Below are 115,343 nucleotides of genomic sequence, written 5' to 3'. Positions count from 1 at the left end.
GCCGCGCCCGGCTCACTTGTACCGAACTGCGAATATATCTGCGGCTTCGAGCCCGAGAAGCTGCTGAGCTGGGAAATGGTGCATAGCGAGGCCTGGCCCTACCCTGCGAGGCGCGATCAGGTGATCGAGGCGACGGGCGAAAATTCCTGCCGCTACCATTCCACCGACGCCTTTCTCGGCGCCAATGGCATTCACGTCCATCGCTTCGCCGGCCCCTGGATCAAGCGCGCCTTCGATGACAGCGCACGCGCGCTGAAGGCCCGTGCAGAGGCCATGTTCGCCGCCGAAGAGGAAAGCTGAAACAATGGCATATACCCTGCAACAACTGAGTGACCTGGAAGCGATCAAGATCCTCAAGCATCGCTATTTCCGCGCCATCGATACGGCGGACATGGACCTTCTGGCAGGCATGTTCACCGAGGACATCACGGTCGAATATCGCGGCGGCACCTATAAGGTGGCGCTGGCCGGACGGGCGAACATGCTCGAATTCCTGGCGAACTCCTTCCACTCGGGGGCTCTCGCGATGCATCACGGGCACATGCCCGAGATTACCCTGACCGGCGACAACACCGCGAAGGGCATCTGGTACCTCGAGGACATCTTCATCGACATCGAGGCCGGTACCCACACTTACGGCAGTGCCATCTACCGCGACGAATACCTCTGCGAGGGCGGCGTGTGGAAACTCAGCCGGACCGAGTACGACCGTGTCATCGAAGTGGTTCAGCCCATCGACCCGGCCGCGAAGATCACCACCCATTATCTTGCCCGGACCGGTCGCAAGCCCGAAGCGCGCACCGACATCTCGCACCTGATTGAGTGGGATGAGACCGTCTGAACCCTGACGCGGAGACAATCTGACATGCTTTCAAGAACGCCCCTCGGCAGCACCGATCTCTCCGTCAGCGTACTTTGCTATGGCACCAACATGCTGGGATCGGCCATCGATCAGGAGAGCGCCAATGCCATTCTCGACCGGTTCGTCGAGCTTGGCGGCAATTTCCTCGATAGCGCACGCATTTACGGCGACTGGATTCCCGGCATTCCCGCCGGCGCCAGCGAAAGGGCCATCGGCGCATGGATGAAGAGCCGGGGCAACCGCTCCGATCTCGTCATCGCTACGAAGGGCGGCATGTTCGATGCACGCGCTGGCGATTACCGGATGCGCGTGAACCCACAGGACATTGCTAAGGATCTCGGCGAGAGCCTCGACCACCTCGGCACCGGGACGATCGACCTCTACTTCCTGCACATGGACGATCCCGATGTCCCGGTGCAGGAACTGATCGACGCGCTGGCCGAACATCAAGCGGCAGGCCGTATCCGTCACTATGCCGCGTCGAACTGGGCCGCCGATCGCATTGTCGAAGCCAATGCCTACGCCAAATCCGCAGGCAAGCCCGGCTTCGTCGCCTCCGAGACGTTCTGGGGCCTGGCCAAGCCCGACGTCGAGGCGGCGACCCGGCAGGGCTACCAGCACTACTACGAGGGCGAATACGAGGCGCTCCACGAAACCATGCCGATAATCGCCTATGCCGCGACCAGCGGCGGCTACTTCGCCATGCGGGAAAAGGGCGCAGTCGCGGACATGCTGGCCGCGCGCTATGGCAATCAGGACAATGACCGGCGTTTCGCGGCGGCGCAGGAACTCGCGGCCGAACACAGCGTGTCGATCAACGAGATCGTGCTCGGCTACCTCGTCAATCAGCCTTTGCAGACGATCCCGGTCTTCGGCGCCTCCAGCCCCGAGCGCGTCGAGGAAGGCGTCAAGGCGGCGAAAGTCAAGCTCTCGGCCGGGGAACTCGCGCAGCTTCGCGGCTGATCGGTCACCGCGCGTCCGGGCTCAGGTCTTGGCCAAAGCCCCGCGAACGCTATCCACCGCGCGGCGCACGCGCTGCTCACGCGTTTCCCCTGCAAGGAGTGCATGATTGCGCGGAATTTCGACACTGATCGGACAGTCGGGCGGCAGGGCCCGAACGAAACCTGCAAGGTCGAACACGCCTTCGCCCGGGAGAAGCCTCGCGGAAGAGGCCTCCGCATCGAGGTCGCCGCAGTCACACTGCGCTGGCCCATCGCACAACTGGCCATAGAGAATGAACTGCTGCGGCGCTGCGGCAAGCTCCGCCACCGTCCCGCCAGAACGCATCAGGTGCAGGAGATCGACATTGACGCCCACCTGTCCCGGCCTGTCTATCGCCATTGCGAGGGCAAGCGCATCGGCGAGCAAGTGCACTTGCGACGGGGGATAGAATTCAATGCCTACCCGCAGGTCGTAGCGCGCCGCAAGGTCGCAAAAGGCGCCGAACTTGTCCGTGCGGCGCGCAGGTACTCGGTCGTAGCACAGCACATTGACCAGCCCCGCCCGGAGTTCCGCCGCACATTCGAGCGCAGGTGCGAAGGCCCCGACATCGCTGCGTCCTGCAAGCGTGAAGGGATAGGCAAGGTCGAGCGAAAGACCGAGGTCAGCCAGTCTGCGGGACAGATCCTTGCGCGCCGATCGGTCGCTGCAGAGATCGAACCGCGGCATCAGCGGCAGAACGTCCATCGACTGCATGAAGAGGCATATGCCCGCGCAGCCTGCAGCACTTGCCGTTTCGGCAAGCTGGACCGGGTCGGCGTCTACCGCCGTGATGTGATCGAGAGACAGGCGCATCATTGCCATCTAGCGCAATTGAAGGATTGGTGCATTTAATAATTACGCATATACTCCACAATATGGTTTAATAATCATCTATTGCGTCGATATGTGCGGAAAGGAATTCGCACAAATCGGCCCGAAGGGAGCATCATCTCATGCCGTGTTACGCTTTTCAGGGAATCGTTCCGGTCGTGGATACCGCAAGCTTCGTCCACCCGCTCGCCTCGCTCATCGGTGACGTGATCGTCGGACCCGGATGCTTCATTGGCCCCGGCGCGTCGCTGCGAGGCGATTTCGGACGCATCGTCATCGAGGGCGATACGAGCGTTCAAGATTCGACCACGATCCATGTCTCGTCGCTGCGCGATACCGTCATCGGTCGCGGCGCGACCCTGGCGCACGGCGCGATCATCCACGGCTGTATCATCGGGAGCAACGCGCTGATCGGCATGAACGCCGTCGTGCTCGACGGGGCGGAGATCGGCGAGGAAAGCCTTGTCGCCGCGCTTTCACTGGTCAAGTCGGATACGGTGATCCCGCCGCGCAGCCTTGTCGCGGGTAACCCGGCCAGAGTGGTCAGGACCTTCGAGGCGCATCAGGTCACCTGGAAGAACGACGGGAAGGGCGAATACCAGCGCCTTGCGCGCGAGGCGCTGACCGACATGTTGGAAGTCGAACCGCTCGCTGCGCCGGAACCTGATCGCAAGCGCGTGCAATCGAACGCCATTGCCGTGCGCCTGCTCGGCGAAGAAGCGGCCGAACGCGAACGGCGTGCCGCCCGGGACCGGAACTGAAGCGCAAAGCACAGACCAGCCCATAAGTGAGAGGAGCGCCAAAAATGCAGACGAGCACCGAAACCGACCGGAACAAGGCCGCGCCGGGCCGCACCATGGGACACATCGCCCTGCACTACGGCACGGAAGCAGACGGTCCTGTCGCAGCCAAATTGCTTGGCCTGCTGGGCCTTGAGGAAACGCAGGTCCTGCACCTGCCCGGCGGCAATTTCTACCGCTTCGTGATTGGTGCCGATCACTTCGCGCGGGCCGACGGCATCGTCTATCTCTCCTGCCTGCCGGAGCCCCAGCGCAAGCTGATCGAGGCCATTCACGAGACACTGGGCGTGGGCACGGCAGACGAACACCAGGCCGTCAAGGACATGCGCGCCATGATGGAGAGCGACTTCGAGGCGAGCTTTCACTTCGGCTTCCTGCTGGAATCTTTGGAAGACCTCGAACGCATCGTGCTTGACCTCAAGCAGCGCAGCGAAAGCGATCCCGACATCAAGGGCCGCCTGAAGTTCGGGCTCAACCGTGCCCGCCCCGGCAATCCGGAAGTCGATGCACGCCTCGATACCTCACCGCTCTACGGTGACTGCACGCGTTTCGCCTATGGCGCGAACGGCGTACAGGCCTTCATCGAAACCGACATCCTGCGCGCGGGCCAGCTCGGCGATTCCATGGTAATCGAACTCGATTACGTCTTCCCCGGATACGAGAACCACGTCCTGTCCGTCGTGGAGATGTGAGCATGAGCGGGCACCCCGATCGAGCCCAGCGCGACGCCCAGCCTTTTCAGAGCTTCACCACTTCCACCTGCGGGACCGGGAACTCACTGGCACCAATCCAGCGCCACAAGGCGGTTCCCGAACGATGCCCGGCAAGGTCGATCCAGTTGCCGAAGCCCGGATCCGCATCGGCGCAGACGACGACTACGCTGTCGTCGTCCTCGTATTTCGCCATGGTGTTGTTGAGCCATACACGCGGGTTGTTGACGTGATCGAGCGATTCCATCCACCAGTTGTCGAGCTGGAAGTTCCACATGCGGCATTCGGGCGGCATGGCCCGGATCACCAAAGCCTCGCCGGGAGCGAGGTTGAAGTAGAGGTGGCCGTACCAGATATTGGGATCGCCGCCAGCGCGGTAGAAGATCGACTGGTCGCCGTCGAAGATCCGGTTCGGCTGCGCCTTGAACCACTCGGACCAGTCGGCAAACGTGCTGGCCGTACCGCGTACCCACTGCGCCGCGCCCAGCAACTGCTTTTCGATGATCTCGGGAGACAGGATGCCCGGCACCGCCGGCCCTTGCCCGATCCGCTCGACCTGCACCTCGGCGGGAACCTGGGTCTTCTTGTCGTCGAAAGTCTGCCGCACGATCAACAGCGAGGTGTCGTCCGACATCGGCAGCCAGTTTCCAGGCTTCCGGTCCTTGCTGGCGACGATCTCGAATGTGCCGCCGGGGCCGAATTCCATGTCGGCGAACTCGATTTCGCCTGTGGAAACCATCGTCCCTTCAGTGGCATAGCGGTTGGCCTTGCTGCCGATCGAGAAATAGGGAACCGAGTTGCGCTTGCCGGTGATCCGGTACTCGCGGTCAGGGCTGACGACGCATTGCTGATAGAGGTTGTCGGGGTTGTCGGCACCGATCTTGATCTTGTCATCGCAGAGCAGGAACAGGCGCGGAAAATCGGGATCGGCACTGTCGACCAGCATGTTGAGCGCGGTTCGCGTCAGGCGCGAGAGGTAACGCAGCCCTTCGGCCTGGTCGATCGCCGTGGACGGCGCCGCGTCGCGCATCAGCACTTCGCCGGCATCTGCCAGGCGGTCGCAGAATTCGCGCCACACATGGCCCAGCTTGCCGTGCCCGGTCGGTATTTCATTCATCGTCGCTCTCCCGGTTTTTCAACTTTCTCATGCCGGCCCGAACCGGCACGAAGGGATTCATGACCCATTCGCTCGAATCCATCGCCGCACGCCTGCAACGCCTCGAAGACCTTGAGGCAATCCGCGCCCTGATCGCGAACTACGGCCCCCTCGCCGACAGCGGCAAGGCGCAGGCGCTTGCGCAATTGTGGAGCGAAGGCGGCGAATATGAAGTGGTCGGCTTCGCCTCGGCCAAGGGACATGAGGCGATTGCCGGAATGATCGACGGGCCGGTGCATCGCGGCCTCATGGCCGATGGCTGCGCGCATCTGCTTGGCCCGGTGGCGATCGATCTCGACGGCGACCGCGCGATCGCGCGCGGCCACAGCGTCGTCATGCGACATGTGGCTGGAAAAAGCGCAGGGCGATTCGAAGTCCATCGCGTCTCCGCCAACCGCTGGATGCTGGAGCGCAGGAGCGATGGCTGGCGCGTGGTTCACCGCGCCAACGCCCTGCTCGACGGACAGGAAGCTGCCCGCGTCCTGCTCACCCCGCCAGTTGCCCCCCGTCCACGGTAAACAGCGAGCCGGTGACCTTGCGCGCCTTGTCGCTGGCAAGAAAGGCGAACATCTCGGCGATGTCCTCAGGGGCGCACGAGCCGTTCTCCAGCTTGGGCGAATTGCGCATGACGAGCGTCCAGTCCACGTCGCCCGCCGGCGGCGGGGTCTGCGTCATCGGCGTCTCGACGTGGCCGGGACAGATCGCGTTGACGCGAACGCCGCGCGATCCGTATTCGATCGCCAGCCCCTTGGTGATGGCGGCCACGGCATGCTTCGAAGCCGAGTAGGCAATCGTATAGGCGATCCCCTGAAGCGCAGCGGTCGAAGCCGTGTTGACGATATTGCCCTTCGACTTGACCAGATACGGCAGCGCCGCCTGGCACAGGACGAATACGCTCGTCGCATTGATCGTCATGAGCTGCTCGAAATCCTCAAGTGCAAACGTATCCGACGGTCCCCACTTGAGCAGGCCGGAGATATTGCAAAGGATGTCGAGCCCATCCTTCGTGGCGACTTCAACAAGCCGCCGCGAAGAAGCGTGGTCCATGGCATCGTAATGCTGGACGACAGGCCTGGTCGCCATCATCGCCGCCGTCTCCTCCAGCCCCGCAAGATTGCGATCACCGATGGTGACTTGCGCGCCTTCTTCGGCAAAGCGGATCGCGGTTGCCCGGCCGATCCCCGATGCCGCGCCGGTTATGAGCGCCTTCTTGCCTGCGAACAGCATTACGATCCTCTCCTCTTTCTTGTCTTACCTCAGAACTTTACGCCTGCGGTCACCCCGTAAGTACGCGGTTCGGGGAAGTAGCCCAAAGTCATACCGCCGAAGCCGGCACCGAAGTCGATGAAATTGCTGGGGCTGTCTTCCTTGGTTAGGTTGCGCACGAAGCCCGAAAGCGATGCCTCGACGCCGCCCAGCCTGATCTCCGAAACCGTGGCGCGCAGGTTCACGATAGTGCGGCCCGGCGAGCGCGTGTTGTGCGCGTTCAGGTCGGAATCCGTCGCGCTGTCGAGCGGATAGGGGAAGGTGTAGTATTTCGAGACGTAGCTGACGTCCCCGTAGAGGTTCAGCTTGCCCCAATCGCCTTCCACCACGCGCCAGTCGATCCCGGCTGCCGCCGTCGTCTTCGGGGCATGCGGGAAAGCGCGGTTGTCGGCCACATTTACGCCGCCGTCGATGAAGGTCTTGTACTTGGGGTCGAGGAAAGCGAGCGATCCGTTGATCGTCACGCCAGCGACCGGACGGGCCACGAGTTCGAACTCAAGGCCCTGGATGCGCGCGGCACCGGCATTACGCACGACAGAAGCCGCGCCAAGACCGGCGGTGAAGACCGCAAGCTGCATGTCCTTGTGCTCGTCCCGGAAGGCCGCGACGTTGAAGACCAGATCGTTGCCGATCAGCTTGGTCTTGACGCCAAGTTCGTAGCTGTCGACCTTTTCGGGGCGATAGGGCTGGCACAGTTCGGTCGCGCCGGCCGGGCACCCGGCTGGAGCCGCCGGATCGAAGAACACGTTGGTCTCGCCATTGAAGCCGCCCGACTTGAAGCCGCGCGCGAAGCGGGCGTAGACGTTCACGTCCGGGTTCACTTCATAACTGAGCGTCGCTGCGGGCGAGAAGTTGTTGTACTTCGCATCCGGGAACGTGCCGTAAGGCAGGTCGGCGATGACGGTCGGTGCCGTGATGCCCTGCGACGCATCGTAATTGATGCGGAAGAAGCGCGCGATGTCCTTCTTCTCGTGCGTGTAGCGGGCACCCAGCGTCAGCTTGAGGGCATGGGTCAGCTTGTAGTCGAGCTGCGCATAGAGCGCGAACGCCTTGGTGTGCGAGCCATAGTCCGAGGTCAGGTCGGTCGCGCCGCCAAAATAGGACTGCGGATTCTGCGTCTCGGCCTTCTCCGAGAAGTAGAACGCGCCGACGACGTACTTCAGCTTGTCCGACATAGCCTCGCCGGTCACCTGAAGCTCCTGGCTGAAGGCGTGGTAGTCGGTCAGGCGCTGGGTGAAGGCCACCGGCAACGGCGAGCCGTCGAGGTCAAGCCCGTCCTTCCACGCAAGATCGCGGTAGGCGGTGATCGACTTCAGTTCGGCCGCTCCAAGGTTCGCCGTCACCGTCAGCGCGTGGCCGTAGCTGCGCGAATCCTCATAGACGTCGCCGTCGATCGAGGCCGTGCTGACGCGATCCGGGTTGGTATAGAGGTTGAGCGGGAAAAACGCGCCGCCGAAAGCGTAGCCTGCCGAATTCGGGTCGAAGATGTCGCGCGGATCGCCATTACGGTTGACGCGCAGGAGCTGCGAGAACGGCGGGGTCTGCTTGTTCTTCGAATAGTCGAATGTGTAATCGGCGGTAATGTCGTCCGAAATCTCGGCGCGGACCTGCACCATGAAGCTGCCCGACTTGATCGAGTCGGTCTTGCTGCGTTTGGGCAACGAGGAGCCGGGGGTATCGAAGGGATCGGCGACGAGGTCGATCACGCCGTTGCGCTTGCGGTACTGACCCGAAATCTTCGCCGAGAAGATGCCCGTGCGCGGCAGGTCGAGCACTCCGCGGAACTTCCACTCGTCGAAGCTGCCGTAGGTCACATCGGCAGAGCCACCGGCTATGCCGCTGGGCTTCTTGGTGACGAGGTTGACCGCGCCGGCCAGCGCGTTGCGACCGTAGAGCGTTCCCTGCGGGCCACGCAGGACTTCGACGCGCTCGAGGTCGGCGATGTCGAAGATCGAGCCTTGCGCCTTGGCGATGTAGACGCCGTCAAGATAGAGGCCGACCGCAGGTTCCCAGGTGATCGCCGGGTTGATCGTGACCGAGCCGCGGATCGAAATCTGCGAGATGGTCTTCGACGACGGCGCGCGCTCGATCTTCACGTTGGGGGCGATGGTGCCCAGCTTGTCGATCGAATCGACGCCGCGGCTTTCAAGATACTGCTCGCTAACCGCCGAAATCGCGATAGGCACATCCTGGATATTCTCGGACCGCTTCTGGGCGGTAACGACGATGGCGCCGATTCCATAATCTTCATCGGCGCCTCCCTGCTGGGCGGCGACATCCTGCGCAAAGGCTGGAACGGCGGCGGCAAGCACGCCCGTCAACAGCGCAGTGGTGCCAAGAAACTTCCTCATTACATCCTCCTCCAGGCAACGGCCACTTCGGCCATCGCGTAACATTCATGCCAGCCTAATTATGTTTTCTTGACAGAATGGGCAAGCTGATTGTCTAACACGGAGAATATGTCAGCATTATGCTACGCAAAATGCGATTTTGAACGAGAGGATAATCGCGTGACCGCACGCACCATCGAAGCACGACTCGACCGGCTCGAATCTCTGGACGCGATTCGCCAGCTTCCCGCCAAGTATGCCCTCGCACTCGACATGCGCGACATGGACGCGATGGTCTCGCTGTTCCCCACCGATGTACGGGTCGGGCGCGAGACGAGCGGCCGTCTTGCCCTGCGCGAATACATGGACGGAACGCTACGCTCGCCCTTCACCGGAACGTCGCATCACATCGGCGGGCACATCATCGAGTTCGATGACGCCGACCACGCCCACGGCATCGTCTATTCCAAGAACGAGCACGAGACCGGCGACGAATGGGTCATCATGCAGATGATGTACGTCGACGACTACGTGCGTCAGGATGACCGCTGGTACTTCGCGCGACGCCTGCCGCTCTACTGGTACGCCACCGACCTCAACAGGCCGCCCATCGGCGACAGCAAGATGCGCTGGCCCGATACCGAATGGGCCGAGGGCAACTTTCACAAGCTGTTCCCCAGCTATGAGGAGTTCTGGGCGCGCTCGGGCGATCATGGCGGCCCGGTGGCCGAGCCAGCCCCGCTCGACAAGTTCATCGAGACGATGCGGCGCGGCAAGGGCGCGCCCAAGGTCAAGGTCCGCGCGCAATGAACGTGCCGGCGGATTTCATGCCCCCCAGCCCGTGGGGTCTGCGGCCGGAAGCGTCCGTCCCTGAGGCCGGGCGCGATATCCGCGACTGGGGGCTGTCGATCGACGCGCCGCTGACGCTCGAAGATCCCGAAACGCACGACTGGGATGAAGCGGCGGACATGATCGTCGTCGGCCTTGGCGGCGCAGGCGTGGCAGCGGCGCTGGAAGGGTTGGAGCGCGGGCTCTCGGTCATTGCACTCGACCAATATGACGGCGGCGGATCGTCGGCGGCGAACGGCGGCGTCTTCTATGCGGGAGGCGGCACGCCGATCCAGCGCGAGGCAGGCATTTCCGACGATGCGCAGCGCATGGAAGACTACCTGCGCTACGAAGTGGGCGATGTCGTCTCGCCCGAGACCCTGCGCGACTTCTGCGAGCAGAGCGCCGGCACCGTCGAATGGTTGCAGCGCCACGGCGCACCGTTCGAGGCAAGCTATTGGCCGAAAAAGACCTCGTACCCGCCGCTCGACAAGTTCCTTTACCACCCCGACAGCAGCCTTGCCGGACCGTTCCGCGACCTGACCCCGCCCGCCGCGCGCGGTCACCGGACCGTGCGGCGCAATGGCGGCAAACCCTGGGGACTCGGCGCGGGCATCTGGGAACCGCTCAGGCAGGCAGCGCTGAACCGCGGTCTCGTACTCCACACCCAGACCGAAGCCCGCCAGCTTGCCCTCGACAGCAGCGGACGGGTGATCGGCGTGCGGGTCGAGCGTTTCATCGACCCCGCCATTCGCAAACGCTATTCGCGGCACATCGCCGCGGCGAACAAGTGGATAGCGATGCTTTCGCCCACGTTTCCCGGCGCACGGCTGACTTTCGCCATCGGCTACCGCCACCTCGCCAAGGCCAAGGCGCTTGCAGTCGCAGGCCGCACCAGTGCGTGGGTCCGCGCCCGCCGCGGCGTCGTGCTGAGCGCGGGCGGCTTCATCTGCAACCCGGACATGGTCCGCCATTTCGCGCCCGACTATTCGGCCGGTCTGCCCAACGGCACCCTGGGAGACAATGGCAGCGGTATCATGCTGGGCGTCTCGGCCGGCGGGAAGACCGCGCTGATGGAGCGCGTCTCCGCGTGGCGCTTCCTGTCCCCGCCGCGCGCATGGGGACAGGCCCTGCTCGTCAACGGGAGGGGCGAGCGATATTGCAACGAGACATGGTACGGCGCGCGCATCGGCGATGAGATGGTCGAACGCAACGGCGGGCGCGGCTACATCATCATGGACCGCAAGCTGTTCCGCCAGTCGCTGCGCGATGCCTTCGGCGAAGGCGTGCTGGGCTTCCAGCGCGACATCACGCTCGTCAATGCCTTCTTCGCCGCGGAAAAGGGCCCCACGCCAGCGGCGCTTGCCGCGAAGCTGGGCTGCGATCCAGCCTTACTGGCGGCCAACATAGCGGCCTACAACCGCGCCGCACGCGGCGAGGAGCCCGACCGTTTCCACAAGTCACCTGACGAAATGGCCGTACTCGATAGGGGGCCCTACTATGCCATCGACGCCTCCGTCGACGCGCGCATGTTCCCCATTGCCTGCATGACCGTGGGCGGCCTCTCCGTCGACGAGAAGAGCGGCGCGGTCCGGAGGCGTGAGGGTGAGGACGTCGTGCCCGGCCTCTACGCGGCGGGGCGCAACGCAGTGGGCATCTGCTCCAACCTCTACGTCAGCGGCCTCTCCTACGCCGACTGCATCTATTCGGGCCGCCGCGCCGCCCGGGCAATTTCAGAGTCGGGACAATGAGCGCGAATGCAACACAGTTCGATTACGTCATCGTCGGTGGAGGCGTTGCGGGCTGCGTGCTGGCGGCGCGCCTGTCGGAAGACCCGCGGGTAACAGTCCTTCTCGTCGAAGCGGGCGGACGCGATGGCAGCCCCCTGATCGCTGCGCCGGGCGGGCTGCTGCCGATCATGATGTCGGGCAGCCATGCTTGGAAATACATGTCCGCGCCGCAAGCGCATCTCGACGGGCGATTGCTCTACCTGCCGCGCGGCAAAGTGCTGGGCGGCGGCTCGTCGATCAACGGCATGGCCTACGACCGGGGAATGCATTCGGACTACGATCGCTGGGCGCAGGCAGGCAATTCCGGCTGGGCCTTCGCCGAAGTGCTGCCCTATTTCCGCAGGTTGGAGACGTTCCATCCTGCCAACGACGCGTGGCACGGGCAGGATGGTCCCATCCACGTCACGCGCGGCGATCAGGACCACCCGTTCGCCAGGGCCTTCCTCGCAGCGGGCGCAGAGGCCGGCTACCATCGCAATCCCGACCTCAACGGCGCGAGGCGCGACGGCTTCGGCGCGGTCGACCTGACGGTCCACAAGGGCCGGCGATGCAGCGCCTCCAGCGCCTACCTGCGCCCCGCGATGAAGCGTGCGAACCTCACCGTCCTGACCAAGACGCAGACCCGCAAGGTCCTGATCGAGAATGGCTGCGCGACCGGCATCATGGTGCGCAGGAACGGACAGGACAGCACGATTGCCGCCCGCGCCGAAGTGATCCTTTCGGCAGGCGCGATCAATTCACCGCATCTCCTGATGCTGTCGGGCATCGGTCCTGCAGGGCATCTGGCTACGCATGGCCTCCCCGTCGTGCGTGACATGCCCGGCGTTGGACAGGACCTTCAGGACCACCTCGCCGCCCATGTGAAGCACCGCTCGACGAAGCCGTGGTCGATGCTGCGCTACCTCAATCCGGTCTACGGCTCGCTGGCGATGGGACGCTACCTCCTGCTGCGCAGCGGCCCCCTTGCCTCGACCGGCATGTCCGTCGCCGCTTTCGTGAGATCCGACCCGGCGCTCGACGAACCCGACATCAAGATGCTGCTGGTCACGGCGCTGACGAGCAATAACGGTCGCACGCTCATGCCCAGTCACGGCTTCTACGCCCATATCAACGTCGCCCGGCCCGAGGCGCGCGGCTCCGTCACGCTGGCCAGCGCCGATGCGAACGCCGCCCCGGTTATCGACCAGAACTACCTCGGCAGCGAAAACGACCGGCGCGTCATGCGCGAAGGCGTGAAGATCGCGCGCCGGATATTCGCCCAGAGTGCCTTCGATCCCATGCGGGGCGAGGAACTCGCCCCCGGCCGGCAGGTCCAGAGCGACGAGGAGATCGACGCCTATATCCGCGCCAGCGCCGAGGCGGACTACCATTCCGTCGGCACCGCCCGCATGGGCAGCGATCCGCGTGCGGTCGTCGGCCCTGACCTCAAAGTCCACGGCATCGATCGCCTGCGCGTCGTCGATGGCTCGGTGATGCCGCACCTGCCCGGCGGCAATACCGCAATCCCGGTCGCCATGATCGCCGAGAAGGCAGCCGACATGATCCGCGGCATCGCGGCGCCCTCACCAGCCAAGCTTCCCGAGGAGCAAGCCCGATGAAGGTCGCAGCCATGGTCTGCCACTCTCCGAACCAGCCGCTCGTGCGCGAGGAACTGGATCTCGCCCCGCCCGGCGAGGACGAAGTGCTGATCGAGATCATGGCGAACGGTCTGTGTCACAGCGACCTGAGCCAACTCGAGGGCAAGGCCGCGCCTTATCCCTTCCCCGTGGTCGTCGGCCACGAAGGGGCAGGCATCGTGCGCGTGGTCGGCTCGGCCGTTACCAGCGTCGCGGTGGGCGATCACGCCATTGCCGTTGCCCTGGGGGAATGCGGAAGGTGTCGCAACTGTCTCTCCGGGAAGACCAACTTATGCGAGTTGTTCCTTGCCGAGATCGCCACGCAGGAGACCCGCTTCTCGCTGAACGGCAAGCCGGTCTGGGCCTATTCGGGCGTCGGCTCGCTGGCGCAGTTCGTGGTGATGAAGGAGCGCAACGTCGCGAAAATCCGCAAGGATGTGCCTTTTCACCTCGCCTGCACGATCGGCTGTTCGGTCGCGACCGGCGTCGGCGCGGCGATCCACACGGCGCACGTTGCCAAGGGCGACAGCGTCGCCGTCTTCGGTCTTGGCGGCATTGGCCTGAATGTCGTGCAGGGCGCGCGGCTGGCAGGGGCCTCGCGCATCATCGGCGTCGACATCAATCCCGAGCGCGAGGCGCAGGGGCAGCGTTTCGGCATGACCGACTTCATCAATTCCAGGGAAACCGAACCCGTCACCGCGATCCGCGCCCTTACCGATGGCGGGGTCGACCATGCCTTCGAATGCGTCGGCCATGCCGGCCTCATGGAACAGGCGTTCGACTGCACCCGCGTCGGCTGGGGCTGCTGTACCGTGCTGGGCGTGCCGCCCGACGGCGAAGTGATGAGAGTCACGCCCTTTACCCTGCAACTGGGCCGCACCGTCAAGGGCTCCTTCATGGGCAACGTAAAGGGCCGCAGCGAGCTGCCGCACTTGCTCGATCACTATGCGGATGGGCAGCTCAACCTCGATGACCTCGTAACTCATCGCCTGCCAATGGAAAAAGTGAACGAAGGCTTCGCGCTGATGAAGTCAGGCGAGGCGATCAGGGTCGTGTGCAGCTTTCAGGACAATTGATCCGCCCGGCAAAAGAGGGAGAAGGACATTGACGATCAAGTACGTCGCGTTGCTCAAGCGCCGCGAAGGAATGTCGCATGAGGCTTTCGTCGCATACTACGAAACCCGCCATGCCCCGCTGATCCTCTCCCTGCTGCCCGGCATACAGGACTACCGCCGAAACTACCTGCGAGGCGAAAGCGCCTTCGCTTCTCCCGGCGCCGCGCCGCCGGATTTCGACGTCATGACCGAAATCGTCCTCGCCGACCGCACCGCCTGCGACCGGTTCCTGGCCCGCTCGGCTGAACCCGACATCGCCCGAAAGATCGCCGAGGATGAGGAAAACCTGTTCGACCGGGACTGCACCCGCATGTACCTCGTCGACGAACGCGCCTCGCCGCTGCCTTCAGCGGCTGCCGATCCGGCGCTGCGCGCCCTCATCGACGAGCGGGCGATCATGCGCGGCCTGGCCCGCTTTGCCCGCGTACTCGACAGCAAGGACTGGAACGCGCTCGGCGATGTCTTCGCGCAGGACGTCGCGTTCGATTACGGCACCGGCGAAGAGCGCAAGGGGCTCGCCGCACTTCGCGACAACATGACCCGCTTTCTCGACAATTGCGGCCCCACCCAGCACCTGATCGGCAGCGTGACGGTAGACCTTGCCGGTGATCGCGCCGTCAGCCGCTCCTACGTGCAGGCCCGCCACCAGCGTGCTGGCGATGCGGCTGGTGCGGTATTCGATTCGAACGGCGAATATGTCGACTGCTGGGAGCGACGTCCGGAAGGCTGGCGCATCGTAAGACGCGACGCGAACTGGCAGACGCACGCCGGCGATCCCGCGATCCTGTCGGCAGGATCGGGCGACCTGGGCTGATGCTGCCTTAGTCCTCCGGGCCGAGGTCCGGCACCCAGGGCACGCCGTTGATGTGGCCTCCGCCATCCACAAACAGCGTATTGCCGGTCAGGTAGCGCGCATCCTCGCTGGCAAGGAATACCATGACACCCCCGACGTCGGCCTCCGGATCGCCCATGCGACCCATCGGATTGGCGGCGGCAGTCGCGGCGGCGACTTGCGGCTGCATTTCCTCGAAGCGTCGATAGGATGCCGACTTTGCTGCCGGGCAGACGATGTTCACGCAGATCCCGTGGGCAGCCCACTCCCGCGCTGCCGTGCGCGAATAGGCGCGCAGGGCCTCCTTGCCCGCGTTGTATTCCGCCGTACCCATGTGGGCGTTGACGCCATTGAGCGAGGCGACATTGATGATCCGCCCCCAGCCCTGCTTGCGCATGATTGGGAAGGCTGCCTCCATCGACCATTTCGCGGCATAGAGGCACATGTCCATGGCACTGGCGAAAATGGCATCGGTCTTGGCCTCGATCCGCGCCTGCCCTTGCCCGCGATAGGCATTGTTGACGAGAATATCGATCTTGCCGAAACGCTCCACGCATCGCTCGACGGCGGCGAAGACTTGCGCCCTGTCGGTCACGTCGCAAGCGATGAATTCCGCACCGGCACCCATCTCGCGCAGTTCCGCAGCGACATGCCTGCCCCGCTCGGCATCGAAATCCACGACCAACACCGAGGCACCTTCGGTCGCCATGCGCCGCGCCGTGCCGTGACCGATACCGTCAGCCGCGCCCGTGACGAGAGCGACGCGCCCATTCAGCCTGCCTTCCATCAATCAAACCTTCCCTTGAAACCTGTCCTCAATCGGCCGATGCGAAAGGCATGCAGACGCTGTCGAAGCCCAGCACATGGGCAATCCTGCCAAGCCCGACCCAGGCGGCAACGCAGTGCGAGAGGTCGACGATTTCGGCATCGCTGAACAGCGCATGTGCGCGCGGCCAAAACTCCTCGTCTTGGGCGAGGACCTTCGGCTCTTGGGCGAAACGTTCGGCGAACTCGATCGCAAGGCGCTCGCGGTCGGAGAACACCTTCGCCTCGCGCCAGCTCTCGACCTCTGCGTAGAATGCCTCATCCGGCGCCGGTCCATTGTCGATCACGAGATGGTCCGCGCGCTGCCCGGTCGCGGCGAACATCGCGCTCGCATCGCGCGCAGCGCCAAATTGCTGGCAGATGATGCACCCGTTGATCTGGGCGATACGTGAACGCGCGCCCTCGAACTCACGCAAAGTCAGGATGGAATCGCGATAGACCGCCTTGGAGAAGGCGTCCGCGGCCGCCATGATGGTACGGGCATGGTTCCTTGCGGCGAAACCATAAGGATCGTGTCCCTGATCTACTGGAATTGCGATGCGGATCATGAATATCCTCCTCGGTGAGCCATCAGGCCGGCTCGGCCACGGCCAAAGGACGGCCGCTGGCGAGCGAAAAGGCGAAGAACAGCATCGAGACCGCGAATGACGCGGCAATCAGCATTCCCGCAACCGGCGCATAACCGCCCGCCACGTCATGCAAGACGCCCGAAAGCGGCGGCAGGGCGAAAGTAAATGGCAGATTCGCGATGGCATAGAGGCCGATCACCCGGTGCAAGGCCGCAAGACCGAAGACCTGCCCCGCAAGGACATTGACGGCCGGGAACACCCCCGCGCCCCCCGCTCCGATCAGAAGGACGACGGAGACCATGACCGGAAGGTCGGACGTCGCCAGCAGCGCGCTCCATCCCAGGGCGGTGAGCACGCCGATCAGTGCCAGCGTGCGCGCCGCGCCCAGCCATCCGCAGAGCATGCCGACCACCAGCGAACCAGCCACGCTGGCCCCGCCAGTGAATGTAACAAGAAGCGCCGCATGCTGATCGGAAAGCCCGCGCTCCACACCGAAAGCGACGAGGTGCGTCATGCCGGTGATGCCAACGGACGTCAGCGTTCCCGCACCGCAGACAAGCACCCAGAAGGCCGGGCGCCTGAAGATCGTGCGCATCGCCAGCGCAGGTGTATCGTCATGCCCGAGCCCACTGACACCGGCCAGTGGCTCGCCAATCCCGAGGGCCAGAGGCAGCAGGAGGAGATGAAGTCCCGCCAGCAGGAAATAGAAGGAACTCAATCCCAGCGCAGCGATAACCGGCGTTCCGGCGACCGGCAGAAGCGCCACGAGCACCGGCATGCTCACGAATCCGAGCGCAGGCCCCGGGTTCGGCTGAAACCAGCGGCTTGCCAGCATTGCCGAGGAGAACGGAACGAAAGCGAGACCCAGACCGATCGGCAGAGCATAGGCGAACAGGACCAGACCCATGCCCGCCTCGCCCAGCAGCGGTGCGAGGCCCAGAAGCAGATAGCCGAGCCCGGATAGGATCACGCCCGCAAGGATTGCCACGCGCAGCCCGAAACGGCCGATGACACCTGCGGCCAGAGGCGCGCCCACGCCCATGACGAGGACGGCGAGCGCCAGCCCGAACGTCGCCATGCCGCGCCCGACTCCGAAATGCGCCTGCACCGGCAGCACGGTGATGCCGAAAGCTCCGAAAGCAGCGCCAACGACGACATTCTGGCAAAGGAAGCCGCGCAGCGCCATTGCCCTGCGCGTGCCCGTGTTTATTCCGTCCATGCGTTTTCCTGCTCCATCAGATTCTATCCGGAACGTCATCGATTGTCGGGATTGCAGGCATCTGCGGCACGTTGTGCGCGTAGCCCATTTCCTCGTATCGCTCGGCGATCCTCCAGCCCTTTTCAGTGCGTACGAGCTTGTCGCGGTACCAGAGGCCAATGAAGAACACCTGCTCGGCGCCGTCGTCCTTGCGATAGACCATCGGGTTGAACAGGATCGTCCGGCTCGTTGCACGGTCGCCGTCGAGGTCCAGCCTGGTGGTGGCAACCATGTGCTGGAACAGCGGAAAGCGTTCCATCGCCAGCGGCAGCCACGCCTTGATTTGCGCCAGCGTGCCGCGCGCACCGCCGGTCTCGCGATAGTCTATCACGGCGTCGGGCGTGAAGACCTCGTCCAGTGCGTCCCAGTCGCGCTCGTCGATCGCGAAACTGTAGCGGGCTAGCAGGTCCTGAATCTCGAGGCGGTCCGAAATTTCCTGAAGCGGCAGCATGTCCTAGCTCCTTCTCGTGCCGAGCAGTTCGGTCACCGCGGTTCCACAGCGCCGAACCAGCAGAGCCGTGACCGCAAGGCCCGACAGATCGGGAAGCGCGCTCGGCTCACCCGGAAGCCAGATCACCGCGGACGCGGGGAACTGGGTGCCGGTGTCGACCAGATCCACCGAGACACCCTCGGAGTGTTCTGCCATTTCCCGCGCTCGTTCAATTACTTGCGCATGAATATCCGCGCTGGCCCGCGTTCCCGAGACCAGCAGGGCCGAGCGCAGGCCGAGGGCATCTGCCCTGGCACCCGGCGACAGCACGATTTCCTCGACGCGCGCTGGAACGACCTTCGTGCGGTCCATGAATTGTTCCTCATCGGCGCGCATGGTCTCACCGACCGTTCCTGCCAGCAGGGCGGCCGTGCCCGCCATGTCGTCATTCCAGAATTCGCTTATCGTGTCCCATCCGAAGTCCGGCGCATCGATCAGGTGATTGCGCACGTAGCCTGAAAACGGGAACAGCCCGGCTGCGAGCGGAGCGTGTTTCTCTTCGTAGTAGCTCTGGAATTGTCCGCGTGTGGTCCCCGGCTTTCGGGCAAGGGCGCAGAGGCTTTTGATCATGTACAAATTGGCCACTTCGGCAAAGGAAACTGGCCCCGGCTCCTTGTACAGAGCCGGGGCATCAAATGGGGGATCAGCCGCCGCCGAAGGTGTACTTCAGGCGCAGGCCGTACATGCGCGGCTCGCCATAGAGCGTCGACCAATAAAGCAGCGCGCCCTGCTGATAGACGTCGGTATTGGAGATCCGGTAGCTCTTGTCGACAAGGTTGGTGCCGAAGACGCCCACGTCGAGACCGCTGCCATAGACATTCTTCCAGTCGAGCGACATGTTAAGCAGGCCGAACGGCTCAAGGTAGGCGCCGGGTTGCTGCGAGGGCAAGTTGATCGCCTCGGTGAACTGACGCGAAGTGTGCGAATAGTTCGCGAAGAAGGAAAGGGTGCCGGCGTTTCCACCCAGCGGCTGTTCGGCCGCGACATGGAAGCTCCAGATATAGGGCGAGACATACTGGAAATCGAGGCATGAGGAATCCGCGATGCCTCCTGGAGCGATGACGCCGTTGCAGGCGACGGCGCCGGTAGCGGTCTGATACTCGTACTTCTTGTACTTCGCGTCGGTATAGCTGAAGTTACCGCCGATCTCGATGCCGGGAAACGGACGCATCATCGCTTCGACTTCCACGCCGTTGATCCGGGCATCCGCGTTAAGCGTGCGCGCACCGCTGACATTGGTCCTCGGGTTATAGTCTCCCGTCGCACGCTGGATGCCCTTGTATTGGGTATGATAGCCAGTGACGTTCAGACGGAAAGGCACGGTGCCCAGATGGAAGTCCGACTTGAAGCCGGCCTCATAGGTGGTGACCTTTTCCGGATCGAATGTCCGGGTATCCGGATCGCCGTTTTCTCCAAAATAGACGGCATAGGTATTGAAGCCACCCGCCTTGTAACCATGGCTGACCTTGCCGTAGATCATCACGCCGGACGTCACCTTGTAGTCCAGACCCACCAGCCATGAGGGCGAACTGGTCTTTTTCGAACCATCGAAGCGGCAGTCCTGCAAAGCCGTTTCGAGCGGCACGACAAGCGAGGTATCCCTGCCGCAGATAACCATGCCGGCAGGAAGCGAGGCATCGAAGTTATACTGCGTGGCGAAGCCCGAGACGTGATCCCAGGTCTGACGATAACCGCCGGTCAGGCGAAGGCCATCGAGCGATGGAGACACAGCGCCGAAGTCAAGGGTGGCCTGCCCATAGAGCGCCTTGGAAACCGTGCTGTTGCCGTACTCGGAGTGATTTGCCGTGCAGAACCCGGTGTATAGCGCGGGGCAGTACACCACCGAATTGGTAGACTGCCTGCCATCCGGCTTCTGGTTGAAATAAAATCCGCCGATGGTCCAGTTCAACTTGCCGTCGAGCATGTTGCCCTGAAGCTGCAGTTCCTCGGTCCAGGTCCGGAAATTGTCGCGCGGCGTTTCACGGTCCAGAGTCGCATTGATGTAGGTCAGCGGGAATGTCGTTCCCGGCAGAGTGACGACGCCAGGCGCGGGCAGCACGCCCGGATCGTTGTCGTGCTGCTGCAGCACAGTCGCGTCGCCATCGTAGCGATAGCCGACCTTCATTTTCTGGTAGCTGACGATATTGCGCAGGGTAATTTCGTCGCTCAGATCGATGTCGGTTGTGTTCGATGCCCCCCAGGTCTTGGTCTTGGAGAAGGTGTCGATAGAGAAAGCCGTCTGACGCGTGCCTAGGGCATCAGCCTGCGCCGTTGCGGCGCGATACACGTCACAGGGCACGCCGATCGGGCTCAGGGGATTCGGCGGATCAGAGCAGAAGCCCACCGCCTGCAGGCCAGCGATATTGAAACCACGATGAATCAGGCCAGCGCCATTGTTGTCCGAATTCGAACCGAAGATCATCGTGTAGTTGCGGATCGCGTCGGTCGGCTTCGCAAGAATGCCGATACGGCCCGAATACCAATGCTCGTTGTCGCGATCCTTGTTCCAGACCACATCGCGCGTGTAGCCGTCGCGGTCGTGATAGGCGCCGACCACGCGGACGGACAGCTTGTCCTCGACGACCGGCAGGTTGACCGCGCCTTCGACATTGCGGCGCTTGTAGTTGCCCAGTTCGCCCTTGATCCAGCCGCCCAGTTCATCGGTGGGCTTCTTGGGGACGAGCAGCACGGCGCCGCCCGTGGTGTTACGTCCGAACAGGGTGCCTTGCGGACCGGCGAGGACCTGCATGTTCTCAAGGTCGACGAAGTTGCCCGGACCGCCCTGCTGGCTGAGCGTGATGCCCGAAGCCAGCGGCACTTCATTCAGGTATACGACCACGCCCGGCGATGCCTGGAACGTCGCGCCCTGCCCGCGAATGGTGAAGGAGTTGGAATCGCGCGAACCCTGACCATTCGGGCCGACGACGAGCGAGGGAACGGTGGCCTGAAGGTCCTGCTCCTTGGTGATGCTCTGCTGCTCGAGCCGCTGCGGAGAAAGGGCCGTGATCGAGATCGGAACGTCCTGCCCGCGCTCCTCGCGGCGGTTTGCGGTAACGATGATCTCGCCAATGCCGCGATCCGCTTCATTTGCACCCTGCGGCGCATCCTGTGCCCAGGCCTGTCCCGGTACGAGAATGGCTCCCCATGCCACCCCGGCAAGCATTGCGCTGCTCATCCGGCGACTAAGGACACCAACGCAGCTGAGATCATGCATTCCGACTCTCCCTCTCTGAATACTTCAGCAGACCGCCTGCTTCGTCGGCATGCCGGTCGTTGGAAAAGAGATGGAAAGCGCTCCGTTTTTCGCGGCGGCAGAGCCCTTATTCAGGCAACCGCTTCGGCCCCTGTCACGCAAGGACAGGCTCCCCGAAATTCAGGCTTCCGCAGTACATTCTCTCCCGCCGCCGGTTATCCGGACTGCATGATGATTCGTTTATCACCTACGCAAAATTGTATCAATAGCAACTTTATGTACGTATTTGCGTAGACTCTGAACAGTGCTTGGACGAACTCTTGCAGGCATGGTCGCGTGAAGGGATTGCCGGGGCGTGCGGCAGCGACAGTTCACCAGACAGGACCGGACGGCAAACTGCGCTTCTCGAAACCGATTTTCTGATTACATTTCAATGGAATGACGCGCGGCGTCCGACGGCGGAGTCGCGCCTTTTTCACCCCGGCGATATCCGCCTGTCAAATCGGCCGCACGCCCGATCGTGCGGTCAGACGCCGAAACCGCCCGAGACCGAGATGGACTGGCCGGTCGTATATGCGCCCTCGTTCGATGCAAAATAGACACAGGCGTGACCGATCTCTTCAGCCGTGCCCCAACGTTTCAGGCACAACAGCTTGTGTGTCTCGTTCACCCAAGCTTCGTCGAACTGGCCTTGCCGCGTCAATTCATGAAGCTGACCGGCATCGATCACGCCCACCAACACGGAGTTGGCGCGAATGTTGTGGCGCCCTTCTTCCTTGGCGATGCCCTTCACCAGTTGCTCGTTAGATGCCTTGACCGCAACGGACATGCCGTCGCGTGCAGGCCACCAGTCATGGCCTGCCGATCCCAGCGTGACGAAGCTGCCGCCACCCTGCTCGCGCATGTGCGGAATTGCCGCTTGGGCGGCAGTGAAGAAGCCATGGACCTCAACTTCGAAAGCATGGCGCCATTCCGCAAGCGGCGTTTCAGCAAGGTAGCGCTGGTTCACGAGCGGTCCGGCCCCCCACACGACGGTGTGGACCCGGCCATGCTCGGCAACCGCCGCCTCGAGTGCGGCGCACACTTGCCCAGGGTCTGTCACGTCGGCAGCGTGGACGCTCGCCGCGCGGCCCTGCGCGCGGGCATGATCGGCCACTTCATCGGCCACATCGCGCTTCGAACGGTAGACGACTGCGATGTCGCTGCCGCTCTCGGCAAAAGTGCGTGCAACGCCTCGTCCGATACCACCACTGCCGCCAAACAGCAGAGCGCACCCCTTCGGAAATGTGGCCATGTCTCTTCTCCCGTAGAATTCAGTCTTGTTATCAGGTCATCCTGAACGCGATGCGGCCCACCCCGAAAGGGGCGGGCCGCATCGCGTCATTCGCGCCGGTCAGGCGGCCTTGTTGCCAGGCCGCTTGTCGAGCGTGACGACGACGCCGTTCACCCGCTTCTGCATTTCCCTCGCCTTCTCGCGCGAATTGAAGAACTGCTTGTACCAGGCGCGAACCTTGCCATAGGGGCCGTCATTCGGGATCGCTAGCGGGTTGAGGCACGCACGCTTGTTAGCCCAGATTTCCACATCCTGCGCGAAAGCGAGGCGGCTTCCTTCCTGATATTCAAAGGCAATGGTCCGGTCTGCGTCGGTGGTTTCGCGCGAACCATCATGCACTTTGACCATCAGTGCGTGCCACGAGCGGGTCTTGCCGTCCTCGATCGGCGTATTCGCGATCATGATGAAGCTGTCGAACGCACCGGCCATTTCCGACTGGAGGAAACCGGGGCCTTCATACCAGGTGTCGAGAACGAGTTGATCCTCGTCCGCCGCCGTCAGCGTGCGGTGACCGGCGCTGTAGTATTGGTGGACGATGTGGCCCTTGAACTCGTTGGCGAAATACTGCCAGTCCTTGGCGCCGTGGATCGGAATGAAATGGCCGAAATCGGCCATGTTGTCGACGATCTCGATACCGTGGACTTCAAGGTCGCCCATGTAGTCGACCTTCCACTCGACCCAGCCTGGCTCGCCGTAGTGGCCACCGAAGTCAGGCAGATCGACGTCGGGCTCAAGCGCTTCGGGATCGTGCCACATCCACAGGATGCCAGCCCGCTCGACGACCGGATAAGTGCGCAGCTTCGCGGCCTTGGGGATGAAGTCCGAATAAGGAATGTGCTTGCACTGACCGTCGGCGCCGAAGGCCCAGCCGTGGAACGGGCAGCGGATCGCTTCCCCCTGCACGTGCTCGCCGTCGCGCACGATGTAGCTGGTGGTGTTCTTGGCAAGGTGCGCACCCATGTGCGGACAATAGGCGTCGACCACGTAAGGTTGTCCGGATTCGCCGCGATAAAGGACAAGATCCTTGCCGAAATAACGGATTGCGGCAGGAATCTTCGTCGCCTCCTTCGCCTCGCCGATCATGAACCAGCCGCGCGGGAAGTCGAACTCGCCAAGGCCGTATTCCTGGGTAGTTGCCATGTGCATCAACTCCTGAATCAGTGCTACTCGTTTGCAGCGCAATTGATGCCTGTTTACCGCGCATACCCCCTGCATGCGAAGGCTCTTTCCTATGCACATTGCTTGTGCAAATATGCACGGGCCATGCAATGGGATGATCTGCGCTACTATCTGGCCGCCGTCAGGGCCGGTTCCTATACCGCCGCCGGACGTCGGCTCGGGGTCAATCGCACGACCGTGGGCCGCCGGATCGAGGCGTTGGAGGAAGCCGTCGGCATACCGCTGTTCCACGAGACGCCGCTGGGCCACGAACCGACGCGCCAAGGCGCCCACCTGCTGGAGACGGCGGCAAGAATCGAGGCGGAAGTCGAGGCCTTACAAGCCCGCATTGCTCCTTCCGTCCAACACGAAGGGCATGTCCGCATCGCCGGAAGCGGCGGCATCGTTGCCGAGTTCGCGGCCGAGCTGCTGGCCTTCCAGGAAGTGATGCCCCGCGTCTCGGTCGAACTGCTCGGCGAACTCGATCCGCTGGATGCGATCACTTACCGCCGTGCCGACCTCGGCCTGGCGATCATCCGCAAGCCGCCGCGCCGGATGGCTGGCATCGAGATCGCCACGATGTCGCAGGCGCGTTACGGACTGCGGGGCGGCAAACGCGCAAGGCAGCTTGGCTGGGGGCATGAACTCGACGCCGCGCAGCCCGGCCAGTGGATCACCGCGAACCCTTCCGGCGATGCCGCCGAGGCGCTTGGGCTAACGACGTTCAATTCCTGGCCGCAGATGAAGCAGGCCGTGCTCTCCGGATTCGGCACCGCGAAGCTGTGGTGTTTCGCGGCAGACGCCGAACCCATGCTCGAACGGCTGGACGAGCCCGATCCCCGCGACGATTATCCGCTATGGCTGATCCACCGCGCCAAGGCCCCGCCCAGTCCGGCGCTCAGCGGACTGATTGACTATCTGGGCAAGGCGCTTGCTGCGCGGCTTTGCGATCAGACGGCCAGCCGCGCCAGCAGCTCGTAGGTCCACGAGGGATCGTCTCTACCGGATGTTCCGGCCGGCGCTTCACCGCCAAGCGCCCGCATCGCCGCTTCATCGACCGCGCGCATCTCGCCATGATCGAACACCAGCGAGCGATGCGTGAACTTCCAGGTACCGTCCCTGCGCTCGTAGCGGTCGAGGTAGCGGCCATGAACGATCAACTCACGCCGATCGGGCAGAAGGGTGCGATGATAGGCGCGAACATGGTGCGCGCCTTCGGCACGGTCACCCTCAACCGCAAACAGGCTGTTCGCAATGGTGTGGACGGTCAGTTCCCACTGCGCCATCGCTTCGGGCAGCCAGGCGACGAATTCATCCGGCCCGCCACGAAACATCGTCCCATGTTCATCAATCGCATCGTCGTGGTAAAGCGATCGCACGAGTGCGAAATCGCGCCGGTCGCACCCCCGGCAATAGCGCATCACGAGATCGCGGAGCGCGACCTGCGCGAGAATGTCTTCCTGATCCACAGCCTCTCTCCCATAGCACCATGCGATGCATATTTATATAATTTCTACGCATATTACTATTTAAGAAGACACATAAGTCCTTTATGCGAAGTTATGTAAGGTGAAATTGATTGACCTTGGGTGTTCGCGTCTGCCATTCTCTGGCCTGCGAGCGCTCGAGTCCGCAAGACCGTCGGGCGAACGCCGCCCTCCGATGAAATGGAGGGCCTGGGAGAGAGATTGCAAGCATGACCAATACTATCAGCCCGACCAGGGCGCTGGACCGCGAAACCCTGCTACAGGCCGCCCGCGAGCGCACCGCCTTGGTCGATTTCGGTGACGGCTGGTTCCTCGAACCGATGGATCGGTACATTGCCGCCGCCAATGCGGAAGCCCGGCTGACCGAATCAGGGCTCGCCGCGCAGACCGAAGTCATCGTCAAGGGCCTCGCCAGCCGTCTCCGCATGGTCGAGGACATCAGGCAGCATCCGGAAATCCTCGAGGAAAAGGTCGAAGTCGCCGCCGTCATCCTTGGACTTCCGCGCACCGGCAGCACGATCTTCCACCGCCTGCTGTCGAGCGCACCGGGCATGACCGCGATCCGCTGGTACGAGGCGCAGAACTTTGCGCCCTTCCCTGGTGAGGAACGCGGCCACCCGGTCGAGCGACGCGCCTATGCGCAGGCCATGATCGACGGATGGCTGCAGGCTGCGCCGGAACTCGCCTCGATCCACCCGCTCGATCCCGATGCCCCGGACGAGGAAATCCTTATCCTTGGCCAGATGTTCGTCTCGACAATGGTTGAAGGGATGACCCACGTGCCGTCCTTCTCGCGGTGGCTGGACGACTATGACCAGTCGCACGGGCACGATGATCTCAAGACCATCCTCAAGTACCTGCAATGGCAGGCACCGGAGCGGCGCGGCACGAAGTGGATCCTGAAGAGCCCCTCCAACCTGCCTTACGCGGAGCTGGCGGCAAAGGCCTTCCCGGACGCCTTGCTGGTGATGACCCACCGCGACCCGATCGACATCGTGCCGAGCTACGTCAGCATGGAGGCGGCGCTCTACAAGCTCTCGGCTACGCTGACAGACGAGGAAGTGGGCCGCTTCTGGTTCCCTCGCCTCGTCCAGTGGATGCGCCGCTTCGAGGAAGCGCGCATCAGAATCGGTGAGGACCGCTTCATCGACATCGACTACCGCCTGGTCCTGCGCAGCCCGCTAGAGCAGGCCCACCGCGTGCTGGAGCGCATCGGCGTTGCGGTGGACGAGAAAATGGAAGCCGCGCTTGCGGAGTTCATGGCCGGCAACAAGCGCGAACAGCGCCCGTCGCACGACTATTCGCTCGAGCGCTTCGGGATCGACGAAGCCGACGTGCGCCGTGAATTCGCAGCGTATCGCGCCCGTTATGTCGAAGGTGCAAAGGCCTGACCATGAACAGGAGAAAGGGCAGCGCCATAGATCGTGACGCTGCCCTGGCCCGAAACCGCCCCTGACCGGCACCTGCTCCGGTTCAGGGGCGTTCCCTTAAGCCCACATGCGGATAGATCAGTCGTTGGCGCCCGTCATGTCGCGCGCCGCGAGGTAACCGAAGGTCAGCCCCGGCCCAAGCGTGACGCCCGCGCCCGGATAGCTTTCGCCCATGGACGAGGCGGCATTGTTGCCGACGGCGTAGAGCCCCGCGATCGGCGCTCCGGCTTCATCGACCACTTGCGCCTTTGCATTGGTCGTGAGGCCGCCATTGGTGCCGATGTCTCCGGGATAAATCGGCATGGCATAGAACGGCGCCACGGTAAGGGCACGCAGGCACGGGTTGGGCTGGTTGCGCGGATCGCCGTACATCTTGTCGTAGGCCGGTTCGCCGCGATGGAAATCGGGGTCCTCGCCCTTGGGCGCATATTCGTTGAACCGCGCGACGGTAGCCGAGAGCCGGTCCGGATCAACGCCCATCTTCGCGGCAAGAGCCTCTATCGTGCGCGCCTTCTTCAGGATCTTCCTGACTCCCGCGCTCTGCATCCAGTCAGGCATGAGCGGCAGCAGCGGACCCATCGGGAACTGGTGGCGGTAGCGGAAATCGAAGACCATCCAGCTTGGCGAAGCATCGCCATGATCACGCTCGCGCGCGGCCATCTGCTGACCGACGACGTGGTACGAAGCCGCTTCGTTGAGGTACCTCTCGCCCTTCCGGTTGACCATGATGCAGCCCGGCAAGGCGCGCTCTATGGTGCAAAGCCGTCCGCGATCCTCGCCCGGCACATAGAAAACCGGAGCCGCCCAGGCGGACTGCAGGTTCATCGTGCCAGCGCCCACTTCAACGCCCGCGCGGATGGAATCGCCGGTATTGCTGGTCACCCCGCCCGAGTACTGCGCAGTCGGATAGAGCGGCGCATTCTGGTCGCGCATGTCCTGGTTCTTGTCGAACCCGCCTGCTGCCAGGACCACCCCCTTGCGCGCCCGAATACGCAGGAGCTTGCCGCCGCGCTCGGCGACCACGCCGACGACGCGGCCATCCTCGCACACGAGCTGCTTCATCGGCGTTTCCAGCCAGAGCGGCACGCCCTTCTCATTGAGCGCGACACGCAGCGCTCCGGTGAGCGCATTGCCGAGCGTGAGACGACGATCCTTGCGACTGGTGAAGCGGAACGGCCAGTCGAACCAGTATTTCCCCATGTTCACGGCAAGGCCCGCAATCCACCCCTTGGTGCGGTAAAGCAACTGGTGCGTCTCAGCGAAGGTCCACTGCAGATAACCGAAGAGGCTGGCCGCGGGGGACGGGAAACGCTGCGTCTTCACGTCCTTGCCCAGCTTCTTGCCGTCGAACGCCAGCGGCAGGTGAGTGCGGAAGCCCTGCGCCGAACCACCGGGATTTTCTGCGTGATAGTCTGGGTATGGCAGCGCCAGATATTGCACCCCGGTATGGGCGGTCAGCCAGCGCAGCATCGAGGCTGCGTTATCCACGTAGGCGCGGATATTCTCGTCCGGCACGTTGTCGGCGGAAAGCGCGCGCACGTACTTGAACGCATCGTCGAGGTTGTCCTCGAACCCGGCCGCCTTCGCCTGATCGCTGCCGGGAATCCATATCCCGCCGCCTGAGGTGGACGAAGTGCCGCCCCATTCCGCCGCTTTCTCGATGATGAGCACTTCGGCGCGGTTGCTGGCTGCGACGAGGCCGCTCATCAAACCGCCCGCTCCCGAACCTACGACAAGGACATCGACTTCCTTGTCCCAGCCGGCAGCAGCCCTGGTCTTTTCGCTGGCTAATGAATGCATCACTGGTCCCTGACGAGGTGGAAATGCGGGGTCTGCCGGGACGTGATCTGGGCATTGCGCGCGGCAAACCCATCATCGAAGGCGAGCGGCTGCGGGATGATCCAGTATTCGCCGCGTTCGATCGCATCCAAGACCAGGGGTGCGAATTCGTCGCCGGTCAAACCGTGCTCGTTGAGCATGGCGGTCAGCGTGTCGTGGAAGCCCTTGGCCTCTTCCGGCGGAGTTTCGCGGAAGATGCCCGACTTCACCGGGCCCGGCGCCAGCAGCGAGACCGCAATGGGCGCGCCGATCGCGGTCAGCTCGTGCAGCAGGCTCTCCGTCAGCGCAACGACAGCGAACTTCGTCGAGGTATAGGGCGACATCAGCGGCGAGGGAAGGAAGCCGCCGATCGATGACGTATTCACGATCCGCGAGGGCGTTCCCGCCGCCAGCATGCGCGGCACGAACGTGCGAAGGCCGTTAAGGACGCCATCGACATTGACGGCCCATGCCTTGTCCCAATCGCGCTTGGGAATGTCCCAGACCTGCCCGGTCACCAGGACGCCTGCGTTGTTGAACAGCAGATCGACTCCGCCGAACCTGTCCCATGCGGCATCGGCCAGCGCGTCGACAGAGGCAGGATCGGTCACGTCGGCCGCCACGGCAATCGCCTTGTCGCCAAGCGGTCCGGCAACGTCTGCCAGCACGTCCGCGTCCCGGTCGGCAAGAACCACATTCATGCCGCGCCGAACCGCCTCGCGCGCCAGCCCCGCGCCGATTCCCCCGGCCGCACCGGTAATGACGGCCACGCTCATGCCGCGGCTCCGACAGCGCGGCTACTGATTTTTGCCATAATTCCTAACCTCTCCCAGTCATAATCAACGCATGTTAAGGCAGGTATTGCCATATAAGCGCTTCGATGCGTAACATACATTGAATTATTCTACGAACAAGACGGTCAGGAACCGTCCTCGGGGAGAGGTTATGAACGACATGAAAGGCAAGGTCGCGCTGATCACCGGTGCCGGCCAGGGCGTAGGCCAGGGCATCGCCCTCGCCATGGCGGCGGCTGGTGCGGACGTGGTTCTCACCGGGCGTACACTATCCAAGGTGGAAGCCAGCGCAAGGCTCGTCGAAGAACGCGGTGTTCGTGCACTGGCGCTTTCCTGCGACGTCAAGAATGCCGAAGACCTGAGGGCCGTGGTCGATGCCGCGGTCGGGAAATTCGGCGGCATCGACGTGCTTGTCAACAATGCGCAGGAAGTCCCGTTGGGGATGCTCGACGACGTCACCGACGAGGCCTTCCTCAACGGTTTCACTTCCGGCCCGCTTGCCTCGCTGCGGCTTATGAAGCTCGTCAAGCCGAGCATGGTCGCGCGCGGCGGCGGCACGATCTTCAATTTTGCATCCTCTGCCGGAATCCGCTGGGACATGGCTTTCTACGGCGCCTATGGCGCGGTCAAGCAAGCCACCCGCGCCCTTACCCGCGCTGCCGCTTCCGAATGGGGCCGTGCCGGAATCCGCGTGCTCACCATCGCCCCGCACGCCGAATCGCCTGGCCTCAAGGGCTGGATCGAAAACAACCCGGACGAGGCCGAAGCCTTCTTCAAAACGATCCCGCTCGGCCGCATCGGCAAGCTGGAGGAAGACATCGGCCGCGCCGTCGTCGCCCTGTGCGGCCCGGACATGGGCTACCTGACCGGCGCCACTGTCCCGCTCGACGGCGGGCAGGCAAACTTCGACTGAAGGAGCAGCAGGGATGGAAAAGATCGTCTGCGCCCTCTGGGCTGCCGAAGGCGAACCCCGCACGGACTTCGCACAGCGCCTGCTTGAAACCCTCCCGGTCACGCTCAAGAAAGCGGGCGCCAGCGGCATCCGCCTGAACCTGCGCGACGAAGCCGTCGCACCGGCTGCCGGGCTGATCCAGCAATCGCAGGAACCGCAGCAGGATGCCCTGGTTCAGTTCTGGCTACCCTCTGCCAATGCACGGTTTCGAGGCGCCGTCGACAAGGTGCTGGCCGCGCATTCGGCGCGCTTCGCGCTGTGGCTGGTCTGCGAATCGACGATCATCCCCAATACCGCGCACCCACTGGCCGAAGGCCGCAGAACATGGGGCTGGAGCCAGGCGAGTTTCATCACCTTCCGACCCGACCTCACGCGCGAGGAGGCCATTGCCCATTGGCACGGCCATCACACGCGCGTGGCGATCGATGTCCAGGCTAACTTCGAATATGTCCAGAACATCGTCGTGCGCCCTTTGACCGAGGGCGCCCCGGCCTACGATGCCTTCGTCGAGGAATGCTTCTCGCCCGAGGCCATGACCGACAGTCCGGCGTTCTTCGACGCGGCAGGCGACGAGGAGAAGTTCAACCGGAACCTGAAGGACATGATGGATAGCTGCACGGCCTTCATCGACTTCGCGCGGGTCGACATCATCCCCACCAGCCAGTTCGATTTTCGCAGTCTCGATTGAGAACCCCGCCGCCGCGGCAAGCGATCATGCAGTCCGCGTCGGCGACACAGCACGAAAGGAATACCCCGATGTCTGATCGCAAGATTGCCCTGGTGACCGGCGCCAGCCGCGGCGCTGGCGCGGGCATTGCCCGCGGTTTCGGCGAGATGGGCTACAAGGTCTATGTCACCGGCCGCACCGTCACGCCGGGCAATGCCAAGGGCTGGGACGGCAGCGTCCTGCCCGGCACCGTCTCGGAGACGGCCGCGAAGATCAACGAATTGGGCGGCGAAGGCGTGCCGATCGTCTGCGACCATGCCGACGACGCGCAAGTCGCCCGCCTGTTCGAGCAGATCGCCGACGAGAACGGCGGCGAGCTCGACGTCCTCGTAAACAATGCCGCATATATGCATCACCAGCTTATCGAGAAAATGCCCTTCTGGGAAAAGGATCTCGATGCCCAGAAGATTCTCGATGTCGGCCTGCGCAGCGCCTACGTCGCGAGTTGGCACGCCGCCCACCTGATGGTGCCGCGCGGATCGGGTTGCATCGCCATGACCAGTTCCTTCGGCGCGACCTGCTACATGCATGGCCCTGCCTACGGCGCACAGAAGGCCGGCCTCGACAAGCTGGCGCACGACATGGAGCACGACTTTCGCGGTACCGGCGTGATCGCGGTTTCGCTCTGGCTCGGAATGCAACTGACCGAGCGCGCGCAAATCTCGGCCAAGACCCATCCCGAACAATACGAGCAGATGCTGGCCATGGCCGAGAACCCGGAATTCTCCGCCCATGTCATCGACGCCATCGACCGCGCGCCCAACCGTGACGACCTTTCCGGCCAGACCCTGATCGTCGCCGAAATCGCCAAGGAACTCGGCATCTCCGACCGCGGCAATGAGCGCATTTCGCACCGAGAAATGCTGGGCAGCCCGCGCACGAAGAATCCTGCGGCGATCTATTGATGACAAAACGCGTGCCGCGCGCGATCGATCAGGTCGCCTGGATCGTCGACGATCTCGACGCCGCGATCGCGCGCCGCCTGCACGCGGACGGCACGGGGCCGTGGACGGTTTTTCGCAATGTCGAGATGGCGGGCACTTATCTCGGCCGCGAGACGAAGGTCACCATGGATGTGGGGCTCGCCTATGCCGGGGACTTGCAACTTGAACTGATCGCGCCGACGAACAGCGCCCCTTCGCCCTATCGCGGACAGGACGGCAAGGCGCGCATTGGCTTGCACCATGTCGCGTACGTGGTGGAACAACTTGAAGAGGCCGTTGCCGAAGCGCGCGCGGCGGGCCTCGATCCCGTGTTCGAGGCCGCCAATGCTGCAGTGCGGGTTGCCTATCTGCAGCACCCCGCCGAGCCGGGCGCGCTGACCGAGTTCATCGAGGGCGAAGGCATGCGCGCGCTGATGAAGCAGGGCATTGCCGCGGCTGCGAACTGGGGCGGGACCGATCCGAATCGGGAGATCTCAGCATCATAAGCGCCTTCCCACGGATCGGATTGCGGTATCTTTCGGATCGCTAAACGATCCGATTCAACAATTGCCGCATGACCGGCAAGGCGCTTCAGACTATTCTTCAATCGCGAGGCAGGCCGCCCGGTAACGGCCGGCTGCGAAACGACCCCTCGCCGAAACGGGAGAAGCAATGATGGCAAGCACTGCCCATACTTCGAGGCCCCTTCCGCTGGTCGGCGGCGCGAGCCCTGTAATCGGCCACCTTGCCCAGTTCTTCCGCGATCCCGTTTCCGTCCTCAAGCGCGGCTACGCGACAAAGGGGCGTCTCTTCGCCCTGAACCTGATGGGCCGACGCATGAACGTCATGCTCGGGCCGGAACACAACCGCTTCTTCTTCGAGGAGACCGACAAGCTGCTCTCGATACGGGAGTCGATGCCGTTCTTCCTCAAGATGTTCTCGCCCGAGTTCTATTCCTTCGCGGAAATGGACGAATACCTGCGCCAGCGCGCCATCATCATGCCGCGCTTCAAGGCCGCCTCGATGAAGCAATACGTGCCGATCATGGCGGAGGAAGCCCTGGCCCTGGTCAAGCGGCTCGGCGATGAAGGCACTTTCGACCTGATCCCCACGCTCGGTCCGGTGGTCATGGACATCGCCGCACACAGCTTCATGGGCCGCGAGTTCCACAAGAAGCTGGGACACGAGTTCTTCGACCTGTTCCGCGACTTTTCGGCGGGAATGGAATTCGTCCTTCCGCTCTGGCTTCCCACGCGAAAGCAGATCCGCAGCCAGCGCGCGAAGAAGAAGCTCCATACGATCCTGCAGGACTGGATCGACAACCGCCGCGCCAATCCGGTCGATCCGCCGGACTTCTTCCAGACGATGATCGCCAGCACTTATCCGGACGGCACCCCGGTCCCCGACGAAACGATCCGCCACCTCATCCTGCTGCTCGTCTGGGCCGGACACGAGACGACTGCGGGGCAGGTAAGCTGGGCCCTGGCCGACCTCTTGCAGAATCCGGATTACCTCCAGACCATTCGCACGGAGATCGCCACCGTCATGGGCAGCGACGATGGCAGCGCCTTCTCCTGGGAACAGGCGCTGGCGATGGGCAAGATGGACTTCTCCCTGCGCGAGACCGAGCGCTTGCATCCTGTCGCCTACATCCTGTCCCGCAAGGCCAGCGCCGATATCGAGCGCGAGGGCTATCGCATCCGCAAGGGCGAGTTCGTGCTGCTCGCGCCCTCGGTCACGCACCGCATGGAAGAGACCTTCCACAATCCCGACTCCTACGATCCGGAGAGGTTCAATCCGGACAACCCCGCGGCGCAGCTTGAGAGCAACTCGCTGATCGGCTTCGGCGGCGGTGTCCATCGCTGCGCAGGCGTGAACTTCGCGCGCATGGAAATGAAAGTATTGATCGCGATACTGCTTCAGCATTACGACATGGAACTGATCGACGAGGTGCGCCCCATATCAGGCGCGAGCACCTATTGGCCCGCCCAGCCCTGCAGGGTACGCTATCGCAAGCGCAATCGAGGCGATGCCCGGCCTGCGGACACCGCCACGCTCGCCCGCGCCGCCGGCTGCCCGGCCCACGCCTGAAGAGATCGCGTAATGGCGAAGGTCACTTTCATCCAGCCCGATGGCACCCAGCGTGAATGCGTGAACTTCGAGGGCATGACGCTGATGCAACTTGGCGTCGCCAACCTCGTCGACGGCATCGACGCCTTGTGCGGCGGAATGATGCAATGCGCGACCTGTCATTGCTGGATCGATCCGGCCTGGATCGAAATCACCGGCCGCGCCGGTGAGGACGAGCGTGCCATGCTCGAAAGCATCGAGGGCGTCGAAATCCGACCCGAAAGCCGCCTCACCTGCCAAATTCAACTGGGAGAAGAACTCGACGGACTGGTCCTCCGGGTTCCTCCAGAGCAACCCGGGATCTGAGCGTACTACCTCTCGCGCCAGACCCCGGGTTGCAAATCGCTCACCCCTGCGGCGGTGTCGGCGAACCGGGCATGCCCATGTAGTAGTGCCCGGCGTTGAGGCCGCCATCGACCGAGAGTTCGGTGCCCATGCAGTAACGCGCGTCCTCGGAAGCGAGATAGGCCGCTGCGGCACCGATATCCTTGGGCTCGCCCGCAAACTGCGCCGGATAGATCAAGTAGCCCTTGTCGTATTCCTCCTTGGGCACGTTCATCGGGTTCGCCAGCGGCGTGTAGATGCCGCCCGGGTGGATCGAGTTCACGCGGATCTTGCGCGGGCCAAGCTCCATCGCCAGCGCCTTGGTGAGGCCGCGCACACCGAACTTGGTGGCGCAATAGACCGTGACGCCATTGGCGCCCGAAATACCGTCGGCGCTGCTCATGTTCACGATCGCGCCGCCACCGGCACGCTCGAGCGCGGGAACCACGGCATGGCAGCCATTGATGACGCCCTTGAGATTGACGTCGATCAGCTTGTCTATTTCACTTTCGGTGAGGTCATCGAAGGCCTTGAAGACGATCACGCCCGCATTGTTGACGAGAACGTCGAGGCGGCCGAACTCTTCCTCGGTCCTGGCCACGGCGTTCGCCCATTCAGCGCGCGATGTCACGTCGTGGCGCGTGAACGCCGCGCCTTCGCCCAGTTCGGCGGCCAGCGCCTCGCCCGCGTCCGCAAGGACATCGGTTATCATCACTTTCGCGCCTTCTTCGACGAAGCGGCGAACGATGCCCTCGCCAATCCCGCGCGAGCCACCTGTGACCAGCGCGACCTTACCTTCAAGCCTTTTCATAGCAATCTCCCTTAGTGACGCCCTTATGCCCATAATCGCCGCTTAGACAATTTCATTTTGCGCATTTTGTTGACAGGATGTCAAACGACTATCAGAACTCGTAAGAAAATAAGAGATGGAGAGGAGATTCCATGAACCAGGAAACCCCCGGACCCCCGGGCATCTCGTTCGATTTCGACGGGAAGAACATCCTTGTCACCGGCGCAGGCGCGGGAATCGGCCGGGCAATCGCCGATGCGTTCCATGCCGCGGGCGGCAGCGTATTTGCGGCCGAGATCGACGAGGGCCTTTGCAGCGACCTTGAGGCATCAGGGATGATCCCTATTGAGGGCGATGTCTGCGCGCCGGACTTTCCGGCCATGGCCGCAGCGCGGATCGAGCAGGCGGGGGGCAAGCTCGACGTGCTGGTCAACAACGTCGGCCATTTCGTCCATCCGCGCCCGTTCTCGATGCTTACGAACGCACAGGCGAACGAAGTGCTCGACGTCAATCTCGGCCAGCTCCTGCGCATGACTTCGATGATGCTGCCGCTGCTGCGCAAGGCCGCTCCGGGCAGTTCCATCGTCAACGTCACCTCGATCGAGGCCTATCGCGGGATTCCGGGGTGTTCCGTCTACGCAGCCGCAAAGGCCGGCATTGCCGGGTTCACCAAGAGCCTTGCACTCGAACTCGGGCCCGAGGGCATCCGGGTCAACGACATAGCCCCGGAAACGACCGATACCCCGCAAGTCCCGCTGGACTTCATGATCCCGCCGGAAAGCCGCGTGCATGAAGACAAGTGGATCCCGCTCGGCCGGCTCGGTCGCCCGGAGGACTGCGCTGGGGCCGCACTCTATCTCGCCAGCCCTCTGGCATCATGGGTTACCGGCACTGCGATCCACGTCGACGGCGGCGCGCTCGCCGCGGCAGGCTGGACCCGCACGCAAGACGGCGAATGGACCGTCGTCCCCCTCGTCACCGGTAACGGCATAAGGATACCCTCATGAACGCCGCCGACACTGCAACGCTGGCAGCCCTGCGCCTCGCCTGCGAAACTTATGCCGCGGGCGCCGACCGCCGGGACAAGACACTGTGGCGCAGCGTCCTTTCAGAACACTGCGTGATCGAAGGCCCCGGCTTTCGCATCGAGGGCTGCGAGAACAATCTCGGCTCGCTGGACATGCTGGGCAAGATGTTCCGCAAGACCCGCCACATCGTCCATCAGATTCACGCTGAAGTCGACGGCGACGAGGCGGTCAGCGAGACTTATTGCACCGCCGACCACCTGATGAGGGAAAGTGACGAAATCCTCTCGTGGTCGCTGCGCTACAAGGACCTCTGGCGGCGTGAAGGCGAAGGATGGCGCATCGCCCATCGCCGTCTCGAGATCGATTGGGAAGAGACGCGCCCTGTCAGGGTGCAGTCATGAGCGGCGCGCTTTCAGGTCAGACCGCGCTTGTCACGGGCGCTACCGGAGCCATTGCCCGCGCCTCCGCGATCGCCCTCGCGCGCGATGGCGCGCATCTCGTGCTCATGGCGCGCCGCCCCGAGGGGCTGGAGCAGGCGCGCGCGGAAATCGCCGCCGCCGTTCCCGGTACGCATATCGCGCTGGAAGTCGGCGACTGCATCGATTCCGAGGCCGTGGCACGCGCATGCAAGGCCGCCTGGGTGATCGCCGAACGGCTCGACATCGTGTTCGCGACAGTGGGCGGCGGCTCCTTCGCGCCGATACTCGATGTCACTCCCGAGGCGCTGCGCAAGGACTTCGAACTTAACGTCATCAGCGCCCATCATGCGCTACGCCATGCCGTGCCACTGATGCCCGATGGCGGCTCCCTGGTGTTCCTGTCCTCGGGCGCAGCGCCGCTGACCTTCCCCGGACTTTCGAGCTATTCGGTCAGCAAGGCCGGGCTCGAGGCGCTGGTGCGCTCGGCCGCCGATGAACTCGGCTGGCGCGGCATTCGCGTCAATGCCGTGCGGCCAGGCCTCACCCGCTCGGACAGCACCGGCAGCATGTTCGACGCCCCCGAAACGCTTGAGAAATTCCTGCCCGAGTATCCGCTCGGGCGCCTCGGCGAGGCGGAGGACATGGCCGGAGCCGTACGCTACCTTGCCGGGCCGGAAAGCGCCTGGGTCACCGGCCAGTGCATCGCCGTCGACGGCGGCAATCTTCTGCGGCGCAGTCCCAACCTCGGGATCGCCTCTCCCTCCAAAAGCGGAGTTCACCAGTCATGAGCAAGAATATCCTCGTCGTCGGCGGAACCGGCGGTCTGGGCGGCCATGCCGCCATTCACCTTTCGGGGCTTGGCTATCAGGTCACCGTGGCCGGGCGCAATGTCCCCAATCCTGACACGCCCATGGCGCAGTTGCCCTTCCTCAAGGGCGACTATGTCGCGGGCGAATTCACGCCGGCACGCCTCGAAGGATTCGACTGGGTGGTCTTTGCCGCCGGCAACGACCCGCGTCATATCCCTGAAGGCAGCGACTATGCCGCGCACTTCATGCGCGCCAACGGCGAGGCCATCCCGGCCTTCTTCGCCGACGCGCGCAAGGCCGGCGTTTCCCGGGCGATCCAGCTTGGCAGTTTTTATCCGCAGGCGAGCCCAGAACTGGTGGCGGGCAACGTCTATATCCAGTCGCGCAAGGCCGCCTGCGAAGGCGCCCGCGCGCAAGGCCGCGAGGGCTTCGACGTCATCAGCGTCAACGCGCCGTTCATGGTCGGCACTGTCCCGGGCCTTCCCAGCGCAATCTTCGAACCTTACGTCCAGTGGGCGCAGGGCCTGATTCCAATCGAGCACTATGCCCCGCCGGGCGGTACCAACTTCATGTCGTTCCGCTCGCTATCCGAAGCGATCGCCGGTGCGCTCGAACGCGGCGAGCCGGGCAAGGCCTATCTCGTGGGCGACGAGAATCTGTCCTTCCGCGCATATTTCCAGCTGTTCTTCGATGCCGTAGGCAGCAAGGTCCGGGTCGAGGAACGCGATGCCGAACTGCCGCTGCTGCCCGACGTGGCCATCCCGCAAGGGCGCGGCAACACCATCGCCTACGAGCCGAATGAGGACGAAGCGGCCCTGCTCGGCTACACCCGCAACGACATTGCCAATGCCGTGCGCGAGATCGTGGCTCAGTTCGCTGCACAGGCCGCCTGAGAAGAGGACCGACAAGACCATGCCGATGAACTCCCAGATCGTCGCGTTCCTGAGCGCCATGCCCGCCATGGAAATGCCGCCCATGTCAGCGGTCACGCCCGAGATGATGCGTTCCTTCAGCGACAATTCGATGGCCACGGGAGAGGCTCTGCCCCTTGCCCGGATCGAGGACATGGACCTGCCGCTTGCGGGCCGCACCATCTCCGCGCGACTTTACGTGCCCGAAAGCGCGGATCACGCGCCGCCGCTCACGCTGTTCTACCACGGCGGCGGATTCGTGATCGGCACCCTCGACACGCACGACAACCTGTGCCGGAAGCTGGCGCAAGAAAGCGGTTCGGCGGTCCTGTCGGTGGGCTATCGTCTCGCGCCCGAGGCGCCCTTCCCGGCCGGACTGGACGACTGCTACGACGCGCTCGTCTGGGCCAGCCGCAATGGCGATAAGCTGGGCATCGATGCCTCGCGCCTGGCCGTTGCGGGCGACAGCGCGGGCGGCAACCTGGCCGCCGCCGTCGCAATCCGCGCGCGGGACGAAGGCGGTCCGAAGCTGCGCCACCAATTGCTGATCTACCCGGTCACAGATAACGACTTCACCCGTCCCTCTTATGCGCAGAACGGGGCTGCGGGCGGGTTCCTGACGACAGAGATGATGCAGTGGTTCTGGAATCACTATGTCGGCAACCGTGATGAAGCGCATATACCGCTGGCGACGGTCCAGCGCACCGAGGACCTCTCCAACCTCGCTCCGGCGACAATCATCACCGCTGAATGCGATCCACTGCGCGATGAAGGCATGGCCTATGCCAAACGCCTTGCCGATGCAGGCGTGCCGACCGAGGCGGAAGTAGCCCCCGGCATGATCCACGGCTTCGCGTCGCTGTTCGAAGCCGTGCCCGACGTGCTCCCCTATCTCGACAGGGCGGGCCGCCGGCTGCGCGAGGCGCTGGCCTGACGGCCGGCGCCCCGTCGCTTGGGTCAGAATGCAATAGCGCCGCCATCGATCACCATCGGGTGACCGGTCACGAAGCTGGCCGCGTCGGAGCAGAGCCAGACCACCGCTTCGGCAATCTCCTCGGGCTTGCCGAAGCGGCCCATCGGAGTCATCGAATCAATCACCGCCTTCAGCTTCGGGTCGGCGGCGATCGGGGCGGTCATCGGCGTTTCGATCACGCCCGGGCACACGGCATTGACGCGAATGCCCCGCTGCGCCCACTTGAGCGCTGCCTGCCGGGTCAGGCCGACGACGCCGTGCTTCGAGGCGACATAGCCGGGCTGGTTCGGATTGCCGACAAGGCCGTTGATCGAAGAGGTGTTGACGATCGCACCGCCGCCGGTCTCGAGCATCGCCGCTGCTTCCTCGCGAATGCAGCGCATCACACCGGTAAGGTTGATCGAAATTGCAACGTCCCAGTTTTCGTCCTCGAACTCGTCACGGCCGAGCAGGTTCACGCCGGCATTGTTGAACGCGCAGTCGAGACGGCCCCATCTATCGACTGCCCTGGCCACCATCGCCTTGATGTCGTCCGGGTTGCTGACGTCGCACCGCTGATATGCAGCCGTGCCGCCCGCAGCCTCAATCATGGAGACAGTCTCGCGGCCTTCAACGTCCTTGACGTCGCAGACCAGCACCCGGGCGCCCGAGCGGGCGAAGGCCAGCGCCGCAGCCCGCCCGATCCCACCGCTTGCCCCGGTAACGAGCGCGACCTTACCGTCCAGGCCGTAATTGATCATCCTTTGACTCCCACTTGCATACGTAGATGATTGTATCCTATAAAACGCAAAGTAAGGTCAGTCGAACATTTTAATTAAGGAATGCGGATAATGTCATCGCTTTTCACCACTGTTAGCCTTGGGGCCGTAGAGATGGCGAATCGCGTGGTCATGTCTGCCATGACCCGTGACCGCGCCGGTCCCGGCGATGTTCCCGGCGAGCTGATGGTCGAGTATTATCGCCAGCGTGCCGGTGCCGGGCTGATCGTCACGGAGGGCACCCAGCCCTGCGCGGAAGGCAAGGGCTACTGGCGCACGCCGGGCATCTATTCCAACGAGCAGATCGAAGGCTGGCGCAAGGTTGCCGACGCGGTCCACACCGAAGGCGGAAAGATCGTCATGCAGCTCATGCACGTGGGCCGCGTCGTCGTCCCTGCCAACCGGGGCTTCGACGCGGACGTTGTCGCGCCGAGTGCGATCCCCTGCCCCGACAAGGTACCCGGCCCCGACGGCGTGCCGGTCGAATGCGCCATGCCGCGCGCCCTTGCGTCTGATGAACTGCCGCTCGTTGCCGAACAATATGCCCAGGCCGCCCGCAATGCCCGCGCCGCCGGGATCGACGGGGTAGAGCTGCACTGTTCGAGCGGCTACCTCATCAACCAGTTCCTGAACGCGAGCAGCAACCAGCGCAACGACGATTTCGGCGGCGATCCCGAGCGCCGCGCACGCTTTCCCGCCATGGTCGTCAAGGCGCTGGCCGATGCCATCGGCGCGGACCGCGTCGGCGTGCGTTTTTCACCCGGCAATCCCTACAACGGCATGGCCGAAGCGGACCCGGCCGCCACGTTCGCACCTTTCCTCGATGCGATCGAACCGCTGGGCTGCGCCTATGCCCACGTTGTCGACATGAAGCTGGAAACGCTCGACACCCTCGCCTTCGTGCGTGAGCGGTTCAGCGGAGCGATCATTGCCAACAACATGCTAACGCTGGAGAGCGGAAGCGAACTTCTCGATTCCGGCCGGGCCGATGCGATTTCGTTCGGGCGCTCGTTCATTGCCAATCCCGACCTCGTCGATCGCCTGCGCCGCGGCGCGCCGCTCGCAAAGCCGGACTTCACGCACCTCTATTCCGGCGAAGAACGCGGCTATACCGATTACCCTGCCCTGACTGACTGACTGACCGACTGAAGCACGGCGGTGACGGCACAGGTTTCCGTCGCCGCCTATTCCTTCATTCAGGCCGGTTGCGCCGCCGGAGTGGGCATCTCGCCATAGGCCAGCACCTTGATCGCGCCGTCCGCGCCGACTTCCTCAGTAATAAGCGAAGTCACCTTGCTTACGCTTTCCGCAATGTACCAGCGCCCGTCCCTGCGGCGGTAGATGTCCTCATACTCCACGGCGAGCCGCGTCACCTGCCGCTGGCCGACGAGGATGGTCCGGAAATTAAGCGACCAGAGGCCCTTCGCCTCATCCGTCCCGGTCAGTTCTATGTCCCAGTTGGTTGCATGATGGATGTCGAACACGCCCGGCTGACATCCCATCTGGCGGAACGTCTCGACGAAATCGTCGCGCCGGCTGTAAACCGGAAAGCCCTGATAGGCGATCCGGACCTCGACGGGATCGAAGCTGTCCCTGACGGCTTCAACGTCCTTGAGGTCGCAGGCGCGCAGATAGCGTGATTTCAGGAGGCGGATTGCCTCCTTGTCCTCAAGCGCCGCAAGGCGCGCTGCGAGATCAGATACTGTGTCGGTCATCCTGTCCTCTCCGGAAATTGCATGTCCACCGGCTCTTCCGGCATTTGCGCTTATCATTGACCAATTCGTTGCGCGAAAGAAAGTCATTTTCGACCAATGATCGCCACTTGCGTTCTTGAATGCCGGTCATTCCTCCATGTTCATTTCCCGCCAGCGGGTGGGAGCCATGCCCGCCCACTGATGGAAGGCCCGCCGGAAAGCGCCCGGATCCGCGAACTGGCAATGCTGCGCGATGGCCGAAACTGTCAGCCTCCGGTCCGACAGCAGGCGCTGTGCCAGTCCGAAGCGGGCCTCGCGCTTGAGCTGCACCATGCTCGTTCCCTCGGCTTCGAGCCGGCGCTTTATCGTCGCCGCGCCCATTCCGTACTGCCGCGCAAGACCGGCGATGGTCGGCAGGCGTTCGCCGCTGCTCAGGGCCAGGCTCATCTGCCTGGCAATGGTACGCGACAGGTGCTCATCGCAGTCCTGCGGCTGCATCAGGTCGAACGGGAAATATTCAAGCAGGCGGTCCAGTTCGCCCGCGCTGCGCACCACCCTGCGGCCCAAGACTTCTGCAGGCATGACAAGGGCGTTTTCCGCCGAACGGTACACGATCCGATGGGGCATCAGGTATTCGGCGACCCGGCTGTCCAGAACCGGCTCGTAGCGCAATTGGACACCGGTGAGCGGCAAGTCCTGCCCCACCAGCCAGCCGAACAGGCGGTGATAAGTGGACAGGCCGGTCAGGTCCGAGAAGCACGCGCTGACGTTACGGCGCCTGCGGATCGTCGCCATTTCCATGATGGCCCTGCCACCGTCTGTCCTGAGCGTCAGGCGGGCAAGACGAGGGCCCAGGATCTGCGAGTAGTCGTCGATCCGGCGGATCACCTGCTCCAGCGTGCGGCAGTTGATGACGACATGGCACATGAGGTCGAAGCCCAGCTTCGACAGGGGCTCACGCCCCTCCTGCCAGGCCGCGACCGCGTCGATGGCCCAGGTGCACTGAGCGAAGAGACGCGCGAAATCATGCCGCGAGAGGGCTTGCGCATCGTAGCCATCGTTCCGCAGCAGTGAGGCCACATGACCAAGACCCGCACCGGCCAGAACAGAGTCCCGCTGCCCGCCGACATGATCGACAATCCTTAGCAACTGACGCGCCACCTCCAGCGACACTTCACCAGGGGCAGCGCGTGAAATTCGCTTCGACACTCTGATTCTTCCAGTCACTGTCTTTGAGCTATTCTGTAGTTTCCATCGCATCGGCGAGCGGCGCAAGATCAAGTGCAGGAAAGCGTGGCCTCGGTTGCCGACGCTACGACCATTCCTTTGGGATAGGATACTGGACATGACCCGAATTCTGGAAGGGCGCGCCGCCATCGTCACGGGCGGCGGACAAGGCGTGGGCCAGGGCATCGCCCGTGCGCTGGCCGAGGCGGGCGCAAACGTGCTGATTGCCCAGCGCAATGCCGAACAAGGTGAGGAAGAGGCCGCGTTCCTGCGCAGCGCACACGGCATCGACGCCGCGTTCCTGCGGAGCGATGTCACGATACGTGAACAGGTCGAGGCGATGGTCGCCGCCGCACAGGATCGCTGGGGACGACTCGACCTGCTGGTCAACAATGCCGGGGCCAGCTTCCCCAAGCGGATCGAAAACCACACCGACGAGGAGATGGCCGGTTCCTTCGCGCTCAACTACTGGGCCGTGTTCTGGGCCATGCGCGCCGCCTTCCCGATCATGAAAGCGCAGAAGTTCGGGCGCATCATCAACATGGGCTCGCTCAACGGCGTCAACGCGCACATGTTCACCGTCGCGTACAATGCCAGCAAGGAAGCCATGCGCGCACTGACACGAACCGCCGCGGTCGAATGGGGGCCCCACGGCATAACCTGCAACACGATCTGCCCGTCGGCGAGCAGTCCGCAGGCACGCGACTACTTCAAGGCCAACCCGGAGATGACCTCGCAGATTCTCCAGCAGGTGCCCGCTGGCCGTTTCGGCGATGCGGAAAAGGACATCGGCCCGATCGCGGCCTTCCTCGCCAGCGAGGGCGGCAGCTACATGAACGGCAATACGCTTTTCGCTGACGGAGGCTCTCATGTGAACGGCGTCGCCTGGCGTCCGCAAGTGGAGGACTGATCCCATGCAGAGGCTTCAGGGCAAACGCGCCGTCGTAACCGGCGCGGCGCAAGGCATCGGTGCAGCAATTGCGCGGCGCCTGGCGGAGGAAGGCGCGACTGTTGCCCTTCTCGACCTCGATGCGGACAAGGCTGGCGCCGTACTCGGCACCCCGCATTTCGGCCTCGCCTGCGACGTCTCGGACACGGCAAGCGTGGATGCGGCCTTTGCGCAAGTGCAAGCGCGCCTCGGAGGCGTGGACATACTCGTCAACAATGCCGGGCGAGGCAGCGCGCCAGACGACGGGATGGACCTCTTTTACGCTGCACAGGCCGAGCGCGCGCAGCAAATCGCCGAAGGCAAGGTGCCGAGCGTGTTCGTCGATCAGACAATCCATTGCTCGGACGAGGGATGGTCGCAGGTGCTGACGGTCACGCTCGACGGGGTGTTCCGGTGCAGCCGTGCAGCGGTGCGCCTGATGGCGGAGGAATGCATCGGCGGGAGCATCATCAACATCGGCTCGACCGCAGGAGTGAAAGGCAATGGGCCAGTCCCCTACTGTACTGCCAAGGCAGCGGTTCTGGGCATGACGCGCGCCATGGCATGTGAACTTGCCGACCGCGGCATCCGCGTGAACGCGGTCAATCCAGGCGCGACCGAAACGCCGATCTATGCGGGCCTTCCGCCGGAGCTGAAGGACTCCATCGCCGCCGACAGCGTGTTGAAGCGCCTCGCCAGCCCAGAAGAAGTCACCGGCGCGGTGGCCTTCCTCGCCAGCGAGGACGCCAGCTTCGCGACCGGCAGCACGGTCACCGTCAATGGCGGGGCATATTTCACCTGAGGCGTGAAGCGCCGACGCCAGAAAGATCGGGGCCGCGTCGGGATAAACCGACGCGGCCCTTTTCCATTGGGTCTCAGTACTTGAAGGTCAGTTCCACGCCGTAAGTGCGCGGCTGCCCGAAGAAGGCGCTGGGCAGACCGGCATTGAAGTGGTCGGCATAGTAGACCTTGTCGGTCAGGTTCCGGCCGAAGACCGCGAGCTGCCAGTTGCCGAAGCCGACCGGAATGTCCGAAAGCGTCACGCGTCCATTGAGCAGGCCATAGCTGCCGACGATGTAGCGGGAATCGGTTGAAGAGGTCATCTTCTTGTCCTGCAGGAAGTAGTCCGCATAGACCGCGAAGGTGCCGATCGGGCTCGGCGGGAACTCGTAGTTCACGCTCGTGACAAGCGTGTGGTTCGGCGCCTGGATATAGTTGTACTGCGAGGTCACGTCGTCGCCGGCCGCATTCAGGATGCGGTCGTACTTCGCGTCGAGATAGGCATAGTTGGCCGAGACGGTCAGTCCGCGCGCGGGACGCAGCGAGAGATCCAGTTCGAGGCCCTTGATCGTCGCCTTGCCCGCGTTGAGCACGTCGGTCCGGGCAATGTTGTTCGGGTCCGACTGCACGTTGAGCTGTATGTCCTTGTAGCTCGTGTAGAAGAACGCAGCGTTCAGCCGCAGGCGGTTGTCCAGCATGTCGGACTTCACGCCGAACTCGTAGGAAGTCAGCGTCTCGTCACCGAAGCCTGCATTGAATCTATCGGTCGTGCTGGCGCGCACGTTGTAACCGCCGGTCTTGTAGCCTGAGACGACCTTGGCGTAGGCGTTGGTCTTGTCCGAGAACTCGTACCGCAGCGTCGCGCTCGGGCTGAAGTTCTGGAACGCGCGGTCGCCGCGGCCCGGCGTACCGGGGATCGGATCACCTACGGAAGGAACCGCGACGTCCTGAAGCGTGGCCTTGCGTTCGTCACGCGACCAGCGGCCGCCCAGGGTCACGAACAGGCGGTTGTCCAGAAAGGCCGGGTTGTAGGTGGCCTGCGCGTAAACGGCGTAGGCCTTGTTATCGATAGTGACCGTGCGCTCGCTGCGCGGACGCCCCGGAACGACGGTGGTGTCGAAGCTGTCGGCGCTCTCCTCGAAGTAATAGAAGCCGAGGACGTATTCGAGGCGATCATCGAGCCCGCTGCCGATGAGCTGCAATTCCTCGCTGAACTGCTTCTGGCTCGAATCGAACGCGGTGCGGAACACCGGAAACGGTCCGAAGATACCCGAATGATAGTCCTGCATCGTCTGGTTGCGGAGCTTGCGATAGCCCGTGATCGACTTGACGGTAAGCGAGTCCGAAACGTCCCAGCTCGCCGTCAGGTTATGGCCCTGTGAAACGACGTCATTGGGCTGGAGGTTGCTGACGCTCGGCGAACCGGCGGTCGGGCGCGGGGCCACTTCCGGATAAAACGGCACATAGGCAATGAAAGCCGGCGTGTCGTTGATTTCCGAGCGGTCATAGGTGTAGCGAACCGAGATCGCGTCGGTCGGCTGCCACAGCGCGGCGGCGCGGTAGCCGTCGCGGCGCTGGTCGCCAAAACGCTTCACGCCGGTACCGAGGTTGTCGACATAGCCGTCCATCTGGGCGTGAAGGTAACCGAATTCGACCGCCAGGGTATCGCCGATCGGCACGTTGACGCGGGTGCGGCTGCGGAACTGGTCGTAGTTGCCGTAAGTCAGCTTCTGCTCTGCACCGAATTCACCCAACTTGGGCGCGCGGGTGATGAAATTGATCGCGCCGCCGGTCGCGTTGCGGCCATAGAGCGAACCTTGCGGACCGCGCAGGACTTCGACGCGCTCCAGCTCGGCGACGTCGGAGGCGAGCCCCTGGCTGCGCGCAACATAGACGCCGTCGATATAGACGGCGACGCTGGGGTCCATCGTGATCTGGTCGTCGTTGTTGCCGACGCCGCGCATGAAGATGCGTGCGGTAATGGCACTGTTCGGGTGCGGCGTGACCTGAAGCGCGGGAACCTGCGTCCTGAGGTCGGTCAGGTCCGAGATTCCCTTATTCTCAAGATCCTGCAGACCTAGCGCGACGATCGACACCGGAACGTCCTGAAGCGATTCCTCGCGCTTCTGGGCGGTGACGACGATTTCATTGAGTCCGTCGCGGCTGCCGGCTTCCTGAGCGACTGCCGGCGACGCGAATGCGATTCCTGCCACTCCTGCGAGCAAGAATGTGCGTACGTTAAGCGACATAACCATTTACCCTCCCATTGCGTAGAAATATATATGATATAGTACGCATTTGATTTTCTACCTACATGAAGGTAGAAAGGCAAGTGGGTTTATCAAAGTGGCCTTTTCGGCCAGAAAACGGGCCAAATTGGACGGGAAATGAAGGCAATCAGGCACCAGCGGGGAAAAGCGACTCGCGAAGCGATCGTGAAGGCGGCCGAAACCGTATTTGCCGAAGTCGGCTATGGCGAAGCCCGGCTTGAGGACATCGCCGCCATCGTGGGCGTCCGGCGTCCCTCGATGGTCTATTACTTTGCGGGCAAGCAGGAGCTCTATGACGCGGTCGAGGCGGACATCTTCGAGGCGATGCACCACTTCTCCCGCGAGCGGCTCGAGGGCGTCACCGGCCCCCTCGAAAAGCTGCTGGCGCTGACCGATGCCTGGCTCGACTTCATTGTCGCCAGGCCGACGGCGGCGCGAATCATCCAGCGCCTGATCGCGGACGTACGACCGCGCCAGGGCAATCCCATCGAATTCTCCCACGTCGCGCTAGACATTCTGGAAGACATCGTGACCGAAGGCGTGGAATCCGGGCGTTTCCGCCCCGTATCGCCGATGTTCGTATTGAATGGCGTGTCCGGGGGCATCCTGTTCTACGTCAACAACAGCACGTTGATCGGCGAGCAGCGTTTCTACGAGCCATCAGATCCCGAAACTTTGGCGGAATATCGCGCACTGCTGGGGCGGCTGATCCGCGCCGCGGTGCTGTGCGATGCCCCGGCAGGATAACAAGCGCGAGAGATACCGCCCCGGCAAAATAAAGCCGCACGGGGCTTCATTCCTGAAAGGACCATTGATGCACAAGCGATTGGGGGCCGCGTGCCTTCCCTTCCTCCTGCTGGCGGCGCAAGCCGCGGATGCCCGCAACATCGTCATTGCGAACGACGACGGGCTCACCAGCAATGTCATTGCGCTCTACAACGCCCTGAAATCGCGCGGCGACGATGTGATCGTCTCGGTTCCCTGCACGGGCCAGAGCGGCATGGGCGCAGCGGTCAAGTTCCTGCGCCCCCTTGGTCCGCTGGCTCAGGACTGCCACAACGGCGCGGCTCCCAAGGGCGCGCCCGCGGTCGGACCCATCGAGCGCCCGGGCATAGCGAAGCAGGACTTCCACTACGTCGACGGCACGCCGGTCATGGCCTTGCTTTACGGAATTGACGTCCTGGCGCAGAAGCGCTGGGGCCATGCGCCCGACCTCGTGCTGTCCGGTCCCAACGAAGGGCAGAATATCGGCAGCATCATCGTCAGCTCGGGCACGGTCAATGTCGTCCAGTACGCTTCGGCCCGCGGCATTCCCGCGATCGCGCTGAGCGCCGGCGAGGAAACAGCCGACAACAAGACGCTCGCCAATCCGCAGTCGGCCGAGATCGCATCGCTCTCGGTCAAGCTGCTCGATGCGCTGGAAAAGCAGGCGAGCAACAAACCGCTGCTTCCCACCGGCACTTCGCTGAACGTCAATTTCCCGCACCAGCTCGAGAATGCCCGCTGGAAGCTCACCCGGGTCGGCACATACGACGCCTATGGCGTCCATTTCGTCGAGGACATGAGCCAGTCGCCGATGGCCAAGGCGCTCGGCGCCGGCGATGTCGCCCTGCCCGGCATCGTGATCGACATGAACCAGGCCAAGCCGACGCCTGCGCAGAAAGACGACGAATCGGTCGCAGTGCGCGATTCCATCACCATCTCCGTAATGCAGTTGGGTTATGGCTCGAATGCCAGAACAGGCCAGAACGCGGCGAAGGCGCTGGTGAGCCGCCTCTCCCGCCAGCGTTGAGGACAGCCCCGCGCCGCCACTTCCTGACGGAAAAAGACAACAAGCAGGACTACCTGCGAAAAGTGAAAGGCATTCAACATGACGAACAATCGCCCCCCTGATCTGGCCCCTGCTCTGGGAAGCCCGCAGTCGTCGGTGGTCATCACCGGCGGCGCCTCGGGCATTGGCCTTGCCTCTGCCCGTGCGCTTGCTGCGGTCGGCCGCCCGGTCGCCATCTGGGACATCAACGAGGAAGCGCTGGAGCGTGCCGCCGCGCAGATCCGCGACGAGACCGGAACCCGGTGCCACGTGGAATGCGTCGACATGCGCCGCACCGACGACTTCGCGAGCGCGCTCGATCGCTGCCGTGCCGCACTGCCACCGCTGGGCGGCCTCGTTCACTGCGCGGGTATCGTCGATACCGGTTCACTTGAAGGTATAACAATCGACAACTGGCAGGCCGGGATCGACATCCACTTGCGCGCGCTCGCCTTCATGACACAGGCGATGGTGGGCGACCTTGCCGGCAATCCCGGCTCGGCGATCGTCGCCATCACCTCGATCAATGCCACGCTGGGCAATGCGGTCAATCCGATCTATTCGGCGGCGAAAGGCGGCATGCTCTCGCTGGTGCGTTCACTGGCCGACAGGCTCGCGCGCGACGGCATCCGGATCAACTCGGTCTCGCCAGGACAGATCCTGACGCCGATGATGCGCCCGGCAGTCGACAACCTCGAAAAGGGCTACTTCGAGCGCCGCATCCTGCTGGAACGGCTGGGCGATCCAGAGGAAATCGGCCGGGTCGTGCGTTTCCTCCTGTCGGACGAGGCAAGCTACATCACCGCGGCCGAACTCGTGGTCGACGGCGGCAACATCTCCTCCCAGCGCGGATAGGAAAAAGGGGCCGGACAAATCGCATATCCGGCCCCTTACCCGAGCAGGGGGCGCCGTTTGCACGGCGCCGATAGGTCCCCACTCAGGCTGAGAGAGCGTAATCCTCGAACTTGGGCGCGACCATCGCATCGGCGAAGTCCTGGTAGCCCCAAGGCCAACTCGAAGGCACACCGGTCGCATCGAGGTACCAGCTCGAGCAGCCCGATCCGAAGATCGTCGTCTTGGCTGCGGCAATGCGCCGCTCCTCATAATCGGCGTGAGCTTCGGCCTTCGGTGCGATATAGCGCGCCTCGCCATTGCGCAGGCGGTCCATGAGCTGGTCGATGTACCCCCACTGCCGCTCGGCAATGTCGATCAGCGAGAAGTTGCCGACCGGCCCCGTCGGTCCATTGAGCATGAAGAAGTTCGGGAAGCCGGGAATGGCCACGGCATAGTAGGCGCTGGGACGGACCGCCCAGAAGTCGTCGAGCGTGCGCCCGCCCTGCCCGGTCACTCCGGCCGGACGGATGAAGCGGTCCGCACGGAAGCCGGTAGCAAGCACGAGCGTATCGAGTTCGTGAAAGGTGCCGTCCTTCATGCGCACGCCCTTGGGTTCGACGCGTTCGATGCCGCCGGTTTCGACGTAAACGGACGGGTTCTGCACTTCCTCGTAATAGCACCATGAATAGATCAGGCGCTTGCACGCCGCGCGATAATCGGGCCGCAGTTTCTCGCGCAGATCCGGATCGCGGACCGACTTCTCCAGGTTCTCGCGGCACAGATCCTCGATCGCGGTCATTTCCGGGCCGTCGACTTCGGTGATCCCCTTGGTGAAGCGCAGCACCGCGCCGATATATTCGTCGCTGTAGCGGATCGCATCGATCAACTTGGGATCGGCGCGAAATGCCGCGCGCTGCTCGTCGGTGAACTCGAACTGCTCGACCGGCAGGATCCACTGTGGGCTGCGCTGGAAATGAACGAGGCGTTCGACGCGCTTGTTGATCGCGGTGACGATCTGGATGCCGGTCGAGCCGCAGCCGATCAGGCCGACGCGGGCGCCATCGATCGGCGCATCGTCATCCCAGCGGGCGGTGTGAAAGACAGGACCTTCGAAGCTGTCGAGTCCCTCGATCTGCGGAATGTTGGGGTGATGCAGCACGCCCGACGCGGCGACCACGGCGTCGGCGACGTAAGTTTCGCCTGAAGCCAAGGTGACGGTCCACAGACAGCTGTCCTCGCTCCAATCGACAGAAGTCACCTCGCAGCCGAAGCGGATATTGCGGCGAATGCCGTATTTATCGGTGACCATTTCGAAATAGGACTGGATTTCCGGCCCGCCAGCGAAGTTGGCCTTCCAGTCGGGATAGGGTTCGAAGGAATAGGTGTAGGCATGCGAGGGCACGTCGCAGGTCAGCCCCGGATAGCGGTTTTCGCGCCAGGTTCCGCCGATGCGCTCGGCCTTCTCGAAAACGACGAATTCCTCGCCCCGCTCACGCAGCTTGATCGCGGCCAGGATGCCGGCCATGCCGGCGCCGATGATCGCGGTCTTCACGCTTCGCTTGCCATTCGTTGCAGTCATAAATCCTCGTCCCGGAAACGTTGCTCTTGGACTGTTTTCTACATCGAGGAAGAAAGCTCCGCATAACCCATTCGAGCTAAGAGAAGGTGCAGAACAAGACCGCGCCGAGACAACGCGATTCATAACCTGATTGGGTTATGCGTGCAGCTCGGCGACCCGTTAGCCTGTCTCCCGGCAACCAGAACAAAGGCCCATTTTACGGGGCGGGAGAGAAGCGACAGATGAAATTCTCGATCATTTACGAAGCCCAGATGGTGGACACCAGCCGCGAGAACGAGCAGGCGGTGTTTCTCCAGATCGTCGAGCAGGCCAAGCTGGCCGAGGAAAAGGGGTTCGACTGCATCTGGTGCGTCGAGCACACCGCGCTCACCCAGTATGCCCACATGTCCGCGCCCGAGACGGTGCTGGCCTTCATCGCCGGCGCGACCAGTCGCATCCATGTCGGCCACGGCGTCGTCTGCCTGCCGCCCGCGATGAACCACCCGGTCAAGGTCGCCGAGCGCATAGCCACGCTCGACATCCTCTCGCAGGGCCGCCTCCACTTCGGCGTCGGCAAGGGCGGCACGCAGCAGGAAGCGGGCACCTTCGGCTATGACCTCGCCGACCTCCAGCCGATGATCGACGAGTCCATGTACCTGATACCCAAGATCATGGTGCAGGACGAAATCGAGCACGACGGCGAATACATCAAGATTCCCAAGCGCCCGATCCATCCCAAGCCCTATCAGGACCCGCATCCGCCGATGTACATGGCCTGCACCCGCGAGAACACGCTGGTGGCGGCCGGTTCCCGCGGCATCGGCGCGCTCGTGCTCGGCTTCTCCGGTCCCGACGAGATCGCCAAGAAGAACGCGATCTACCGCGAGGCGTTCCGGAACCGCAAGGCCGAGGACCAGGTCGGCTTCCGTCCGACCGAGCACCTGGCCGCGCTCTGCGCCGCAACCGTGCTCGACGACCGCGAGGAAGCCCGCAAGATCGGCCTGCGCGGCCAACGATTCTTCGCCGAGTCGATTGCCTATTGGTATCAGGGCGGCCCCAAGCCGACCGTCGATGACCAGCTCAGCGGCGACGAGCAGGCCGCCATCCTCGAACAGGAAAAGCAGCAGACCGTTGCCTATCTCTCCGAAGAAGCAATCCCGGTCGGCGACGAGCACCTGTCGAACTACACCATCGCGCAGGACGCCTACGGCACCCCCGACGACTGTATCCGCTACGTTCAACGCCTGATCGACGCCGGCGCCGATGAGATCCTCTTCATCTTCCAGATGGGCGGCATCCCGCACGACAAGATCATGGAGACCATCACCAACATCGGCGACAAGGTCATCCCGCATTTCCGCGCGCAGGCCGAAGTAAAGGCCAAGGCCCTCGCCGAAGTCGGCTGAAGCCCGGCACAGCATTCCGGAAAGGGGCGTGGGGGACTGGTCCCCGCGCCCCTTCTCGCGTTATGGATCGCGGCATGAAGGACGAAGCGCTCGCCCTCTCGAACCTGCTTGCCGCGCTTTATGGCGGGATCGATGACGAACGCCCGTGGCAGGCCTTTCTCAAGGCGCTGGCCGAGTGGATGGAAGCGACTTACGCGACGCTGATCATCACCACGCCGGGCAACGAAATGCCCGCCACTTTCATCACGCCTGGCGCGGACCCGCAGCGCAGTGAAGACTACATTCGAACCTATTTCGCGCAGGACCCGTTCCGGGGCCTCCCCGAAGGTGAGGTCATGACCTATCGCGGCTTCCTTGCCGGATTGCCCGAGGAAACCTACGAAACCTTCAGCGGATACATGCGCGAAGCGCACAGCGCGCAGGTGATCGGCGTTGACCTGCGCTTTCCCCGCGGCTTCGAAGCACGCTTTCGCGTCACCCGCATCGAAACAGAGCCGGAGTTCCGTCCCGACGATATAGCGAAGATGCAGGGGCTCGTGCCGCATCTGCGCCTTGCTATCGCCCTGTTCGAGAAACTCCAGTTTGCCGGCGCACAGCACGGCGCTTTCCACTCGGCAGCGCAAGGCATGGGCATAGGGCTGGTCGTCCTCGACCGCGACCGCCACGTCGTGAGCAGGAACCCGCTGGCAGAGCAACTTCTGGACGAGGGCGAAGGCGTTCACCTTTCCGGCCAGTGGCTGACATTCGACAATGCCGCCGATGCCCGGCGTATCGATACGATGCTGACGGAAAACTACAGCGACGGACCGACCCGCTTTCGCATCGAAAGACCCGTCAACGGCGATCTCATGGCGACGGCGCGGCCGATCGACGTCCCGGCCGTCGGCTCGGGCAGCGGCGCGCTGGCGCTCCTCCTTTCGCAACCCGGTCACGAGGAACTGCCATCACCCCAGGTCCTGCGCGAACTCTTCGGCCTGACCCCCGCCGAAGCGCGGCTCGCCTCGACAATCGCGGGCGGGGAATCGCTGGTGAACGCGGCGCACTCGCTTGGCATCGCGCACAACACTGCAAAAGTGCAGCTGCGCTCGGTCTTCGCCAAGACCGGAGTGAGGCGCCAGGCGCAGCTCGTCACGCTCATCGCTCACCTTTCCGGATAAGCGGCCAGGCCACAGATCAGCGGTAAAACGCACCGCCGTTCACATGGATCACCTGACCGTTCACCCAGCGCCCGTCCTCCGAAAGCAACAGCGCCACCATCGCGGCGATGTCCTCGACTTTGCCCAGGCGCGTTGAATGGACGCCTTGAAGGCAATGCGCGATCCACGGCTCCGGCACTTGTCCGCCCGCGATCATTTCCGGCGTCATCACGAAACCCGGCGCGACCGCATTGGCCGTTATCCCTTCCTTGCCCCAACGGCTGGCGACATGGCGTACAAGGGCATTGAGCGCGCTTTTCGACATGGCGTAGGAGGGGCGCTCCGGCTCCCCAGCGTCGCCGGCATCGGACGAGGTATAGACAATGGCCCCGCCCCCGGACTTGCGCAGTGCGGGCAATGCCTGGCGCGTGCACAGCAGATGCCCGCGCAAATTCACCGCGATCGTGCGGTCGAACACGCCAAGGTCGACATCCAACGCGTCGCTGTCGGCAAATATCGTGCGCAGATCAGCCGCGTTGACATGCACGCCGTCGAGCCTGCCCAATCCGCCCATCGCGCCTGCGAATGCCTCGCGGACCGATGCTTCCTCGGCAATGTCAACATGCACCGCGAAGGCCTCACGGCCCTCCGCGACCATTTCCTCGGCCACCGCCGCAGCGGCATCGAGGTTGATATCGGCCGCACAGACCCGCGCGCCCTCAAGGCACAGGCGCCTCACCGTAGCGGCTCCGATACCCGTGCCCGCGCCTACAACGACAATGGCTTTGCCTTCAAGCCTTTCCTTCATGGACAATCTCTCCTCACCAAGCAGCCCCGGCCGTGCCGGGGCGCGTCGAATGCGCGGATAATTGAGCGTAGACCAATCCGATACGCAATACGCGATTTCTTGTATGCGATCACATTACTGGTCATTTTGCGTGATTAGTAAGCTTATTTATTGCGTTTTGGTGATCGCACCGATACCACCTTCAACAAAGCGGGCCGTGACGAACGGATCGCGGCGAGGAGAGGGCGTACCGGCAAGGCCAGCCCACGAGAGGCGGAGCACCAGTTAATGTCATCCAATCAGTTTCCCTATCTGCTGTCGGAAGGTCGTATCGGCGCAATGACGCTGCGCAACCGCATCGCGGTGACCGCCATGGGCGTCAGTCTGTCCGAGGCGGATGGCACCGTAGGCGAGCGACTGATCGCCTACCACGAGGAGCAGGCGAAGGGCGGGGCGGGCCTCATCATTTCCGGCGTAACCGGGGTCGGTTGGCCTACGGGCGGGGTTTCAGTCAACCAGACGGCGATCTCGGATGACCGCTTCGTGCCCGGCCTCACCGAACTGACGCGCCGCGTCCACGCGCACGGCGCAAAGATCGCCGCGCAGCTCCATCACGGCGGCCTTGTCGCAGCCTATTCCGCCTTTGCCCATGGCGAGCAGCTCTGGGCCCCGGCCTACCCGCCCGCCCCGAAGGCCAATTTCACCGACTACTTCCTGATGGAGGAACGCGCCGGGATGCAGGGGCTGCCAGTCCCGCAGGTCAAAGTCCTGGAGAAGGCCGACATCGACCTCGTCGTCCGCCAGTTCGCGGATGGTGCACGGCGCGCGAAGCAGGCCGGATTCGACGGCGTGGAAATCCATGGCGGCCACGGCTACCTGCTCTCCTCGTTCGTCTCGCCCTATACGAACAACCGCACCGACGAATATGGCGGCGGCCTCGAAAACCGCGCTCGTCTCGCGCTCGACGTCCTGCGTGCGGTGCGCGCCGAAGTCGGGCCGGACTTCCCGGTCTGGATGAAGATCGACTCGCGCGAAATCGGCAAGCAAAACGCAATCACCATCGAGCTTGCACAGCAATTCGCGCAAATTGTCGAGGAGGCCGGTGCCGACGCAATTACCGTCACTGCTTATCACAATACCGACCTGGGCAAGCTTCATTCGGAATCGCACACGCCGCACATCGAGGGCTGGAACCTGGATGCGGTCGCGAGGATCAAGTCGGTCGTCTCGATCCCGGTAATCGGCTCAGGCCGCATCGAGCCCGAAGTCGCCGACAAGGCGATCGGCAAGAACGAACTCGACATCGTCGCCATGGGCCGCAAGCTGCTGGCCGATCCGCACCTGCCCGCAAAGCTGACGCGCGGCGCACCCGACGAAGTGCGCCCGTGCATCTATTGCTATACCTGCATCTCGGCGATCTACATGGGCGACATGGTACGCTGCGCCGTCAACCCGCAGCTCGGCCGCGAGTACCAGGGTGAGCCGGCTCCCGCTAAATCCGCTCGTCACATCGCCGTCGTGGGCGGCGGCCCCGGCGGCATGGAAGCGGCACGCCGCCTTGCTGCACTCGGCCACAAGGTCACGCTGATCGAGAAGTCGGATCGCCTCGGCGGCACGCTGCGCTTCGCCTCGCTGGCCTATGAGCCGAACGAGCGGCTGCTCAACTGGCTGCGCCGACAGGTCACCGAGGCGGGCGTGGAAATCAGGCTTTCGACCGTTGCGTCCCCTGAACTGCTGCGCGGGATGGGCGTCGATACCGTTCTCGTTGCGACAGGCGCAGTGCGCGACATGCCGCCGCTTCCCGGCAATGACCTCGACCACGTCTATTCGGGCGACGACATGCGCAACCTGATGCTGGGCGAGACCACCTCGGAGTTGAAGCGCAAGACCTCCCTTTTCTCGCGCATGGCAACGAAGATCGGCGCCGCGACCGGCGCAACGGCAAACCTTTCGCTGGTGCGCAAGGCCACCCACGCATGGATGCCGCTGGCCGACGACATCGCAATCGTCGGCGGCGAACTGGTCGGCCTCGAACTGGCCGAATTCCTGATGGAGCGCGGCCGCAAGGTCCACGTGATCGACGAAGCGCCGCGGATGGGCAAGGGCCTGATGCTGGTGCGCCGCATGCGCATTCTGGCGGAACTCGCCGAACACGGCGTGGGTCTTCATTCCGGGGTTTCCGAGATAGCGATCCGCAAGGACAGCGTGACATTCACCGACGCCGAAGGCCACGCGCAGTCGGTGCGCGCCGGCAACGTCATCGTCGCGCGCGGCGCACATGGCGATACGTCACTTGCCGAAGCACTCGAGACGGCGGGGATGAAAGTCCACGTCTTCGGCGATGCCACGGGTGTCACTTACATTGAAGGCGCCATGCGCGGCGCAGCCGACGCAGTCGCCCAATTGAGCAGCGGACTCCGCTTGGAAGAGCATCGCGAGATGCAGCATGGATGATCGCCCCGGAACCGCGAAACGCGTCAAGGGCAAGGATATTCCCGGGCAAACACCGACCGGAGAACAGAAAAAAGCGCGTGTCGCGATTGACGAAGGAGGCACCTTGCGCAAAGCATCCGGGCGTAAAGCAATTAGGGCAATTTCGGGCGACATGAACCAGTCGATCAGTTTCGATGCGACCGATCACGCGATCGTCGAGCAACTCCGCCTCAACGGACGGGCCAACAATCAGCAGATTGCCGAGGCCCTGGGCCTGACCGCGACGACCGTCTCCACCCGCATCAAGCGGATGGAGGATGCAAACCAGTTGCGCGTCGTCGGCGTGTCCGACTTCGCGGCCCATGGCTTCAACGTGCTCATGAAGATCGCGATCGAGATCGACGGCCGCCCCGCTTCGGAAGTCGCCAAGGATTTGTCGAACCTGCCCGAGATCTTCGCGGTACACCTCGTGACCGGCCGCTACGACATTGACGTTCTGGTAGCGCTGCACGACTTTGCGGACCTCAACGGGTTCCTTTTCGATAATCTTGCCAATGTCCGCGGAATCCGATCGATGACACCTGCCGTTGTTGTCGATGTCGTCAAGTACCAGTTTGAAGTCGCTCCAATCGAAGGAGAGCGCTGAGCCCATGTCCGACTTTATGCTCGACCAGCTCGATCAGGACCTGATCCGCCTTCTGGCGCACGACGCGCGGGTATCGAACCGCCGCCTTGCGACCGAACTTGGCGTCACCGAAGGAACTGTTCGCGGCCGCATCAAGCGCCTTCAGCAGGATGGCCTCCTCGCCTTCACGGCAATCACGGGATATGAGATCGCCCGCAAGTCGCGCCTCGCCTTTATCAATGTCCAGGCAGAGGTAGACCGCGTTCGTGAAGTGGCGCAGGCCATTTCCGAACTGCCCCTGATCAATGCGGTGCTGCTGACCATGGGACAGTTCAACATCACCGCGATGTGCCTGTTCGAAGAACTCGATATGCTGGTGGAGACCGCGTCTGACCAGATACTCTCCATCAAGGGGGTCCACCATGTGGAGACTTCGATCGCAGTCAAGACGGTGAAGTACAATGCCCGCATGGCAAAGATCACGAAGCCTAGCGAACCAGACTGAAGACTATCCCCTCACGATGATCCAACTCGCCTCAAGGGGTCCTGCCCCTAGATTGGCGTCGAAAGTCAAGCCGCTTCCCGAATGGGACCGTTGGCTCGCTCTATGCAATTAGCCGTCTCGATGCATCACACCGACGTGTCCATATCGCTGCTGCCCTCCAACGTGATCGGCCCGGCCAGCGCATGGACACGAGCTTGCAGAGGTCGCCGCGCAGCGCGCCGGGTCTGCGCCCTCGGCGGGGGTACAACGCATCAGTCCTGGATGAGGTGACGGGCTGACACCCGCCAGCGAGGCCGATGGTTGCCGGTGTGATCCCGCACCATACGGACCGCCTGCTCACGACCTTTTGGTCTAAACTTGTTGGTCGATATACTTGCCGTGACGCTTCCTTTCATGAAGAGTGTCCCCCGGCACTACCGAGTCAATTCGCCACCCCTTCGCGACAATCCCATGCATAAAACGTCAACGATTAACACCAATGATCGTAGATTATTTTTCTTGCATTCTGATCGCGATTCAGTGCAAAAAGACGTACGATGCATTCGCCGATGATTTTGAGAGTGAAGCGTCGGGACCTGAGGATGGCGATATACCAGGAAGGTAGTTTTGGATCATGAAGCAGAGCAACGACTTGTCAAACAAAGGCCGCGTTGCCACTTCACCTCGTCGCCGGGCTCGCAAAGCCGAGGCCGCGCCAAATCTGGGCGCGGGTGTCGCGGCGCATGGCGTCGATGTCGAGCAGCACATCTATCAGACGGTGTTTGACAGCGTGCTCAACCAGCGGCTGGTGCCCGGGACCAAGCTACCCGAACCGGCACTGTGTGAGCTCTTCAAGGTTTCGCGCGCGGTGATCCGCAAGGTGCTGCAGCGGCTGGAGCACGACCGCATCGTCGAACTGCGTCCCAACAAGGGCGCCGTCATCGCAGCGCCTACGCCGGAGGAAACGCGGCAGATCTTCGAAGCGCGCCGCGCGCTAGAGGTCTCCATCGTCGAGATCGCGGCGCGGCGCCGCACCGCACAAGACCTGGCCGATCTGCGCCAACTGCTGGCGAGCGAACACGAGCTAACGCAAAACCCCTACCAGCCCACCTGGGCCGCCTGCGCGCGCGAATTCCATCTGCGGATCGCGGCGGTCGCGGACAACCCGATCCTCACCGCCTACCTCACCGAACTGATGACGCGCTGTTCGCTGATCGTTGCGCTGTATCAGCCACTTGGCAACACTGCATGCGAACATGCGGAGCATGGCCGCATCGTCGACTACATGGAGAAAGGCGACGTCGCCTCGGCACGTGCCGAGATGGGCCGCCATCTGCGAGCACTGGAGGACAATATCAGCCTCGACCGCAGCGGCTCGACACAGACCCTCGCGCAGATGTTGAACCTGGGATGAGCACTTAACCCAATCCTCGGCACGGCCACCCACATCGCTTTCAAGGCAATCGGCGCCGATCTACACTATAAGCTGGTCGAGAGACTCATCGCGCCTTTAGCATCCTAGGTTCGAGAGAATTCGTCGTCCAAATGGACTTCGAAATGCTTGCCTCACAAATACATGACGGCGGCACGACACTGCCGCTCGGCCTTAGGAAGAGGCGCGAAAGCCGCGATCGACCGGGCACCACATGGTGTTCTCGAGACCAGGCATCTCTGACGGCCCAGCCCCACCGGCAGTCCGTCACCTATAATGCGCGGCCTCGTCAAAGCTCGTCAATCGAACCGTAGAATGACGCCCTCGCCCGATCCGGTCATGGCCCGACCCCATCCCTAACTACGCTTCACCGCACACCAGATGCCTGGAGCACTGCCGTGAGCCGCCGCAGATCACGGCCAACCCAACCTGCAACGTGGAGATATATCGTCAACGATATAACTTTCAGATCGTTCCGACCCGACGATCAGTGATTGGATCCGGAAAGGTTGCGCCAAGCTGAAGCCCAGCCAAGCCGTAGAAAGTAATGTTCTCGAAAATATCATAGATCGTCGACGATTTAATGTTGGATCATCGACGAAGTTGCGATTATGACATGATTCGCAACAAGCGATCAGGTCGCCGGGTGTCGGCAGGGCAACAGTCCGCCGCACCACCTCCGGTCGCAATTTCGATCAATCATGAGGGTAACGATCATGCGTATTGCGAAGCTGGCTGCCGGTCTTTCTCTGAGTGCGATGGGGATCGCGCTCATCGTTCCCAGCGCGATACATGCCCAGGTGATCACTGGCGCCATCAACGGCCGCCTGACCGATCCGGAGGGCAATCCCCTGGGGGACGTATCGGTCGCTATCGTCCACGTCCCGTCGGGCACAACGACCACCGCCACTACCAGCGACGACGGCGTCTATGCCGTGCGCAACCTGCGCCCGGGTGGCCCGTATCGGATCACTGCGACCTCGCTTGATTTCGGCAGCAAGTCAGTGGACGTTGCCGCGATCAACACCGGCGATGCCTTCCAGGCGAACTTCTCAATGGGCGAGGTGAACGAGATCGTGGTAAGCGGCTCCTCGTTCGGAGGCGGCGATCTCAAAACCGGGCCCAGCTCGAACTTCTCGGCGCAGAAGATCGAGGCCGCGCCATCGATCAGCCGCGACCTCAAGGATCTGGCACGGATGAACCCGTTCGTCGCAGTCGACCCATCAAACAGCGATGCGCTGGTCTGTGGCGGCGCGAACAACCGCACCAACTCGCTCACCATCGACGGTGTGCGTCAGAACGACGACTTCGGCCTCCAGGCCAACGGCTATCCCACCCAGCGCTCACCGATCTCGATCGACGTGATCGAGACGCTGGGTGTCGAACTGGCGCCGTATGACGTGAACTACGGCGCGTTCGGCGGCTGCACGCTCAACGCCACGACCAAGTCGGGCGGCAACAGCTTCCACGGTCAAGTCTTCTATGAATATACCGGCGATGCGCTGCAGGGCAGCTCGTTCGGCTACACCGATTTCCAGGAGGGGTCTCGCCAGAACCGTCGCCTGACCGGCAAGTTCACCGAGAAGACTTTCGGCGCCACGCTAACGGGACCGATCATCAGGGACACCTTGTTCTTCACGCTGAACTACGAGAAATTCAGCCGCTCCGAACCCTCACTGGTCGGCCCCACCGGCTCAGACTTCGCCAATCAGGTGCCCGGCGTCAGCGTCGAGCAGGCCAACGAGGTGCGCCAGATCCTGAAGGACCGGTACGGCTACGATCCGCTCGGCTACGAGGCTACCAAGCTGCCCGTGCGGGACGAAAAGTTCTTCGGCAAGCTGGACTGGAACATCGCGCCGGGCCACCGCGCCACGGTATCCTACCAAGAGACCAAGGGCTCCTCGGTCTCGGCCATCGGCAACACGCTCACGGGTTCGAGCACGTCGCTTGGCCTGCTGTCGCAATTGGTGGAACGGCAGAACAACCTGCAGGTATACAAGGCGCAGGTCTTCTCCGACTGGACCGACAATTTCAGCACCGAGTTCAGCGCATCCTACAAGAAGATGGACAACCCCGGCCATCCCTTGGCGGGTAACGATTTCGCGCAGTTCCGCGTCTATCTCAACGGTACCACCACGGGACCGAGCATCTATGCCGGCACCAACGCCTCTTATCAGGCCAACGAGCTGACCACCTATCTTCAGCAATACCGCGCCAAGGCAACGTATACCGCCGGATCGCATCGCATCACCGCCGGCTACGAGCGCGAAATGCTGAAGATCTGGGACCTTTTCGTCCAGAACGCGAACGGTTCCTACGTCTTCAATTCATTGGACGATCTGCGGGCGGGCAATGCATCGTCGGTCAGCTACGCCAATGCGGCAAGCAACCAGAAGGCAGATGCAGGGTTCAACCTGCGTACCACCACCAATACGATCTACCTACAGGACGAGTGGGCGGTGCTTCCCGAACTGACGGTCAAGGCAGGCCTGCGCTACGACTTCTTCGAGCAGTCCGACCGCCCCGACGAGAACCCGCTGGTGATGGCGCGCTACGGCATCTCCAACACCGAGAACCTCGACGGCAAGCACCTGCTGCAACCACGCTTCGGCTTCAACTGGAAACCCGATCCGACACTGACCGTCTATGGTGGCATCGGCCTGTTCGGCGGTGGCTCGCCGACGGTATGGACGGCCAACACTTACTACAACACCGGGCAGATGCTGGGTAACGTCACATGCACCCGCAACGACACGGCCAGCGCGGCGTGCCTCGCCAGCCTTAATAACGTCGACGGCTTCAACGTTAATCCGGCGCTGCAGCAGGCCAATTCCGCCAGCGCTGCGCTCGGGCAAGGGCTGATCAACGCTCTCGACAAGGACTTCAAGCCGCAGTCGACGTGGAAGATGTCGATAGGCGCGCAGAAGGAATTCGATCTGGGCGCCTTCGGCAACGGCTGGCGCATAGCCGGCGAATTCATTCACTCCGAAGTGCAGAACGCGGTCGCGTGGAAGGAACTTTATGCCGACGCCAATCAGGGACCGCCCGCACCGGACGGCCGCCCGACGTTCCTGCCTGGGCGTGAGAACCGCAACGACATCCTCGTGACCAATACCAAGAAGGGATATGGCAACCAGGTCGGCCTGGCGCTTGCCAAGAACTGGCGGGAAGGCCCGCTCGCCGGACTGGAGGCGATGTTCTCGCATACCTACATCCGTTCGAAGGACATCAACCCCGGCATTACTACCGTGGCCTCCTCAAACTACAGCGGCGTGGCGACCTCCGATCCGAACGATCCGGCGCTGGCCACCTCGAACTACGAGTTCCGCCACCTGTCCAAGCTGTCGATCAGCTATTCGCATGCCTTCTTCGGCGACAACCGCACGCGACTGACGCTGTTCGGTCAGCGCCGCTCGGGCCAGGTATTCAGCTATACCTTCGACGTAGGCGCCAATGCCAACATGGCCGCCGACATGCTGGTTGGCGAGAACGGCGCACTGGCCACCCGCAACCGCCAGCTGCTTTACGTACCGCAGACGGTGGGCGGCCAGGTGACCGCGGGCAGCGATCCGATCGTAACCTATGGCGCCGGCTTCGACCTGCAGGCGTTCAATGCCTTCCTCAAGAACAACGGCCTGCTCAAGTACGCGGGCAAGATCACTCCGCGCAATGCCTTCAAGGCGCCGGCGATCACCACCATCGACATGCGCATCAGCCAGGAAATCCCCGGGTTCTTCCCCGAAGGGGCGAAGGCGGAGATCTACCTCGACGTCGAGAATCTGGGCAATCTCATCAACAAGAAGTGGGGCGTGTTGCAGCAGATCCCGTCGCCCTATGTCTCGGCCAACGTCGTGGCACGCAATTGCCAGATCGCCGGAGCCTGTGCGACGCAGGGCAACTTCTATCAGTACGACAGCTTCGTCGGCCGGGCGGCGACCAGCTTCAACACGCAGTCGGTGTGGCAGATGAAGATCGGCGCACGGTTCAAGTTCTGAGAATTTGAGGTAAGGGACCAGGATGATGGACAGAACCGAAATGCAGCTTTCTCGCCGAGGCATACTCGCTACCGCACTGGTCGCCGGTGCAGCCGGTGCCGCCGGAGTCACCTCGCCCGCCTTCGCGGCGGCGAATAAGGGCCCGCACGCAGCGGTGCACGGCGCTAGCTTCCTGCTGCGCAACGTGCTGCTGGAAACCGGCTACAAGCGCGAAGGCGCCGACGTCGTCGGCACCGATACAGACAAGGCCTCGCTGCTGGTGCAGGATGGGAGGATCGCCGCGATCCTCCCGGCCGACGCACCCGCCCCGGCCGGGACCGCGGTGCTTGACGGCGCGGGAATGCTCCTGCTGCCCTCGTTTCGCGACATGCACATTCATCTGGACAAGACTTTCTACGGCGGTCCCTGGGTTCCCCCGCGCAAGCGCACCGGCGGCATCCGCGGCCAGATCGTGCTGGAGCAGACGCTGCTACCGCAGATGCTTCCCACGCTGGAGGAGCGCGCCGGAAAGCTCGTCGACTTGTTGCAGTCCAACGGCACGACCTTCGCGCGCAGCCATTGCAACGTCGATCCGGTGGTCGGCACCAAGCATGTCGAATTGCTCAAGCATGCGCTAGACCAGCGCGCAGACGGCTTCGGGCACGAGATCGTCGCCTTCCCGCAGCACGGCTTCGTCAGTGCTAACCTGATCCCGACGATGCGCGCCGCAATGGCCGCTGGCGCGACGCACGTAGGCGGGATCGATCCCACCACGCTTGACGGCGGCATGGAAAAGTCGGTCGATGCGATGATGCAGATTGCGCTCGACATGAACAAGAGCGTGGACATCCACTTGCACGAGCCCGGTGCCAGCGGCATCGCAGCGATCCGCCGCATCGCCGATACCGTGGAGCGCGAACCTTCGCTGCGCGGCAAGGTGACGATCAGCCACGCCTTCTCGTTGATGTCGATCCCCGCGTCTGAGATGGAGGAACTGGCTACGCGCCTGGCTTCCCTGGATATGTCGGTCGCCTCGACGCTGCCTTTCGGAGGAAAGGTAATGCCGATCCCGATCCTGCTCGACAAGGGCGTCAATGTGTACACCGGCACTGACAGCGTCGAAGATCACTGGTCGGTGTTCGGCAGCGGCGATGTGCTGGAAAAAGCCAAGCTCGCATGTGAACTGTACCGCTGGAGCGATGAGTTCGGCATCTCCCAGTCGCTCAAGATCGCCACCGGCGGCCCCACCCCGCTTGATGCGACGGGTAGACAGGCTTGGCCCAAAGCGGGAGATGCGGCCGACATGGTGCTAGTCCCTGCAAGTTGCTCGGCGGAAGCGGTGGCTCGCCTCGCACCGCGCAAGGCCGTGTTCCATGCAGGTAACCTGGTCGCCGGAACACTGGACGCCAAAACGGCCTGACCTACCGTCCGCGCGCGAAATCGCCTTCCGGGCAAAGATCATTGACGCGTTTGTTTCATGGCCGCGCCGATTTGCCCGCCAATTGACCGACGGCGTGGCGCTCGCCGGTTGGCCGCGCTGCGCAGGCGCCTTGGCTGTAGGGTGCGATCCGTTGCGGATCGCACCCTACAAAGACATGGAAGGCAGCCTTTATGCACCTGTCTGGCACCCTCCTGCGGCGCCGCGCCAATGCGCAGGGTGGCCCCGTGGAATCGCCCGGCACGACAATCCGGCAGCTACCTTCAACTCCGTATTCGTCGCTTGGTCAGGTGTGCGGTCTGGCCACAAGCGACAGCGATGTGGCAGCTCACAGAGCCTCACGCATCCACCAAGACACTGCGAAGGGGCGCCGGACTTTCGTGTCCTGCGCCTTGATCCTAATGGAACTCGCTGCGGCTGATGGAGCGCTTTCGACCATAGTCTCGATCCAAAACTCTTTGCTTGTGTCAGCTTTGCTCAGGGTTGAAGGCCAAGAGCAAATAGCACGATTCCTGCCCGATTTGATTGCGGGACGAACGATTGGCGCCTTTGCGCTGACCGAACCCGATGCGGGATCGGGTGCTACTGCCGTACGTAGCCGCACAGCACATAGCGCCCCTCGCCCCGGAACAGGCCGAAGTTCGCGCCGCGGTCGGCATCGAAGTGCAGCAGGACGACACGCGCATCGAGGCATGCGCGATCAACTGCACCTCAGGCCGCACGAGCGTAAAGCCGGAATACCAAGCCAATCCGCCTGCTTAATCAATACTTCAATAACACGCCCGCCCTCGCATTCGTGACTGTTCACGCAGCAGAGACTTCGGGGGCATAGAGGACAATGCGGCAATGCAGGCCCTCTTCGCGAAAATCGAGTTCTGCCTTGCCGCCGTATTCGGCCGCCAGGCCCCGTTCGATCAATCGCGAGCCAAAGCCCTTCCGGCCTGAGGGCCTTACGGGCGGTCCGCCCAGTTCCTGCCAGTCAAGTACAAGGTAATCGCTATTCCCGGCCTCCCGGAACCAAGCGATGCAAATCCGGCCCGCGTCGTTGGACAAGGCGCCATATTTCATGGCATTTGTCGTGAGTTCGTGCAGAGCCATGGTCAGGGCAACGGTCAAACGCGGAGAAAGGGCAATGACCGGACCGTTCGCCTCGATCCGGCAGGCGTCAGCCCCGGCCGCAGGTGCGGTCGCTTCGCGCACGACTTCGTCCAGCAAGGTCGTGCGCCAGCTGGCATCTGTAAGCAGGTTGTGGGCACCTGCCAGAGCCCGCAACCGTTCCTCGAAGGACTGCCGCGCGCTGCCGGCCATCTCGACATTGCGAAAGGATTGCGAAGCCAGGCTCTGGACGATGGCCAGGGTGTTCTTGACCCGATGGTTGAGCTCATTGATCAGCAGGTCCTGGTGGCGGGCCGCCTCGACCACTTCGGTCATGTCCTGCCCTTGGACGAAAATCGCCGAAACCTCGCCGTCCTCGAAAATCGGCTGATAGATGAAGTCGAGGAAGCGCCGGTCCCGAGGTGCACCGGGAACCGCCTCGAAGTAGATCTCCTGGGAGCGACCGTGATACGGACGACCGGTAAGACGCACTTCGTCCAGAAGAGCGATCGAGCCCTGGCTGACAACCTCGGGAAGCGCGTCGGCCAATCTGCGCCCCACCAGTTTTTCGCGCCCGACCAGCTGCGTGTAGGCAGCATTGACCATGGCGAACTCGTGCTCGGGTCCGACGAGGACCGCCATGAACCCGGGCGCCTGTTCGAACATCCTTGTCAGCCGGGCACGCTGGGCCTGCAGGTCGAGGTTACGGTGCTGCACGGCATCGGCGCGCCGGACCAGCCCACTTTCGTCGCGCAAGCAGCGCAGGCGGTGCAACTCGGTCACGTCGACAGTGTGCTGCAGGATCGCGTCCACCCTGCCGTCGCTATCCAGCAGCGGCGTGTGCGTCGCGCTCCAGTAGCGTTGCTCCATGGAACCGTCGGGAGAAGCGATATCGTAACGGATAAGCGCGATTTCATCGACCTCTGCCGTCTCGACCACGCGCTTCAACGAAGCGCTGAGCAATTCATAGCTTTCCGTGCCCGGTTCGCTGGGAAAGGCATCGAACATGCGCCGGCCGATGATCGATTCTCTGGTGCGCATCGTCGCGCGCAAATAGGCATCGTTCATCCAGATGATCGTCTCGTTACGATCCATAAGGACATAGGGATTGGGCGAAAGCGAAATGAGCGATTGGAAATCTATGGTCACTGACGCCTCAATTCCGGCAAACCCGGGCACTTGCGCTCTGCACAAACTGTGGCCCTACCCGGAACTTGTCAATGAATTGCCACGATAATAAAAGTGACGATCTGGGCCCGTCGATCCGGTTTGGCGGGCCAACTAGAACCCAAAGCCGATCCGGGCGGCAACACTGGTGGCAGGAGCGCCTTCACTCAGCCCGGCAGCCCCTTCCACACTGAGCCTCATCCTGTCATTCAGCTTCGTACCGATACCAAGCCCAAGCGCCTCCCTGTCGGCCAGTGTGTCGATGGCCGACTCCTCGTAGGAATAAGACAGGGCTGCAAAGGATCTGTGGCCAAGGGCAACGCGGGCCCCTGCCGAACCGCTCAGGGTATTGCGCACATCGAACCCGTCGGGCTCGCCGAGTACCGTGTAACCCAGTGAAGCGAAGGGGGTGATCGCGCCGATGGGGCGGGCGATCTGCCCGGTAACCGCGTAATCGACCTTGCCGGTCCCCAGCCCCTTTGCGCTCGATGCCGTCGGCACCTTGATCGAAGTTACCCAGGTGGTCACGAAATCGCCGATCGGCAGGTCTACGGCCGCCTGCAAGGTAAGGTCGCCGATCCCTTCACGCGAAGTGCGCTCCTGGCTCAGGGAACCGGACGCGAAAAGCGGGGTTCCCAGCAGGCCGCCCTGGCTCACGATGACCCCGATCGGCGCAGTCGTGCGGACATAGGGAATGGACGCGCTCAGATGGAACCGCCCCTTCGATACCGCCGCCGCCACAGGAACCGAGAGGGTTTCGAACTTGTCGTCGGTGCCATAATCGCCTTCCTGGTAGGTGACGCCGGAACTGACTTCCCCCGACCACTGCGGCGGGGGGCGGAGCGTGCCATCGCTCTCGGCAGCAAGGGCAGGCATGGTCATCAGCGACAGCAAGATGGCTGCCACACTCGCTTGAATGGTGTGCATGGAAAATCTCGTCAGTTCGGCTAGGCAAGAAAGGTCGGACGTCTGGTGCAGGGCCGTCCCCACCGGGCTGCAATAGTCGTTGCTGTAATCGTGTCTGCAATCGTCATGGGCGCGCCTCAGGCCATTGGGTTCCAAGCTTCGTCAGGTTCGATGACAGGCTTTCCCTGAAGGAACGAGCGGCGCTCCGGATTTCATCCACGCGGCGCGGCACTTTTTTCCGGCACGCACAATCAGGAAGAACACGAGTGCCCGCAGCCCTTCGATGTTAACGCCGGCCCGAATGCCTTTACAGTCCTGATGGCCATGATAAGCCTCGCGCTATCAACAGGGCGCGGGAGGCTGGAAGATGATAAAGGGAGCAAGGGTTCCTGAGCGGGCCTATCTGATCGTACTCTGGGCGGTTTCGGTCATCTTCGCCGGCTTCATTGTCGGCTTCGGCAATCTCGTCATCGGCGACCTGCCTCAAGTCGAAACAACGGTTTCGCCGGAACAGTTCGTCGACAAGGCCCGGGACGAAAAGCTGCAAAGCGAGCTGAAGCAGGCCGAAGACCGCAGCGGGGCGATCGACGACAAGCTCCAGATTGCAAGGCTCCAGCTGGAGCAAGCGCGCCGCGCCTCGCAGACCGCCACCGAAACTTTCCAGGCGTGGATCCAGACCCGCACCGCGACGACCGATCCCCAACAGGACCCCGAAGTGGTTCAACGCACCCGGCAGCTTGAGCAGCTCAAGGGTAACGAACGCGCGATCCAGGGACGGCTCAACACGCTGGAGAACGAACGCCTGCCTCTTGAACAGCGCGCCACGGCGCTGCGTCAGGAGCAGGCCGATCTTCAGGACGCGGCCTATCCGGCTTTTGAGAAGGCCCTGTTCTGGCAGGAACTGCGAATATTCCTGCTGCGCCTGGCGCTGACCCTGCCGATGTTGCTGCTCGCCGCCTGGCTGGTCGCCAAACGGCGCAAGGGCGCCTATTGGCCCCTGTCACGAGGCTTCGTGATTGCCGCGGTCTTCGTCTTCTTTGTCGAACTGGTGCCTTACCTGCCCAGCTACGGCGGCTACATCCGCTACGGCGTTGGCATCTTGCTTACCGTTGCTGCCGGCCACTTCCTGATCAAGAACATGCGTCATTACCTGGAAAAGCGCAGGGAAGTGGAAGCACAGGCCGAGGAGGAACGCCGCAAGCTGGTTTCGCACGACGAAGCCTTCAAGAAGATGTCTGCCAAGGTCTGCCCGGGCTGCGATCGCCCGATCGCTGCAATGGAAGGCAGCGAAACCAACTTCTGCGTCCATTGCGGGATGACGCTCTTCGACCACTGCAGCAAATGCAGTGCCCGCAAGATGGCATTCTTCCGCTACTGCATGGCCTGCGGCACGCCGGCGCAGGACGCCGCCAAAGCAGGCACCTGAGAACCACCCGGGCTCAATCGCGCAATCCGGTCTTGGGAGGACCATTGCGCCCGGGCTTCGCGGCTGGCCGGGAACGATGCGCAATATGCGCGGCACCTTGTACTGGGCAATGCGCTTACGCGACCATTGCAGCAGTTCGTTTTCCCGCAATTGCAGTCTTGAACGGATGGCGACGTAGGCGCGCGCATCGATCGCCTCAGCGGCTCGCACCGGATCGTCGAGGCAGGCCTTAGTCTCGCAAGGACCGCCAAACCACAAGTCTCCCGTGGGCCTGACGAGCGTGTCGCGGATACGTTGCGAAAAAGCAACGGAGCGCTGAAAATCGCAAGCCCTGTGCAACTGCCACACGCCAAAAGCGAAAGATCGGATTAGATACTCGCACAGGAGGAAAACCGGATCTGGAACCAGTAAACTCGTGAATATAACCATATAGAATTCAATAATTTCTCCACCAGGGAGGGGAACGAAATGAATACGAGACTTCACAACAAGGCCATGTTTATCGGCGGCGTCTGCTTCAGCATGATCGCCTTTTCCGCTGCCGCGGTCGCACAGGACCAAGCCGATCAGAACGGAGGCCAGGCCTACAACAACGAAATCATCGTCACCGCCACCAAGCGCAACGAATCCATCCAGAACGTACCCTTCTCGATCAATGCCCAGACCGCTGAAGCCATGCGCAGGTCGGGCGCAACCTCGATCGAGGACGTGTCGCGCTCCATCGCTGGCCTGACCGTCCAAAACCTCGGCCCCGGCCAGAGCCAGGTATCGATCCGCGGCGTCTCCGCTGGCCAGGTCGTACGCGACCAGCCCGGCGTGAAGGAGCAGGTGGGCGTCTACATGGACGAGTCGGTCATCTCGCTGTCACTGTTCACGCCCGACTTCGACCTGTTCGACCTCGACCGCATCGAGACGCTGCGCGGCCCGCAGGGCACGCTGTTCGGTTCAGGTTCCGAGGGCGGCACGGTGCGCTACATCACCAAGCAGCCCAAGCTCGACATTGTCGAAGGCACCGTGGAAGCTGGCGCCAATGTTCTGAAGGGCGGCGATGTCGGCTATGACGGCAAGGCTGCGGTAAACCTGCCGCTGGGCGAAACGGCTGCTCTGAGGGTCGTGGGCTACGCCGAACACTACGCCGGCTTCGTCGATGCGATCGGCCCGGCAGCGGGCAAGAACATCAACGACGGCAACCGCTATGGCGGTCGCGCCAGCGTGTTGTGGGAGCCCAGCCCGGGCATCAAGGTCACCCCGCGCATCATCTATCAGGACATCAAGACCAACGGCTTCAACCGCGAGGACACCTATCACCTCTACTACAATCCGCTGATCGATGCCTCGCAAACGCTTTCGGAGCGCACCCAGTACCTCAAGCTGCGTGAAGAGTTCCGTGACAAGACGACGCTGGCGGACCTCACGATCAATGCGGACCTGACCGACGCAATCGCCCTCACCTCGGTGACGACCTATATCCATCGCAATATTCTCGTCGCCCGCGATGCGTCGGCACTGACCGGCTCGGTATCCGTCTCGCCTTTCGCCATCGACCTGGGCGTCGACGGTTCGCTGGCGAACCTGCCATCGGAACTGCGCGACAGGACGAAGCTCAAGCAATGGACCCAGGAACTGCGCCTAGCTTCCACGGACGCCGGCCCGTTCCAGTGGGTGTTCGGCGGCTTCTACAGCCACGTTGACCGCACATATGCGCAGCGCCTGCCGACCCCCGGCTACGATGCGATCGTCGACGCCGCTCTCGGCGCCGGAACCTCGGCCTCGGTCGCGAACGGCTTCCCGGCGGACTCTCCGTACAACGCCGACATCCCGTACATCATCAAGCAGGCAGCGGTATTCGGCGAGGCAAGCTACAAGCTGGGACAGTTCAAGCTCACCGCGGGCGGTCGCTACTATGATTTCAAGGAAAAGCGCGACTTCATCTCTGGCGGCATCTTTGCCAATGGCGACCGCAACATCGGCGACAAGACCAGCTCCAACGGCTTCTCCCCGCGCTTCATCGCCAGCTACGAAGCCAGCCCCGATGTCACGGTGAACCTGCAGGCATCGAAGGGCTTCCGTCTGGGCGGCGTCAACGATCCACTGAATATCCCGCTATGTTCGGGCGGCGCGACGGGTCCGGATGCGGCGACCTACGGCAACCGGCCGACTTTCGACGATGAAACCCTGTGGAACTACGAAGGCGGTATCAAGGCCCATACCGGCGGCATCACCTTCAACGGTGCGGTATTCCATAACGAGATCCGGAATCTCCAGGTCACCGCAGATGCCGGCAGTTGCTCTTCGCGCGTGCTGTTCAACGTCCCCAAGGCCCATACGACCGGTGTCGAAGCCGAACTCGCCGCCCGGCTCATGACCGGGTTCGACGTGACGGTAAACGGGAGCTATATCGACTCCAAGATCGACAGCACCGTCGTCGATGGATCGGGTGCCGTCATCGCCGGAATCCGCAAGGGCAATCGCCTGCCGACCGTACCCAAGTTCCAGATTTCAGCTTCGGCCACTTACGAAACCGAAATCAGCGACGGCATCGACTGGGCCCTTACCGCAAGCTACCAGCACGTCGGCAATCGCTTCACGCAGCTTGCGGATCAGGAACCGGGGGCAGGATCGTTTACCAATTCGATCTTCTACGATCCCGCCACGGGTGCTTTCGGAACCGGAGCCTATGACTTCGGGTCCTATCGCCTTCCGTCTTACGACCTCGTCAATCTCTCGACGAGCGTGAACTTCGACCATGGCCTGTCCGTGTCGGTCTACGTCAATAACCTGCTGGACAAGAACGCCCTGATGTCGCTGGATCGCGAACGCGGCGGCCGGGCACGTCTCGGATACAATATCGGCAGTCCGCGCAAGATCGGGATGACGGTGCGCAAAGAATTCTGACCAAGCGGAAACAAATTCGAACCCGGGGGCTTCAAGGCAGGCCTCCGGGTTTTTTCATGCCCATTTACCCGGCTGCGCAGACCTGTAGGAGGTATGGTCATTTCACCCTATGCAATCGGATATTTGACACTTAATATACCAATAGTGTTTATGGGCGCGTTTTTGAGACTCTTCCCGCTCGTGCAGAGCTACTTTCAAGTTGGATGGATATGGCAGATTTCGACGCACGTCAGGCTTCGCTGGACCTTGTCACAGCCTTTGTGAACAACAACAAGCTGAACGCCTCTCAGCTCCCTTCGCTGCTCAGCGATGTATTCAAGGCCGTTTCGGAATTCGGTGAAGATGCGCCGATGCCCGCGCTGGCGAAAGTCGAGGAAAAGGCGCCCACCAAGCCCGCCGCTGCGAAACCAGCGCCAGCACCGAAGGCGGAGCAGCCGGCTGCCAAGGCAGAAACCGCTGAAGCACCCAAGCCTGCCGCTGCAGTAAAGCCAGCGGTTTCCGCCAAGGAATCGCACAGCGACCCGAACTTCATCGTCTCACTCATCACCGGTGAGAAGTTCAAGACGCTCAAGCGTCACCTTCGCAAGCACGGCCTGACCGAAGCCGAATACAAGACGCGCTACGACCTGCCCGCCGACTACCCCATCGTGGCAAGAGCCTATTCGGAACTGCGCCGCAAGGTCGCCAAGAACATCGACCGTAGCGGCCAGGACACGGCCGTTCCTGCGGCCAAGGAAGCCGCACCGGCGACGGCCAAGACGAAGGCCCCTGCAAAGGCTCCGGCGAAGGCGAAGCCTTCCGCAGCCAAGAAGACCGCAAGCAAGCCCAAGGTTGCTGCGAAGTCGACCGCGGCCAAGAGCGCCACGGCTGCAAAGGTTAAGAGCGCCCCCGCCGCGAAGGCAGCCGATACGGCCGCCAAGCCGGCAGCTGCCGCGCCTGAGGCCAAGAAAGACGCAGCTCCTGCCGCAGCGAAGGCCGCGCCCGCCAAGAAGGCGACCAAGGCCCCCGCAAAGAGCCGTGCAAAGAAGGCTCCCGCTGCCAAGAAGGCAGCGACCGCCAAGACCCCTGCGGCCCAGGACAGCAAGAAGGACGCCGGCGCGGCCGCGTCAGCTCCGGCTGCAATGCCAGCTCCCGCGGCCAACACGGCAAGCCCGGCCCCCGAAAGCAAGAGTGCTGCTGCGCCTTCGACTGCCGACAGCACCGCCAGCTCGAAGCCGGCCCGCAAGGACCGCCCGAAGCTTTCGCCGGTCTTCAAGTAATACGGTAAGGCGCCTGACAGGCGCAGCCATTGAACAAGAAAGCCCCGCATGTCACTGCGACATGCGGGGCTTTTTCATGCAAGGGCCACATTGGGGGACCGCAGAAGCGGTCCCCATTCAGGCTTAGTCGGTGCCTGCCACCGTCAGCACTGCCAGCGAAAGCGCCTGCGCACCTGCGCGAATTGCCGGTTCGGGGTCGGGTGCAAAGAATGGCGAGTGGTTCACCGGCGGCCTTTCACCCTTCTTGACGTATCCCGCCAGGACATCCGCATCGACGCCGCCGATGCCCACGAAGACGGACGGCACGCCTGCGGTCACGAACTCCGAATAGTCTTCGCTCCCAGAACCTGCGGGCTTGTCTTCCGATTCTACCGTGACTTTCCCGCTGACGGCCTCCTTGACCACGGCCGCAACCGAGTCCGCCAGCTTCGGATCGTTATAAAGTGCCGCGGTGCCATAAAGGTAATCGATCTGCGGTTCGGGCGCGCCAGCCATGGCAGACACGGCATCGGCCGTCTTCTTGACGCCGTCCATGAGCTGTTGCCGCACCTCCGGATCGTGCGAACGCAAGGTAAGCTGCAGAACCGAGGTGTCGGGGATGATATTGGGCGCCGTGCCTGCATGGAAACTGCCGACGGTAATGACGCCGAACTTCCCGGGATCGACTTCCCGGCTGCGGATCGACTGCACGTCGCTCACGAAGTGCCCGCCCATTACGATCGGATCGATGCTCGAAGCGGGCATCGATCCATGGGCGCCCTTGCCCTTGAAGGTAATACGCAATTGGTCCGAAGCCGAAGAAGAGGTGCCTTCCTTGAAACGCACGTTGCCGGAAGCCTCAGGGCTGACATGGGCCGCGAACCCATAGTCGGGTTTGGGAAAGCGCGTGAACAGCCCGTCATCGAGCATGGCCTTCGCCCCGCTGACGGTTTCTTCGGCAGGCTGGCCGATGAACATCAGCGTTCCGTGCCAGCGGTCCTTCATCGCCAGCAGGGCCTCGGCCGTGGCCACCCACCAAGTCATGTGGATGTCATGCCCGCAGGCATGCATCGTGGGCGTGACCTTTCCGTCGATTTCCTGCGTGTAATGACTGGCATAAGGCAGCCCGGTCTTTTCCAGGACCGGCAGACCGTCAAGTTCGGTGCGCACGAGTACGGTGGGACCGTCACCGTTGCGATAAATCGCAACGATGCCGGTGCCGCCGACCTTCTCGGTCACGGTAAAGCCGAGCTTGCGCATCCTTGCGGCCAGCAAGGCCGCCGTGCGCGTTTCCTGAAAGGCAACTTCAGGATGCGCGTGGATGTCCTCATAAAGCGCCTGAAGCTGCGGGTAGTTCTTGTCGAGCACGGCATCGATCCGCGCAAGGTCTGCCTTGGGGTCGGGCACAGCCGCAACCGCCGGAGAGGCAGCCAGTCCTGCCAGTAGCAGCAAGAGTGGTGACTTCTTCATCGGTTGGGTCTCCTTACATTGCAAAGTGGAAATTGACGCCGAACGTGCGCGGCTGGATCGAGAAGGTCAGGTTGCTGTAGCCAAAGCCGTTGGTCTGGCTGACGTTGCCCACCGTATCGGTGACGTTGTTGACGTAGACAGCCATGCCCCAGGTCTCGTTCTCGACACCTGCCCTGAGATTCAGGGTTGCGTAATCGCCGTAGTAGGTGAGGTAAGGATCGGTCCGGCTGACATTCGACTTCATCTTGCCGGTGTAGGCAAAGTCCGCACGCAGCAGGCCATCGAAGCGATCGCTGAGCGCCCACTTGTAGGCGGCGGAGGCAGCGCCGCTCCACTTCGGGCTGTTGGACAGGCGATCGCCCTTCTTGCCGCTCGACGCGGTCACGAGGATATCTTCGTTCGCCTGGTCTTCGGTCAGCTTGCCGTCGGTGTAACCGCCTGAAACGGACAGCGAGAGGCCGGACAGGGGACGAACCGTCAGGTCGACTTCACCACCACGGATCCTTGCCGCACCGGCATTGGTGAGGAAGGAATAAAGACCATCGGCCGTACGGGCGCTAAGCTGCATGTTGCTCCAGTCGATCTGGAACACCGCGGCATTGAAGATAACGTCACCGCCCAGCCAGGATGTCTTTACACCGGCTTCGTAGTTCCACAGGCTGTCTGCGTCATAAGCGATCAGGTTGTCCGGCAGGATCGGAATGTTGTTCGCGCCGCCGGGACGAAAGCCCTTTGCCGCCGAGGCATAGGCCATGAAATCCGGGGTGAAATTGTAACTGATATTGAACTTCTGGATCAGGCCGTTGGCGCTGGCCTTCTCCCGGGAATAATCGGCAAGAACGCTCCCCGTCAGCGGGCTGGCGAGCGTTGCCTCGCCACCGGTCGTCTTCGTGTAGTCGTAATAGCGCAGGCCGCCGGTCAGGCTGAGCTTGTCGGTCGGGTGCAGGGTGACTTCGCCGAACCCTGCCAACTGCCGGACTTTCGTTTCTACGTATCGATAGCTCAGGTTCCGAAGCGGATCGGGTACCGACCCGTCGACCGGGCTCACGCTGGTCGTGTTGCTGTCGATGTGATCCTTGCGATGCTCGTAATAACCGCCGATCGTCCAGTCGATGAAGTTGGTGCCGTTGGACGCCAGCCGCACTTCGTAGTTCTGCGACTTGAGCCAAGCCGGCTGATACCCGATCGCAGGCAGGACAGAGGAGGCATAATCGCTGAAGTCGCTCTGCTGATCCGCCGAGCAGGCGGCGCTCTGCCCATAGTATGCGCTGCAAGTGCTGGGCAGCGATCCAAGCGCTGCCACTGCAGGCGTGAAGTCGACGGCGCGCACGATGTTGAACTTGTAGTAAGTACCCGTGGCGGTCAGCGTGGCGAAGCCGAAATCCTGGTCCGCCTTGAGATTGTAGAGCTGCATCTCGCTGCGGAAGGGCAGGCGGACGCGCGAGTCCGTCTTGTAGCGACCGACTTGCGGATACCAGCCCTGCAGATCGTCGGCCTTGGACTTTTCGTAGATGGCAGTAGCCGTGACCGTCGTGTCCGGACCGGGCTCGTAGCCGATCAGTGCGCGAACGCCCCGCGCCGTGTTGTCGTTGATGTTCTTGTCGCCGTACCGGACATTGTCGATGAAGCCCGGCTTCTTCTGGTAGTAGCCGACAAGACGAACCGCGAGCTTATCTTCCACAATGGGTATGTTGACCATGGCCTTGGCGCCATATCCGGTACCGCCGCCATCGATCGCCGAGGCTTCGGCCTCTGCAGCCGTTTCGTAGGTCGACGCATCCGGCTTCTTGAAGATGATGCGCAAGGTGCCTGCCATCGAGCTTGCGCCATAAAGCGTGCCCTGCGGACCGCGCAAAACTTCCACTCGCTCGACATCGAACAGGTTGAGGTTGGCCGCTACCGAGCCCGGGTCCTGTGTCGTGCCGCTCGGCCCGGTGACCGGCGTCTCGTCGTAGTACAGGCCCACGGTGGCTTCACCGGCCGCGTTGACGCCGCGGATGCTGATGCGGCTGCTGCCGATCTGACCCTGCGTGACGTTGAGGTTGGGCACCTGGCGGAAATAGCCGGAAAGATCGCTGGACCCCATGTCGCGCAGCGTATCGCCGCTCAGCGCCGCAATGCTGATCGGGGTCTCCTGCAGGGTGGAATCGCGCCGCAGGGCGGTCACCACGATGTCGCCCGAGGCAAGGACACCCTCGTTTGCGCTTTCGCTGGTGGCGGCAGCATCGCTGGTCTGGGCCATCGACGTGAGCGGGAATGCGGATACAGCGGCCAGAAGCGCGGCCATGGTGATCGAAGACTTCATGTGCAAAGATACCCCCCTTGGTACAGGACGTTTTTGGTTGGCGATAAGCCAGCCTCCCCTGCGATCCTTCCCTGGCGACGATTTTGTTTTTGATCGGGATGAATGGGATGCGGCGTAGCCCGGTTCCGGACGAACGTTACGGCAGACAGGCCATGACCGGACGAAGGTCCGCCAATACCGCCTGCACTGCCGTTCGTTCCGGTCACAAAGCCACGCCCCACCTTGCCCCCGCGAGTGCGACCCGAAGGGCGTTCACAGAGGAAGACGCAGCGCCGAAGCGAGTCCGCACCGAATTATGAAAGTTTTTTTGCAGTGCAGCAGATTGCGATAGATCGCGTCTGAGAATCAGAAGCTTGCGTTGAAGCCGAGCGAGACGGTGCGGGGACGGACCCGCGTGATCGTCCGGGGCGCGATCAGGAGATTGGAAGCGTAGATACGATCCTGGCTTCCCGTCAGATTGGTCACCCCTACAGTCACCGAATGCGCCGATCCCTGCAGGATTGCGCGCATGTCGATCGATCCGGCGCTGCCGATGCGCATCGTCCGGTCGTCAGCGCGGTGGGTCATCGAATAGTGGCGGCTGCTGAAATGGCCGTAAAGAGCCAGCTTGAACGCGAGGTCGCCGCCGACATCCCAGCGGCTCGTCAGGACACCGCTTGCAATGAACGGGGGAACGAGGCCCAGGCGATCGCCCGCACGGCCGGTGGCCTGCGCGATCTCACTTACCTGATCGGACGTCAGGCGGGGATCGAGGTAGGTCGCCTGCACATTCGCCTCGAAGTGCCCACCGGCCCGGGCCTTCAGTCCCAGTTCGACCCCGTCGATACGCGCACTTCCCAGGTTGCTGATGATGCCGAAGGCGCCGTTGTTCGTGATGGCAGAGACTTCTATGTCCGACCAGACCTGGCGGAATGCAGCGCCGCTGAGCTGGATCGCATCGCGCGCCAGCGACACGCGCCAGCCTACTTCCCGACTGACGAGGCGATCGCCAAGGTATACCGCAGCGTCGCTCGGCAGTCCCGGCACAATGTTGACGCCGCCCGGCCGAAATCCTTGCGCCAGCTCACCGTAGATCAGCCAATCCGTCCGAGGATAGAAGTCGAAGCGAATGCGTCCCACCGTGCCCCGCACCGAGTACACGTACGATTGCATGCCTTCGCTGCCGTAGACCTCTGTCGCGGGATTGCGCAGGACGCTCTCTCCGCTTGCCGAGCGACGATACCGAAAAATGCGCCCACCCGCGGTGACATGAAGGCGCTCCAGCGCATTCCATGTCACATCGCCGAACGCCGCCACCTGATTGAGGGACCCTGCAAACCACCGCTGGCTCACCAGGGGAGCGGTGGCATCGATCATCCCGCGCTCGTCCGTACGGCGAGCCAGGCTCTCCCCCTTGTCGGTGCGGCGATTGAAGAAAAAGCCGGTCGTCCAGTTCAATGCACCCCGTCCGGACAGGCGCAATTCGGCCGAGGTGCTGCTGACACGCAGAGGCTGATCGAGCACGGCTGGCGTCGCGGAATTAAGATAGCTGCCGAATTGCGTGAGTTCGGCCGCTGTACATCCCGATGTCGCAGGCCTTTCGAAATAGCCGGCGCAGGCCTGCGGGTCGCCGCGCAGATCTTCGAGGACGGCGGTGAAATCGAAACTCCGGCGAGGCAGCCAACGGTAGCGCGAAGCCGAAAGTTCAACATCGGTCGTGCCAAGCGCGCCACGAACGACGGCGGAAGCCATCCAGAACCGGCTTGAAAAAGGCAGGCGAACGGCGCGGTTGGTCCGGTTCCTGCCCACGTCACCGCTGCCGCTTCCGAAATCGTCATACACGGTCTTCTGATAGGCGCCTTCGATCGCGAGCGACCAGTCCGGGTCGGGTTCCCACTTCACAGCCAGACGCGCACCCGCGTCGTCCCTCTTGCCGATGTTGACCAGACCGAGCGCCACATTGTCGACAAAGCCCGCCTCGCGCCGGCGATAGGTGACTGCACGCAGCGCCGCGCGTCCAGGCACGAGTGGGAGATTGATCGCCGACGAAGCGTCGAAACCAACTCCGCCACCCTTCGTGGAGGAGACGGAGCCATCGACATCGACGGAATAGGCATCGAGATCGGGCTGGCGAAAGAGCACACGCATGGTGCCTGCCAGCGATCCGGCGCCGTAAAGAGTCCCCTGCGGCCCACGCAGCACCTCGATCCGATCGACGTCGATCAACAGCAGGTTGGGCGTCATCAGGCCAGGATCCGAAGTCGAGCCCGAAGGTCCCAGAACCGGAACATTGCCGTAATAGAGCCCGACGCTAGGTTCGCCTGCACTGATCACACCGCGTAGCGACAGCCGGTCCAGCCCCGCACCTTGCGACGTGATCGTCAGGCTGGGGGCCAACCTTGCAACGTCGGCATTCGTTCTACCCGCCAGTTCACTCCACTCCTGCCCGTCAATCGCAATCATGCTGACCGGAGTGTCCAGCAGGAGCGTGGGTCTTCGCAGTGCGGTCACAATGATGGAAGAGGGCGGCGGCACATGGGCAGGTCGCTCGCCGGATGAAACGGAAGCCTCGCCGGGACCTTTGAACTTGGCGACTTCGATGCGCTCTATGATGAAGGTCCGTGGCGCGATGCGCCTTGCGCGCAGGCCCGTACCGCGCAGCAATTCGTCAAGCGCGGCCTCGGGATTCCGCGGTTTTCCGGGCTTGGCCACCTGAAGCCCGGACACCGTCTCCGGCCGGAAGAGGATCGAGAGATGGCCGCGCCGGGCGAGAGATTGCAGGGCCTCGGCGAGGGAAGCCCGACCGGTCGCAGCAAGCGCCGGGGGCACGGCGAAAGTGGAACAGGTCCATGCCAGGAAAACGATCAGGGCCTGCCGCGCCATTACCAAGGGCCAAATCTCTTGCGTGTTTCCTGAAATGCGAAAGTTTGATTACTCTAGCCTGATTCGCCGACCGTGATAGTCGGCCGAAAGCCTTTTTCACACCTGGGTCCCGGATGAGCGAGCCGAACAAACTGCACGACGCAATCTTTCCGCACCTGCCCGTGCTGCGACAATGGTTGCTGCGTCGCCTCGATCGCAAGGAGGACGTAGACGATGTCGTACAGGACGTATGGATGCGGCTGTGCCGGCTGCCGGACCAGGGGGTCATCGACAATCCGCGCGCCTATCTGTTTCGTACCGCAGGCAGCGTCGTGACCGACCGCTTCCGCCGCGGCGCGGTGCGAGCCGCCAATCGCCACGAGGAATTGACGGAAATTCGGCACCCCGTTGAGGAGATTACGCCCGAGCGCGTCTTGATGGGAAAGAATGAGATAGAAAGGGTCGTGGCACGCATCGGCATGTTGCCGGAGCGCACGCGCGATATCTTCGTGTTGAGCAGGTTCGAGAATCTAAATAACAAGCAGATCGCTGCCGCAATGGGCATTTCGGTAAGTGCGATCGAAAAGCATATGATGAAGGCAATGCGCGCATTGCTGGAGGAGAGCGATGACTGATCCGCATTCAAGGAGCGGCGGCATGAGCGACGAGGAACTGGCCGCCTTCCTGCGCGACGCGTCGGGCGAGGCACGATCTTCCGGCGAAAGCCGGCAAGCGCTGCAGGAAGCCGAAGACCTCTGGAACTCGCTTGACACGGTTAGGGACGATCCGCGCATCCTTGCCATGCGATCGGCTGCACGCGCGCGCCTCGCTGCCAATGACGGCGCCGAGGATGGCGAAAATATGCGCTTCGGCGGAGCGAAGCAGCGCTCGCCGCGTCCCACGCTCGCACCGTGGGCCGCCATCGCTGCCTGCCTGCTCATCGTCGTCGGCCTTGGCAGCTATATCTGGACGGACCGCCCCGGCCTGACCGCTTCCCAGGCCGTGCAGGTCCTTGCGAACGGCCGAGAGGCGCCCCGCACCTATCGGCTTGCCGATGGCTCGAGCGTTACGCTCGACGCGGCCTCGCGCGTGGAAGTCGCGCTGTCGGATGATGCACGGCGCCTCACCTTGGAACAGGGCCGTGCCTTCTTCGACGTCGCGCATGACGCGGACCGCCCTTTCACCGTTACTTCGGGCGATAGCAGCGTGACCGCGCTGGGAACCCGTTTCATGGTTTCGCAGCAGCCCGACGATCCGCTCGTGATGCTAGCGCAGGGCAAGGTGCGGGTGGCCGACGCGGATCAGACGGCCGAGCTCGTACCCGGAGAAGAACTGTCCCGCGACGCAGGCGGCAGCTTCGTCATTGCCAGAAGCGATCCTGCCGGCGCCAGCCAGTGGACAACGGGGGCGGTCAGCTTCGATGCCGAGCCGGTCTCGCAAGTGCTGAAAAAGCTCAACCCCTACCTAGCCCGGCCGCTCGTCCTCGATAACCCCGCCGATACGCAAGCACGGGTCAGCGGCACGTTCCAGCTCGGCAACGACAGGGACATCCGCACTGGACTGGAAGCCATGGGTATTGCCGTAACCCAAGGGCAGGCACCTGAAGCCGGCCGGCGATAATCCTCTCAAAGTCAGGAAACCCAGACTTTGCGAGCGCCTGTGCAGGGTGCTGGACCGCTCTATATTCGCACAGCAGTCAATAATGCTCGCAGAACGCAATGCTGCCGCCCGGCTGGCTAATTCGCTATTTGCTCCCGATCCACCCCTCGCAAAAAGCAATATCTTGCGCTGGCATCACCACATGCTGTGCTCAAGAAAACCGAGGAGAAGATCATTGCCGCGTCGTTCGCCCTTCCTGCTCGCATCCACTTTTGCCTCCGCTCTCGCGCTGGGATTTACTTCCATCGCGCCCGCCGATGCCCATGCCATCTGGTTCGCGCAGCGCGCCAAGCAGCTCGCCTTGATCTACGGCGTGGGTGCCGACGATCTCGATGCCGTCGGCCGCATGAAGCATCTCACTCTCGTGAAGGGCTATGACGAAGACTGGCAACCGGTCGAGACCTCCCTGCGAGAAGCCGGCATCGTGCCTATCGTCGACAGCGACGAACCGATTGCAGCGATGACCGCAGTCATGGACTATGGCGTGTGGACCAAGGACAAAGCCGGAAGCTGGCACAACACGACGAAGGATGAAGTCGCGGACGTGGCGTTGTCCGAACACAACTGGAAGTACGCTCTCCACTTCGAGAAACTTCCGAAGAAGGAAGTGCCGCTTTTCGAAGGCCTCGTGCTCCAGCTCGTGCCGGTCGGCCCGATCCCCGAAGACAAGGGCAAGCCGCTCAAGGTTCGCGCCTATCTCAATGGAAAGCCCATGGCAGGCGTCCAGGTGATGTCCGACTACGTCAACGATCCCGACCAGATCCCGGTCAAGACCGATGCTGACGGTACGGCAACGATCACCTTGCGCAACCAGGGCCTCAATGTTCTGATGGGCATCTACGTCGGGCCTTCGGACCAGCCGACGAAGTACGACCAGGTCGAATACCGCTCCTCGCTGTCGTTCGTTCTGCCGCACCTGCCCGAATAATCCGAAAGGCCGGCCGCGATGGCCGGCCTTCGCGAGCCCGATACACGGAGATCCCCCAATGAAGACTTCCGCATTTTCCGCCCTGTTCGCTGCAAGCCTGCTGGCCGCAGCTCCGGCTGCAGTCATCCCGGGCACCGCCTATGCCCATGGCAGCATGAAGCCCCAGCACGGCGGCATGGTCCAGATGTCGGGTGAAACCCTGTTCGAACTGGTCAAGGGCGCCAAGGGCGTCGATGTCTATATCAGTGAGGAAGACGAACCCCTGCCCGCCAGCGAATTCAGCGCCAAGCTGATCGTGACGAGTGCCTCGGGCGCCAAGGCCACTACCGCAATGAATGCAGCCAAGGCCAACTGTTTTGCAGCGCCCGGCGTCAAACTTCAGGCCGGGTCCAAGGTCATCGTCTCGCTGGTAGAAAAGAGCAGCGGCACGAAGACTTTCGCGACCTTCAAGCTCTGACGCAAATGCAGACGGCCGCCCTCGCAGCGTCCCGCCGCCTTGCCGCGGCCGGACGCGCGCTGACAGCCACCTGCACCCTTCTGGCAGCGCTGGCGATCGCCGCCTCGGCCCAGGCCCACGGAGTGGGAGAAGCGGACAAGGCCTTCATCGAGGGCAGTTCGGGCATCGCCATCCTGCCTTACATGTACCTCGGCGCGAAGCACATGGTCACGGGTTACGACCATCTGCTCTTCCTCGCCGGAGTCATCTTTTTCCTCTACCGGATGAAGGACATCGGGACTTACGTCACGCTGTTCGCGATCGGGCACAGCACGACGCTGCTGGTCGGTACGATCTTCGACATTCGCGCCAATCCCTACATCGTCGATGCCATAATCGGACTGTCTGTCGCCTACAAGGCAATCGACAACCTCGACGGCTTTCGCACGATGTTCGGCTGGGCGCCCAATCCCCGTGCCGCGGTATTCGTCTTCGGCCTGTTTCATGGCTTCGGCCTTGCAACCAAGCTCCAGGATCTGACGCTCTCGCCCGAGGGCATGATCCCTAACCTCCTGTCGTTCAACGTCGGCGTCGAACTTGGGCAGTTCATGGCCTTGGGCCTGATTCTCATCGCCATGAACATCTGGCGACTGAGCGGCAGCTTCCAGCGCAGCGCCATCGCTGCCAACGCGGCGTTGATGTGCGCCGGTTTCGTCCTCGTCGGCTACCAGCTGACCGGTTACTTCACCCAGGGAGCCTGACATGGCCACGACATATCCCGCAGACATCGCCGCGCTTCCACGCAACGTGCAAGCCTCTCCCGCCACGCTTGCCAAGGCCTGCATCGGAGCGGCCGTTGCAGCGGGCGGCGTGCTCACCCTGTTCGTTCTGCCCGCCGAATACGGCATCGATCCGACCGGCATCGGCGCCAGACTGGGCATCTCCGGCATGGCCGTGATGGAAGAAGACGAGGATTCCGCTCCTGTCTCGACTGGGCCGGCCGCATCGCTGGTCACCCCAACCCGCGCTTCGATCGAACGCGCCACCGCCTGGCGCGAAGACGAACTCACCCTTGACCTGCCCCCGCACAGCGGCGCGGAGATCAAGGCGCACATGGTCAAGGGCGACAGCTTCGTCTTCTCCTGGCACTCCACCGGCGGTCCGGTGAAGGTCGACATGCACGGCGAACCGGTCAACGCAGCCGACGACGAATTCACCAGCTACTGGAAGGAACGCCAGAGCGAGGCCGGTCAGGGCGATTTCACCGCAACCTTCGACGGGACGCATGGCTGGTACTGGCGCAACAAGAGCGACGCGCCGGTCAAGGTGACCGTCAAGGTCGCGGGCTTCTACAAGGACCTTTTCAAACCCTGATCCACCCGGGACATTCCCGAGCCTGAACAAGGGCGAAGCGCTTCCATCCGGCGCTTCGCCCTTCTTTTTTGGCACGCACAAAACTGGAAGCAGCATAATAATTGGTCATGCATCCGTGGAAGATAGCGGCCCAGGGCCTGAATACCCCCCGCACATCCCAGAGATATTGCAGTGCAAAATGGCCCTTGCGCACATCACATCGGGCAAAGTCAGCACCTTGCCAGGCCTTCATTTCGCAACTGCACAATTGCCTTTGGGGCATCGGCAGGTCATGCTGCATTGCCCACGAACCGGAGCGCGGCAGAATAATCGGACAATGACCTCAATTCGTCATAATCATCCGTCCGGCCCCCAAGTTACGAATAAAGATTTGTCAGCGTCCAGATAGCCTCTATCTTGCAAAAAGAAGCGGACAGGTCGCAAAATCCGCAGAATTCGCGGAGTTTGTACCAAAGAAGATCTGCTCGACTGGAAATTGCAGGACGTGGGAACAACTCAAGTGAGGGGTCACAAGATGAGAATTTTTAATTCCGCAGTTCACGCTTCCCTGTTGGCTGGTACGGCGCTTGTCGCCTTCCCCGCCATCGCCATGGCAGACGAGACGGCAAACGACACCGAAAGCTCCGATACCATTACCGTCGTCGGCCAGCGCCAGCAGTATCGGGGCGACGTTCCGCTCGCAGAGATACCGCAATCGGTCCAGCAGATCGACGGCAAGATGCTCCAGGATCTGAATATAACCCGGCTCGATTCCGCTCTCGATCTGGCCAGCGGCATCTCCCGCCAGAACAACTTCGGCGGACTGTGGGACGCCTTCGCGGTCCGCGGCTTTGCCGGTGATGAGAACTTCCCGAGCGGCTTCCTTGTCAACGGCTTCAACGGCGGACGCGGCTATGGCGGCCCGCGCGATGCCTCGAACATCGAGCGCATCGAAGTCCTCAAGGGTCCGAACGGCGCCGTGTTCGGCCGCGGCGAGCCCGGCGGCACGGTGAATATCATCACCAAGAAGGCCACCCTCGACGACACCTTCGGCAGCTTTGCGGCTTCGGCCGGCAGCTTCTCGACCTACCGCGTCGAAGGCGATTACAACCTAGCTCTGAACGACAAGGTCGCCATCCGGCTCAATGGCGCCGCGCAGGACGCCGGGAGCTTCCGCGACACGATCAATTCGAACAAGATCGTCGCCTCGCCCTCGGTGCTGTTCGAACCCTCATCGTCGACCAGCATCAGCTACGAGATGGAATTCGTTGACCAGGAAGTGCCCTTCGACCGCGGCGTAGTTGCCGTGGACGGCGTGCTTGGCCTGATCCCGCGCTCCACCTTCCTGGGCGAACCCGGCGACGGCCCGACCAAGGTCAAGGTGCTCGGCCACCAGGTCCAGCTTCAGCAGGACCTCGCCAAGGATTGGGTCTTCCTGGCCGGCTTCGGTTACCGCGATACCAGCTTCAAGGGCTATTCGAGCGATGCCGAACTGGCCGGCAGCCGCCAGACGCTCGAGGAAACCGGCAATTACCTTGCCCGCCAGCGCCGCTACCGCGATTACGGCACCACCAACCTGGTGTTCCGCGGCGAGGTTTCCGGCAAGCTCTACACCGGTTCGATCGCGCATCACGTTCTCGTGGGCGCCGACTGGGATCGTTTCAAGATCAACCTGAACCAGCTTCGTTTCCGACCGGGTCCCTATACGGCGGGCGATCCGATCACGGCGGCGAACAACGCCATCGACATCTACAATCCGGTCTATGGCCAGTTGCCGGTTCCGACCGCTGTAATCCAGAACTCCAATGAGACGCAGAAGTCCTGGGGCGTCTACTTCCAGGACCAGATCGACATTACCGATGCCTTCAAGATCCGTGGCGGTGGCCGCTATGACCACTTCCGCCAGCAGATCGTGAATAACATCAACGGTACGACGACCGTCATCATCAAGAAGCGCTTCAGCCCAACCATCGGCGCGCTTTACCAGCTGACGGACACGCTCAGCCTCTACGCCAGCTACGGCACGGGTTTCCGTCCAAACAGCGGCATCGACTTTGCCGGAAACCCGTTCGCCCCGGAAACTAGCAAGTCCTACGAGGCCGGTCTGCGCTTCGTGTCGCCCGATGACATGATTACCGCAACGCTCGCCGCCTATACGATGAAGAAGAACAACATCCTGACGAGCGACCCGATCAATGCCGGGTTCTCGCTCGCAGCCGGCAAGGCGCGCAGCCGGGGTATCGAGGCGGACGTCAATGCGAAGTTGCCCGGTGGCATCAACGTATACGCGACTTATGCCTATACCGATGCCGAGTGGACGAGCGCGGCTCTGGATGTGAGCTTCGGCCTCAACATCCAGTCGGGCGATCCGCTGATCAACATTCCCAAGCACGCGGCCAACCTGCTCGTGACCAAGGAATTCGATCTCGGCGATGCCGGCGTCGTCACCATCGGCGGCGGCGTCAACTACACCAGCAAGCGCCTTGGCGAGACGGGTGTCGATTTCTACCTGCCCGATTACACGCTGGTGCGCGCCCTTGCGAGCTATGCGCCGAGCGATGGCGTCAAGCTCAGCGTCGATGCCACCAACCTGTTCGACGTGACGTACTACCCAGCCTCCTACCACAGGTATTGGGTATCGCCGGGCCAGCCGCGCACGGTGACTTTCCGGGTTGACTTCTCCTTCTAAGGACGGCCTCCCGACAGCGCGCCCGCCACTCCCTTCCCAGCGGGGAGTGGCGGGCGCTAATTTCAGGACAGCCATGAAACCCGGTACCTTTCTTCGAATTCACCGCTGGATCGCCCTGGCCTTCGCGCCGCTCCTGCTGATCCAGGCCCTTACCGGCACCATGATCCTGTTTCGCGAACCGCTGGCGCAGACACTCGATCCCGGCGCGATGACGCGCCAGAGCAGCCACGACATGCAGCCGGCGCCGCTTTCGCAGATTCTCGAAGCGGCCGGGGCGCGTTTCCCGACCATGCGGGTCACGCGCCTGTTCATGCCTTCCGGCCCCGATGCTGCCGCCTTTGCCCAGCTAACCGGCGCGCAGGGCGAAGTGCGCTATGCCTCGATCGATCCGGGCAATGCCCGTGTGCTTGCAGCGGGTCCGATATGGCGCTTCCCGATCGAAGCTGCCTTGCAGATCCATTATCGCCTGCTGGGCGACTGGCTTGGCATTGCCATTGTCACGCTCAACGGCCTCGCCCTCTTCCTCATCGGGGTGAGCGGTGTAAAGCACTGGTGGCCGGGACGTGGCCGCATAGTCGCCTCGCTCAAGGTGCGCCGCAATCTGCCTTCGCGCATCAAGCTGCGCCTCTATCACCGAAGCGCAGGCGCCATCGCTTCGATCCTGATCCTGTTCAGTGCGACAACGGGTGTCCTGCTTGCCGCCGCCGACCTGCCACTGGGACCTGCTCCTGCTTCTGCCGCTCCGGCGCGGACCATCACTCTGAGCAGCGGCCAGGTCGACAATGCCATTTCCCTGCTTCATGCCCGTTTGCCGGAAGCGCGCATGCGCGACATCCGCATCGGACTTGACGGCACCCTGGCCATCAACCTGCTAGCTCCTGAAGCCGGTCCGCGCGCCGTCGACGTGGTGCAAATCGATGCGACCGGCCCCTCCCTCGACAAAGTTCTGAAATCCGACGATAATCCCGCGCTGTGGCTCACGGTGCTGCCGCTGCACGCCGGAGACAGTTTCGGCCTGCCAGGACGACTGCTGCTCATGGCCGAAGCCCTGGCGCTTATTTTCCTCTGCATCAGCGGACCGCTGCAATGGTGGCGCGCCCGCTCCTCTCGACCGGGAGCCAAGAAATGACCTCGATCCTTCACTGCGGCGACGAAGAGCGCGGCACGCTCTGGCGCGAGATATTCGCGCGCGAGATGCCTGAAGTCGATTTTCGCTGCTGGCCGGAGCTGGGCGATCCGCAGGAGATCCGCTTCCTCGTCGCCTGGACGCTGACGCCCGAACTGATCGCGAGCCTGCCGAACCTGGAAATCCTGTTCAGTATCGGCGCAGGCGTCGATCAGCTCGACCTTGAACTCGTACCGCCACATGTGCGCGTCGTTCGCATGATCGAGCCCGGCATTACAGTGACCATGGCGCAATACATCGTCATGGCGACGCTGGCGCTTCACCGCGACCTGCCGTTCTACGTCGCCGAGCAACGCGCTTGCCGCTGGACCCAGCGCGATGTCCTGCTTTGCTCCGAACGCACGGTCGGCTTCCTCGGCCTCGGCGAACTGGCCCGCGCCTCGATCAAGGCGCTGGCTCCGCTCGACTTCAATCTGCTGGGCTGGAGTCGCAGCGGAGCCGATATCGAGGGTGTCGACACTTATGCCGGAGCAGATGGGCTCGATCCGTTCCTGGCCCGCTGCGACATCCTGGTTTGCCTGCTGCCGCTGACCGACGAAACACGCGGCATTCTGTGCCGCAGCCTCTTCGACCGTCTGCCGCGCGGGGCCGCGATCATCAATGCCGCACGCGGCGGCCACCTCGTAGCCGAAGACCTTTGCGCCGCGCTTGACGAGGGACAATTGTCGGCGGCCTTCCTCGATGTGGCCAGCCCGGAACCGCTGCCCCAGGACCATCCATTCTATTCGCATCCTGCGATTTTCCTCACTCCCCACGTCGCCGGAGTAACCCGGAGGGAAACGGCCGTGCATTCGCTCATGGGCAATCTGAGGCGCGTGCTTGCGGGCGAGGAACCGGACGGCGAAGTAGACCGCAGCCGCGGATATTGAACCGCAGCATGCTGTGCCGAATTCGCAAGGACAAAACAGCAAATCTCACCACTTCTTCCCTGCAATCGGACACAAGTAGCGCAGCGGAAGTGGCCTTATTGACAGCGAGAAGCGCGAGGCATTCGTGGCCCGCGCAAGAGGATCAAGCGACGAAATGACCAGCGCCAGTTCCAGCTTCACCCCCCCCTTCCGGCCCAAGTACATCAGCTTCGATTGCTACGGCACGCTGATCCGCTTTCACATGTCGGAAATGGCCCGTGAGTTCTTCGCCGATCGCATCCCGGCCGAGGCGATGGATCACATGTGCTCCGTTTTCTCGACATACCGCTTCGATGAGACACTTGGGGCCTGGAAGCCTTACCGGGAAGTCATCCGCAACGCCGTGCGCCGCACCGCAAAGAAGTTCGGCGTCGAATACCGCGAAGCTGACGCCGATTCCATTTACGACATGGTGCCCAAGTGGGGTCCGCATCCCGACGTGCCCGGCGGACTTTCCAAGATTGCCGACAAGATCCCGCTCGTCATCCTCTCCAATGCGATGAACGATCAGATCCCGCACAACGTGGCCTTGCTCGGCGCGCCCTTCCACCGTGTCTACACGGCCGAGAGCGCCCAGGCCTACAAGCCGCGCATGCAGGCCTTCGAATACATGTTCGACCAGCTGGGCTGCGGGCCGGAAGTGATGATGCACGTCTCGTCCAGCTTCCGCTACGACCAGAACACGGCGACGGACCTCGGCTTCGGCTGCCGCGTCTTCGTCGGGCGTGGCCACGAGCCGTCGAATGCCAACTATCGCGATGTCGAAATTCCGCACATCGGTTGCCTGCCCGCGGTCGTCGGCCTCTGAGCATCGACGCTGTGATTTTGCCTCTCACCCGCCGCGTCTCGCGCCTACCGTTCCCCCGATCGGGCAGGCGCGAGGCGTTGGCGGTGGCAATCAAGCGCGAGGACTGCAAGCGATGCTGATCGGCGGCCACTCCATTTCGAGGCGAAGCGTGATCGGCGCGGGTCTTGCCGGCGCGGGACTGCTGGCTTTGGGCGGCTGCGCTGGCGGCGAGCGCAAGGCCACTCCAAAGAAGGGCGGCAGTATCCGGGTTGCGACGCAGGCCGCTTCGACCGCCGATACGCTCGACCCTGCCAAGGGCGCGCTGGCAACCGACTACACGCGCCATTTCATGCTCTACAACGGGCTGACCTGCATCGAGGACGAAAGCCTCGTTCCGCGCCCGTCCCTGGCCAAGTCCATCGATAGCGCAGACCGGATCACCTGGCACTTCGAACTTGAGCGCGGCGTACGCTTCCACGACGGAAGCGAATTGACGGCGCAAGACGTCGTCTTTTCCCTGCTGCGCCACAAGGATCCGGCAGTCGGCTCGAAGATGGAGACGATCGCCGCCCAATTCGCCGACGTTCGCAGCGACGGCCGCTATGGTGTCACGATCCGGCTCACCGGAGCCAATGCCGACCTGCCCACGATACTTGCCCAGTCCCACTTTCTGGTCGTGCGTGCCGGTCAGAACGCACCGGACGGCAATGGCACGGGCGCCTTTCGCCTTGCCGAATTCCAGCCCGGCGTACGCACCGTAGTCGTGCGCAACGAGGAATACTGGATCCCGGGTAGGCCGCATCTGGAACGCGTGGAGCTGATCGCGATTCCCGACGAGGTCAGCCGCGTCAACGCCTTGCTTTCCGGCGACATCCAGCTGTGCAATGCCATCAATCCCCGCTCCACCCGCAGGATTGAGGCCGATCCGCGCTATGCGACAATGGCAACGCCATCCGCGCTCTTTACCGATCTCATCATGCGCCAGGACCAGCTGCCGACCGGCAACCCCGATTTCGTGCAGGCGGTAAAGCTGATGATCGACAGGCCGCTGATCAAGCGAGCCCTTTTCCGCAACTACGCGACAATTGCCAACGACCAGCCGATCGCGCCGTTCCAGCCCTATTTCAATCCGGACGTGCCGCAGACAGTGCTCGATCTCGACAAGGCGCGCTGGCATATTCAGCGCTCCGGTCTGACCGGCGTACGCATGCCGATCTTCGCTGCGACTGCGGCGGAGGGCTCCGTTGACATGGCCTCGATCCTGCAGGAGTACGGCTCGAAGGTCGGTCTTAACTTCGCAGTCAACCGGGTGCCTGCCGACGGCTACTGGTCAACGCACTGGATGCGGCATCCGATGACATTCGGAAATTGCAATCCGCGTCCGACCGCCGACCTTATCTTCAGCCTGTTTTTCGATTCAAAGGCGAACTGGAACGAAAGCGGCTGGAAGAACGAACGCTTCGACCGCCTGCTCATCGAAGCCCGCGGCGAGGCCGACGAAGCGCGCCGTGCCGAACTCTACGGCGAAATGCAGCGCATCGTGCATGACAAGTGCGGCGTGGCAATTCCCGTCTTCATCAGCCTGCTCGACGGTCATGACCGCCGCCTCAAGGGCCTGGTCCCGGTCCCGCTCGGAGCTTTCATGGGCTATCGCTTCGCCGAATACGCATGGTGGGAAGACTGATGGCGGCTCCTGCAAAAACCCAGTCCTCGCTGGCCAAGCTCGCGCCGCTGATCATCAGGCGCGTACTGTCTTCGCTGCTCACTCTCTTTCTCGTTTCGCTGGTGATCTTCACGGTAAGCGGCCTGCTTCCCGGCGACGCCGCGCAGGAAGTGCTCGGCCAAAGCGCAACCGCGGAACAGGTGGCAGCCTTGCGCCATGACATGGGCCTCGATCGCCCGGCGCACGTGCGGTACGTCGCCTGGCTCGGCGGCATCGTGCGCGGCGATCCCGGCATGTCCTATGTCGCCAACATGCCGGTCAGCCAGATCATTTCCGACCGACTGCCCAATTCGCTTACACTTGCAGCGATCACGGCCGTTATCTCAACCGTCCTCGCCCTGATCATCGGCATTTCGAGCGCGATCAATCGCGGTGGCAGGCTCGACAGTGCGCTGAACGTCACCACGCTCTCGCTCGTCGCCATGCCCGAGTTCCTGATCGCGACTCTGGGTGTGCTGATCTTCTCGGTAAAGCTGCTTTGGCTGCCCTCGATCGCCCTGGTCACACCCGAGGCCAGTTGGAGCGCGATGCTGCGCTCGATGGCCCTGCCGGTTTTCTCGCTGACTTGCGTCGTCGTGGCGCAGATGGCCCGCATGACCCGCGCTGCTGTCGCGGATCAGCTGGATCGTCCCTACGTCGAGATGGCCAAGCTCAAGGGCGTGCCCTTCTCGCGCATCGTCCTGTTCCACGTAATGCCCAATGCCGTTGGCCCGGTGGTCAACGCCATGGCGCTTTCCCTCTCCTACCTCATGGGCGGTGCCATCATCGTCGAGACGATCTTCAACTTTCCCGGCCTTGCCAGCCTGATGGTCAATGCCGTGACGAGCCGCGACATGCCTTTGCTGCAATCCTGCGCGATGATCTTCTGCGCGACCTATCTTGCCCTGATGCTGGTGGCCGACATCGTCGCCATCCTCGCCAACCCGAGGCTGCGCGCATGAGCACTAAACTGACAACCTTCCTGCGCGGCTTGCCGGTGTCCGGACGCATCGGTCTTGCACTCGTCGTCTTCTGGCTCGTCGTGGCTCTCGTTGGCCCGTGGCTCGCACCCTATTCGGTCGGCGCCTTCGTTGATCAGGACGTCTTCAGCGGAATCTCATCGCAGTTCTGGCTGGGCAGCGACTACCTGGGTCGTGACGTGCTCAGCCGCGTCCTGTGGGGATCGCGCTACACCGTGTTCCTCGCGCTGGGTGCAGCGATGATCGCTGTGTGCATCGGGACCTCGTTTGCATTGCTCGCCGCCATCCGCGGGGGCTGGACCGACGAAGTGATCTCGCGTGCGATGGACACCTTCATCTCGATCCCTTCGAAGATCTTCGCGCTGGTCCTCGTCGCAGCTTTCGGATCCTCGCTCTCGCTGCTGCTGGTGATCGCCGCCGCCACTTACGTGCCCGGCAATTTCCGCATCGCGCGGGCGCTGGCGATGAATCTGGTGGCGCTCGACTTCGTGCAGGTCGCGCGCGCCCGCGGTGAAGGCTCGGTCCACATTGCCCTGCGCGAAGTGCTGCCGAACATGATCCATCCCCTGCTGGCCGACACCGGCCTGCGCTTCGTCTTCGTCGTCCTGCTGCTGTCGGGCCTGAGCTTCCTTGGCCTTGGCGTCCAGCCGCCCCATGCCGACCTCGGCTCGCTGGTGCGCGAGAATATCTCCGGGATCACCGAAGGTGCGCTGGCGATCATTGTCCCCGCGCTCGCGATCGCCACGCTGACAGTGGGCGCAAACCTGCTGATCGATGCCCTCAAGCCGGGAGGCAAGGCATGAACGCGCCCGCAGTCGAAGTCAGCGGCCTCGTCATCGACGTCGCCCGCCCCGACGGCACCCGCAAGGCTATCGTCGAGGACGTGTCCTTCGCCATCCCCAAGGGCGAGGTACTGGCGCTGATCGGCGAATCCGGTTCGGGCAAGACGACCATCGCCCTTTCCATGATGGGTTACTCGCGCTTCGGCGCACGGATTTCGGCCGAGTGCATTCGCGTGGGCGACATGCGCATCGACGGGATGGCCGAAAGCGAACTGCCCACGATCCGCGGACGGCGCATTTCCTATATCGCGCAAAGTGCGGCCGCCGCCTTCAATCCCTCGCGCCCGATCATGGCCCAGGTCATCGAACCGCTCCTGGTCCATCGCCTGGCCGATCGCAGGACGGCGGAAGCCAAGGCAGTCGAAATCTTTCGCTCGCTTGCCCTACCCTCGCCCGAAACCATCGGGCAGCGCTACCCGCATCAGGTCTCGGGTGGACAGCTTCAGCGGCTCATGGCCGCCATGGCGCTTATCACCGATCCCGAACTGGTCATCCTCGACGAGCCGACCACGGCCCTCGACGTGACCACGCAGGTCGAAGTGCTGCGTACCTTCAAGTCTGCCATTGCCGCCAGCGGTGCCACCGCGATCTACGTCAGCCACGACCTTGCCGTTGTCGCCCAGGTTGCCGATCGCATTGTCGTGCTCAAGAACGGGCGCACGAGCGAGGAAGGCACCGCGGAGCAGATCCTCGAGGCCCCTTCCAGCGACTATACCAAGTCGCTCCTCGCCGCTGCGCATCCGGCTGTCCGACCGTCGGCCGACGCAAGCGAAGACAATGTGCTGACTGTTTCGGCAATCAGGGCGGGATATGGCCGCATCGTCGATGGCCAGCCCGCAATTCCGGTATTGAGCAATGTCGGCTTTACCCTGAAGCGCGGAGCGACCATCGGGGTCATCGGCGAGTCCGGGTCCGGCAAGTCGACCCTGGCGCGCGTGATCGCCGGCCTCCTTCCTGCGGCCGGCGGTGAAGTCCAACTCGACGGCGATGTCCTTCCCGCCGACATGGCAGATCGCAGCCGCGAACAATTGCGGCGCATCCAGATGGTCTTCCAGAATGCCGATACCGCGCTCAATCCCGCGCATACCGTCGGTGAAATCCTTTCGCGCCCGCTCGCCTTCTACCACGGGCTCAAGGGTTCCGCTGCCGCGGCACGGGTCGCCGAGCTGCTCGACATCATTCAGCTTCCCCGCGGACTGGAGACGCGCCGCAGCACGGAATTGTCGGGCGGGCAGAAACAGCGCGTCAACCTTGCGCGCGCGCTGGCGGCCGAGCCGGACGTGTTGCTCTGCGACGAAGTGACCTCCGCGCTCGACACCGTCGTGGGTGCGGCGATACTCGACCTCATCGACGAGTTGCGGCGCAAGCTGGGCATCGCCACCGTCTTCATCAGTCACGACATCTCAACGGTGAAGGCATTTTGCGACAAGATGCTCGTGCTCTATTCCGGCACGGCGGTGGAACTGTCGCGGCAGTCTGAATTCGCCGGCGCGATCCGCCACCCCTACACGCGGTTACTGGTCGATTCGGTGCCTGACATGGACCGGGGCTGGCTCACCCACCGCGCTGCCGTGGAACGCGCCGCGATGCCAGGCGCTTCGCTCAGGAATGCCGCAGGGGAGGCGCTGTGCCGCTTCCTGCCGCGCTGCCCTGCAGCGATCGCGGGGACCTGCGATGCCGTGCCTGCCCCGCTGCGCGAAAGCGAAGGCCAGGCGATCCTGTGCCATCATACGCTTGCCGATCTTTCATCGGCGGGCTCGGCAGAAATTTGATAGGCCATGCCGGGGAACCATCCGGCATGGCGCAATATTGTTCCGATTAGCCGGGAAAACCGGCAGCCCATGCCTTTGTGCAATCGCTAGAGGGCAGCTGAATTCAACGGTCCGGCCCCCTGCATTTCGCCGGACCGAAACGGAGAAATCGACATGGTGGTTGCGACGAAGGCCCCCAACGTATTGCGAGACATGAGTGTGGAAGACTTGCACCGCACAGTCGAGCTTTCCGCCGAACAATCCTGGCCGCACCGCACCGAGGACTGGGAGCTGTTCTACGAACTGGGCGAGGGCATTGTCGCTGAATGCGAAGGCAAGGTCGTAGGTTCGATCATGGCCTGGCGCTTCGGTGGGAACTACGCCTCGATTGGCATGGTCATCGTCACCGCCGACAAGCAGGGCGAAGGCATCGGACGCCAACTGATGGAAGCCATGCTCGAGCGACTCGAAGGCTGGAACATCACGCTCAATGCGACCGCGGAAGGCCTGCCGCTTTACACCAAGCTGGGCTTCGAGCCCTTCGCCACCGTGCACCAGCATCAGGGACTTGCCCCGACAATGCCTCTGGCCGATCTGCGCCCGGGTGAGCGCGTGCGACCGATGGGAGCCACCGACAACATGCTGCCCGCAATCTACAGCCAGACGCTTGGCATGGACCGCGATGCCTTCTTCGAACGCATCTCACGCGATAGCCAGTCGGTGGTGCTTTCGCGCGATCACGAACCGGTCGGCTTTGCGCTGCTACGCCGTTTCGGGCGCGGACGCGTCATCGCCCCGATCGTCGCGCCGGATCTTGGCGGAGCGCAGGCACTGGTGACGCACTGGCTGGGTGCAAAGGCTGGCAGGTTCTGCAGGATCGACGCGCTGGTTGGCACCGGCCTTTCCGAATGGCTCGAAGATATCGGCCTGCCCTGCGTGGGCAAGGTCACGACGATGGTCCGCGGCAAAGCGCCGAAGGGCTCGGGACCGGCGAAAGTCTTCGCTGTCGCCTCGCAGGCGTTCGGCTGATGCTGGAGCTTCGCGACCCCTCGCTGCTGCGCCAGGCAGCGCTCATCTCCGGCGAATGGCTGGTGGCCGACAAGGCGTCGGGCATCGCTGTCGACAACCCGGCCGACGGCAGTCTCGTGGGCATGGTGCCTCCCTGCGGCCGCTCCGAGACGCAGGCCGCCATCGATGCCGCCATGGCAGCCTGGCCCGATTGGCGCGCCCGCACGGCGGGTGAACGCTGCGCCCTGGTCGAGCGCTGGCATGCTCTCGTCCTCGAGAATGCCGACGACCTGGCTCGGATCATGACTGCCGAGCAGGGCAAGCCGCTGGCCGAAGCCCAGGGCGAAATTCGCTATGCGGCGACCTTCATCAAGTGGTTCGCCGAGGAAGGCCGCCGGGTCGGCGCGCGCAACGTCACATCGCCGGAACGCGATCGCCGCATTCTGGTGCTGACCGAGCCGGTCGGGCCGAGCGCCATCATCACGCCGTGGAACTTCCCTGCTGCGATGATTACCCGCAAGTGCGCGCCGGCGCTCGCGGCCGGTTGTCCGGTGATCATCAAGCCATCCGAATTCACACCCTTCAGCGCCCTGGCGATGGCCGAGCTGGCGCTGCGGGCAGGCATTCCGGCTGGATTGATCCATGTCCTGACCGGCATGCCCCAGGAAATCGGCGAGACCTTTGCGGCCAGCCCGGACGTGCGAAAGCTCTCCTTCACCGGATCGACCCGGGTCGGATCGCTGCTGATGCGCCAATGCGCCGATACCATCAAGCGGATAAGCCTGGAACTGGGCGGCAATGCCCCGCTGATCGTGTTCGAGGACGCCGACCTCGACCTTGCCGTCAAGGCGGCCATGGTCAGCAAGTTCCGCAATTCGGGCCAGACCTGCGTATGCGCGAACCGCATTTTCGTCCAATCGTCCGTGCATGACGAATTTGCCGCCCGGCTCTCTGCCGCCGTGTCCGCGCTCCACGCAGCGCCCGGTTTCGAGGCCGGAGCGACAGTTGGTCCGTTGATCAATGCCGCTGCCGTCACCAAGGTATCCGAGCACGTTGCCGATGCGCTGGATCGCGGCGGGCGCCTTGTCGCATCGGGCAGCGGGCGCGAGGACGGCAATTTCGTGCGCCCGGTGGTCATCACCGATGCCCATGCCGACATGCGGCTGGCCAGCGAGGAGACCTTCGGGCCCGTCGCGCCTCTGTTCCGCTTCGAGGACGAGGCGCAGGCCATCGCCATGGCCAACGATACGCCCTATGGCCTGGCGAGCTACTTCTATACCCGCGACCTTTCGCGCTCCTTCCGTGTTGCCGAAGCGCTGGAAGCAGGCATGGTGGCCCTCAATACCGGTTCGATCGCCATGGAAGTGGCGCCTTTCGGCGGCGTGAAGGCATCGGGCCTCGGTCGCGAAGGCGGCACGGCGGGCATCGAGGAATATCTGGAAACCAAGGCCTTCCACATCGGCGGGCTGGAACTGCAAGAGGCACAGGCATGAGCGCGAAGCGCCGCTATTCGATCGCAGTCCTCCCCGGTGACGGCATCGGCAAGGAAGTCATGCCCGAAGGCACGCGAGCTCTCGAAGCCGCAGCCTCCGCCCACGGCTTCGAGCTGGACCTGCAGTGGCACGATTTCGCCAGCTGCGATTACTACGCGAAGCATGGGCAGATGATGCCTGACGACTGGAAGGATCGCATCGGCAAGGTCGACGCGATCTTCTTCGGTGCAGTCGGCTGGCCCGACACGGTGCCGGACCATGTTTCCCTTTGGCAGTCGCTCCTGCAGTTCCGCCGCGAATTCGACCAGTACGTCAACCTGCGCCCGGTGCGCCTGATGCCGGGCGTGCCCTGTCCGCTGGCGGGCCGCAAGCCGGGCGATATCGACTTCTGGGTCGTGCGCGAGAATACCGAAGGCGAATACAGCTCCGTGGGCGGACACATGTTCCCGGGCACGGACCGCGAAATCGTGATCCAGGAAACGGTGATGACCCGCCATGGCGTCGACCGTGTCCTGCGCTATGCCTTCGACCTTGCAGCCAAGCGCGAGCGCAGGCACGTGACAAGTGCCACCAAATCCAACGGCATCGCCATCACCATGCCGTTCTGGGACAAGCGCGTCGAAGCCATCGGCGCCGAATATCCCGGGGTCACGCACGACAAGTATCACATCGATATCCTCACCGCGCAGTTCGTCATGAACCCGCAGCGTTTCGATGTCGTCGTCGCGTCCAATCTCTTCGGCGATATCCTGTCGGACCTTGGACCTGCCTGCACCGGCACGATCGGCGTTGCCCCTTCCGCCAACATCAATCCGGACGGGACGCACCCTTCCCTGTTCGAACCCGTCCACGGCTCCGCGCCGGATATCGCGGGCAAGGGCATTGCCAACCCGGTCGGCCAGATCTGGTCCGCGTCGATGATGCTGGAACACTTGGGCGAGGCCGAAGCGGCAGCTTCGATCATGCGCGCGATCGAAGCGACTCTCGCATCCGAGAACGGGCGCACCGGCGACCTGGGCGGCAAGGCGAACACCGTTTCCTGCGGCAAGGCCGTGGCTTCGTTGATCGGCTGAATCGCTCGTGGCAGGGAGCGGCATAATCTGCTGCCACCCTGCCACGATTTGCCCGTTGGAGGTGACGGCGGGCCTTATTTCAGCGCAACCCGCCGGATGCGTGCGATAGCATCGACGGCATGGAAAACGCTCCCTCCCGCACTCCCGCCCATCGCTCCAACCAGTCGCTGGTCGATCTCGACAGGCAGCACCTGATCCATCCCGTCACATCGTTCCGGGGACACGAGGCGCACGGCGCCCGCGTGCTGGCATCGGGCGACGGGATGTGGCTGACCGATATCGAGGGCAAGAAAGTTCTGGACGCCTTCGCCGGACTGTGGTGCGTCAACGTCGGCTACGGGCAGGAATCGATCGTCGAAGTGGCGATGGAGCAGATGCGCCGCCTGCCTTACGCTACCGGCTATTTCCACTTTGGCAGCGAACCGGCAATCCTGCTGGCCGACAAGCTCGCCTCGCTCGCGCCGGAAGGTCTCGACCACGTCTATTTCACGCTGGGCGGCTCGGACGCTGTCGACAGCGCGATCCGTTACATCACCCACTACTTCAACGCGATCGGCAAGCCCGAGAAGAAGCAGTTCATCGCTCTTGAATGGGGCTACCACGGTTCCAGCTCGAACGGCGCCGGACTGACCGCGCTGGCGAACTTCCACCGCGGTTTCGATCTGCCGCGTCCCTGGCAGCACCATATTGCCTCGCCCTATCCCTATCGTCATCCCGAAGGCCATGACGATGCCGCGGTGATTGCCTCCACGGTTGCCGCGATCGAGACCAAGGTCGCCGAACTGGGCGCCGACAAGGTCGCGGCCTTCTGCTGCGAACCGATCCAGGGTTCGGGCGGCGTCATCGTTCCGCCCCGCGGCTGGCTCAAGGCAATCCGCGAAACCTGCGACCGGCTCGGCATCCTGATGCTCGTCGACGAAGTCATCACCGGCTTTGGCCGCACCGGCCCGATGTTCGCTTGTGACGACGAAGGCGTCTCGCCCGATTTCCTCACGCTCGCCAAGGGACTCACCGCGGGTTACGCGCCCATGGGCGCAGTGCTGATGGCCGATCATGTCTATCAGTCGATTGCAGACTCGGCCCCGGCAGCCCTGCCCGTTGGTCATGGCTTCACTTATTCCGGCCACCCGGTCAGCGCCGCAGTCGGCCTCGAGGTGATCCGGCTCTATGAGAACGGTCTGCTCGAGAACGGCCAGAAGACGGGCAAGCGCTTCGACCATCACCTCGATCGAATCCGGGCGCACCCGCTTGTCGGCGATACACGCGGACGCGGCCTGCTCGGCGCGATCGAACTGGTCAGCAACAAGGAAACCAAGGCCGGCTTCGCACCCGAACTCGACATCGCGGGCCGGCTTTCGCAGCTCACCTGGGAAAACGACGTTATCGTGCGCTGCTTCGCCAATGCCGTAATCGGCTTCGCTCCTGCACTCTGCTGTTCCGAAAACGAGATGGACCTGATATTCGAACGGGTCGAGAGGTCGCTAGATCAGTTGCTGGAAATGCCAGACGTCCGCCAGGCGCTCGGCTGAGGAGAAAAGAACATGGCCTTGGGCCCCAAACTCGATCGCATCGATCTCAAGATCCTGGCGATGCTGCAGCAGTGCGGGCGCATCACCAATGTAGAGCTTTCCGATGCTGTCGGGCTTTCGCCCAGTCCTTGCCTGACCCGCGTCAAACGGCTGGAAAGTGCCGGATACATCACCGGCTACGGCGCGCACATCAATCTCAACAAGCTTGGCGAATTCCTCACTGTCTTCACAGAAGTGACGCTGAGCGAGCACCGGCGCGGCGATTTCTCGCGCTTCGAAATGCGCATCGCCAAGATCGACGAGATCGTCGAATGCCACCTTGTCAGCGGCGGCTACGACTACCTCCTCAAGTTCGCGGCCCGCGGCGTCACCCATTACCAGTCGCTCATCGAAGAAATGCTTGAAAGCGATTATGGCATAGAGAAGTATTTCAGCTACGTCGTGATCAAGAGCCCCTTCATCAAGCACCACTTTCCGATCCAGAACCTGTTCGGCGAATGACCGGACGAATGCGAGACCGATGAACGATATTGCCGACCTGCTCCAGCCGCTAATCGCCTTTCGCCGTGACATCCATGCCCACCCCGAGCTGGGCTTTGCCGAACATCGCACCGCGCAGCGCATCGCCGAGCAGCTTCGCGAGATCGGCCTGGAAGTGCACGAAGGCATCGGCGGAACCGGCATCGTCGCGGTCCTGCGCAGCGGTGATGGCAAGCGCACGCTTGGCCTGCGCGCCGACATGGATGCGCTGCCGATCGAAGAGCAGACCAATGCCGCTTGGTCGAGCACGGTCCCCGGCTGCTTCCACGGCTGCGGCCATGACGGGCACGTCGCGATGCTGCTGGGTGCGGCGCAGGTGCTCGCGCGCGATCCGGGCTTCTCGGGAACACTCAACTTCATCTTCCAGCCCGCCGAGGAAGGCCTTGGCGGTGCACGGCACATGATCGAGGATGGGCTGTTCGACCGCTTCGACTGCGAACGGGTCTATGCCCTGCACAACTGGCCGGGCCTACCGGCCGGAACAATCGCGACGCGCCCCGGCGCGATCATGGGCGCGGCCGACAAGTTCAAGATCATACTTGAAGGCAAGGGTGGTCACGCCGCTTTGCCGCAAGACACGCCCGACACGATCCTGGCCGCGGCAAGCCTCGTGCAGCAGCTCAATAGCATCATCGGCCGCGACATCCCGCCCAGTGCCAATGCCGTCCTCTCCGTCACCGAAATCGCCGGCGGCCATGCCCACAACGTGCTCCCCGCCAGCGTGCGCATCGGCGGCACCGTGCGCAGTTTCGATCCTGTCGTGCAAGACCGCATCGAAGAGCGCATGCGCCAGATGATCAAGGGCATCGAGACGTCCTTCGAAGTGCGCAGCTCGCTCGAATACGATCGCTATTACCCGGCAACGATCAACGATACCGATGCGGCTGGGGATGCTCTCGATATTGCTGCGACGGTCGCCAACGCGCAATTGGCACCGGAACCGGCTCCGACATCGGAGGACTTCTCCTTCATGTTGCAGGAGCGGCCCGGCGCTTATCTGTGGCTCGGCCAGGGACGAGGAGACAATCCGCCGCCGCTGCACAACCCGCATTACGACTTCAACGACGATGTGATGGAAACAGGTATTCGCCTGCACGTAGCGCTCGCCCGCCACTGGCTGCAGGACTGACGCCCCTCATCCTTCGCGCCGGTAGCCGAAGTCTCAGAAGTTCAGGCCGAGCCCGATCACCGCACGGGTGACATGTCCGTCGTCACCCTGTGCCCGGGCAATCCGACGGGTTTGGCCCACCAGCCGCTCGTCGATAATACCTCCATAGACATTGAGCACGGGGCCGATCTGATGGCGCAGGCGCGCAGACAGTTCCAACTCTCCAATACCTGCGCCCACTTCTTCGGCCGGGATCGATTGCGCCGACCAGCCGATCGCCACGCGCGGCTCCAGCCGCAACGCCTCGCCGAAGGCCAAAGTACCCACGATCATTGCCGCGCCGGTGACATCGCCATCTTGGGAAAGCCAGGGGTAATGTTCGCCCGCGATCGCCGGCGTAATCTGAAGTTCGACGCCCAGCGCCGCGTGGCCGAGATCCCTGCCGGCCCGAAAGTCGTTGCGCACGCCGAACAGTATATTCGTGCTGCCGTTGGGCGAAAACGTATACAGCGCCTGCGCGGTGACTTCATCGATATGTGCGCCGACATCGCTGCCGCCTTCCAGCTTCAATGCCGCGCCTTGGCGATCGCCGCTGAGCGTGAAGGTGCTGTCGAACAGGAAATGGTCATCCCCCCGGCCGACATGCATCTCCAGCAGATCGACCTGCCCAGCCAACTGCGTCTGGGCATGAGCCGTAGCCGAGAACAGAGGAAGAGCGGCTAGGACCGCCAGAATCGATCGCGTGGACATGGATGAAAGACTATCCCCGCGCCCGCGAAAGCGGCTGCTCTTCTCGATCCCCGGTCCGTCAGGTCATGCCGGGAAGGCCACCGATCTCGGCAAGATCGGTCAAATCCGCGATTACAGGTTGTGCCGATCGCAATTTTTTCGGGCAAGGCGAGGGATGAGCGGGTGCTGCGCGTATTGGCTGCATGCGCCGTGCTATGCCGGCCATGCCTAGGAGAAGTTCATTATGCCCCGCCTGACCGTCACTTCCGCGCTGGCATCGCTTGCCGCCCTTGCTCTCGTCGTCCCCGGCGTTGCCATGGCTCACCCGAAGCTTGTGTCCTCCACGCCTGCCGCCGATTCCAGCGTCGCCAAGCCGACCGAGATCACGCTGAACTTCAATGAGACGCTGGTGGCACCGCTTTCGGGCATCGAACTGGTGATGACGGGCATGCCGGGCATGGCCAATCACAAGCCCATGCCGATCAGCGGCTTCACCACCAAGGCCGAAGGCAAGAGCATCAAGGTCAAGCTGCCCCGAGCCCTTCCTGCCGGCAGTTACACGCTGAACTGGCATGCGGTTGCTGCCGACCAGCACCGGATCGAGGGCAGCTATAACTTCACGGTTCGCTAAGTCCCGTGGCAGACGGCATCCTGATCGCATCGCGGCTTGCGGCATTCGTACTGCTCCTGCTCGCAGCAGGGTTGCCGATCTACCAACTGACTGACGGACGGCGGATCGCAAGCAAGCAACAGCGTTGGCTCATGGCCATGCTTGCGCTTGGTGCATTCGCCGCTTCGTGCCTTTGGGCCCTTGCCTCGGTCGCCGTCATGGCCGCGACTTCGCTCACGGATCTGGACGCGGCAACGGTTACCGCCGTGCTGGGGGCGACCCCGCTCGGTGATGTCATGATCATACGATCCGCCGCACTTGCCGCGCTGGTGCTTCTGGCGCTGGCGGTCCCGCGCCATGCCGTGCTGGCCCCCTTGGGCGCACTGGCTCTGGCAACCTGCGCCTGGACTGGACATGCCGGTGCCGGAGAAGGGACGCTCGGCGCGCTCCACCAGGTCTCGGACGTAATTCACCTGCTCGCGGCGGCGACATGGGTGGGAGCCCTCGCCTGCTTTGTCCGCGATGGGGCGAGCCGCGGCAACGACGCGGAATGGGTCACGGTCCTCTCGCGATTTGCCCGGACGGGCACCCTGATCGTCGTCCTTCTCGCCGTGACCGGCATTGCCAACGGCTACCTTATTACCGGACCTTCCGGCCTTGTGCCGGCTAGCACCTGGTCGCTGCTCATCGCCGCAAAGGTCCTGCTGTTCATCGCCATGCTGGGACTCGCAGCCCACAACCGCTGGCACCTCGTGCCCGCGCTCGACACCGGACAGCCGGGAGCGAGGACGCGTCTCAGCCGCTCGCTGGTCGTCGAAACCGCCTGCGCCCTGGGCATCGTCGCCCTCGTCGCCATCGCGGGCATGCTCAATCCTTCCTAGCTGCAATTCTGCCGATCTAAGGCATATTCTGCCGCGGATGGAATCCGGCGCGATCTGCCCGATACATGGCACTTCTTCAGTCCGGCAGTGCCATAATCCGCGTGCGGGACCAAATTTGGCAGCATATGCGGTTGCCACTGCCAAAGCGGCACAATGGTATCGGACCCGTGCCTATCCTGCATCCAACAGGCCTGAGAATGCGCAAGGCCCCCTGAATTCGATGGATAGACGTGGTCGATGAAAATATGACGGACGCAGTATCCGAACCCGTTGCCCTTACAGTCGAAGACCTGCCGCAGGCAGTGGGTCTGTCCACCGCGCTGTCCTGGCCGCATCGCCTCGAAGACTGGCGCTTTGGCTACGATCTGGGCCATGGCCTTGCCTTGCGACAGGGAGACAGACTGGTCGGCACGGCAATGGCCTGGAACTATGGCCCGGACTTTGCCACCGTCGGCTCGATCATCGTCGACAGCCAGTTCAAGGGCCAGCGATTGGGCTCGCGCATCTTCGATGCCTTGATGGACACACTCGGCGAACGCTCCGTCATCCTCGCCGCCACGCTCGATGGCCTCGAGCTTTATCGGCGGCGCGGCTTCGTCGGTTTCGACCAAATCTGTCAGTACCAGGGCCTGGCAGCCAACCTTGCGGATGAGGCCGCGTCAACCGCCGTGGAAAAGGCCGTGGGCACCGATCTGCCCATCGTGCTCGAGCTCGACGCGGCGGCAACGGGTATGGCACGACGCGAGCTGATCGCCCGCCTGGTAGAAGCCGGAGACCTGCGCGTACTGCGCGGGCAAGGCGATCGCCCGCGCGGATATGCGATTACCCGCGATTTCGGCCGGGGCCAGGTGATCGGCCCGGTCATCGCCGAATGCGAAGAGGACGCCCGCACGTTGATAGCCGATGCGCTTTCACGCCTGCAGGGCCGCTTCGTGCGGATCGACACCTCAATCGGCCTGGGACTGGGGCCGTGGCTGGAAACGCAAGGATTGGCGCACGTTGACACCGTCGAGGCTATGGTTCGCGGCAAGCGTCCGCAGCCGAAGGGCCCGGCCCGGGTCTATGCCCTTTCCAGCCAGTCACTGGGCTAGGATGGCGGCGCGTGCCGCACACAGAATTTCAGTTCGAAACGAGGCGCAAGTCCGGGAACGGCGCCGCCCTCCGGGTATCGGGAATCAAGGCATGAAACTGACCTCATACTGGCTCGATACCGTCGCCCCCTTCTCCGGACGCTCCAGGCAACCGGTGGGCGGCAAGGCCGACGTCGTCATTGTCGGAGCCGGATTGACCGGCACATCGGCTGCGCTTTCACTGGCAAGGAAAGGCGCCGACGTCGTCGTCCTGGAGGCAGACGTCGTCGGTAGCCAGGCCTCGGGCCGCAGCGGCGGAATGTGCAACAACGGCTTCGCGCAGGATTACCGCATGATGGCCGAGGCGATCGGCATCGAGAAAGCCAACACGCTCTACCGGGCCTTCGACGCGGGCGTCGATACTGTCGAACGGCTGGTGCAGGAAGAAGACATCGACTGCAGCTTTGCCCGGAACGGAAAGCTCAAGCTCGCAGCGCGCCCGGAGCACTATGACAAGCTGGCACGAACCCAGGAATTGCTGGCCCGGCAGGTGGACCCCGACACCTACATGGTCAGCCGCGAGGGACTGGCCGGGGAGATCGGCTCCGATCGGTATTACGGCGGCATGGTCTTCGCCAAGAGCGCAGGTCTGCACGTCGGCCGGTTCGTGCGCGGCCTTGCCGAAGCGGCGACACGGCGCGGCGCGCAGATCCACGAGCAGACGCCCGTGACCGGAATCCGCCGGACCGCGAGCGGCAGCTTCGAAGTAACCACCCCGCGCGGCAAGATCGAAGCTGGACAGGTCCTGCTTGCCAGCGGCATTTCCGGGGTCGGGCCGCTTGGCTGGTTTCGCCGCCGCATCATCCCGGTCGGCAGCTTCATCATCGCCACAGAGCCGCTTTCGGACGAACGGCTCGATCAGATCATGCCGCGCCGGCGCATGGCCACCGATACCAAGAACATCGTCAACTATTTCCGTCACCTGCCCGACAATCGCCTGCTGTTCGGCGGCCGTGCGCGCTTTGCCGTTTCCGATCCCGAATCCGACGTGAAAAGCGGCAAGCTGCTTCAGGCCGCGCTGCTCGATGTCTTCCTCCAGCTTGCCGATGTCCGCATCGACTATTGCTGGGGCGGCATGGTCGACATGACCCGTGATCGCCTGCCGCGCGCCGGCCAACGCCAGGACGGGCTCTACTATTCGATAGGCTACAGCGGTCACGGCACGCAGATGGCCACCTACATGGGCACGGTCATGGCCGAGGTGATGGACGGCAATGTCGACCTAAACCCCTGGAGGGACTTCGACTGGCCCGCCATCCCCGGCCATTTCGGCAAGCCCTGGTTCCTGCCCATCGTGGGCACTTATTATCACCTCAAGGACCGTTTCACATGACCGATCCCATCTCCCACCTTGCAGCATCGGGCCGCTTCGACCGCATCCTTGTCGGCGGGCACTGGATCGAGCCGCTGTCCAGCCGGACCGCCCCGGTCATCGAACCCGCCAGCGAAGAAACGATCGCCCATGTCGTCCTGGCCGGGCCGGACGACGTCGATGCCGCCGTCGCGGCCGCGCGCGGGGCCTTCCCGGGCTGGGCAGCGACGCCCGTCACGGAACGGGCGAGACTGCTCTCGCGAGTCCATGAGCTGATCCTCGAGCGGGCCGAGCTTCTCGCTCAGGCGATCTCGCAGGAGATGGGCTCGGCCATCACTTTCGCGCGCGCGGCTCACGTTCCCTTCGCGGCCGAACACGTTCGCGTTGCGGCGGAAAATCTTGCCGACTATCCTTTCCTGCACATGCGCGGGACGACCGCGATCGCACGCGAGCCGATCGGCGTATGCGGACTGATCACTCCGTGGAACTGGCCACTCTATCAGATCACCGCCAAAGTCGCGCCTGCACTTGCCGCCGGCTGCACAGTCATCCTCAAGCCCAGCGAGCTGGCCCCGCTGAGCGCGCTGCTCTTTGCCGAGATCATCTGCGAAGCCGGCATTCCGGCAGGGGTGTTCAACCTCGTGAGCGGCACCGGGCCGGACGTGGGCGAAGCTCTCTCCGCACACGCCGACATCGACATGATTTCCATCACCGGATCGACCCGCGCAGGCGTGCTAGTGTCGAAATCGGCCGCCGAAACAGTCAAGCGCGTCGCCCTGGAACTGGGCGGAAAGTCCCCCAACGTCGTCCTGCCAGATGCCGACCTGGCACGCGCGGTTCCGCCCGGCATCGCCTCTTGCTACCGCAACGTGGGCCAGTCGTGCAGCGCTCCCACCCGCATGATCGTTCCGCGCGAGAAGCTCGCCGAAGTCGAACGCATCGCGGCCGAGACTGCCGCACAATTCGTCGTCGGCGATCCGCGCGACGAGCGCACGACACATGGTCCCATCGCCAACCGCGCCCAGTTCGAGCGGGTGCAGTACATGATCGGGGTCGGCATTTCCGAAGGCGCAAAGCTCGTGTGCGGCGGCAGCGGCAAACCGGAGGGGCTGGAACGCGGGTTCTACGCCAGGCCGACGATTTTTTCGGAAGTCACCTCGGACATGGCGATCGCCCAGGACGAGGTCTTCGGGCCGGTCCTCGTCATCATACCTTATGACAGCGTAGAAGAAGCCGTAGCGATCGCCAACGACACGATCTATGGCCTCGGCGCCCATGTCCAGGGCACGGACATGGATCAGGTCCGCGCCGTGGCCCGCCGCATCCGGTCGGGACAGGTCCATCTCAACTATCCGGCATGGGACCCTCAGGCGCCCTTTGGCGGCTACAAACGTTCCGGTAACGGCCGCGAATACGGCATCGAGGGCATGGAAGAGTTCCTCGAGATCAAGGCCATGGTCGGATACGAGCCGAGTTGATACGTCCTGGCATATGCCAATCGATCAGGCCGGTCCCACCTCGATGGGGCCGGCCTCTTTTTGAATCGGTCTGCCGTGGCCAATCCGTGGCCGGGCATGCCCTTAGCCTTGAACGATCGCCGCAAGAGCGCTCCTCCGCATGCCTCTCGACTGTACTGTGACAGTTTAATGACGATTATAGGATATAAAATATTGTTATAATGAGACTTTTTTAGGATTCACCGGCTATCTGCCCCCGCTGAAACCAGGCGCGGGGACATGTCGTGGCTCGCGCAACTTCGGGTGCACGATGACAAACTGGATTGGGATTGCCGACAGGTTCTTCGGTTCGCTGGAAAGACGCCTGATCGGCGCGATGGCCTTGATAGTCGCGTTGACGCTGCTGCTGCAGTTCGTCTCGCAGAGGGAAGCGTTCGGCTTGCAGCGGGAAAGCGATGCCCTCGTGCGCGCCTCCGCGCTTGCCGAGAACGCGGACCAGTTCGCGGAAGCCGTCGGAAAGCTGCGCACGGCGACCAATCGGGGGCTGGTCACCAGCGACATCGCGACGACCAGCGACACCCTGACCGATGCCGCCATCGCCATCGGCGACCGGCTTGCCAAGCTGCGCGACAGCGGCACGGTTCTCTTCGACCTGCCGGGAGCTGCCGAAAACTTTGCCAATCTCGACCGGCATATCGCCACGATCCTCAAGGTCCAGACCGCGGATGGCGACAAGGCGGCGCTGATCGCGAAAGTCGAAGCGAAGAACGCGACAATGGAAGCCCTCGCAGCGCAAATGGTCGACAAGGCCCATGCCCATCGCCAGTCCGCACAAACCAGGCTGGTAACCTCGATCGAGCGCTGGCAATTGCTCGTGCTGGTTACTGGCGGTGTTACGATCCTGGTCGTGCTGATCGTCCTGATCGACCTGTTGAGGAACATTTTGCCCGCCGTGCGCCGCATGCACCGGGCACTGCAGCGGCTGGCCGACGGCGACCTGGACATCGAGATCGGGGTGTTCCGCCTGCAGGAACTTCAGGCCCTGTCCGGGCCCCTCGAAACCTTTCGCCGCAATGCCAAGGCAGTCAAGAACCTCGCCTTCACCGACGCAGCTACGGGCATGCCCAACCGCCGTGCCTTTCAGGAAACGGCAGAAAGGCTGCTGAGCGCCAGCAAGGAAGGACGCTTCGCCTTCATGCTGATCGACATCGACCGCTTCAAGCACATCAATGACGACTACGGTCATGCCGCCGGCGATGAACTCGTCCGCATCATCGGCGCGCGCATGAAGGCCTTCCTTGGCAAGGCAAGCGTGGTGGCGCGAGTAGGCGGCGACGAGTTTGCCGTTTTCCTGCCCTTGACCGCGCAGACGTCCGGCATCGCGGTCGGCTCTGCCCTTGTCGAGGCCATGCGCGAACCCTTCAGCCTGGGCGAATACTCCGTCGCATCGACCGTCTCGCTGGGCGTCACCGAAGCACAGCTGCCGAGCGGATCAGATGTCGATGCCATCCTCAGGAACGCCGACCTTGCCCTCTACGCTTCGAAGAAGAACGGTCGCAATTGTGCCACCGCCTTCGCTGCGCAAATGGCGGAAGAACGCTTGATTGACCGGGCGCTGGAAAAGGACCTCGAGGCTGCATTCGATGGCGGGCAGCTGCGCATGGTCTACCAGCCGATCCATTCGATCGACGAGGCCTGCCGCGAAGTCGAGGCACTGGTGCGCTGGAAGCACCCGCAACTGGGCGAAGTTCCACCATCCACATTCATCCCTGCCGCCGAGCGGAGCGGGCTGATGGTCCGTCTGGGCGAATGGATTATCCGCAGGGCACTGCAGGACTTCGCCAAGTGGCCGGACATTCACATGAGCCTCAACCTCTCGCCGCTGCAGTTGCAACATGACGGCTTCAGCACCTTCCTGCTCGATTGTTGCCGCCAGAACGGGATCGCGCCGCAAAGGCTTTTCCTGGAAGTGACGGAGTCGCTTTCCATCGAGCGCAACACCCGCGCGCTTCTGACCCTCAACCTGCTGCGCAACCTGGGCTTCCGTATAGCCCTGGACGATTTCGGGACGGGGTATTCCTCGCTCTCGATGGTCAAGAGCTTCAAGTTCGACCGCATGAAGCTGGACCGTACCCTCGTCATGGACCTCGGGCAGGATCCCGCCTCGCTGGCCGTCCTCGAAGCGGCAGTTACGATGGCCCGGCATGTCGGCGCGGAAGTCGTGGCCGAAGGCATCAGCGAAGATCGCCTGGTCGCCCCCACCCGAAGCGCGGGATGCACCCACCTTCAAGGCTATTTCTACAGCCGCCCGATCGAGGCCTCCCACGTCCATGATTACATTGCAAAAGTTCAGGGCAAGAGAGCGAGGGCCGCGTGACCATCCTCGTGAGATGGCCCCTGCTCCGAGTCCCCCATAGAGGCCCCTACCCACACTTTGGATTCGCCAGGAGGGACGCGATCAAGTAATTGCCGGTACCCGGTTACGGAGACGAGACAGGGAGTCAGTGATGCAATCGCGCAAGCGACACGGACTTTATCGGGTAAGCCTTCCCGAACTGGGCGAATGCGCCCGCGTGGATAGCGCCGCGGGCGACGCCTATCCCTATCTGGAACGCTCGATGTACGAAACGCTTGGCTTCTGGCCGGCCTTCGACAATCTGCCCGAGCAAACTGCCGCCGACCGACAGCGTCACAAGCCCCTGTGGGATCGCTGGTAGATCCATTCGGATGTAAGCGGTCAAAGCGCTGCTGTCGGCGCGCTGTCAGAGAGCGCCGACTTGCACTTTCGATCCATCGACAAGCCGCGAGAGGCGGAAAGGCGTGGTGTCGACGCTCGGCGTGTCGTTGACGATCAGCTGAGCGGCAAGGTAGCCGATGCCCGGGCCCACGCCGAAACCGTGACCTGAACAGCCGGCGGCAAGAAACAGGCCGTCAACCTTGCCCACCTGCGAGATCACCGGAACCGCGTCGGGCGTACAGTCGACGAAAGCGCCCCAGGCACTGTCGATCTCGATGTCCGCCAACTCCGGGAAAGTCGTGCGGACATTGTGCATGATCTGCCGCACCTGCCGGCCGAGTGGCTCCGGATCGAGGACGCGGGTCTTCTCGAAGACTTTATCGTCGTCCTTCAGGAGGGCGGACACCGAATCCGGCCCGGTGAGAAACGACTTGCCGAGGCCCACCTGCACGGCCTTCAGTCGCTGGAGGAACTGCGGCATGAATTCGCGCGCATAGCGGATCCCCTGCGGCGTCAGCTCCAGGACCGCACGGCCGCTGATGGCTAGGGTGTAACTGCCGTCGAGCCTGCGGGTCATGGCAAAGTCGGGCGAATAGAGAACCTCGCCGACATTTGCCGTCGGCTTCGTGCGCAGCGCGGTCTGGCGAACGCTCGCCTGCGGAAAACTCACCCCGTGCGTGCGCAGGAAGCGCGAAGCCCAGGCACCGGCCGAGCAGAGCACCGCGCTGGTGCGAATGGTGCCCTTTTCGGTATGGACGCCGACGACCTGGCCGTTCGTGATGTCCAGCCCACGCGCAGCGCATTGCTGGTGGATCGTCGCACCCAGAGCGCGCGCACCCTCTGCAAGGACGGGGGCAGCCAGCGCCGGCTCCGCCTTGCCGTCGTCGACGGAGTGCAATCCGCCGATCCAGTTCCGCCGCGTCGTCGGCATTCGATCCGCCGCCTCGGCCGCACTCAACATGCGGGTGTTGACGCCGAATTCCTTCGCCACCGGGCGCCAGCTCTCCCAACCGGCCAGCATCTGTGCGTCGTCGGTCGCGTAGACGAGGCCGCAGCGCCGAAAACCGAGATCCTTGCCGATTTCGCCCGCCAGTTCGTCCCACAGGCGCATTGAGAGTTGCGAGAGCGGCATTTCGCGCGCGTCGCGGTTCTGCTGACGGCACCAGCCCCAGTTGCGGCTCGACTGCTCGCAGCCGACATGGCCCTTTTCGAGCAGCGCCACCGAAAGGCCGCGCCTGGCGAGATAGTAGGCGGTCGCCGAGCCGACGATGCCGGCTCCGACGATTACGACATCGGCGGCGGCAGGCAGCTTCTCGTCACTGTGAATGCGCTCGACGACTGGAGACATGGATGCGAAACCTCGATTCTGCGTGGCAATGCCCGGGCATGGTGAAAGCATATGCTTCCGTCACTGCACACATGGCATTGCATGCTCGACAGATTGCACTGAAAAGATGCGCTCTTTCAGCAGATGCGCGGTTTCCACGCCATGGCTCCTGTCGAATTTTGCCGACCGAGCCCGCCCCCTACCGAACGAAATCGGGCACCCGAAAGGCCCGGACGCGGCAAGGTGCGGCAGCATCTACTGTCGCGATGGCCATGACTTGCGGGCTTTTCGCCGCACCGGTCGCAACTTCCACAGGAAATGCTGCACCGAATTGGTCACGATGGCTGCATCGAAAATCGCACCCGATCGGGACAGGCGAAAAGGACCGTACCGGAAATGGCAAATGCCGCTGTCATGGGACAGGCTCAGTTCAAGGCAAGCCCACTCACCCGACCAGCTGCCGCCGTGCGCCGGCGCCTCCAGAGCATCGATGCCCTGCGCGGTCTCGTCATGGTCATCATGCTGCTCGACCACGTCCGCGAAACCTGGTTCCTGCATATGCAGGTCTCCGATCCCATGGACGCCGCCAGCGTGGCGCCTTCCCTGTTCTTCACCCGTTTGGTCAGCAATCTGTGCGCGCCCGTCTTCGTCGCCCTGACAGGTCTCGGCGCATGGCTCTATACGCAAAGCCACAGCAAGGCAGATGCATCGACCTTCCTGCTCAAACGCGGCCTTTTCCTCATGTTCCTCGAAGTCACGCTCATCACCATGGCGTGGACCTACAAATTTCCGCCCACGTTCTGGCTCCAGGTCATCTGGGCGATCGGCCTGGCGATGGTCTCGCTTGCCGCACTGCTGCACCTGCCGCGCAAAGTCCTCTTCGCCGTCGGCCTCGCGATCGTGTGCGGGCACAATCTGCTCGACCCGATCCATCTTGAGCCCGGCCATCCGTTCTACGTGCCTTGGGCCATGCTGCACCAGCGCGACATGATCGACCTGCCCTTCGGCCTCATGGCGAAGACGACCTACCCGGTGCTCCCGTGGATCGGCGTGATATCGCTTGGCTATGCCATGGGTCCGTGGTTCGCCAAGGGCACCGATGCCGACACGCGCCTGCGACGCCTGCTGCTGCTCGGCTGCGGCATGCTCCTAGCCTTTATCGTGCTGCGCCTGCTCGACGTATATGGCGACAAGCCGTGGACCGCCGGGGAAACGCCGCTGCGCACTTTCATGGCCTTTATCGCCCTCACCAAGTATCCGCCTTCGCTGCTGTTCCTGCTGCCGACACTGGGCATCGGCGCCCTGCTGCTTTCGCAGTTCGAGAAGGCGCAAGGTCAGGGCTGGATGAACGCGCTGTCGGTCTTCGGTGCAGCGCCGATGTTCTTCTACGTTCTGCACCTCTACGTACTGCGCGCGCTCTACATGACCGCACTGTACATCTGGGGGCCGAACCATGGCGAGTTTTTCGGCGTCGACAATATCGCCTGGGTCTGGGTCTGGTACGTGGGTCTGCTGCCCGCCCTCTATGTCCCGACGGTATGGTTCTCCAGGCTGAAATCACGGCGACGTGACATCGCCTGGCTCAAGTATCTGTAATGCCGTTGCAAAGCCCGGCACTGATTTCTGATTTTCCCGAGGGGGCCGATGAAACCGAAACCATCGGCCTCTGCATTCCTACCCGTTCCCACTTCCTGATCCGGAGATTTTTGTGAGCACACTCACTGGCTGCCCCACCTTCATCGACCTTCGCGCCCTCGCCATCGATCTTCCCGCGGGCGACATGCCCGGCACCGATGCCTTCACCAGCGGCTTCCATCCGGTGAACCTGAGCAGCGGTCCCTGCGAAATAGGACTGTTGGCGCTCCCTGACGGCCAAGGTGAAACCTGCGAGGATCGGGGCGATACCTGGATCTTCGTGCTCGAAGGCAAAGTCACGGTCACCGACGCAAGCGGCGCGCTGGACCTTGCCGCAGGCGAGAGCTTTGGCGTTGCGCGTGACACGCCCTTTGCCTGGTCAAGCGATGGCGGTGCAAGGCTGGTGATCATGCGATACCTCGAAGGCCCTTCAGGCAACCCGGGCATCACGCGAATTGACAACGATGCCGAGCTATCGCCTTCCAATCCGCCGGCGGCCGAACTGCTTCTGGGCGAGACGCCGTCATGCCGGGCCAACACGATGTTCGCCTCGGCAGACGAAGCGTTCAAATGCGGCATCTGGGATTCCACTCCGTATCAGCGCACTCCGATCTTCTTCCATCACTGTGAACTGATGCATCTGCTTGAAGGCAGTGTGACGTTCGTCGACGCCGAAGGGCGCGAAGCGACTTTCGGCAAGGGCGACACCTTTGTCATCGAACAAGGCGCAGAATGCAGCTGGGATAGCCAGGTGGACGTGACCAAGATCTTCGCGCTCTGGCGCAAGCCGGCCTGATATCTCGCCTACGGTTCCCGGGAATGCCCCAGGGCGGTGATTCCCGGGAACCGTAGGTAATCAGCGCGTGGCGGGTTTGGCCACGCGCTGGTCGATGGCGCCGAAGGGTGCGAGGCCGTCTTTGGCGCGGGCTTCCATGCGGATGGTGTCGCCGTAGCCCATGAAGGCGGTCGACGGTTTGCCCCCGGCGATCATCTCGATGGCGCGCACTTCGGAGATGCAGCTCGATCCCACTTCGGCATAGTTGGGGTTCGAGACCGTTCCCGAGCCGATCACGGTCCCGGCGACAAGGTCGCGGGTTCGCGCGGCATGGGCGACCAGTTCGTGGAAGCCGAAGTCCATCGCCGCGCCATTGGCGTGGCCGAAGGCCTTGCCGTTCCAT

At 63.0% G+C, this 115,343-nt stretch carries 101 protein-coding genes and 1 pseudogene (1 of these 102 running past the window's edge); 72 read left to right on the top strand and 30 right to left on the bottom strand.

The window, feature by feature from the left end; genetic code table 11:
- The 3 genes in view from J3474_RS08625 to J3474_RS08615 are tightly spaced (at most 24 nt apart) and all read left to right on the top strand, a layout consistent with a single transcriptional unit that may run on beyond the window.
- Nucleotides 1-300: the 3' portion of an SRPBCC domain-containing protein gene (locus J3474_RS08625; protein ID WP_207093818.1), read on the top strand. It extends 228 nt beyond the left edge of the window; the window shows 300 of its 528 coding nt (coding positions 229-528); its start codon lies off the left edge, out of view; the stop codon is at nt 298-300.
- A 4-nt stretch (nt 301-304) separates the two neighbouring features.
- On the top strand, nt 305-841 hold the full coding sequence (locus tag J3474_RS08620) for a nuclear transport factor 2 family protein (protein ID WP_207093817.1): 537 nt from the start codon (nt 305-307) through the stop codon (nt 839-841).
- Between the two features lie 24 nt (nt 842-865).
- Nucleotides 866-1,825, top strand: a complete 960-nt coding sequence (locus tag J3474_RS08615; RefSeq protein WP_207093816.1) for an aldo/keto reductase — start codon at nt 866-868, stop codon at nt 1,823-1,825.
- Nucleotides 1,826-1,846: 21 nt separating this feature from the next.
- Here the strand turns inward: J3474_RS08615 and J3474_RS08610 are convergent, their stop codons facing one another.
- On the bottom strand, nt 1,847-2,659 hold the full coding sequence (locus J3474_RS08610) for a sugar phosphate isomerase/epimerase (RefSeq protein WP_242528282.1): 813 nt from the start codon (nt 2,657-2,659) through the stop codon (nt 1,847-1,849).
- Between the two features lie 173 nt (nt 2,660-2,832).
- Here J3474_RS08610 and J3474_RS08605 point away from each other — a divergent pair, with 173 nt between their 5' ends.
- Together J3474_RS08605 and J3474_RS08600 are read left to right on the top strand one after the other, a co-directional pair.
- Nucleotides 2,833-3,435 (top strand): phenylacetic acid degradation protein PaaY, encoded by a 603-nt coding sequence (locus J3474_RS08605; protein WP_242528281.1) that lies wholly within the window; start codon nt 2,833-2,835, stop codon nt 3,433-3,435.
- 44 nt (nt 3,436-3,479) lie between these two features.
- Complete coding sequence (locus J3474_RS08600) at nt 3,480-4,166, top strand: hypothetical protein (protein ID WP_207093813.1); 687 nt, start codon at nt 3,480-3,482, stop codon at nt 4,164-4,166.
- A gap of 46 nt (nt 4,167-4,212) precedes the next feature.
- Here J3474_RS08600 and J3474_RS08595 read toward each other — a convergent pair whose 3' ends face one another.
- Complete coding sequence (locus J3474_RS08595) at nt 4,213-5,301, bottom strand: hypothetical protein (RefSeq protein ID WP_207093812.1); 1,089 nt, start codon at nt 5,299-5,301, stop codon at nt 4,213-4,215.
- A gap of 59 nt (nt 5,302-5,360) precedes the next feature.
- Between J3474_RS08595 and J3474_RS08590 the strand changes: the two genes are divergently transcribed.
- Nucleotides 5,361-5,858, top strand: a complete 498-nt coding sequence (locus J3474_RS08590) for a nuclear transport factor 2 family protein (protein WP_041558502.1) — start codon at nt 5,361-5,363, stop codon at nt 5,856-5,858.
- On the opposite strand, the gene J3474_RS08585 is transcribed toward J3474_RS08590, so the two are convergent.
- Both J3474_RS08585 and J3474_RS08580 read right to left on the bottom strand, forming a co-directional pair.
- The gene (locus J3474_RS08585; RefSeq protein WP_207093810.1) at nt 5,827-6,567 is read right to left on the bottom strand and encodes an SDR family NAD(P)-dependent oxidoreductase; all 741 of its coding nucleotides are present in this window, start codon (nt 6,565-6,567) and stop codon (nt 5,827-5,829) included. The genes J3474_RS08590 and J3474_RS08585 overlap by 32 nt on opposite strands.
- A gap of 29 nt (nt 6,568-6,596) precedes the next feature.
- Nucleotides 6,597-8,957 carry a TonB-dependent receptor gene (locus J3474_RS08580; RefSeq protein ID WP_207093809.1) on the bottom strand — a complete coding sequence of 787 codons (2,361 nt, stop codon included), beginning with the start codon at nt 8,955-8,957 and terminating at the stop codon, nt 6,597-6,599.
- 159 nt (nt 8,958-9,116) lie between these two features.
- Here J3474_RS08580 and J3474_RS08575 point away from each other — a divergent pair, with 159 nt between their 5' ends.
- The 5 genes from J3474_RS08575 to J3474_RS08555 are packed head-to-tail and all read left to right on the top strand — an operon-like array spanning nt 9,117 to nt 15,099.
- Nucleotides 9,117-9,746 carry a nuclear transport factor 2 family protein gene (locus tag J3474_RS08575; protein ID WP_041558244.1) on the top strand — a complete coding sequence of 210 codons (630 nt, stop codon included), beginning with the start codon at nt 9,117-9,119 and terminating at the stop codon, nt 9,744-9,746.
- On the top strand, nt 9,743-11,515 hold the full coding sequence (locus tag J3474_RS08570) for an FAD-binding protein (protein WP_242528280.1): 1,773 nt from the start codon (nt 9,743-9,745) through the stop codon (nt 11,513-11,515). The genes J3474_RS08575 and J3474_RS08570 overlap by 4 nt, the downstream gene beginning before the upstream one ends.
- Nucleotides 11,512-13,152 (top strand): choline dehydrogenase, encoded by a 1,641-nt coding sequence (locus J3474_RS08565; protein ID WP_207093808.1) that lies wholly within the window; start codon nt 11,512-11,514, stop codon nt 13,150-13,152. Before J3474_RS08570 ends, J3474_RS08565 begins: the two co-directional genes overlap by 4 nt.
- Complete coding sequence (locus J3474_RS08560) at nt 13,149-14,246, top strand: zinc-binding dehydrogenase (RefSeq protein ID WP_207093807.1); 1,098 nt, start codon at nt 13,149-13,151, stop codon at nt 14,244-14,246. Before J3474_RS08565 ends, J3474_RS08560 begins: the two co-directional genes overlap by 4 nt.
- Nucleotides 14,247-14,274: 28 nt before the next feature.
- Nucleotides 14,275-15,099: a nuclear transport factor 2 family protein gene (locus J3474_RS08555; protein WP_242528279.1), complete on the top strand. Its 825-nt coding sequence runs from the start codon at nt 14,275-14,277 to the stop codon at nt 15,097-15,099.
- A 7-nt stretch (nt 15,100-15,106) separates the two neighbouring features.
- On the opposite strand, the gene J3474_RS08550 is transcribed toward J3474_RS08555, so the two are convergent.
- The 8 genes from J3474_RS08550 to J3474_RS08515 form a co-directional block, all read right to left on the bottom strand.
- Nucleotides 15,107-15,904: an SDR family NAD(P)-dependent oxidoreductase gene (locus J3474_RS08550; protein ID WP_207093806.1), complete on the bottom strand. Its 798-nt coding sequence runs from the start codon at nt 15,902-15,904 to the stop codon at nt 15,107-15,109.
- 28 nt (nt 15,905-15,932) lie between these two features.
- Nucleotides 15,933-16,490, bottom strand: a complete 558-nt coding sequence (locus J3474_RS08545) for a carboxymuconolactone decarboxylase family protein (protein WP_207093805.1) — start codon at nt 16,488-16,490, stop codon at nt 15,933-15,935.
- Between the two features lie 22 nt (nt 16,491-16,512).
- Nucleotides 16,513-17,730 carry an MFS transporter gene (locus J3474_RS08540; protein ID WP_207093804.1) on the bottom strand — a complete coding sequence of 406 codons (1,218 nt, stop codon included), beginning with the start codon at nt 17,728-17,730 and terminating at the stop codon, nt 16,513-16,515.
- Between the two features lie 16 nt (nt 17,731-17,746).
- Nucleotides 17,747-18,220, bottom strand: coding sequence for a nuclear transport factor 2 family protein (locus J3474_RS08535; protein ID WP_207093803.1), 474 nt, complete (start codon nt 18,218-18,220; stop codon nt 17,747-17,749).
- Between the two features lie 3 nt (nt 18,221-18,223).
- Nucleotides 18,224-18,829 carry an EthD domain-containing protein gene (locus J3474_RS08530; RefSeq protein WP_207093802.1) on the bottom strand — a complete coding sequence of 202 codons (606 nt, stop codon included), beginning with the start codon at nt 18,827-18,829 and terminating at the stop codon, nt 18,224-18,226.
- Nucleotides 18,830-18,902: 73 nt separating this feature from the next.
- A complete protein-coding gene (locus J3474_RS08525; RefSeq protein WP_051009926.1) occupies nt 18,903-21,434 on the bottom strand; it encodes a TonB-dependent receptor in 2,532 nt (843 codons plus the stop codon).
- A gap of 544 nt (nt 21,435-21,978) precedes the next feature.
- Nucleotides 21,979-22,746: an SDR family NAD(P)-dependent oxidoreductase gene (locus tag J3474_RS08520; protein ID WP_013836537.1), complete on the bottom strand. Its 768-nt coding sequence runs from the start codon at nt 22,744-22,746 to the stop codon at nt 21,979-21,981.
- 99 nt (nt 22,747-22,845) lie between these two features.
- Nucleotides 22,846-23,925, bottom strand: coding sequence for a Rieske 2Fe-2S domain-containing protein (locus J3474_RS08515; RefSeq protein ID WP_207093801.1), 1,080 nt, complete (start codon nt 23,923-23,925; stop codon nt 22,846-22,848).
- A 123-nt stretch (nt 23,926-24,048) separates the two neighbouring features.
- Between J3474_RS08515 and J3474_RS08510 the strand changes: the two genes are divergently transcribed.
- Complete coding sequence (locus J3474_RS08510; RefSeq protein ID WP_242528278.1) at nt 24,049-24,924, top strand: LysR family transcriptional regulator; 876 nt, start codon at nt 24,049-24,051, stop codon at nt 24,922-24,924.
- Here the strand turns inward: J3474_RS08510 and J3474_RS08505 are convergent.
- Nucleotides 24,894-25,412, bottom strand: coding sequence for a nuclear transport factor 2 family protein (locus tag J3474_RS08505; RefSeq protein WP_207093797.1), 519 nt, complete (start codon nt 25,410-25,412; stop codon nt 24,894-24,896). The genes J3474_RS08510 and J3474_RS08505 overlap by 31 nt on opposite strands.
- A gap of 227 nt (nt 25,413-25,639) precedes the next feature.
- On the opposite strand from J3474_RS08505, the gene J3474_RS08500 reads away from it, so the two are divergent.
- Nucleotides 25,640-26,821, top strand: coding sequence for a sulfotransferase (locus J3474_RS08500; protein ID WP_207093796.1), 1,182 nt, complete (start codon nt 25,640-25,642; stop codon nt 26,819-26,821).
- Nucleotides 26,822-26,938: 117 nt separating this feature from the next.
- Here J3474_RS08500 and J3474_RS08495 read toward each other — a convergent pair whose 3' ends face one another.
- Complete coding sequence (locus J3474_RS08495; protein WP_207093795.1) at nt 26,939-28,660, bottom strand: FAD-binding protein; 1,722 nt, start codon at nt 28,658-28,660, stop codon at nt 26,939-26,941.
- Nucleotides 28,660-29,454 carry an SDR family NAD(P)-dependent oxidoreductase gene (locus J3474_RS08490; protein ID WP_041558251.1) on the bottom strand — a complete coding sequence of 265 codons (795 nt, stop codon included), beginning with the start codon at nt 29,452-29,454 and terminating at the stop codon, nt 28,660-28,662. Before J3474_RS08490 ends, J3474_RS08495 begins: the two co-directional genes overlap by 1 nt.
- 169 nt (nt 29,455-29,623) lie before the next feature.
- On the opposite strand from J3474_RS08490, the gene J3474_RS08485 reads away from it, so the two are divergent.
- The 6 genes from J3474_RS08485 (at nt 29,624) to J3474_RS08460 (ending at nt 34,510) form a co-directional block, all read left to right on the top strand.
- On the top strand, nt 29,624-30,385 hold the full coding sequence (locus tag J3474_RS08485; protein WP_207093794.1) for an SDR family NAD(P)-dependent oxidoreductase: 762 nt from the start codon (nt 29,624-29,626) through the stop codon (nt 30,383-30,385).
- A 13-nt stretch (nt 30,386-30,398) separates the two neighbouring features.
- Nucleotides 30,399-31,112: an EthD domain-containing protein gene (locus J3474_RS08480; protein WP_013836544.1), complete on the top strand. Its 714-nt coding sequence runs from the start codon at nt 30,399-30,401 to the stop codon at nt 31,110-31,112.
- Between the two features lie 68 nt (nt 31,113-31,180).
- On the top strand, nt 31,181-32,056 hold the full coding sequence (locus J3474_RS08475; RefSeq protein ID WP_207093793.1) for an SDR family NAD(P)-dependent oxidoreductase: 876 nt from the start codon (nt 31,181-31,183) through the stop codon (nt 32,054-32,056).
- An 11-nt stretch (nt 32,057-32,067) separates the two neighbouring features.
- Nucleotides 32,068-32,580, top strand: a complete 513-nt coding sequence (locus J3474_RS08470) for a VOC family protein (protein ID WP_242528277.1) — start codon at nt 32,068-32,070, stop codon at nt 32,578-32,580.
- Between the two features lie 169 nt (nt 32,581-32,749).
- On the top strand, nt 32,750-34,165 hold the full coding sequence (locus J3474_RS08465; protein ID WP_207093791.1) for a cytochrome P450: 1,416 nt from the start codon (nt 32,750-32,752) through the stop codon (nt 34,163-34,165).
- Nucleotides 34,166-34,177: 12 nt separating this feature from the next.
- The gene (locus J3474_RS08460) at nt 34,178-34,510 is read left to right on the top strand and encodes a 2Fe-2S iron-sulfur cluster-binding protein (RefSeq protein WP_207093790.1); all 333 of its coding nucleotides are present in this window, start codon (nt 34,178-34,180) and stop codon (nt 34,508-34,510) included.
- A gap of 40 nt (nt 34,511-34,550) precedes the next feature.
- Here the strand turns inward: J3474_RS08460 and J3474_RS08455 are convergent, their stop codons facing one another.
- Nucleotides 34,551-35,339: an SDR family NAD(P)-dependent oxidoreductase gene (locus J3474_RS08455; protein ID WP_207093789.1), complete on the bottom strand. Its 789-nt coding sequence runs from the start codon at nt 35,337-35,339 to the stop codon at nt 34,551-34,553.
- A 131-nt stretch (nt 35,340-35,470) separates the two neighbouring features.
- Here J3474_RS08455 and J3474_RS08450 point away from each other — a divergent pair, with 131 nt between their 5' ends.
- Genes J3474_RS08450 through J3474_RS08430 form a run of 5 tightly spaced genes read left to right on the top strand, consistent with a single transcriptional unit; the run spans nt 35,471 to nt 39,419 of the window.
- On the top strand, nt 35,471-36,325 hold the full coding sequence (locus tag J3474_RS08450) for an SDR family NAD(P)-dependent oxidoreductase (protein WP_207093788.1): 855 nt from the start codon (nt 35,471-35,473) through the stop codon (nt 36,323-36,325).
- On the top strand, nt 36,322-36,747 hold the full coding sequence (locus J3474_RS08445) for a nuclear transport factor 2 family protein (protein ID WP_013836551.1): 426 nt from the start codon (nt 36,322-36,324) through the stop codon (nt 36,745-36,747). Before J3474_RS08450 ends, J3474_RS08445 begins: the two co-directional genes overlap by 4 nt.
- Entirely contained in the window at nt 36,744-37,553 is an 810-nt protein-coding gene (locus J3474_RS08440; protein ID WP_207093787.1) for an SDR family NAD(P)-dependent oxidoreductase, read from the top strand. Before J3474_RS08445 ends, J3474_RS08440 begins: the two co-directional genes overlap by 4 nt.
- The gene (locus tag J3474_RS08435) at nt 37,550-38,467 is read left to right on the top strand and encodes an NAD(P)-dependent oxidoreductase (RefSeq protein WP_207093786.1); all 918 of its coding nucleotides are present in this window, start codon (nt 37,550-37,552) and stop codon (nt 38,465-38,467) included. Before J3474_RS08440 ends, J3474_RS08435 begins: the two co-directional genes overlap by 4 nt.
- 19 nt (nt 38,468-38,486) lie before the next feature.
- On the top strand, nt 38,487-39,419 hold the full coding sequence (locus J3474_RS08430; RefSeq protein ID WP_207093785.1) for an alpha/beta hydrolase: 933 nt from the start codon (nt 38,487-38,489) through the stop codon (nt 39,417-39,419).
- 23 nt (nt 39,420-39,442) lie between these two features.
- Here J3474_RS08430 and J3474_RS08425 read toward each other — a convergent pair whose 3' ends face one another.
- Nucleotides 39,443-40,198 (bottom strand): SDR family NAD(P)-dependent oxidoreductase, encoded by a 756-nt coding sequence (locus J3474_RS08425; protein ID WP_207093784.1) that lies wholly within the window; start codon nt 40,196-40,198, stop codon nt 39,443-39,445.
- Between the two features lie 90 nt (nt 40,199-40,288).
- On the opposite strand from J3474_RS08425, the gene J3474_RS08420 reads away from it, so the two are divergent.
- Nucleotides 40,289-41,353 carry an alkene reductase gene (locus tag J3474_RS08420; RefSeq protein ID WP_207093783.1) on the top strand — a complete coding sequence of 355 codons (1,065 nt, stop codon included), beginning with the start codon at nt 40,289-40,291 and terminating at the stop codon, nt 41,351-41,353.
- Between the two features lie 59 nt (nt 41,354-41,412).
- Here J3474_RS08420 and J3474_RS08415 read toward each other — a convergent pair whose 3' ends face one another.
- Together J3474_RS08415 and J3474_RS08410 are read right to left on the bottom strand one after the other, a co-directional pair.
- Complete coding sequence (locus tag J3474_RS08415; protein ID WP_013836557.1) at nt 41,413-41,931, bottom strand: nuclear transport factor 2 family protein; 519 nt, start codon at nt 41,929-41,931, stop codon at nt 41,413-41,415.
- 126 nt (nt 41,932-42,057) lie between these two features.
- Nucleotides 42,058-43,119 (bottom strand): AraC family transcriptional regulator, encoded by a 1,062-nt coding sequence (locus J3474_RS08410; RefSeq protein ID WP_242528276.1) that lies wholly within the window; start codon nt 43,117-43,119, stop codon nt 42,058-42,060.
- 136 nt (nt 43,120-43,255) lie between these two features.
- Between J3474_RS08410 and J3474_RS08405 the strand changes: the two genes are divergently transcribed.
- Together J3474_RS08405 and J3474_RS08400 are read left to right on the top strand one after the other, a co-directional pair.
- Nucleotides 43,256-44,047 (top strand): SDR family NAD(P)-dependent oxidoreductase, encoded by a 792-nt coding sequence (locus J3474_RS08405; protein WP_207093781.1) that lies wholly within the window; start codon nt 43,256-43,258, stop codon nt 44,045-44,047.
- A gap of 4 nt (nt 44,048-44,051) precedes the next feature.
- Nucleotides 44,052-44,867 carry an SDR family NAD(P)-dependent oxidoreductase gene (locus J3474_RS08400; protein WP_207093780.1) on the top strand — a complete coding sequence of 272 codons (816 nt, stop codon included), beginning with the start codon at nt 44,052-44,054 and terminating at the stop codon, nt 44,865-44,867.
- Nucleotides 44,868-44,940: 73 nt separating this feature from the next.
- On the opposite strand, the gene J3474_RS08395 is transcribed toward J3474_RS08400, so the two are convergent.
- Nucleotides 44,941-47,058 (bottom strand): TonB-dependent receptor, encoded by a 2,118-nt coding sequence (locus J3474_RS08395; RefSeq protein ID WP_242528275.1) that lies wholly within the window; start codon nt 47,056-47,058, stop codon nt 44,941-44,943.
- A gap of 174 nt (nt 47,059-47,232) precedes the next feature.
- Here J3474_RS08395 and J3474_RS08390 point away from each other — a divergent pair, with 174 nt between their 5' ends.
- The 3 genes from J3474_RS08390 (at nt 47,233) to J3474_RS08380 (ending at nt 49,780) form a co-directional block, all read left to right on the top strand.
- Entirely contained in the window at nt 47,233-47,862 is a 630-nt protein-coding gene (locus J3474_RS08390) for a TetR/AcrR family transcriptional regulator (protein WP_013836562.1), read from the top strand.
- Nucleotides 47,863-47,929: 67 nt separating this feature from the next.
- Nucleotides 47,930-48,907 (top strand): 5'/3'-nucleotidase SurE, encoded by a 978-nt coding sequence (locus J3474_RS08385; RefSeq protein WP_207093779.1) that lies wholly within the window; start codon nt 47,930-47,932, stop codon nt 48,905-48,907.
- Nucleotides 48,908-48,985: 78 nt separating this feature from the next.
- Complete coding sequence (locus J3474_RS08380; RefSeq protein ID WP_207093778.1) at nt 48,986-49,780, top strand: SDR family NAD(P)-dependent oxidoreductase; 795 nt, start codon at nt 48,986-48,988, stop codon at nt 49,778-49,780.
- Nucleotides 49,781-49,862: 82 nt separating this feature from the next.
- On the opposite strand, the gene J3474_RS08375 is transcribed toward J3474_RS08380, so the two are convergent.
- A complete protein-coding gene (locus J3474_RS08375) occupies nt 49,863-51,338 on the bottom strand; it encodes an NAD(P)/FAD-dependent oxidoreductase (RefSeq protein ID WP_207093777.1) in 1,476 nt (491 codons plus the stop codon).
- Between the two features lie 221 nt (nt 51,339-51,559).
- On the opposite strand from J3474_RS08375, the gene J3474_RS08370 reads away from it, so the two are divergent.
- Together J3474_RS08370 and J3474_RS08365 are read left to right on the top strand one after the other, a co-directional pair.
- On the top strand, nt 51,560-52,723 hold the full coding sequence (locus J3474_RS08370; protein WP_013836566.1) for an LLM class flavin-dependent oxidoreductase: 1,164 nt from the start codon (nt 51,560-51,562) through the stop codon (nt 52,721-52,723).
- Between the two features lie 74 nt (nt 52,724-52,797).
- Nucleotides 52,798-53,880: a helix-turn-helix transcriptional regulator gene (locus J3474_RS08365; protein WP_207093776.1), complete on the top strand. Its 1,083-nt coding sequence runs from the start codon at nt 52,798-52,800 to the stop codon at nt 53,878-53,880.
- 16 nt (nt 53,881-53,896) lie between these two features.
- Here J3474_RS08365 and J3474_RS08360 read toward each other — a convergent pair whose 3' ends face one another.
- Nucleotides 53,897-54,667, bottom strand: a complete 771-nt coding sequence (locus tag J3474_RS08360; protein ID WP_013836568.1) for an SDR family NAD(P)-dependent oxidoreductase — start codon at nt 54,665-54,667, stop codon at nt 53,897-53,899.
- Between the two features lie 267 nt (nt 54,668-54,934).
- Between J3474_RS08360 and J3474_RS08355 the strand changes: the two genes are divergently transcribed.
- The 8 genes and pseudogenes from J3474_RS08355 to J3474_RS22675 all read left to right on the top strand — a co-directional run bounded on the left by J3474_RS08355 (nt 54,935) and on the right by J3474_RS22675 (nt 65,794).
- Entirely contained in the window at nt 54,935-57,100 is a 2,166-nt protein-coding gene (locus J3474_RS08355; RefSeq protein ID WP_207093775.1) for an NAD(P)/FAD-dependent oxidoreductase, read from the top strand.
- 151 nt (nt 57,101-57,251) lie between these two features.
- Nucleotides 57,252-57,725, top strand: coding sequence for an Lrp/AsnC family transcriptional regulator (locus J3474_RS08350; RefSeq protein WP_041558258.1), 474 nt, complete (start codon nt 57,252-57,254; stop codon nt 57,723-57,725).
- 4 nt (nt 57,726-57,729) lie between these two features.
- Nucleotides 57,730-58,209, top strand: a complete 480-nt coding sequence (locus tag J3474_RS08345) for an Lrp/AsnC family transcriptional regulator (protein ID WP_041558260.1) — start codon at nt 57,730-57,732, stop codon at nt 58,207-58,209.
- A 613-nt stretch (nt 58,210-58,822) separates the two neighbouring features.
- Nucleotides 58,823-59,602, top strand: coding sequence for a GntR family transcriptional regulator (locus J3474_RS08340; RefSeq protein ID WP_207093774.1), 780 nt, complete (start codon nt 58,823-58,825; stop codon nt 59,600-59,602).
- A gap of 734 nt (nt 59,603-60,336) precedes the next feature.
- Nucleotides 60,337-63,615: a TonB-dependent receptor domain-containing protein gene (locus J3474_RS08335; RefSeq protein WP_242528274.1), complete on the top strand. Its 3,279-nt coding sequence runs from the start codon at nt 60,337-60,339 to the stop codon at nt 63,613-63,615.
- A 25-nt stretch (nt 63,616-63,640) separates the two neighbouring features.
- On the top strand, nt 63,641-65,014 hold the full coding sequence (locus J3474_RS08330) for an amidohydrolase (protein ID WP_242528273.1): 1,374 nt from the start codon (nt 63,641-63,643) through the stop codon (nt 65,012-65,014).
- Nucleotides 65,015-65,412: 398 nt separating this feature from the next.
- Nucleotides 65,413-65,634, top strand: a pseudogene (locus J3474_RS22980) (acyl-CoA dehydrogenase family protein); the annotation flags it as partial.
- Nucleotides 65,612-65,794: a hypothetical protein gene (locus J3474_RS22675; RefSeq protein WP_242528320.1), complete on the top strand. Its 183-nt coding sequence runs from the start codon at nt 65,612-65,614 to the stop codon at nt 65,792-65,794. The pseudogene J3474_RS22980 and the gene J3474_RS22675, both read left to right, overlap by 23 nt.
- A 42-nt stretch (nt 65,795-65,836) precedes the next feature.
- Here J3474_RS22675 and J3474_RS08320 read toward each other — a convergent pair whose 3' ends face one another.
- Together J3474_RS08320 and J3474_RS08315 are read right to left on the bottom strand one after the other, a co-directional pair.
- Nucleotides 65,837-67,276, bottom strand: coding sequence for a sensor histidine kinase (locus tag J3474_RS08320; protein ID WP_242528272.1), 1,440 nt, complete (start codon nt 67,274-67,276; stop codon nt 65,837-65,839).
- A gap of 132 nt (nt 67,277-67,408) precedes the next feature.
- Nucleotides 67,409-68,176 carry a transporter gene (locus tag J3474_RS08315; RefSeq protein WP_242528271.1) on the bottom strand — a complete coding sequence of 256 codons (768 nt, stop codon included), beginning with the start codon at nt 68,174-68,176 and terminating at the stop codon, nt 67,409-67,411.
- A 391-nt stretch (nt 68,177-68,567) separates the two neighbouring features.
- Between J3474_RS08315 and J3474_RS08310 the strand changes: the two genes are divergently transcribed.
- The 3 genes from J3474_RS08310 to J3474_RS08300 all read left to right on the top strand — a co-directional run bounded on the left by J3474_RS08310 (nt 68,568) and on the right by J3474_RS08300 (nt 73,780).
- Entirely contained in the window at nt 68,568-69,626 is a 1,059-nt protein-coding gene (locus J3474_RS08310) for a zinc ribbon domain-containing protein (RefSeq protein ID WP_207093770.1), read from the top strand.
- Nucleotides 69,627-70,094: 468 nt separating this feature from the next.
- The gene (locus tag J3474_RS08305) at nt 70,095-72,521 is read left to right on the top strand and encodes a TonB-dependent receptor (protein WP_242528270.1); all 2,427 of its coding nucleotides are present in this window, start codon (nt 70,095-70,097) and stop codon (nt 72,519-72,521) included.
- A gap of 209 nt (nt 72,522-72,730) precedes the next feature.
- A complete protein-coding gene (locus tag J3474_RS08300; RefSeq protein ID WP_242528269.1) occupies nt 72,731-73,780 on the top strand; it encodes a MucR family transcriptional regulator in 1,050 nt (349 codons plus the stop codon).
- 123 nt (nt 73,781-73,903) lie between these two features.
- Here the strand turns inward: J3474_RS08300 and J3474_RS08295 are convergent, their stop codons facing one another.
- From J3474_RS08295 to J3474_RS08285, 3 genes are all read right to left on the bottom strand, one after another.
- A complete protein-coding gene (locus J3474_RS08295) occupies nt 73,904-75,229 on the bottom strand; it encodes an amidohydrolase (protein ID WP_013836581.1) in 1,326 nt (441 codons plus the stop codon).
- A gap of 13 nt (nt 75,230-75,242) precedes the next feature.
- Entirely contained in the window at nt 75,243-77,534 is a 2,292-nt protein-coding gene (locus tag J3474_RS08290) for a TonB-dependent receptor (RefSeq protein WP_207093768.1), read from the bottom strand.
- Nucleotides 77,535-77,879: 345 nt separating this feature from the next.
- Nucleotides 77,880-80,396 carry a TonB-dependent receptor domain-containing protein gene (locus tag J3474_RS08285; protein WP_207093767.1) on the bottom strand — a complete coding sequence of 839 codons (2,517 nt, stop codon included), beginning with the start codon at nt 80,394-80,396 and terminating at the stop codon, nt 77,880-77,882.
- Between the two features lie 113 nt (nt 80,397-80,509).
- Between J3474_RS08285 and J3474_RS08280 the strand changes: the two genes are divergently transcribed.
- From J3474_RS08280 to J3474_RS08185, 20 genes are all read left to right on the top strand, one after another.
- Nucleotides 80,510-81,010, top strand: coding sequence for an RNA polymerase sigma factor (locus tag J3474_RS08280; RefSeq protein WP_013836585.1), 501 nt, complete (start codon nt 80,510-80,512; stop codon nt 81,008-81,010).
- 22 nt (nt 81,011-81,032) lie between these two features.
- Nucleotides 81,033-81,995, top strand: coding sequence for a FecR family protein (locus J3474_RS08275; RefSeq protein ID WP_207093766.1), 963 nt, complete (start codon nt 81,033-81,035; stop codon nt 81,993-81,995).
- Between the two features lie 214 nt (nt 81,996-82,209).
- Nucleotides 82,210-82,962 (top strand): DUF4198 domain-containing protein, encoded by a 753-nt coding sequence (locus J3474_RS08270; RefSeq protein ID WP_041558269.1) that lies wholly within the window; start codon nt 82,210-82,212, stop codon nt 82,960-82,962.
- Nucleotides 82,963-83,020: 58 nt separating this feature from the next.
- The gene (locus tag J3474_RS08265) at nt 83,021-83,419 is read left to right on the top strand and encodes a hypothetical protein (protein ID WP_207093765.1); all 399 of its coding nucleotides are present in this window, start codon (nt 83,021-83,023) and stop codon (nt 83,417-83,419) included.
- A 5-nt stretch (nt 83,420-83,424) separates the two neighbouring features.
- Nucleotides 83,425-84,159, top strand: a complete 735-nt coding sequence (locus J3474_RS08260) for a HupE/UreJ family protein (protein ID WP_207093764.1) — start codon at nt 83,425-83,427, stop codon at nt 84,157-84,159.
- A gap of 1 nt (nt 84,160) precedes the next feature.
- Nucleotides 84,161-84,772 carry a hypothetical protein gene (locus tag J3474_RS08255; RefSeq protein ID WP_207093763.1) on the top strand — a complete coding sequence of 204 codons (612 nt, stop codon included), beginning with the start codon at nt 84,161-84,163 and terminating at the stop codon, nt 84,770-84,772.
- A gap of 514 nt (nt 84,773-85,286) precedes the next feature.
- A complete protein-coding gene (locus J3474_RS08250; protein WP_207093762.1) occupies nt 85,287-87,440 on the top strand; it encodes a TonB-dependent siderophore receptor in 2,154 nt (717 codons plus the stop codon).
- A gap of 73 nt (nt 87,441-87,513) precedes the next feature.
- Nucleotides 87,514-88,569, top strand: coding sequence for a PepSY domain-containing protein (locus J3474_RS08245; RefSeq protein ID WP_207093761.1), 1,056 nt, complete (start codon nt 87,514-87,516; stop codon nt 88,567-88,569).
- Complete coding sequence (locus J3474_RS08240; RefSeq protein WP_207093760.1) at nt 88,566-89,495, top strand: glyoxylate/hydroxypyruvate reductase A; 930 nt, start codon at nt 88,566-88,568, stop codon at nt 89,493-89,495. The genes J3474_RS08245 and J3474_RS08240 overlap by 4 nt, the downstream gene beginning before the upstream one ends.
- Nucleotides 89,496-89,649: 154 nt before the next feature.
- Nucleotides 89,650-90,342 carry a haloacid dehalogenase type II gene (locus J3474_RS08235; RefSeq protein WP_013836594.1) on the top strand — a complete coding sequence of 231 codons (693 nt, stop codon included), beginning with the start codon at nt 89,650-89,652 and terminating at the stop codon, nt 90,340-90,342.
- A 112-nt stretch (nt 90,343-90,454) separates the two neighbouring features.
- Nucleotides 90,455-92,005 carry an ABC transporter substrate-binding protein gene (locus J3474_RS08230; RefSeq protein WP_207093759.1) on the top strand — a complete coding sequence of 517 codons (1,551 nt, stop codon included), beginning with the start codon at nt 90,455-90,457 and terminating at the stop codon, nt 92,003-92,005.
- The gene (locus J3474_RS08225; RefSeq protein ID WP_207093758.1) at nt 91,990-92,985 is read left to right on the top strand and encodes an ABC transporter permease; all 996 of its coding nucleotides are present in this window, start codon (nt 91,990-91,992) and stop codon (nt 92,983-92,985) included. Before J3474_RS08230 ends, J3474_RS08225 begins: the two co-directional genes overlap by 16 nt.
- Complete coding sequence (locus tag J3474_RS08220; RefSeq protein WP_013836597.1) at nt 92,982-93,806, top strand: ABC transporter permease; 825 nt, start codon at nt 92,982-92,984, stop codon at nt 93,804-93,806. The genes J3474_RS08225 and J3474_RS08220 overlap by 4 nt, the downstream gene beginning before the upstream one ends.
- Complete coding sequence (locus tag J3474_RS08215; protein WP_207093757.1) at nt 93,803-95,617, top strand: ABC transporter ATP-binding protein; 1,815 nt, start codon at nt 93,803-93,805, stop codon at nt 95,615-95,617. Before J3474_RS08220 ends, J3474_RS08215 begins: the two co-directional genes overlap by 4 nt.
- A 192-nt stretch (nt 95,618-95,809) precedes the next feature.
- On the top strand, nt 95,810-96,625 hold the full coding sequence (locus tag J3474_RS08210; RefSeq protein WP_242528268.1) for a GNAT family N-acetyltransferase: 816 nt from the start codon (nt 95,810-95,812) through the stop codon (nt 96,623-96,625).
- Entirely contained in the window at nt 96,625-98,097 is a 1,473-nt protein-coding gene (locus J3474_RS08205) for an NAD-dependent succinate-semialdehyde dehydrogenase (protein ID WP_007014174.1), read from the top strand. The genes J3474_RS08210 and J3474_RS08205 overlap by 1 nt, the downstream gene beginning before the upstream one ends.
- Complete coding sequence (locus J3474_RS08200; protein WP_013836600.1) at nt 98,094-99,170, top strand: tartrate dehydrogenase; 1,077 nt, start codon at nt 98,094-98,096, stop codon at nt 99,168-99,170. The genes J3474_RS08205 and J3474_RS08200 overlap by 4 nt, the downstream gene beginning before the upstream one ends.
- Before the next feature lie 119 nt (nt 99,171-99,289).
- On the top strand, nt 99,290-100,699 hold the full coding sequence (locus tag J3474_RS08195; RefSeq protein WP_207093756.1) for an aspartate aminotransferase family protein: 1,410 nt from the start codon (nt 99,290-99,292) through the stop codon (nt 100,697-100,699).
- Nucleotides 100,700-100,711: 12 nt separating this feature from the next.
- Nucleotides 100,712-101,200, top strand: coding sequence for an Lrp/AsnC family transcriptional regulator (locus J3474_RS08190; RefSeq protein ID WP_007014171.1), 489 nt, complete (start codon nt 100,712-100,714; stop codon nt 101,198-101,200).
- A 19-nt stretch (nt 101,201-101,219) separates the two neighbouring features.
- Nucleotides 101,220-102,368, top strand: coding sequence for a M20 aminoacylase family protein (locus J3474_RS08185; protein ID WP_013836602.1), 1,149 nt, complete (start codon nt 101,220-101,222; stop codon nt 102,366-102,368).
- A gap of 33 nt (nt 102,369-102,401) precedes the next feature.
- Here J3474_RS08185 and J3474_RS08180 read toward each other — a convergent pair whose 3' ends face one another.
- Complete coding sequence (locus J3474_RS08180) at nt 102,402-103,022, bottom strand: copper resistance protein B (protein WP_207093755.1); 621 nt, start codon at nt 103,020-103,022, stop codon at nt 102,402-102,404.
- A 298-nt stretch (nt 103,023-103,320) separates the two neighbouring features.
- Between J3474_RS08180 and copC the strand changes: the two genes are divergently transcribed.
- From copC to J3474_RS08145, 7 genes are all read left to right on the top strand, one after another.
- A complete protein-coding gene (copC, locus tag J3474_RS08175) occupies nt 103,321-103,707 on the top strand; it encodes a copper homeostasis periplasmic binding protein CopC (protein WP_013836604.1) in 387 nt (128 codons plus the stop codon).
- A 5-nt stretch (nt 103,708-103,712) separates the two neighbouring features.
- The gene (copD, locus tag J3474_RS08170; protein WP_207093754.1) at nt 103,713-104,567 is read left to right on the top strand and encodes a copper homeostasis membrane protein CopD; all 855 of its coding nucleotides are present in this window, start codon (nt 103,713-103,715) and stop codon (nt 104,565-104,567) included.
- A gap of 245 nt (nt 104,568-104,812) precedes the next feature.
- Nucleotides 104,813-105,658: a GNAT family N-acetyltransferase gene (locus tag J3474_RS08165; protein ID WP_207093753.1), complete on the top strand. Its 846-nt coding sequence runs from the start codon at nt 104,813-104,815 to the stop codon at nt 105,656-105,658.
- 91 nt (nt 105,659-105,749) lie between these two features.
- Nucleotides 105,750-107,030 (top strand): FAD-binding oxidoreductase, encoded by a 1,281-nt coding sequence (locus J3474_RS08160; protein ID WP_207093752.1) that lies wholly within the window; start codon nt 105,750-105,752, stop codon nt 107,028-107,030.
- On the top strand, nt 107,027-108,487 hold the full coding sequence (locus tag J3474_RS08155; RefSeq protein ID WP_207093751.1) for an aldehyde dehydrogenase family protein: 1,461 nt from the start codon (nt 107,027-107,029) through the stop codon (nt 108,485-108,487). The genes J3474_RS08160 and J3474_RS08155 overlap by 4 nt, the downstream gene beginning before the upstream one ends.
- Nucleotides 108,488-108,776: 289 nt before the next feature.
- On the top strand, nt 108,777-110,843 hold the full coding sequence (locus tag J3474_RS08150) for a bifunctional diguanylate cyclase/phosphodiesterase (protein WP_207093750.1): 2,067 nt from the start codon (nt 108,777-108,779) through the stop codon (nt 110,841-110,843).
- 130 nt (nt 110,844-110,973) lie between these two features.
- Entirely contained in the window at nt 110,974-111,183 is a 210-nt protein-coding gene (locus tag J3474_RS08145) for a hypothetical protein (protein ID WP_041558519.1), read from the top strand.
- A 45-nt stretch (nt 111,184-111,228) separates the two neighbouring features.
- On the opposite strand, the gene J3474_RS08140 is transcribed toward J3474_RS08145, so the two are convergent.
- Nucleotides 111,229-112,551 carry an FAD-binding oxidoreductase gene (locus J3474_RS08140; RefSeq protein ID WP_207093749.1) on the bottom strand — a complete coding sequence of 441 codons (1,323 nt, stop codon included), beginning with the start codon at nt 112,549-112,551 and terminating at the stop codon, nt 111,229-111,231.
- 375 nt (nt 112,552-112,926) lie between these two features.
- Between J3474_RS08140 and J3474_RS08135 the strand changes: the two genes are divergently transcribed.
- Together J3474_RS08135 and J3474_RS08130 are read left to right on the top strand one after the other, a co-directional pair.
- A complete protein-coding gene (locus J3474_RS08135; RefSeq protein ID WP_242528267.1) occupies nt 112,927-114,126 on the top strand; it encodes a DUF1624 domain-containing protein in 1,200 nt (399 codons plus the stop codon).
- Nucleotides 114,127-114,238: 112 nt separating this feature from the next.
- On the top strand, nt 114,239-114,961 hold the full coding sequence (locus J3474_RS08130) for a cupin domain-containing protein (RefSeq protein ID WP_242528266.1): 723 nt from the start codon (nt 114,239-114,241) through the stop codon (nt 114,959-114,961).
- A gap of 60 nt (nt 114,962-115,021) precedes the next feature.
- Here the strand turns inward: J3474_RS08130 and J3474_RS08125 are convergent.
- Nucleotides 115,022-115,343: fumarylacetoacetate hydrolase family protein (locus tag J3474_RS08125; RefSeq protein ID WP_207093748.1), on the bottom strand; the 322-nt coding region annotated here is incomplete at its 5' end.

This window comes from Novosphingobium sp. PY1 (genome assembly GCF_017312445.1).
In the GTDB taxonomy this organism is placed as follows: Bacteria; Pseudomonadota; Alphaproteobacteria; order Sphingomonadales; family Sphingomonadaceae; genus Novosphingobium.
This window is presented reverse-complemented; position numbering and strand designations above follow the sequence as displayed.

Coding starts and splice junctions, on each gene's coding strand:
- J3474_RS08620 (WP_207093817.1), top strand. CDS start 305: ATGGCATATACCCTGCAACAACTGAGTGACCTGGAAGCGATCAAGATC.
- J3474_RS08615 (WP_207093816.1), top strand. CDS start 866: ATGCTTTCAAGAACGCCCCTCGGCAGCACCGATCTCTCCGTCAGCGTA.
- J3474_RS08610 (WP_242528282.1), bottom strand. CDS start 2,659: ATGATGCGCCTGTCTCTCGATCACATCACGGCGGTAGACGCCGACCCG.
- J3474_RS08600 (WP_207093813.1), top strand. CDS start 3,480: ATGCAGACGAGCACCGAAACCGACCGGAACAAGGCCGCGCCGGGCCGC.
- J3474_RS08595 (WP_207093812.1), bottom strand. CDS start 5,301: ATGAATGAAATACCGACCGGGCACGGCAAGCTGGGCCATGTGTGGCGC.
- J3474_RS08590 (WP_041558502.1), top strand. CDS start 5,361: ATGACCCATTCGCTCGAATCCATCGCCGCACGCCTGCAACGCCTCGAA.
- J3474_RS08585 (WP_207093810.1), bottom strand. CDS start 6,567: ATGCTGTTCGCAGGCAAGAAGGCGCTCATAACCGGCGCGGCATCGGGG.
- J3474_RS08580 (WP_207093809.1), bottom strand. CDS start 8,957: ATGAGGAAGTTTCTTGGCACCACTGCGCTGTTGACGGGCGTGCTTGCC.
- J3474_RS08570 (WP_242528280.1), top strand. CDS start 9,743: ATGAACGTGCCGGCGGATTTCATGCCCCCCAGCCCGTGGGGTCTGCGG.
- J3474_RS08565 (WP_207093808.1), top strand. CDS start 11,512: ATGAGCGCGAATGCAACACAGTTCGATTACGTCATCGTCGGTGGAGGC.
- J3474_RS08560 (WP_207093807.1), top strand. CDS start 13,149: ATGAAGGTCGCAGCCATGGTCTGCCACTCTCCGAACCAGCCGCTCGTG.
- J3474_RS08550 (WP_207093806.1), bottom strand. CDS start 15,904: ATGGAAGGCAGGCTGAATGGGCGCGTCGCTCTCGTCACGGGCGCGGCT.
- J3474_RS08545 (WP_207093805.1), bottom strand. CDS start 16,490: ATGATCCGCATCGCAATTCCAGTAGATCAGGGACACGATCCTTATGGT.
- J3474_RS08540 (WP_207093804.1), bottom strand. CDS start 17,730: ATGGACGGAATAAACACGGGCACGCGCAGGGCAATGGCGCTGCGCGGC.
- J3474_RS08535 (WP_207093803.1), bottom strand. CDS start 18,220: ATGCTGCCGCTTCAGGAAATTTCGGACCGCCTCGAGATTCAGGACCTG.
- J3474_RS08530 (WP_207093802.1), bottom strand. CDS start 18,829: ATGATCAAAAGCCTCTGCGCCCTTGCCCGAAAGCCGGGGACCACACGC.
- J3474_RS08525 (WP_051009926.1), bottom strand. CDS start 21,434: ATGAGCAGCGCAATGCTTGCCGGGGTGGCATGGGGAGCCATTCTCGTA.
- J3474_RS08520 (WP_013836537.1), bottom strand. CDS start 22,746: ATGGCCACATTTCCGAAGGGGTGCGCTCTGCTGTTTGGCGGCAGTGGT.
- J3474_RS08515 (WP_207093801.1), bottom strand. CDS start 23,925: ATGGCAACTACCCAGGAATACGGCCTTGGCGAGTTCGACTTCCCGCGC.
- J3474_RS08510 (WP_242528278.1), top strand. CDS start 24,049: ATGCAATGGGATGATCTGCGCTACTATCTGGCCGCCGTCAGGGCCGGT.
- J3474_RS08500 (WP_207093796.1), top strand. CDS start 25,640: ATGACCAATACTATCAGCCCGACCAGGGCGCTGGACCGCGAAACCCTG.
- J3474_RS08495 (WP_207093795.1), bottom strand. CDS start 28,660: ATGCATTCATTAGCCAGCGAAAAGACCAGGGCTGCTGCCGGCTGGGAC.
- J3474_RS08490 (WP_041558251.1), bottom strand. CDS start 29,454: ATGAGCGTGGCCGTCATTACCGGTGCGGCCGGGGGAATCGGCGCGGGG.
- J3474_RS08485 (WP_207093794.1), top strand. CDS start 29,624: ATGAACGACATGAAAGGCAAGGTCGCGCTGATCACCGGTGCCGGCCAG.
- J3474_RS08480 (WP_013836544.1), top strand. CDS start 30,399: ATGGAAAAGATCGTCTGCGCCCTCTGGGCTGCCGAAGGCGAACCCCGC.
- J3474_RS08475 (WP_207093793.1), top strand. CDS start 31,181: ATGTCTGATCGCAAGATTGCCCTGGTGACCGGCGCCAGCCGCGGCGCT.
- J3474_RS08465 (WP_207093791.1), top strand. CDS start 32,750: ATGGCAAGCACTGCCCATACTTCGAGGCCCCTTCCGCTGGTCGGCGGC.
- J3474_RS08460 (WP_207093790.1), top strand. CDS start 34,178: ATGGCGAAGGTCACTTTCATCCAGCCCGATGGCACCCAGCGTGAATGC.
- J3474_RS08455 (WP_207093789.1), bottom strand. CDS start 35,339: ATGAAAAGGCTTGAAGGTAAGGTCGCGCTGGTCACAGGTGGCTCGCGC.
- J3474_RS08450 (WP_207093788.1), top strand. CDS start 35,471: ATGAACCAGGAAACCCCCGGACCCCCGGGCATCTCGTTCGATTTCGAC.
- J3474_RS08445 (WP_013836551.1), top strand. CDS start 36,322: ATGAACGCCGCCGACACTGCAACGCTGGCAGCCCTGCGCCTCGCCTGC.
- J3474_RS08440 (WP_207093787.1), top strand. CDS start 36,744: ATGAGCGGCGCGCTTTCAGGTCAGACCGCGCTTGTCACGGGCGCTACC.
- J3474_RS08435 (WP_207093786.1), top strand. CDS start 37,550: ATGAGCAAGAATATCCTCGTCGTCGGCGGAACCGGCGGTCTGGGCGGC.
- J3474_RS08430 (WP_207093785.1), top strand. CDS start 38,487: ATGCCGATGAACTCCCAGATCGTCGCGTTCCTGAGCGCCATGCCCGCC.
- J3474_RS08425 (WP_207093784.1), bottom strand. CDS start 40,198: ATGATCAATTACGGCCTGGACGGTAAGGTCGCGCTCGTTACCGGGGCA.
- J3474_RS08420 (WP_207093783.1), top strand. CDS start 40,289: ATGTCATCGCTTTTCACCACTGTTAGCCTTGGGGCCGTAGAGATGGCG.
- J3474_RS08415 (WP_013836557.1), bottom strand. CDS start 41,931: ATGACCGACACAGTATCTGATCTCGCAGCGCGCCTTGCGGCGCTTGAG.
- J3474_RS08405 (WP_207093781.1), top strand. CDS start 43,256: ATGACCCGAATTCTGGAAGGGCGCGCCGCCATCGTCACGGGCGGCGGA.
- J3474_RS08400 (WP_207093780.1), top strand. CDS start 44,052: ATGCAGAGGCTTCAGGGCAAACGCGCCGTCGTAACCGGCGCGGCGCAA.
- J3474_RS08390 (WP_013836562.1), top strand. CDS start 47,233: ATGAAGGCAATCAGGCACCAGCGGGGAAAAGCGACTCGCGAAGCGATC.
- J3474_RS08385 (WP_207093779.1), top strand. CDS start 47,930: ATGCACAAGCGATTGGGGGCCGCGTGCCTTCCCTTCCTCCTGCTGGCG.
- J3474_RS08380 (WP_207093778.1), top strand. CDS start 48,986: ATGACGAACAATCGCCCCCCTGATCTGGCCCCTGCTCTGGGAAGCCCG.
- J3474_RS08375 (WP_207093777.1), bottom strand. CDS start 51,338: ATGACTGCAACGAATGGCAAGCGAAGCGTGAAGACCGCGATCATCGGC.
- J3474_RS08370 (WP_013836566.1), top strand. CDS start 51,560: ATGAAATTCTCGATCATTTACGAAGCCCAGATGGTGGACACCAGCCGC.
- J3474_RS08365 (WP_207093776.1), top strand. CDS start 52,798: ATGAAGGACGAAGCGCTCGCCCTCTCGAACCTGCTTGCCGCGCTTTAT.
- J3474_RS08360 (WP_013836568.1), bottom strand. CDS start 54,667: ATGAAGGAAAGGCTTGAAGGCAAAGCCATTGTCGTTGTAGGCGCGGGC.
- J3474_RS08355 (WP_207093775.1), top strand. CDS start 54,935: ATGTCATCCAATCAGTTTCCCTATCTGCTGTCGGAAGGTCGTATCGGC.
- J3474_RS08350 (WP_041558258.1), top strand. CDS start 57,252: ATGAACCAGTCGATCAGTTTCGATGCGACCGATCACGCGATCGTCGAG.
- J3474_RS08345 (WP_041558260.1), top strand. CDS start 57,730: ATGTCCGACTTTATGCTCGACCAGCTCGATCAGGACCTGATCCGCCTT.
- J3474_RS08340 (WP_207093774.1), top strand. CDS start 58,823: ATGAAGCAGAGCAACGACTTGTCAAACAAAGGCCGCGTTGCCACTTCA.
- J3474_RS08335 (WP_242528274.1), top strand. CDS start 60,337: ATGCGTATTGCGAAGCTGGCTGCCGGTCTTTCTCTGAGTGCGATGGGG.
- J3474_RS08330 (WP_242528273.1), top strand. CDS start 63,641: ATGGACAGAACCGAAATGCAGCTTTCTCGCCGAGGCATACTCGCTACC.
- J3474_RS08315 (WP_242528271.1), bottom strand. CDS start 68,176: ATGACCATGCCTGCCCTTGCTGCCGAGAGCGATGGCACGCTCCGCCCC.
- J3474_RS08310 (WP_207093770.1), top strand. CDS start 68,568: ATGATAAAGGGAGCAAGGGTTCCTGAGCGGGCCTATCTGATCGTACTC.
- J3474_RS08305 (WP_242528270.1), top strand. CDS start 70,095: ATGAATACGAGACTTCACAACAAGGCCATGTTTATCGGCGGCGTCTGC.
- J3474_RS08300 (WP_242528269.1), top strand. CDS start 72,731: ATGGCAGATTTCGACGCACGTCAGGCTTCGCTGGACCTTGTCACAGCC.
- J3474_RS08295 (WP_013836581.1), bottom strand. CDS start 75,229: ATGAAGAAGTCACCACTCTTGCTGCTACTGGCAGGACTGGCTGCCTCT.
- J3474_RS08290 (WP_207093768.1), bottom strand. CDS start 77,534: ATGAAGTCTTCGATCACCATGGCCGCGCTTCTGGCCGCTGTATCCGCA.
- J3474_RS08285 (WP_207093767.1), bottom strand. CDS start 80,396: ATGGCGCGGCAGGCCCTGATCGTTTTCCTGGCATGGACCTGTTCCACT.
- J3474_RS08280 (WP_013836585.1), top strand. CDS start 80,510: ATGAGCGAGCCGAACAAACTGCACGACGCAATCTTTCCGCACCTGCCC.
- J3474_RS08275 (WP_207093766.1), top strand. CDS start 81,033: ATGAGCGACGAGGAACTGGCCGCCTTCCTGCGCGACGCGTCGGGCGAG.
- J3474_RS08265 (WP_207093765.1), top strand. CDS start 83,021: ATGAAGACTTCCGCATTTTCCGCCCTGTTCGCTGCAAGCCTGCTGGCC.
- J3474_RS08260 (WP_207093764.1), top strand. CDS start 83,425: ATGCAGACGGCCGCCCTCGCAGCGTCCCGCCGCCTTGCCGCGGCCGGA.
- J3474_RS08255 (WP_207093763.1), top strand. CDS start 84,161: ATGGCCACGACATATCCCGCAGACATCGCCGCGCTTCCACGCAACGTG.
- J3474_RS08250 (WP_207093762.1), top strand. CDS start 85,287: ATGAGAATTTTTAATTCCGCAGTTCACGCTTCCCTGTTGGCTGGTACG.
- J3474_RS08245 (WP_207093761.1), top strand. CDS start 87,514: ATGAAACCCGGTACCTTTCTTCGAATTCACCGCTGGATCGCCCTGGCC.
- J3474_RS08240 (WP_207093760.1), top strand. CDS start 88,566: ATGACCTCGATCCTTCACTGCGGCGACGAAGAGCGCGGCACGCTCTGG.
- J3474_RS08235 (WP_013836594.1), top strand. CDS start 89,650: ATGACCAGCGCCAGTTCCAGCTTCACCCCCCCCTTCCGGCCCAAGTAC.
- J3474_RS08230 (WP_207093759.1), top strand. CDS start 90,455: ATGCTGATCGGCGGCCACTCCATTTCGAGGCGAAGCGTGATCGGCGCG.
- J3474_RS08225 (WP_207093758.1), top strand. CDS start 91,990: ATGGTGGGAAGACTGATGGCGGCTCCTGCAAAAACCCAGTCCTCGCTG.
- J3474_RS08220 (WP_013836597.1), top strand. CDS start 92,982: ATGAGCACTAAACTGACAACCTTCCTGCGCGGCTTGCCGGTGTCCGGA.
- J3474_RS08215 (WP_207093757.1), top strand. CDS start 93,803: ATGAACGCGCCCGCAGTCGAAGTCAGCGGCCTCGTCATCGACGTCGCC.
- J3474_RS08210 (WP_242528268.1), top strand. CDS start 95,810: ATGAGTGTGGAAGACTTGCACCGCACAGTCGAGCTTTCCGCCGAACAA.
- J3474_RS08205 (WP_007014174.1), top strand. CDS start 96,625: ATGCTGGAGCTTCGCGACCCCTCGCTGCTGCGCCAGGCAGCGCTCATC.
- J3474_RS08200 (WP_013836600.1), top strand. CDS start 98,094: ATGAGCGCGAAGCGCCGCTATTCGATCGCAGTCCTCCCCGGTGACGGC.
- J3474_RS08195 (WP_207093756.1), top strand. CDS start 99,290: ATGGAAAACGCTCCCTCCCGCACTCCCGCCCATCGCTCCAACCAGTCG.
- J3474_RS08190 (WP_007014171.1), top strand. CDS start 100,712: ATGGCCTTGGGCCCCAAACTCGATCGCATCGATCTCAAGATCCTGGCG.
- J3474_RS08185 (WP_013836602.1), top strand. CDS start 101,220: ATGAACGATATTGCCGACCTGCTCCAGCCGCTAATCGCCTTTCGCCGT.
- copC (WP_013836604.1), top strand. CDS start 103,321: ATGCCCCGCCTGACCGTCACTTCCGCGCTGGCATCGCTTGCCGCCCTT.
- J3474_RS08165 (WP_207093753.1), top strand. CDS start 104,813: ATGACGGACGCAGTATCCGAACCCGTTGCCCTTACAGTCGAAGACCTG.
- J3474_RS08160 (WP_207093752.1), top strand. CDS start 105,750: ATGAAACTGACCTCATACTGGCTCGATACCGTCGCCCCCTTCTCCGGA.
- J3474_RS08155 (WP_207093751.1), top strand. CDS start 107,027: ATGACCGATCCCATCTCCCACCTTGCAGCATCGGGCCGCTTCGACCGC.
- J3474_RS08150 (WP_207093750.1), top strand. CDS start 108,777: ATGACAAACTGGATTGGGATTGCCGACAGGTTCTTCGGTTCGCTGGAA.
- J3474_RS08145 (WP_041558519.1), top strand. CDS start 110,974: ATGCAATCGCGCAAGCGACACGGACTTTATCGGGTAAGCCTTCCCGAA.
- J3474_RS08140 (WP_207093749.1), bottom strand. CDS start 112,551: ATGTCTCCAGTCGTCGAGCGCATTCACAGTGACGAGAAGCTGCCTGCC.
- J3474_RS08135 (WP_242528267.1), top strand. CDS start 112,927: ATGGCAAATGCCGCTGTCATGGGACAGGCTCAGTTCAAGGCAAGCCCA.